This window comes from Trinickia sp. LjRoot230 (assembly GCF_964253315.1).
In the GTDB taxonomy this organism is placed as follows: domain Bacteria; phylum Pseudomonadota; class Gammaproteobacteria; order Burkholderiales; family Burkholderiaceae; genus Trinickia.
Genome location: NZ_CAXUQX020000001.1, coordinates 1,536,099 through 1,651,441, shown reverse-complemented (window position 1 = coordinate 1,651,441; position 115,343 = coordinate 1,536,099). Strand labels below are relative to the sequence as shown.

Here is a 115,343-nt window from a genome sequence, read left to right as displayed (position 1 = left end):
GCACGCTCCTGCCGCGGGCACGCTGACACGCGTACCCAACTGGCACTTCGACATCGCATCGGGCAAGCAGCGGCTGTGTGATCAACTCAACGTGGCCAGCCTCGACGGCTTCAGCGCCGAAGCACTATCCAGCGCGTGCGGCGCAGCCGGCGCGCTGCTGCTCTACGCATCGGCGACGCAAGGGCAGCAGTTGCGTCATGTCCGCAGCCTTAAGGTCGAGTACGAATCCGAATATATCGGGCTCGACCCCGCCACGCGACGCAATCTCGAACTCACGGAGACCTTGCGCGGTGGAGAATCGCCCACCCTCTGCTCGCTGCTCGACACCTGCTGCACGACGATGGGTAGCCGCCTCCTGCGCCACTGGCTGCATCACCCGCCGCGCGATGCCACGTGCGCCCGCATGCGCCACCAGGCCATCGGTGCGCTCATCGATGCGCCGGTTCATGCGAGCCTCGACGCACTGAGAACGGCATTGCGACGCATTGCCGACGTGGAGCGCATCACCGGACGTCTCGCGCTCCTATCAGCACGGCCGCGCGACCTCTCGAGCCTGCGCGATACGTTCGCGACGCTGCCCGCCCTGCGCGCACACGTCGAGAGCGCAGCAGCCGGCGCGGCGACGCTCGAATGCATCGCCGCCGCGCTCGAACCGCCTGCCGAATGCGTCGATCTGCTCACGCGCGCCATCGCCGAGGAACCGGCGGCCATGGTACGCGACGGCGGTGTGATCGCGCGCGGCTATGACGCCGAACTCGACGACCTGCGCGATATCTCGGAGAACTGCGGCCAGTTCCTGATCGATCTTGAAGCGCGCGAGCGCAGCCGCACCGGTATCGCGAACCTGCGCGTCGAGTACAACAAGGTGCACGGTTTCTATATTGAGGTGACGCGCGGCCAAACGGATAAAGTGCCCGACGATTATCGCCGCAGGCAAACACTCAAGAATGCCGAACGCTACATCACGCCCGAGCTCAAAACGTTTGAAGACAAGGCGTTGTCGGCGCAGGAACGCGCACTCGCGCGCGAACGCGCGCTCTATGACACGGTGTTGCAAGCGTTGCTGCCATTCATCAGCGAATGCCAGCGGGTCGCGGCCGCGCTGGCCGAACTCGATCTGCTCGCCGCACTGGCGGAGCGCGCCAAAGCGCTCGACTGGGTGGCGCCATCGTTCGTATCCGAAGCCGGCGTCGATATCGAACAAGGGCGACACCCCGTCGTCGAAGCGCAAGTGGAACAGTTCGTCGCCAACGACTGCATCTTGAGCACCGAGCGAAAGCTGCTCCTGATCACCGGCCCGAACATGGGCGGCAAATCGACCTTCATGCGGCAAACCGCGCTGATTGCGCTACTGGCGTATGTCGGAAGCTACGTGCCCGCACGCCGTGCCTCATTCGGTCCGATCGACAGAATCTTCACGCGCATCGGCGCAGCCGACGATCTCGCAGGCGGCCGTTCGACGTTCATGGTGGAAATGACGGAAGCCGCGGCGATTCTCAACGACGCCACACCGCACAGTCTTGTGCTCATGGACGAAATTGGCCGCGGCACATCCACGTTCGACGGCCTCGCGCTCGCCTGGGCAATTGCTCGCCATCTGCTCGCGCACAACAACTGCCAAACGCTCTTTGCGACGCACTACTTCGAGTTGACGCAGCTACCGTCGGAATTTGCGCAGGCCGCGAACGTCCATTTGTCCGCAGTCGAACACGGGCACGGCATAGTCTTTCTTCACGCGGTCAACGAGGGTCCAGCCAGTCAGAGCTATGGGCTGCAAGTGGCGCAACTCGCAGGCGTACCCTCGCCTGTCATCCGCGCAGCGCGCAAGCATCTCGCTCACCTCGAGCAGCAATCGGTCGGACATGCCACGCCACAGCTCGACCTCTTTGCCGCGCCATTCGTCGAAGATGCCCCCGACGATATCGCCGATGCGGAAACAGCGTCCCATTCGGTACTCGAGCGTTTGCGCGGCATCGATCCGAACGAGCTCAAACCGCGCGAAGCGCTCGATCTGATCTACGAGCTATACGAACTTGCGAACGCATCTGGCAGCGAGCGGTCCTGAGATGCATTCGTTGCGTCGGGCGGCCTCCATAGCGGCTCTGGCCATGGCGGCGCTCGCACTCGCATGTGCCAACTCAGCCTACGCGGCGAAGGGCCATACGGCCTTTGCAGTCGTCACCAGCACGATGCGCAGCGCTGCCGACGAAGCAGCCACGCAACGGCTTTTGCAAGCGATTGGCGCTGAGCGTTTGGTCGCGTTCACGGTGTATGACGGCAACATCAAAGGCGCTGCCGAACCGTGCGCCGACAACCTGTATGCGCAACGACAGCAAGTCCTCGCAAGCTCGCCGATACCACTCGTTTTCATTGCGGGCGAATACGATTGGGCCGACTGCGGCAGCGCCCAAGGCGGGCGCTACGATGTTGCCGAGCGGCTCGACTTCCTGCGCCAGACGATCTATGCGGACAACGCGTCGCTCGGACAGTCACCGCTCGCGTTCAAACGTGAAAGCGACGTCGCCCGTTTTCATTCGTATCGCGAAAACGTCCGATGGCAAGCAGGCGATATTGTGTTTGCGGGGCTCAACGTCGTCGGCGGCAATAACCATTACCTGAGCGCGGGTGGGCGCAATGGGGAATACGACGATCGCGCAATCGCCACCGCATTCTGGCTCGAGCACACCGCTGAATACGCGCGTCGGCGCAACGCCGCTGCGCTCGTTGTGTTCTTGCAAGCGGACCCGGAGTTCGAGCGCTATGAGCGCGCGGAGCGTTTCGCCTGGCTCCGGCTAGGCAGCCGAGGGCGACGCGATGGCTATCAGGAATTCAAACGCAGCTTGGTGAAAGCCGCGCAAACATTTCGCGGCCCGTTGATCGTCGTTCATCAAGCCGCAGCCACATTGTCACGCGGCTTTTCGATCGACCAGCCGCTGTTCGACGATAAAGGACAGCGGCTTAGCAATGTGACGCGCATCACGATCGGGCTGCGCGATCGCACGACCCAATGGGTCAGGGTCGACGCGGAATTTGATAAACAGGTGCCGTTTCAGGTCTCCGTGCGCCGCATACCGGCGATACCTGCCGCAGCAGCAAGCCTGCCTGCGCCCGCAAATCAGCCCATGGTGCCGTCACCAAACACTGCACCAGCGATCGCGCCCAGCGCGTCGGGACTAATGCCGGCACCGCCGGCGCTACCGCGCACGTGGCCTGCCGCACCGGCTTCCGAACCACCGCTACTGCCTGAGTTCGGCAAACCGGCCAGCAGCCTCGACGACGGCCGCGCAAGCAGTGCGCCGCAACCCGAACCGGCGGCACCCCCAGTTCGGCAAAAGGAGCCCGTAGACAGACCGCAGCCAGGCCTAATGCAAGGTGGGAGTTGAGCCGCCTTCGTCCTCGTCGTCATCTTCATCGACGACTTCGATGCCCTCGAGACCGTGCACGTGGGCGTGTTCGATTTCATCGGCAGTGGCTTCACGCACTTCCTTGACCGTCAGCGCGAAGCGCAATGCCATACCGGCAAGCGGATGGTTGCCGTCGAGCACGACCTTGTCTTCGGCAAGATCGGTAACGGTATAGATCAGTGCATCAATGTCTTCGTCACCGTCTTCCGGCGTGCCCTCGAATTGCATGCCGACTTCGAGCGGCTCAGGAAAACGGTTACGCGGTTCGATCTTCACGAGGTCAGGATCATATTCGCCGAACGCGTCCTCAGGCTCGAGCTGAATCTGCGTCTGGTAGCCGGGCTCTTGCCCGGCGAGCCCTTCCTCGATCTTCGGGAACGTGCCATCATAGCCGCCGTGCAGATAAACCATCGGCTCGTCGCTCTCCTCGATCAAATTGCCCTGCGCATCCGACAGCTTGTAGGCGACCGAGACGACTGTGTTCTTCGCGATTTTCATTCGAAATCTCCAAAATACGGTCCCATTATACGATGCCCAAGCGGCCCCTTGACCACCCGCCTTCCGCCCACGCTTCGATCGCCTCAGCCATTCTTCCGCCATCGCCCGACTTGCCAACGCCGCTGCTTGGTGATCTGACGCCGACGCAATTCATGCGCAGATATTGGCAAAAAAAGCCGCTGCTGATTCGCCAGGCGATACCCAATGTCGCCGCCCCGCTCTCGCGCGACGCACTCTTCGCGCTTGCACAAAACGACGATGTCGAAGCGCGGCTCGTCACGCATTTTCGCGATGCGTGGCGGCTCGCGCATGGCCCGTTCGAAGCGGGTGATTTGCCGAGCGTCAAACGCCGCGATTGGACGTTGCTCGTGCAAGGCGTCGATCTGCATAACGATCGTGCCCGCGCGCTGCTCGATCGGTTTCGCTTTCTTCCCGATGCCCGACTCGACGACCTGATGATCTCCTATGCGACCGACGGGGGTGGCGTGGGTCCGCATTTCGATTCGTACGACGTGTTTTTACTGCAAGTGCACGGCAAGCGACGCTGGAGAATTTCTGCGCAGAAGGACCTGGCGTTAAAAAACGGCCTGCCGTTGAAAGTTTTACAGCGCTTCGAGGCGGCGCAAGAGTGGGTACTCGAGCCGGGCGATATGCTCTATTTGCCGCCGCATATCGCACACGATGGCGTGGCATTGGGCGAATGTATGACCTGCTCGATCGGCTTTCGCTCGCCGTCATCGCACGAGATGATCGGCCAGTTTCTCTATCATTTGGCGGAGCGAGGCACCGCGGCGCACCATGTCGGTGTCGACCAACGCTACCGCGATCCGCATCAAAACGCCGTCATGCATCCGGCCGCATTACCCGCGGCCCTCGTCGAGCAAATCGGCGCGATCCTTGCTCGCGTGCGGTGGAACGAGCGCGATGTCGTGTCGTTTCTCGGCAGCTACCTGAGCGAACCGAAGGCCCACGTGGTGTTCGATCCGCCCGAACGGCCCGCCAGCAAGGCGGCATTCGTCCGCGAGGCGAGCGGAGCCGGCATCCGGCTGGACCGGAAAACCGTGCTGCTTTACGGTAGCCGCACGTATTTCATCAACGGAGAGGAGTGCCCTTTGCCGCAGCGCAAGAAATGGCTCCGGGAATTGGCCGATGCGCGGCGATTAGAGGGGAAACGGTTTGTAACACTATCTGCCGATTCGTCGATGACAGCCTTACTGCACGAGTGGTATCGTGCCGGCTGGGTACGGACCGGCGCATTCGCCTGACGTAGTCGCCCCTATTGTAGGGAATCGTGAAATTTTGTATGAGAAAGGCAACGTATTGGCCCCGGTTTGTCGACGGTCGGTACGAAAGTGCATATAATTTCCGCCCAAGCCGTGGGGAAGATTCACGCTCTGATGTGCGTCCCACCAGCGGCCCAGGTTGGTGTTGGAGCACATTACCGGTATTATTTCGCGCTGTTGCTTACCTTTAACCATAAAAGGACGTGATCATGAAGAAATCCCTCCTCGTAGCATCCCTGTTGGCGGCTGTGGCTTTGGCTGCATGCAACAAGAGCAGCGACCAAGCAGCTGCCCCGGCTAGCGACGCCGCTGCTGCTTCGGCTCCCGCTGCTGCCGCTTCGGACGCTACTGCTGCTGCGTCGAGCGCCAACGCTGCTGCGAGCGACGCCGGTGCTGCTGCTTCGAGTGCTGCTGCCGCTTCGGACGCTGCTGCTTCGGCCGCAGCCCCGGCATCGGGCGCAAGCCAGTAAGCTGCAAGCTGCAAGGCAAGAAAAAACCGGCCCTCGAGCCGGTTTTTTCTTGCCTGCCTCATTCCTTACCGCCTTACCGCCGCTATGGCGCTCCCAACGCAAGCCATGCAAACCCGTCGGCTTGCGACGCCACCAGCACGTCCTGCGTTGCGCAACCCAACACCTCGGCTAATGCCGCACGTGCAAGCTCAGGCAGATTGTTTTGCTGACTCAGATGCGCCGCGACAATATGCTCTAGATGCGCGCGTCGCAACGACGCAAGGATGTCCGCTGCAGCATGATTGCTAAGGTGGCCGTGATTGCCCCCGATGCGGGCTTTGAGCGATTGCGGATAACGGCTGGTCGCCAGCATATCGACATCGTGATTGCATTCGAGCACGAGACCGTGGCAGTCGTTGAGCATCGCCTCGATATGCGGTGTCGATGTGCCCACATCGGTTAGTACTCCCAACCGATGCGCACCGTCGAAAAAAACGAATTGAAGGGGTTCGCGCGCATCGTGCGGCACAGTGTAAGGGCACACCTGAACATCACCGATCGCAGCTGTTTCGTCGCCCCATAGCACGTGTAAATCGATGCCGGCTGCTTCATCCGCACCGACGGCGCGAGCCGTGCCCCAGCTCATGTAAAGCGGCACGCTCCATTTACGCGCAACAGCGAGCGCGCTGCCGATATGATCGCTATGCTCGTGCGTGACGAGAATTGCATCGAGTTGATCGATGCCACACTCGAGCCGAGCAAGGCGCCGCTCGAGTTCCTTCGCTGAAAAGCCGCAATCGAGCAGCACACGGGTCGTCGTTGTGCCGCTACTGGCTTCAACGACGAGCGCGTTGCCCTCGCTTCCGCTGCCCAAGCTGGCAAAGCGCATAGCAGAGGTCAGTTCAGTTGCGCGTGCAGCAACGAGAGAATTTTCTTCGCCTCGGCTGAGGTATCGATCTGCCCGTTCGCATCGGAGATGGCGACCTGCGTCAGCGCATCGCTCTTCGAGCGCACATTGACGAGGAACACCTGCCCTGTCTTCTGAGCCGCCGGCTTGCGATAGAACAGCTTGCCCAAGACCCCTTCACGCTTGAGTTCGTCCATCGAATCGGCATAGCGTACGTAGTAGATGCCCTTCGTACGATCGCGATTGTCGACCGTGAAATTGGTGCGGTCGAGCGCAAGCCCAACACGCAGCCACGCTCGATCGAACGACTCCTGCAGTTCGAGCGTCGTCTCGCCGCCGGCCATATCGATCTTGACAGGCGCGGTGCCCGGACGCGCATTCGCGAGCAGTTCCTTCGACTGCGCTTCCGTCAAGCCGAACTTCTGCATCAACTTGGAAAGGAACACCGCCTCAAGCACCGGGTTGCGCGGCCGCTCGATCCAGCGCGATGAATCCTTGTCCTGCCCCGTCAGCATTTCTTCGAGCGCGCTGTGCGTAATCGAGATGTCGGTCGCGCCGCTCGGGCCGTGCTCGACCAGCGTGCGGAACCGGTCGCGGGTGCCCGACGAATAGGCGAAGTCAACCACGCGGCCAATCGTGCGACGGAACCAGTCGTCGGGAATGTTCGCCCGATTCTCAGCCCAATCGGTCATCATGATGCCGGTCGCCGGTGCATCGGTTTTCAACGCAAAGCCGTTTTCTTGCCAGAACGCCTGCAGTTGCGGCCACAGTTGATCAGGCGAACGGCCATCGACCACAAGCCAGCGGCGGTCGCCGTCGCGCTCGATATGCATGCCGTATGGGTCTTGCGCGTTCGGCACACCCTCGGTTGCGTTGCCCGCAACGGTTTTGTTGCGCTCAGGTGCACCGCCAAGCGCAGCGTTCGCCGGTGGCGCCGTGTACCGCGTCGGCGCATTGCTGGTCGTCAGGTCGCCCGGTACGCTGAGCGGCGGCGCGGACTTCGTCGCCTTGTAATCGACCTTGTCGGTCGAGAACCAGTCGTTGAGCGTATCGCAACCGGCCAGCGCGCCAAGCGCAAAGACGAGCGCGGCGGTGCGGACGGCGTGAGAGAAAAAAGCAGAACGTTTCATGGAGCCCTTCGTGATGCGAACGCATGCCTGCAGCGATGCTGGAGCGTGGGTCGAGGATCGATGTCGAATAAATAAAGTACCGTCGCGGCCGCCCCGAGTGCGGCCGCCCGGCGCTGGCGGCGCGCCTATTGAAGCACCCCTGGGAGTACGCCAGCCTCGCGCAATGCCTCGCGCACGGCTTCGTGATAGCGAGCGTCCAGTGGCGTCAGCGGCAAGCGAATGCCGCCTTGCATCAGGCCCATTTCTTCGAGCGCCCATTTCACCGGAATCGGATTCGACTCGATGAAAAGTGTCTTGTGCAGCGACAGCAGGCGCATATGAATGTCACGCGCCGTCTTCGCATCGCCCGCGATAGCCGCCTTGCAAAGCCCGCTCATCGCGCGCGGTGCCACATTCGCCGTGACGGAGATGTTGCCGTGACCGCCAAGCAGCATCAGCGCGATGGCGGTCGGGTCGTCCCCGCTGAAGATGGCGAAATCTGCCGGCGCCGCTTTGATCAAATGCGCCGCGCGATCGATGTTGCCCGTCGCATCCTTCACACCGATGATGCCGGGCACCTGCGCGAGGCGCAGGATCGTCTCGTTCGACATATCAGCAACCGTGCGGCCCGGCACGTTGTAAAGAATGACGGGCAAATCGACTGCTTCGGCGATCGCTGAAAAATGGAGGTAGATGCCTTCCTGCGTCGGCTTGTTGTAATAAGGCACGACCTGCAATGTTGCGTCGGCACCGACGGTCTTGGCCTCGCGCGTGAGTTCGATGGCCTCGGCCGTCGAATTGCCTCCGGCACCGGCGATGATGGGAATGCGACCCGCCGCATGCTCGACGGCCGTCTTGATCATCAGAACGTGTTCGTCGACCGATAACGTCGCCGATTCGCCGCTCGTACCGACAACGACGAGCGCGTCGGTACCCTCCTCGATATGCCAGTCGATCAGCTTGCGGAACGCCGCCAGATCGAGTTCGCCGCCTTCGAGCATCGGCGTGACAATCGCGGGAATACTGCCGCGAATCCGGACGCCGCCGAGGGTGCTGCTGGATGTGCCGTTAGCCATGAAACGCCATGAATTCGATTCCGAAAGCGCGATTGTAGCGGATTAGCCAGCCAAATCGTAACGCGGCGGACCCGATGTCCCGCCCGCGGCGTTCAGCGCCGCCCGCGCCTCACGTACGGCGCAAATGCGTTGAACCATCGCGGGCCTCGGCGTGGCCTCGAAACCGTCTTCAAACGCAACGACACGCAGCCGGCCGCGGACGACGTCAAGCAACTCGCCGGGGGCCAGCAGAAAGGCCGGATTGGACGGCTTGCCAAGCGTTTCATTGCCTTGCGCGAAGGTCTCGTAAAGCAGCACGCCTCCCGGTGCCAATACGTCCAGCAAGTGCGGCAGCAGCGGGCGATGAAGGTAGTTCGTCACAATGACCGCGGCGAAGCGTCGCTCAGCGGGCAGCGGCCACGGGCTACCATCTTCGAGATCGGCCGCGACTGCCTCTACGCCGTCGAGTTGCGCGAGCGAAGCCAGTGCAGCCGGATCCCGCTCAAGTGCAACCACACGCGCACCATGCGCCGCCATCAGGCGCGCGTGGCGCCCGCTGCCAGCGGCCACGTCAAGTACCTCGCCGCCCGCCGCAATCAGGTGCGCCCATCGGGCCACCCATGCCGATGGAGCGCCTGCGAGCGTCGCGTCGTTCGCACGCACGTTCACGTTCACGTTGATGCCCGAAGGTACGTCAGGAGTACGAAAGACCCATGGCCTCGCGGACGTCGCGCATCGTTTCGGTTGCAGACTTGCGCGCCTTGTCGCAGCCGTCGGCGACAATCGCGCGCAGCAGCGATGGATCGTCCATGTACTTCTGGGCGCGTTCGAGCATCGGCTGCTGCTCGCGCAAAATGCCTTCGATCACGGGCTGTTTGCATTCGAGGCAGCCAATTCCGGCCGAACGGCAGCCTTGCTGCACCCACTGGTGCGTAGTCTCGTCGGTGTAGACCTGATGCAGTTGCCAGACGGGGCACTTGTCAGGGTCGCCCGGGTCCGTGCGGCGCACGCGTGCCGGATCGGTCGGCATCGTACGCACCTTCTTCGCGATGGTGTCGGCATCTTCGCGAAGGCCAATGGTATTGCCATACGATTTCGACATCTTTTGACCATCGAGCCCCGGCATGCGCGACGCCTTCGTCAACAGCACCTGCGGCTCGACGAGAATGATCTTGCGCGTCCCTTCGAGATAGCCGAAGAGCCGCTCGCGATCGTTCATCGACAAGCTTTGCGACTCCTGCAGCATTGCCCGAGCCTGCTCGAGCGCTTCGTCGTCGCCTTCCTGCTGGTAAGCGTTGCGCAACTCGTGATAGAGCTTCGCCCGTTTGCCACCCAGTTTTTTCGCCGCATCGAGCGCCTTCTCTTCGAAATCGGCCTCGCGACCGTAGAGATGGTTAAAGCGCCGCGCGATCTCGCGCGTCATCTCGACGTGCGGCACCTGGTCTTCGCCAACAGGAACGAGCGAAGCGCGATGCAGCAGGATGTCGGCCGCCATCAGCACCGGATAGCCAAGGAAGCCATAAGTCGTCAGGTCTTTGTCCTTGAGCTTTTCGATTTGCTCCTTATACGTCGGCACGCGTTCGAGCCAGCCGAGCGGCGCGCTCATGCCGAGCAGCAGCGAGAGCTCCGCATGCTCGGGTACGCGGCTTTGGATGAAGAGCGTTGCCTGCGCCGGGTCGATACCCGCGGCAAGCCAGTCGATCAGCACTTCCCAGACGTTTTTTTCGATGATCTCAGGTGTCTCGTAGTGCGTCGTGAGCGCATGCCAATCGACCACGCAGAACAGGCACGGATATTCGGACTGCAGGCGCACCCAGTTCTTCAGCACACCGTGATAGTGGCCGAGATGGAGCGAACCCGTGGGCCGCATGCCGGAGAAAATGCGATCAGGAAACATGGTGTCAGTTGAAGAGCGAGACGAAAGGGGTCAGGATGGCTGTCAGTGCATCATAGCCGAGTGAGACGAGCGGACTTAGCCAGATCTTCGTCAGGATACCTGTCATGACGAGCGCCATCACGATGAAAAATCCGAACGGCTCGAGTCGCGCAAGACCAATCGCCTGACGCGGCGGCAACAATGCAACAAGCACGCGCCCGCCATCGAGCGGCGGCAGCGGAAACAAATTGAGCACGCCGAGCACGAGATTCACACCCACACCCGCCGCAGCCATGCGCGAGAAAAACGGCTCGTCGACGCCGATCAGCCCGAGGGCTACCCCTGCCACACCCCAAAGCAGCGCCTGTAGGAAATTGCAAGCCGGCCCCGCAAGCGAGACCCAAAGACCGCCCCAGCGCGGACTGCGCAAATTGCCGAAGGCCACCGGCACCGGCTTGGCGTAACCGAACATGAACGAGCCGCCCGTCGCGAAATAAAGCAGCAGCGGAATGGCAATGGTGCCGAGCGGATCGATATGACGCATCGGGTTAAAGGAGACCCGCCCCATCATATAGGCGGTGTTGTCGCCGAGCAGCTTGGCCGCGTAGCCATGCGCCGCTTCGTGCAGCGTAATGGCGAAGATCACCGGCAGCGCGTAGACCGCGATTGTTTGTATCAGAGAGGCATTCATAGCGGGCTATTGTAACAAGGGGGACGGAGCGAAAGCCTCGCTGAATAGATAAATCGGCGGCTCGTCGGGGCGTACCGTCGTGCTGCGTTTCATGCGCCACGTCACGCCGCTTCCAAGCCAAACGGCTCGAGCGAGCCGCGCCCGGCGCGCACGAGAACCGGCTCGTCGCCCGTCAGGTCGATCACCGTGGACGGTTCGCGCGGACATGCGCCACCGTCGATCACGAGATCGACCTGCTTTTCGAGCCGGGCGCGAATGGCCTCTGGGTCGTTGAGCGGGTCGGCATCGGGCGGGAGAATCAGCGTCGTTGCAATAAGCGGCTCGCCCAATGCCTCGAGCAACGCAAGCGTGATCGCATGATCGGGCACACGCAGCCCGATCGTCTTGCGTGACGGATGCGAAAGTCGTCGCGGCACTTCTTTCGTCGCCTGCAGAATGAAGACGTAAGGCCCCGGCGTCACCGATTTGACTCGGCGGAACTGCCGGTTATCGACCATCGCGAACGCAGCCAACTCCGAAAGATCGCGCACGAGCAGCGAAAGATGCTGCCGCTCGTCGAGACCGCGAATCCGTCGCACACGCGTCACGGCGTCTTTGTCGTCGAGCCGACACGCGAGTGCATAGCTCGAATCGGTCGGCAGTGCGATGACGCCGCCGTCCTTGACGATTTCGACGGCGTGCGAAATCAGGCGGGGCTGCGGGTTGTCGGGGTGAATCCGAAAGTATTGGGACATGAAAAGGGTAATCGGTAGACAACGGACGCTGCGCACCGGGTAGCGTCGGCGGCCAAGCGCTGGGAAGACACACCTGCCAAGGCGAGCAGCCAAGCAGCAAGCAAAGACACCGAACGCCCGCGCTAGACGAAACGCTCCCACACCGGCGTGAGATCCGCAGGCAACGGCGGCAGCGAACCGAGTTCGATACGGCCCTCGCCCGGTGCATGGAAATCTGAACCGCGCGACGCCTCGAATCCGAAGCGGCGCGCCACGTCCGCGTATTCACGGTATTGATCGGGCGTGTGCGAGCCCGTCACCACTTCGATTGCCTCGCCGCCCAGGTCGATGAACGCACCAAACAGCGCGTCGAACTCGAGCGGCGTATAGCGATAGCGCCCCGGGTGAGCAATCACCGCTACGCCACCGGCCGCCTTGATCCAAGCCACGGCATCTTCCAGCGCGGCCCAGCGGTGCGGGACGTACCCCGGTTTGCCATCACCGAGAAATCGATCGAACACGTCGGCTGTCGATTGCGCAAACCCTTCATCCACCAGAAAGCGGGCGAAGTGCGTGCGCGAAATCAGATCGGGATTCGAAACGAAGCGCAACGCGCCTTCGTACGCGCCGGGAATGCCGACCGCCTCGAGCGCTGCGGCAATCGCCCGTGCCCGGCCGCTGCGCCCGTGGCGCGTCGCATAAAGCCCGGCGATCAGCGTCGGACAGGCGGGGTCGATGCCGAGCCCGACCACATGCACCGTCTTGCCCGCCCATGTGACCGAAATTTCGACGCCGGGCAGATAACGCATACCGAGCGCCTGCGCCGTAGCACTCGCCTCGGCCTGCCCGCCGATCTCATCGTGATCGGTCAACGCCCAGACCGTCACGCCGCCGGCTTGCGCGCGGCGCGCGACGTCGGCAGGCGCGAGCAGCCCGTCGGATACGTTGGAATGGCAATGCAGATCGGCGTTCATGCTGGCGCGGGGAGGAAACATCTACACATTTTACTGCAATGCGGTGCTTGGCTCCCGTGCACACTCAAATGCTCAAACGCCCTCAAGCACAAAAAGCCTCGATCAGCGCCGCGACCTGCTCTGGTTGATCGTGATGAACCATATGGCCCGCGTCTTCGATCAGTTTTTCTCGCCAGTCGCGAAACGCGCCGAAGCGGGCCTTGAACTCGGCCTCGGGAATGGCGCCGCGCAGCATGCCGAGCGTCGGCGATGCCACTGCCTCGATATGCAGCACCTTCGCGCTGACTCGCGACCAGATCGCCATCACTTCGTCGAGTCGATACAGCAGCGGCCCGTGCAGCTTGTGTGCCGGGTCTGCCAGCAACCGGTAGCGGCCATCGTCGTCGCGCTTGGCCCAATGTTGCGCCAGGAAATGTGCGCGGTCAGCGGCGAGCCGCGGATTGGTTTTCATCAGGCGCGCCGCCACATCCTCGAACGTCGCATACGTTTTCAGCGAAGGCGGCTCGCGCAAATCGTCGAGCCAGCTGGCGAGCCGGCGCGGCGCGTCGGCCGCTTTCGCCGGCGCAAGCCCGAAACCCTCCAAATCGACCACCGTGCGCACGCGGTCGGGTCGCGCGCCCGCATAAAGGCAAACCACGTTGGCACCCATGCTGTGTCCGATGAGGTTGACCTGGCCCGCCGGCGCGTAATGATCGAGCAATGCCTCGAGATCGGCGAGGTACTCATGGAACCAATAATGTCCGCCGCCGCGCTCCGCCACCGGCCATCCGGACAAGCCAAAGCCCCGTGCGTCCGGCGCGATGACCTGCCAGCCGCCGCCAAGCGCGTCGACGACGAATTGGAACGACGCCGAGACGTCCATCCACCCGTGCAACATGAACAGCATCGGCGCGTCGGCATGACCCCAGCGCCGTACGTGCAGCGGTACGCCGCGTACTGTGACGAAGTCGGATTGCGGAGTGTTCATGGCAGGGTTCCGATAAAAACGAATGATCGTTCGATTATATCGGGAGAATCGACGGTTTGTGCAGTGCCGTAACCTGTGCCCGCTCCGACGTCAATCGGCCCGCGGGGGGCAATTCGCGTGACGTTCTTGCGCAATCAATTGATCGAGTTCTGCATCGTCGAAGCCCGCGGCGCGGCGCGCGTCAAAGTTGAACGGGCCACGCAAGCGCGGCGCACGGTACTCGCGCGCCAGCCGAACGTAGGTCTCGTGGGGATCGAGCGCACTGGCGTCGCACAGATGGCGAAACCACCGGTTGCCGATTCGGACATGACCGATTTCGTCGCGCAAGATGACATCGAGAATCGCCGCCGATTCGACGTCGCCTGCCTGCGCGAGCCGCGCGCGAATGGGCGGCGCGGCGTCGAGGCCCCGTGCCTCCAGCGTGCGCGGCACAAGCGCCATGCGAGCGAGCACGTCGTCCCGCGTGCGCTCGCACATCTCCCACAGGCCGTCATGTGCCGGGAAGTCGCCATACGCATGTCCGAATTGTGCAAGCCGGCCGCTCAGTAACGTAAAGTGGTGCGCCTCCTCGGCGGCCACTTGCAGCCAGTCGCCGTAGAACGCTTCGGGCATCTGCGAGAAGCGCCAGAGCGCGTCCAGAGCAAGATTGATCGCATTGAATTCGATATGCGCAAGCGCATGCAGCAGCACGGCGCGTCCCTCAGGCGAGTGCATGCCGCGATGCCCCAGCAGACGCGGCTCGACCAGAGCGGGCTTGGCGGGCCGTCCGGGCAAGCCGTCAGGCTCGACGATTTGTCGATGTGGATCGCAGCGGGCTTGGATCGCGAGCCAATGCGCATGAAGGACGCGGACTGAAGCGGCCTTCGTTGCCGGATCGCACTCGCGCAAAAGCCGTAGTGCGGTGCTGCGAATCTCCTCACCGCGTGGCGAGTCGATATCATCGGAAAACGTCATTGAAGCCAGCGAAGAATAAGTGCATGCGCAAAGTGCACATAGGGCAAAGACGGCGGCGCAATGCCGGAGCGTTTAGAATACGCGATTCGAGGTTGTGCGTTGCCCGGCGCGCGATGCCGGGCGGCCATTGTACTTCGGCGCACGGCGTCGGCAATCGACTCCGGGCCGCTGAATTGGAGACATTTGTGGCGATGTACAAGTTGGGCGAGCACGCCCCGACAATTCACGAAACGGTCTTCGTGGCCGATACCGCGTCCATCATCGGACAAGTCACGCTGAAGGAAAACGCCAGCGTCTGGTTCGGTGCGTCGCTGCGCGCCGACAACGAGCCAATTCGCATCGGCGCAGGCACCAATATCCAGGAAGGCGCCGTTCTCCATACCGATCCGGGCTATCCGCTCGAAATCGACGCCAATGTCACCGTTGGCCATCAGGCAATGCTGCACGGCTGCACCGTTCGGGAAGGTGCGCTGATCGGCATTCAAGCCGTTGTCTTGAATGGAGCAGTAATCGGCCGCAACTGCCTGGTCGGCGCGGGCGCCGTCGTCACGGAAGGAAAATCGTTTCCCGAACGCACGCTCATTCTTGGAGCGCCCGCTAAAGCTGTGCGGGAGCTGACCGACGAGGAAGTCGCCCGTTTGGCGCAAAGCGCGGCAAGCTATATCGCACGCCGCGAGCTGTACAAGGCACAGCTCGTACGCATCGGTTGATGCGGCTGCCGGCGCCGCTGGCATGAAATTGAAGGAACCGAAGGAAGAAGTTGTGGACGACCATTTACAAAAATTCATGTTCAGCACCGCACCGGTGCGCGGTGAGATCGTTTCACTGCGCAACACCTGGCAAGAAGTGCTGACGCGCCGCCAATATCCGGAGTCCGTGCGCGAGGTCCTCGGTGAAATGATGGCCGCGTGCGCGCTACTGTCGGCGAACCTCAAATTCGACGGCACACTCATCATGCAAATCTTCGGCGATGGCCCCGTCAAAATGCTCGTGGTCCAATGCAGCTCGGAACTCACGATGCGCGCCACCGCGAAGTTTTCGGCGGACCTGGAGGCTGATGCTGCTGCGGGCAGGCGCATGCCGTTCGCCGAATTGCTGAATGCCAACGGCCAGGGCCGGTGCGTCATTACGCTCGATCCGCAAAATCGTCACCCGGGGCAGCAACCCTATCAAGGCATCGTGCCACTGGCCGGCGAGAACGGGCCGCTGCAATCCATCGCCGAGGTGCTCGAGCACTACATGCACCACTCGGAACAACTCGACACGCGGCTGTGGCTGGCAGCCAATACGGACCGAGCCGTCGGCATGCTGCTGCAAAAGCTGCCCGGCGACGGCGGGATCGTTCCGCATCCCGGCGAACACGATGCCGATACATGGGCACGCGTATGCGTCCTCGGCGCGACACTCTCGCACGACGAGCTTCTGAAGGAAGATCCGCAGACGCTTTTCAAGCGCCTGTTCTGGCAGGAAAACGTGCAGCATTTCGCACCGGCACTCGCTCGTTTCGAGTGCAGTTGCTCGCGAGAAAAAGTAGGCTCCATGCTGAAGATGCTCGGACGCGAGGAAGTTGATAGCGTCATCGACGAACACGGACACGTCGAGATTCACTGCGAGTATTGCAATCAGCGCTACGAATTCGATCCCGTCGATGTCATGCAGCTCTTTGCCGCCAGCGGGCTCGCGGCCGGCGTGACGCCCGCGGCTTCGCAACGCCACTGACTGCCGGAGGTTGATATGAACGCAATCGTCAAGCGCTCGCGGGCGAACGGCATCACGCGATGTGTCACCGCGAAGCTCGTCTGCTCGCTTGCCGCTGCGGCCGCGCTATCGGCTTGCGTGGTTGCGCCGCCGCCCGGCCCCATTCTGAGCCGGCTGCCACCCGATGCACCAGGCGCCGCCGAATCCGCGCGTCCCCTCACGCAAGCGGAAAAGAAGCGCTACGACGAAATCGACAAACAAGTGCTAAGGGAACAGGAGGCGGCGATAGCCGAGGAAAGCTGGGCACGCTATTACAGCTACACGCCGTATTACGCCCCCGTGGTCCCCGCCTATGGTTATGGTGGCTACTACAACGGTGGGGGCATCGGCTATTACAGCCCGGGTTTTTATCCCGGTTGGTGGTGGTAGCAGCGGAGCTAATTGCTACCAACTATCGACTATCGTCCACTGTCTATTGCCGACTTTTGTCGGCACCGTGCTTCTTGCCGGCGCGGTCGTCCTTGCCGCGCGACTTCGCGCGCGAGACGGGGTTCGGAACAACACTGACTGGCGCTGAAGACACCTCACCCCGCGTCGAGGTACCGCTGGCCGGCACCGGCGCCAGCGCGCTCGCGGGCGTGTTGGGCGAAATGAACTGCACGAAAACTTCGCCGTCTTTCACCATGCCCATTTCGTAACGGGCTCGCTCCTCGACAGCGGCCGTGCCGCCTTGAAGATCCTGCACTTCCCCTTCGATTCGTTGATTGCGCACCTTGGCATCGGCATTTTTTTGCGCCTGCGCGGCAAGCGCCTGCCGCAATTCGTGCACACGCAGCCATCCGCCATGTCCCCACCAGAGCGGATACTGAATCAGCACGAGCAGGACGACGAGAACGACAGTAACGAGCCGCATGCGAGAAAACGCCGTAAATTCAAAGCCGCCCCGTGCGACTGCACGAGGCGGCAAGCGAAACCATCAATGAGAAAAAAACAGGGACGTCAACGCAGATTGTAAAAGGTCGACTTGCCCGGATAGCTCGCGATATCACCGAGATCCTCCTCGATGCGCAACAGTTGGTTGTACTTCGAGATACGGTCGCTACGCGAAAGCGAACCGGTCTTGATCTGCCCGGCGTTGAGACCAACGGCGATATCGGCGATCGTCGAATCCTCTGTTTCACCCGAGCGATGGGAAATCACTGCCGTGTAACCGGCACGCTTGGCCATTTCGATCGCAGCGAACGTTTCGGTCAGCGTACCGATCTGGTTGATCTTGATCAGGATCGAGTTGGCAATACCTTTGTCGATGCCTTCCTTCAAGATGCGCGTGTTGGTCACGAAGAGATCGTCGCCGACGAGCTGAATCTTCTTGCCGAGGCGGTCCGTCAACAACTTCCAGCCGCTCCAGTCGCTTTCGTGCATGCCGTCTTCGATCGAGACGATCGGGAATTTGTCGGCCAACGTGGCGAGGTAGTCGGTGAATTCGGCCGACGACAACTGCAGCCCTTCACCAGCAAGCTGATACTTGCCGTCGTGATAGAACTCGCTCGCCGCGCAATCGAGCGCCAGCAGCACGTCCTCACCGGCGCGGTAGCCCGCCTTTTCAATCGCTTGGAGAATCGTCGACAGGCATTCGTCGTTGCTGCCGAAGTTCGGAGCAAAACCGCCCTCGTCGCCCACCGCCGTGCTCATGCCCCGGTCGCTCAGAATCTTCTTCAACGCGTGGAACACTTCCGCCCCGCAGCGCAATGCCTCGCGGAATGTCGGCTGGCTCACCGGCACGATCATGAATTCCTGGATGTCGAGGCTGTTGTTCGCATGCGCGCCACCGTTGACGATGTTCATCATCGGGACTGGCAGTTGCATCGCGCCCGAGCCGCCGAAATAGCGATAAAGCGGCAACCCGGCTTCTTCAGCGGCCGCCTTGGCTACGGCCATCGAAACGGCCAGCATCGCGTTGGCGCCAAGGCGCGATTTGTTGTCGGTGCCGTCGAGTTCGAGCAGCGTCTTGTCGAGGAAAGCCTGTTCAGAAGCGTCGAGGCCCATGATCGCTTCGGAAATCTCGGTGTTGATATGCTCGACAGCCTTGAGCACACCTTTACCGCCGTACCGGCCGGTTTCGCCGTCGCGCAGTTCGATGGCCTCGCGCGAACCCGTCGATGCGCCCGAAGGCACCGCGGCGCGGCCCATCGTGCCCGACTCGAGCAACACATCGCATTCGACGGTCGGGTTGCCGCGCGAATCCAGAATTTCGCGGCCGATGATATCTACGATTGCACTCATGATTTCCTCTAGAAATGAAGTTGAATTTCGCTTCTTCTATGTGGTTCGTGGTTCTGCTTGTTCTTCATGTGCCGCGGCGGATGCGTCGCCTCGCCCTGCACGATGCATGCATCCGCGGCCAACATGTATCGGTCAGTTGAAATCGCCTTCCAGCAACGGCACACGCTTGACGACGGTGTCGAGCGCGACCAGCGTTTCGAGCAACTCGGCCATGCGCTTGAGCGGCACCGCATTCGGGCCATCCGACATCGCGCAGGCCGGGTCGGGATGCGTCTCCATGAAGAGCCCAGCTACGCCCACCGCTACGGCCGCGCGCGAGAGCACCGGGACGAATTCGCGCTGGCCGCCCGAACTCGTGCCCTGCCCGCCTGGCAGTTGCACCGAGTGCGTCGCATCGAATACAACCGGCGCATTCGTTTCGCGCATGATCGCAAGCGAGCGCATGTCGGAGACGAGATTGTTGTAGCCGAACGAAACACCGCGCTCGCAAGCGAGGAAGCGGTCGTCCGACAAGCCGGCCTCGCGCGCCGCTTCGCGTGCCTTGTCGATGACGTTTTTCATGTCATGCGGCGCCAGGAACTGCCCTTTCTTGATGTTGACGGGCTTGCCCGAGCGCGCGCAGGCGTGAATGAAATCGGTCTGACGGCACAAAAACGCCGGTGTTTGCAACACGTCGACGACAGCCGCAACCGCGTCGATCTCCTCGATCGAATGAACGTCGGTCAGCACCGGAACGTTCAACTGACGCTTCACTTCGCCGAGGATGCGCAAACCTTCGTCCATGCCCAAGCCGCGAAACGATTTGCCCGAACTGCGATTGGCCTTGTCATACGACGATTTGTAGATAAACGGCACACCGAGGTTCGCGCAGATTTCCTTCAGACTGCCGGCCGTATCGATCGTCATCTGCTCCGATTCGACGACACAGGTTCCCGCAATCAGGAAAAAACGCTTGTCGAGGCCGACTTCGAAATCGCACAGCTTCATGCCTTCTCCTCGACACGCGCCTGCTGACACGCCAGCGCCGCTTCGACGAATGATTTGAAAAGCGGATGCCCGTCGCGCGGCGTCGACGTGAACTCGGGGTGGAACTGCACGCCGACGAACCACGGATGCATGTCGCGTGGCAATTCCATCATTTCGGGCAGGTCCTCGCTCGGCGTGCGCGCGCTGATGACGAGACCGCCCGCCTCAAGTTGCGGCACATAGCGGTTGTTGACCTCGTAACGATGCCGATGGCGTTCGCTCACATCCTTGCCGTAGATGGCTTGCGCCATGGTGCCCGGCTTGATTGGGCAGCGTTGCGAACCCAGACGCATCGTGCCGCCGAGGTCGGATTCTTCCGTGCGCTTTTCGACACGGCCTTCGCGGTCGTACCACTCGGTGATGAGCGCCACGACACGGTGCGGCGTGTGCGGATCGAATTCGGTGCTGTTCGCATCTTTGAGGCCGACGACGTCGCGCGCGAATTCGATGACGGCGAGTTGCATGCCGAGACAGATGCCGAGATACGGCACCTTGGCTTCGCGGGCATAGCGGATCGCCGCAATCTTGCCTTCCGTGCCGCGTCGCCCGAAGCCGCCCGGCACGAGCACCGCGTCCAGATGCGCGAGGCTCGCGACGCCTTCTTGTTCGATTTGCTCGGAATCGATGTATTCGATGTTGACCTTCGTCGACGTATGCACCGACGCATGACGCAGCGCTTCGATCAACGATTTGTACGACTCCGTCAGATCGACATACTTGCCGACCATGCCGATCGTCACTTCGTGCAACGGATGTTCGAGCTTATCGACGATGTCGGCCCATACCGACAGGTTCGCAGGCTTCGGCGAAAGCTTCAGCTCGTCGCAAATGATGTTATCGAGCCCTTGGTCGTGCAGCATCTGCGGAATTTTATAGATGCTGTCGACGTCCCACACCGAGATGACGGCGTCTTCGGGAACGTTCGAAAAGAGTGAGATCTTCTTGCTCTCGTCATCGGGAATCGGGCGATCGGCGCGGCACAGCAGCACATGCGGCGAAATACCGATTTCGCGCAGCTTTTGCACGCTGTGCTGGGTCGGCTTCGTCTTGAGTTCGCCGGCCGTCGCGATGTACGGCACGAGCGTCAGGTGCACGAAGCAAGCGCTATTGCGCCCGAGACGCAAGCTCATTTGCCGCGCTGCTTCGATAAACGGCAGCGATTCGATATCGCCGACCGTTCCGCCAATTTCGACGATGGCCACATCCGGTTCGCCGCAGGTGGCCGAGGCCGCGCCACGCTCGATGAAGGCTTGAATCTCGTTCGTGATGTGCGGAATGACCTGCACCGTCTTGCCGAGATAATCGCCGCGGCGCTCCTTGCGAATCACTGACTCGTAAATCTGGCCCGTCGTGAAATTGTTGGCACGGCGCATCTTGGTGCTGATGAAGCGCTCATAGTGCCCGAGGTCCAAATCCGTTTCCGCACCATCTTCGGTCACGAACACTTCGCCGTGCTGAAACGGGCTCATCGTGCCGGGGTCGACGTTGATGTAGGGATCGAGCTTTAGGAGGGTGACTTTGAGGCCGCGCGATTCGAGGATCGCGGCGAGGGAGGCGGCGGCAATGCCCTTGCCAAGGGACGACACTACGCCGCCGGTGACGAAAACATATTTAGTCATCGCTGAATGCTCGCGGGAAAAACGGATTATACCGTAAAGGCCCACGCGATCCGCATTCGAAACGAGCGCCGCCGTCCTCCCGCCTTAGCCTTCCGGGTGCAGTGCCCGCAGCATGCGCTGCACGGCGCGCGCTGTCTCGATCGGCTTTTCCATCGGGAAAAGATGAGTGCCCTCGAGCCACTCGATCCGCCCACCGGTTGCACGCCGCGTCGCTTCGAGACCCACTTGCCGTACCTCCTTCGAATGGGTTCCCGCAATGAAGCCGACCGGCACGTGCACACCGTGCGCGAGCCGGGCACCTAGCGTGCGCGGCAGCGTCCGATAAATGAAGTATTCGATCTGCCGATCGAATGCGAGCATGCGCGTGCCGTCGACCGTTGTTTGGGGAATACCGAAATCGATGTAATCGGACAGCATCCGCTCGTCCCAACGGGCGAAAGCGGGCTTCACGTGAAAGTGCCGCCAGGCCTCGTCGCGGCTCGCCCATTGCGTGCGACGCGTGCGCGTGGCCGCCGCGGGCGAAAGGCGTTCGTCGAGACCCGTCCATTGCGACACGCGCAGCACACTCGCGCGCCATCCGGCCACGACAGGGGAATCGAGCATCACGACACCGCGCACCCACTGCGGCCGCTTGAGCGCGGCCATCAGCGACAAATAGCCGCCCAGCGAATGGCCGACCAGCCATACCGGCTTTTCGTAACGCTGGCCGATGTCGTCGAGCAGCGCTTCGACGAGATGCGGCCAATCGCTCGTGACCGGGTAGCGCGGATCGTGGCCGATACGCTCGATGTAACGGACGTCGTAACCGTCGGACAGCTCGGCGAAGATGGTCCGGTAGGTTGATGCCGGAAAACCGTTTGCATGCGAAAAGTGGATGATTTCTTTCAACTTTGGCTGCCTCCTCGTTTTCGTCATTCGCGCGGCCAGCGGTCCATCCAGTAGCGACGATGGGTATCGCGGTAACGCTCGAGGATCGGCACACCCGCCTCGAGCTCGACTCGCACAGCGCCATCGCGGTCTGTTCGCGCGAGTTCGATGCCGCGCGCGGCAAACCGCGCCCATACGCCGGCATGGGGATGCCCGAAGCGATTGCGATAGCCTACCTGAAATACCGCCGCGCGCGGATTTACCGAATCGAGGAAGGGCTCGGTCGACGAAGTCTTGCTGCCGTGATGCGCGACGACGAGCACGTCGGCTTGCAGTGCATCGGGCACGCGCAGGCGCAGGGTGTGTTCGATCGACGCGTCGATGTCGCCCGTCAATAGCGCACTCAAGCCGCTTGCCGTCACTTTCAACACGCACGATTGCGCATTCGTCGATTGGGCCGGCAGCGGCCCGGGGTCGGGCCAGAGCACCGCGAATTCGACGCCATCCCAGCGCCAGCGTTGACCGGCCGCACAGCGCAGCGTCTCAGCCTCGCGCGCTTGCGCATTCGCCCATAGCGGGTTCGACGCCGGCAGACTGCCCAGCAGTTGCCGCACGCGCGCCGCATCGAGCACCGCCGGCGCCCCACCCGCGTGGTCAGCATCGGCATGGCTCACGACGAGCGTGTCGAGCACGGGCACCCCGTTGGCATGCAAGTAAGGCCCGACGATGCGCTCGCCCGCGTGCGTCGATTCGGGCCCCGGGCCGGTATCGAATAACAGGGCGTGCCGCGCCGTTTCGACGAGTATCGCTGAGCCTTGGCCGACGTCTAGCGCCGTCAGCCGAAACGTACCAGCCGGCGGCCCGACGGGCGGCGGCAACGCAAGCGGCAGCCAGGCGAGCGGCGCGGCAAACCGCAGCGGCCAGCCCCGCGGCATCAGGCACCAGAACACTCCGAGACCCGCCGACACCATTGCCCATGCCGACGGACGTGCCAGACGCCACTCGGCCCATGGCTGGTCCGAGAGCCTCTGCAACCAGCGCATCAGCGGAGCCAATAACGCATGCGCAAGTTCGAACGCAACCGCATCGAGCGGTGCCGGCAGCGCGATGCCGACGAGCACAACCGGCGTGACCGCGAAGCTGACCCATGGCACGGCAAGCGCGTTCGCGAGCGGGCCCGCCAGCGATATCTGCGAAAACCAGAAAGCCGTCAGCGGCGCGAGTCCGAGCGCCACCGCGTATTGCGCGCGTGAAGCTGCCATCACCGTCTCCCGCGCGCTATCGAGGCGTGTGCCGATTGCCTGACGCCACGTGCGCCGACGCGTTGCCTTCGCGCTTGCTGCGGCGTTTGGCGGGTCGGCGTCGGGGCCCCAGGGGTCGTCCGCTTCTTGACCCGCTTCTTCGTCCGCTTCTTGGTCCGGTTTTTTGCGTTTTCGCAGACGCGCATGCATGGCGAATGAAATGACGGTCACGGCACCGAACGACAGCCAGAAACCGGCCGAGACGACGGCCCAGGGATCGACGACCAGCACCAGCGCCGCAGCCCACGCGAGCACGATCAAGGGCGCCAGACTGCGCCCGAGCGCAAACGCGACGCTGACCACGATCAGCATCCACAGCGCGCGCTGCGCCGGCACGTTGAAACCGGCGAGCGCCGCATAGCCCGCCGCGCAAAGTGTGCCGGCCAGCACGGCGACAAATGGCGTCGGCGCAATGAGAGGCCACTCGCGCATGCCCCGACGCGCGAGCACCGCCCCTATCAGACACGAGCGACGCCAGAGCCAGCCGGCCAGCGCCGCACCAATGCCGGCGACAAAGCCGATATGCAGCCCCGAGATGGCCACGAGGTGGCTCGTGCCGGTACGCTGCAACGCGAGCCGGTCCGACGCGCTGACGGCTTCTTGTGCGCCGATTGCCAGCGCCAAGACAATGCCGCGATGCGCCGCACCGCCGAGCGCCTGATCGATGCGTTTGGCGAGCGCGAGGCGCCCGCGATCGATCATCGATCCAATGCCGTTCTCGGTGCCAGGCAGACGGCGCGCGCGCGCCGGCGAAGCGACGTAGCCCGCCGCTCGGGCGCCGCGTGCGATCAGCGAAGCTTCCGTATCGCGCGCGCCGAAGTTCGCGTTGCCGTGCGGCCGCTTAAGACGTACGGCAAGCCGCCAACGCTGGCCCGGAACGAGCTCGGGCACACCGCCGCCGCGGCGGTCGACCCAGTTCAGCTGCACGACGCTAGGAAAGCCGGCAATGCCGGTCTCGCGCAGCACATGGTCAGCATCGACCGCGAACAAGAAGCGGGCACTGCTGCGCTCGCGCACCGGCAGACCGCGAATGGCACCCTCGAGTTCGACCTCGCGCCCCTCCCATGCCAATGGCAGCGCCTCGCGCAGCCGCAACTCGCCACGCCAGGCAGCATAGCCATATCCAACGAGAAACGCAGCGAGCGCCAACCCGCCTAAACGCACAATGCGCAACGTGCGCGAGGCGTACGAAGTGGACTGCAACGCGGCAGCTCGCCCATGGCGCGCCGAGCGAAAGCTCGTTACGACTACCAGCGCAATTGCCGCGCACCAGACAAGCGCACCGATCCACCATGCGAGCACACCAGGCAACGCGGCCCGCTGCTGCAGCATGATTACGCCGAGCACGAAAGCGCCGAGCACGACCCGCATTCACCCTCCTCCAACGCGCGCACTCGCATCGCAAGCGCGCAATCGATCGGACGATTATGAAGACGAAAGTGCGAGGCGCGGCAGCGCCGCGTAAGCGTTAGCCGTTGTGTCTACGGCCAATTGGTCGAGCCCGATGCCGCGCAATTCGGCAATCACCGCGCCGATACGGGCTGTTTGATCGGGAGTGTTGCGTGCTTTATAGCGCCACGCCGGCGCAATATCGGGTGCATCGGTTTCGACAACGATTGCGTGTAGCGGCAACTGCGTTGCCAGCCGACGAATCTGACGGGCGCGCTCGAACGTCACATTGCCGCCGAATCCCAAACGCATGCCGTGATCGATGAAAGCGTGCGCCTGCTGAAAGCTGCCGTTGAACGCATGCGCAATGCCCTGCGTGACGCCGCTGCGGCGTAACCCCTTCAATACAGCGTCCTGCGACTTGCGAACGTGGCAAATCACCGGCAGCGCGAATTCGCGCGCGAGCCGCAATTGCCCTTCGTAGAAGAAACGCTGCCGTACATCGTCGAGCCCGGGTACGAAATAATCGAGGCCGATTTCACCAATGCCGACGAAGCGCGGGTCGTCAAGACTCGCCTCGATCTCGCGGCGTAACGCATCGAGATCGTCGTCGCTCGCTTCTCGCGTGAATAGCGGATGAATGCCGAGCGCATAGGTGCCGCCGTCGAAGCGATGCGCGAGCGCACGCACGATCGCGAAGTTTGCGCGCGCCACCGCCGGAATCACGATGCGCGAGACGCCCGCTTGCTCCGCCGCTTGCGCAACGGCGTCGCGGTCGGCATCGAATTCGGCTGCATCGAGATGGCAGTGTGTATCGATCCACATAGCTCGCTCGCTGGCATGCGCCCGTGCGCCGCGCTACACGGGCACCGACGGGTCTTCGCGCAAAATCCCGTCGCGCAGCCGCAGCGTGCGGTCACAACGTGCCGCGAGATCGGGGTCATGCGTCACGATGACGAAGCTGGTCTGCAGCCGCTCCGACAACTCGAGCATCAGGTTGAAAACCGTATCGGCCGTGCCGCCATCGAGATTGCCAGTGGGCTCGTCGGCCAGCACGCAGGCGGGCTTCGTCACCAACGCACGCGCGATTGCAACGCGCTGCCGCTCGCCGCCCGAGAGTTCCCCGGGCCGATGCTTGGCACGATGCGCAAGACCGACGCGCTCCAACATCGTCATTGCTTCGCGGCGGGCTGCCTCGCTCGCCAAGCGCCTTATACGCAGTGGCATCGCCACGTTATCGAGCGCGCTGAACTCGGGCAACAGGTGATGGAACTGATAGACGAAACCCAGCGCACGATTGCGCAAATCATTGCGCTCGCGTTCGGCCAGTTCGGTAAACGGCTTGCCGAGTAACGACACCCTGCCGGCACTTGGCTCGTCGAGCCCGCCGAGCACATGCAGCAGCGTGCTCTTGCCGGAGCCCGATGCGCCGACGATCGCCAGCTTTTCGCCACGCCGCACGGTCAGTTCCGCACCGTTCAGCACCTGGACATTCAGGCCGCCTTGCACAAAGGTCTTCGAAACCGCGACCGCTTCGAGCACGCATTCGCCACTATGGGGCCGCTGTGGGGAGGCCTCGCCGGCCGTCGTCGATGAGTCGGTCATGAGTTCACTCATAGCGCAGCGCCTCCGCCGGCCGAACCTTCGCGCCGCGCCAGCTCGGATAAAGCGTGGCGAGCGCCGACAACACGAACGCGATCAGGCCGATCCGGATGACGTCTGCGGGCACGAGTTCGGATGGCAACTCGCTGATGAAGTACACCGACGGGGGCAAAAACTGTACGCCGAGCAGGTGTTCGATCATCGGCACGAGCCACGGAATGCTCCAGGCAATCAGCGTGCCGAGTGCGACGCCCGTCGCCGTGCCGACGAACCCGATCGTCACACCTTGCACGACGAAGATTTTCATGATCGACCCAGGCTGCGCACCGAGCGTGCGCAAGATGGCGATATCGGCCTGTTTGTTCGTGACAGTCATCACCAGCGAGGACACGAGATTGAACGCCGCCACCGCGATGATCAGCGTCAAGATGATGAACATCATCCGCTTTTCGATCTTCACCGCCGAGAACCAGGTCTTGTTCTGCTGTGTCCAGTCGCGAATGTAGAGGTCGCCCGACAACGTGCGTGCGAGTTCGTGCGCCACGCGCGGGGCCTGCTGCATGTCCTTGAGCCGCAGCCGGACGCCCGTCGGCGCATTGAGCCGAAAGAGCGCCTGCGCGTCGCGAATATTCACGAGTGCAAGCGAGCTGTCGTATTCGTAATGTCCCGACTGAAACACACCCGCTACCGTGAACTGCTTGAGCCGAGGCAGCATGCCCGCCGGCGTCATTGAACCCTCGGGGGCAACGAGCGTGATCTTGTCGCCGATGGTCACGCCGAGCGCTTCGGCCAAGTCCGCACCGAGCACGATGTTGAATTGGCCTGGCACGAGATCGGTGAGCCGCCCCGCTTTCATTTCCTTACCGATATCAGACACCTGCGGCTCGAGCGCGGGGTCGACACCGCGTAATGCGACACCGCTCACCGCTTCCTGCCGCGTGAGCAAAGCTTGCGCGTCGACATAGGGGGCCGCGCCGATCACCTCGGGATTGCGGCGCGCCTCTTGGGCTGTCAGTTGCCAATCGGGCATCGTGCCGTTCGGCGAAAAGACCTGCACGTGGGCCAGCACCGACAGCATGCGGTCGCGCACCTCTTTCTGAAAGCCGTTCATGACCGACAGCACGACGATCAGCGCAGCCACGCCCAGCGCAATGCCCGACATCGAGACGAGCGCAATGAACGAAATGAAGCCGTTGCCCGTTGTCCGTTTGCTGGCGCGCGTATAGCGCCAGCCGATTTGCCATTCGTAGGGGAATTTCAAGCGAGTCCTTAAATCCGTTTCTCATCGACATTTCCTTCGGCGCAATGCACATGGACATGGCGTACCGCGGAAGGTGCCGATCAAGCGCGCAGTTTGCCATACAATGCGCACCATCATGCACGCCAAACGCCTTCATTTGCTGCTGCCATTCGCCTTGCCGGCGGTTGCTGACGCCGCGAGCGCATTACACGCGCTGCAAAGCCCCGCGCTCGACAAGCTGCTCGCTCGCGCCACGCTCGTCGAGCGGGTGGCCGGCGAAGACTTTCAGCGCACCTTGCCGCACGAGCGTTGGATCGCGCGCCAATTCGGTGCAGTGGCATCGAGCGCTGCCGATGAAGCGCCGCTCGCGCCCTATATGCTGCTCGCCGATGGCGGCACGCCGGGCGACGCCGTCTGGGCTTGCGTCGAGCCGGTTCATATTCGCGTTGCGCACGACCACCTTGTTTTGCTCGACCCCGCCTCGCTCTCGCTGGCGGACGAAGACGCGCTGGCGCTCTTCGCCGTCGCCCAACCGCTCGTGCAAGAACTCGGCGTGCGTATAGAGGCGCCGACACCTAAACGCTGGTACTTGTCGGGCGAGACGCTGAGCCGGCTCGCAAGCGCGTCGCCGCAGCGCGCAAGCGGGCGCAGCATCGAAATCTGGCTGCCGCACGATGCTCATACGGGCCAGCGCTCGCGCGCCTGGATGAAGCTGCAAAACGAAGTGCAAATGGCCTGGTTCGAGCACCCCGTCAACGAGGCGCGGGAGGCGCGCGGCCTCGCACCCGTCAATTCGCTCTGGCTGCATGGGCACGGTGCCGCTCAGCCGGTGAAGAGCCCCTTCGGACGGGTGTTTTCGAACGCCGCCGCGACGCGTGGGCTCGCGCTCGCGGCCGGCGTGGAAGCTTCGATGGCCCCTTCGGCATTGCGCGCCCTGCCTGCCACGAACAACGCAACAGCAACGAATAGCACGACGCTCGTCGAACTCGATGCGTTCGCCACCCCGTTCGTTCAGCAGGATTGGCAGAACTGGAGCACCGCGCTGGCCGGGCTCGAACGCGAGTGGTTCGCACCGGTGCTGGCGGCACTGCGGGCCGGCGAACTCGATGCGCTTGTCGTGACGCTGGCCGGCGATACCAGCTCCGTGACGCTCAGCGCCACACGGTCGGACCTGCGCCGGTTCTGGCGTCACCGCGTGCTGGCCTCCCTTTTCGAATGACCGGCGGCTGCGGTTGCCATACGACTGACCTTCAGAACTTGCCATGACTCGAATCGTGACCCGCGCGGCCTCGCCGGCCGATGAAGCCGCGCTGATGCGCCACGGCCTGCACCCGGTGCTGGCCCGTCTTTACGCAGCCCGCGGCGTGCGCCTGCCCGAAGAGATCGACACAGCATTCACTCGGCTCACTCCACCGATCGAACTCAAAGGGGCTGGTCAAGCCGCCAGCCTGCTTGCCGACGCGATAGCCGAAAAACGGCGCCTGCTCGTCATTGCCGACTACGATTGCGACGGCGCAACGGCCTGCGCAGTCGCCGTGCGCGGGCTGCGTCTGTTCGGCGCGCAAGTCGACTATCTCGTGCCGAATCGGTTCGAATACGGCTACGGGCTCACGCCGGAAATCGTCGAGCTGGCGGCCGGCCGCTCGCCGGATTTGATTATTACGGTCGACAACGGCATTGCCAGTGTCGACGGCGTCGCCGCTGCCCGCGCGCGCGGCATCGACGTCCTCGTCACCGATCACCACCTGCCCGGCGATGTCCTGCCGGACGCCCGCGCCATCGTCAATCCGAATCAGCCGGGCTGCACGTTTCCGAGCAAATGCATTGCCGGCGTGGGTGTGATGTTTTATGTGCTGCTCGCCCTGCGCTCGCTGCTGCGCGAGCGTGGCGTGTTCGAGGCCCCCGGCGTGGCTGAACCACGGCTCGACGGGCTGCTCGATCTCGTGGCGCTGGGCACCGTCGCTGACGTGGTTCGGCTTGACGGCAACAATCGCGTCCTCGTCGCGCAAGGCCTCGCGCGAATTCGCCGCGGCCGTATGCAACCGGGGGTCGCTGCGCTTTTCCGGGCGGCGGGGCGCGACGCGCGCAATGCGTCGGGCTTCGATCTCGGCTTTGCGCTTGGACCACGCCTGAATGCCGCGGGCCGACTGTCCGACATGTCGCTTGGCATCGAGTGCCTGATTACGGACGATGTCGGCCGAGCGTGGGAGCTTGCTCAGCAACTCGACGCGATGAATCGGCAGCGCCGCGAAATCGAGGCCGGCATGCAGGAGCAAGCGTTGGCCGACTTGGCGGATGTCGATCCGTCCGGCACGACGACGATCACCCTGTTCAACCCCGCTTGGCACCAGGGCGTCATTGGCATCGTGGCGAGCCGGCTCAAGGAAAAATTCCACCGGCCCGCGTTCACCTTCGCGCCTGCGGACGAGCATGGCCGCGTCGTCAAGGGCTCGGGCCGCTCGATCGCCGGCTTTCATCTGCGCGACGCGCTCGATCTGATGACCAAGCGCGAGCCGGGTCTGCTCAGCAAGTTCGGCGGCCACGCGATGGCAGCAGGTGTGACGATCGCCGCCGGCGACGTGCCGCGCTTTGCGGCGGCGTTCGAAGCGGTGGGGCGCGAATGGCTCGGCGAGGACGCGCTGGCCCGCCTCGTTGTCACCGACGGCAATCTCGAGGATGCCTACTTCACGCCGCAGGTGGTCGAGATGCTCGACGCGGCGGTCTGGGGCCAGGGCTTTGCCGCGCCGATGTTCTCGGGCGATTTCGAGGTCGCCTCGCAGGCGCTGGTGAAGGACAAGCATTTGCGGCTGCAGCTCGTGCGCTCACGCCAGCGGTTTCAGGCGATCTGGTTCAATCATACGGAGCCGCTTGCCGCACGCTCGCATATCGCGTTTCGGCTCGCTTGTGATAATTGGAACGGCGTCGCGCGCGTGCAGCTTATTGTCGAGCATGCGGTTGCGGTGGAGGTCGGATAGCCGTGTACCGACCTGTCGCGGGTCGACCGAAACCATCGCCTTACAGGTCGGTCGGGAAGTCCAACGTTATCAGTAATGGCTCCGAACGGAAGTATGGCTGGTCCAGGCGATAAAAGAGTGTCGCGGAGCCATTAATGAATGCCGAGTGTTTCCTGAAACAGCGTACGGCATCTGCAAAGGAGCCGGGCATAGCCGTGATTTCAGTCCTGATGCCCTTCTTTGCGACGACGGGCGTTGTGTAGTTGGGAACGACCATAAATCCAAAGTAGATTGGACTGGCTCCGACAAATAAACGGCACTCCAGCTCTTCCTCCTTCCCATAAAGCGCGTCCGGAATAACGGGGATACTGATTTTTACGCCGACGCTGTCACTTTGCGCGTTGATGTAATTATTCTTAAGGGCCGGAAGGGTCGGGTTACTGAGTTCCGAATTAAGGGGAGCGCGCTGTTGTTTTTCCAACATCCCGCTAATGTCACTCATGATAATTCTCCTGGGTTTGTATTACACATCGCCACTGGCGTACAACGTTTGCCGTCCGTAGTAGAGCGATCCCATCAGCCCCGCGCCATCAATTCAATCAAGTCGACAATCCGCTTCACCACTTGTCACCCGCTGCTCCAAATTTCGTTGAGATCGATTAATCTACTCTCCTTGTTTTTTGTTATTTTTCGCCAGCTATTCGCTGCTCAACGGAAAATCCAGTTCCACCGGCCACATCATCGAAAAGCAGTTAGGTAACGGAAGATAATAATAGAGGTAGGCAGGACCCATCACAAAACCCCCGAGCCTAAAATCGATTACAGCGCGCCAGAAATCATCTGCCAACAGCGTGATTTCGGTGGGCTGGGAGCTCTTAGTTATGATGGGGTGATGACCTGGAGGAGGAAGGGTGAGTCGATGACCTGCCCCGTTAAATCCTTGTGGCTTAACGAACAGGGAGCACTCTAGCTGCGCTCGCCCATCAAAAAATGAATCGTTGATAATCGGGATCCTGATTTTTACGCCGACCTTATCGGTTTCCGGAGTAATCTGAGTCAACGGACGTGGTGGCATAAGGTCCGAATTGACGGGGATTTGATCTTCTTCGCACATCTCTTTAGCGTCGCTCATGACTTCCTCCGACGTACGCATTGTCAACAGACCATTATTACGATAGTTTGGCCGCACCCGCCTTACCCCATCAATTATGTTAGGGATAGTCTCAAAACAAGGCCTCCTTTGGGTACGGCCCTTTTAAACCGCAGTCTGGCCCATTCGACGATCTCTCAAGGATGACGCCGTCTCGATAGGCGTGACATTCTCGATACCCGGCTCGGTGGGCCTGTACTCTCGGTGTATTCCATCGTCGGGAATTCGAGTCCGTCGAAGCGCTGACGACGCCGGTCCCCCACCATCCGCCCACGGCGCCCCGCCCCCCTACCCCAATCAGCTATAATTTCCCCTTTTTACGAAGCCGAGCTGAATCGACATGGAAGCGGAACGCCTGAACGCCATCGAGAGCTCTCTAGCCGACCTGCGCCGACGCGCGGGCGAGCTACGGGGGTATCTTTGACTACGACAACAAAGCGGTACGCCTGATCGAAGTCAACAGGGAACTCGAAGACCCGAACGTCTGGAACGATTCGAAGCACGCCCAGGCCCTCGGCCGGGAAAAGAAGATGCTCGAAGGAGTCGTGCTGAGCCTATCCTCGCTCGATGACGATCTTCGCGACGCACAAGAGTTCTTCGAAATGGCGCGCGATGAAAACGACGACGATACGCTCGTCGCCGTCGAAAGCGACGCTGCAAAAATCGAACAGCGTGTCGCCGACATGGAATTCCGCCGGATGTTCGCGAATCCGGCCGATCCGAACAACGCATTTATCGACATCCAAGCAGGCGCCGGTGGCACCGAAGCATGCGATTGGGCGGCGATGCTGCTGCGCCAATATCTGCGCTACTGCGAGCGCAAGGGCTTCAAAGCGGAAGTACTCGAAGAATCGGAAGGCGACGTCGCCGGCATCAAGAGCGCGACCATCAAGGTCGAGGGCGAATACGCGTACGGCTTTTTGCGTACCGAAACCGGCGTGCACCGCCTCGTGCGCAAGTCGCCGTTCGATTCGTCGGGCGGCCGTCATACGTCGTTCTCGTCGGTATTCGTCTACCCGGAAATCGACGATTCGATCGAAGTCGACATCAACCCGGCGGACCTGCGTATCGACACCTACCGCGCATCGGGCGCGGGCGGTCAGCACATCAACAAGACCGACTCCGCCGTGCGTATCACGCACTTGCCGTCGGGCATCGTCGTGCAGTGTCAGAACGATCGATCGCAGCACCGCAATCGCGCCGAAGCCATGGCGATGCTGAAATCGCGCATGTACGAAGCGGAAATGCGCAAGCGTCAGGCTGAGCAGGACAAACTGGAATCGAGCAAGACGGATGTGGGCTGGGGCCACCAGATCCGTTCCTATGTGCTCGACAACAGCCGCATCAAAGACCTGCGCACCAATGTCGAAATCAGCAATACAAAGAGCGTGCTCGACGGCGATCTCGATGCGTTCATCAGCGCGAGCCTCAAGCAAGGCGTGTAAGCGCCGAATCGTTTTTCTGCCGGCCGCGCGGAGCAAGCCGCCCCACTCTCACAGCAAAGATCATGACCGAACCCACCCCTCCGAGCCAGGACACGACCGTCGACGAGAACAAGATCATCGCCGAGCGTCGCGAGAAACTGCACGCGCAGCGCGCGTCCGGCGTGGCTTATCCGAATGACTTCCGCCCGACCCACAACGCAGCGGATCTCCAGAGCGGCTATGTCGATGCCGACAAAGACACGCTCGAAGCCACTGCACTGCAAGTCGCCGTCGCCGGCCGCATGATGCTCAAACGTGTGATGGGCAAGGCAAGCTTCGCAACGGTACAAGACGGCTCGGGCCAGATTCAGTTTTTCGTGACCCCGTCCGATGTCGGTGCCGACGCATACGAAGCATTCAAGAAATGGGATTTGGGCGACATCGTCGCGGCGCGCGGTGTCCTCTTCCGCACGAACAAAGGCGAACTCTCGGTGCGCTGCACCGAACTGCGCCTCTTGTCGAAGGCGCTGCGTCCGTTGCCCGACAAGTTCCACGGCTTGGCCGATCAGGAAACGCGCTACCGTCAACGCTATGTCGACCTGATCGTCACGCCCGAAGCACGCAAAACGTTCGTGGCTCGCACCAAAGCTGTCGCATCGATCCGTAACTTCATGTCGGATGCGAATTTCATGGAAGTCGAAACGCCAATGCTGCATTCGATTCCGGGCGGTGCGACGGCCAAGCCTTTCGTCACGCACCACAATGCGCTCGATATGCAGATGTTCCTGCGTATCGCGCCCGAGCTTTATCTCAAGCGTCTGATCGTCGGCGGCTTCGAGCGCGTGTTCGAGATCAATCGGAATTTCCGCAACGAAGGCGTCTCGCCGCGACACAATCCCGAATTCACGATGATGGAGTTTTACGCGGCCTACACCGATTACGTGTGGCTGATGGACTTCACCGAACGGCTGATCCGCCAGACGGCCATCGATGCGCTCGGCACGGCAACGATCACCTATCAGGGCCGCGAACTCGATTTATCGAAGCCGTTTCATCGCCTGACGATCACGCAGGCCATTCGCAAGTACGCGCCCGATTACACTGACGCGCAATTGAACGATCCGACGTTCCTGCGCACCGAGTTGAAGCGCCTCGGCGTCGATACGGCTCAGCCGGCCTTCATTAACGCCGCGCGCGGCGCGCTGCAGTTGGCGTTGTTCGAAGAAACCGCCGAAGCGCAGTTGTGGGAACCGACGTTCATCATCGATTACCCGATCGAAGTGTCGCCACTCGCGCGGGCGTCCGATACGGTGGAAGGCATCACCGAACGTTTCGAGCTGTTCATCACGGGTCGCGAAATCGCAAATGGTTTTTCGGAACTCAATGATCCCGAAGATCAGGCAGCGCGTTTCAAGAAGCAAGTCGAACAAAAGGACGCCGGCGATGAAGAAGCAATGTTCTACGATGCCGATTACATTCGCGCGCTCGAATATGGCATGCCCCCGACAGGCGGCTGCGGCATCGGCATCGATCGTCTCGTCATGCTGCTCACCGACAGCCCGAGCATTCGCGACGTCATCCTCTTTCCGCATCTGCGCCGCGAAGATTGATACGCGGCCAATGCCTGCCCGGCGGTTGCAGTTTTGTAACCGCCGGTAAAAGCTGCGCGGTGTGCTAAGGCATGCTAGCGGATGTGGGCGGGATTCGTCCCCACTTGATGGCAAATGGTTACAAATTGAAACGCCTGCGCGCGGACTTTGGCGGACACTATTTCGTAGCGCAAAGCTAACGCCAAGAACAAAAGCATCATCGTTACGAAGAGGTCCGTCATGAATCAGCCCGGCACGTCGCCGCGCCGCCTTCATCCGTTGATTGCCACGGCGGCCGCGACACTCATCATCGCGAGTCTCGCTGCAACAGCAGCTATCACCGGCCTGTTCCCCAAGGCGTCGAGCACCGCATCGCAAACCGATCAGACGCAATCGTCGCAGGTGGCGAATCAGCCGGTAGTCGATTCGGCCGCTCCCGCCGCCGGTAACCAGCAAGCCCCGTCGCAACCTCAGCAAGGCGCGTATGCAGCGCCCTCACAGGCGCAGGCAGAGGTGCAGCCACAGCCGCAACAACTTCAACAGCAACAACAATACGCTCAGCAGCAACCGGCGAACGCTCAGCAGCCGCAACCGTCGTATGCGCAGACGCAACCCTATGGGACACCGCCGCCGCAGCAGCAGGCCACTCCGTGCGCCACCTGCGGGACAGTTGAATCCATTGCCACGGTCCGGCGCGAGGGTCACGGAACGGGCATTGGGGCCGTGGGCGGCGCGGTGGCCGGCGGTTTGGTCGGCAACCAATTTGGCGCGGGCACCGGACGTACCGCCATGACGGTGCTCGGTGCCGTTGGCGGCGGCTTTGCCGGCAACGCGGTGGAAAAACATCTGCGCAGCGAGACCAACTATCAGGTTCGCGTGCGGATGGAGAACGGCCGCACGCGGTATTTCACCTACCGTCAAGCGCCGCCGTTCCAACAAGGGCAGCCGGTACGCGTCGAACGGGGAACGCTCGTCGCGCGGTAAAGGCCTGCGGTATCACGCATGCCGCTCAGAGCACATACGAACAAAAAGGCGATCCGAACTGAAACCGGATCGCCTTTTTTATTGCTGCCAGCTGCTTGCGATGCATCAACGCAGCGTCACTCTGCTGCGTCCTCGATCCAAGCCAATTGGATCGCTTCAAGAATCTTTTCGTTCGAGCGTTCCGGATCGTCATCGAAGTCTTCCAGCTCGGTGACCCAGCGATGCAGATCCGTGAACCGCACATACTGCGGATCAACGTCACCATGCTTGTCCGTGAGGGCCATTGCGATTTCTTGCACGTGGGTCCACTTCATGGCAGCTCCCTCCTGGTCAGTGGTTTTCCTTCGCGTGGTTGATCGAATAGCGCGGGATCTCCACCACGAGATCCGCGCTGGCCGGCACCATCGCCTGGCACGATAGTCGCGAAGTCGGCTCGAGCCCCCACGCCTTGTCGAGCAAGTCGTCCTCGTCCTCGTCCGAAGGCGTGAGTGCGTCGAAGCCTTCGCGAACGATCACATGACATGTGGTGCAGGCGCAAGACATTTCGCAAGCGTGCTCGATCTCGATGCCGTTTTCGAGCAGCGTCGCACAAACGCTCTTACCCGCTTCGGCCTCGATGACCGCCCCTTCCGGGCAGAGTTCGACATGGGGCAGCACAACGATTTGCGGCATACGGATTCCGTTCGATCAGTGAAGTGCGCAGCAGCGCAGTGTAATGCGCTCGCTGCGCTATTTTACGGCGGCGGGCCCGGCGCGATTGCACGCTGGGGCCACCGCCCCAAGTGCACCGGCCGGCCGCCGTTCAGATTTCGTCGAGTTTGCGGCCCTGCAAAGCCGCTCGAATGCTCTTGTTCATGCGACGGGCGGCGAACTCGTCGGTCTCGGCGGCGAGCGCCTTCGTCGCCACCTCGACAGCATCGGCGTTGCTGCCCCCGGCCGCCGCCTGCAACTGTTCGAGCGCCGCATCGACTCGCGCGCGCTCCTCGGCATCAAGCAATTCGCTATCGGCGGCGAGCGCGGCCTGCGTGGCCTCTACGAGCCGTTGCGCCTCCACCTGCGCCTCGCGCAGCGCCCGCGCGTGCATGTCGAGTTCGGCCGACTTGAAGCTGTCTTCAAGCATGCGGGCGATGTCGTCATCGTCGAGTCCGTACGACGGCTTGACGACAACCGACGCCTCCCCTCCCGAATGCTGCTCGCGCGCAAACACCGAAAGCAGTCCGTCCGCGTCGACCTGGAACGTCACACGAATACGCGCCGCACCCGCTGCCATCGGCGGAATGCCTCTCAATTCGAAACGCGCGAGCGAGCGGCAATCCGACACGAGTTCGCGCTCGCCTTGCACGACGTGAATGGCAATTGCAGTCTGGCCATCTTTGAACGTCGTAAATTCTTGCGCGCGTGCGACAGGAATCGTCGAATTGCGCGGGATGACTTTTTCGACGAGACCGCCCATCGTCTCGATGCCGAGCGACAACGGAATGACATCGAGTAAAAGCCAATCGTCGCCGCCGCGATTGCCCGCCAGCAAATCAGCCTGAATGGCCGCGCCCAGCGCCACAACCTGATCGGGGTCGAGATTCGTCAGCGGCGGTTGGCCGAAAAACGCCGCAACCGCACGCCGGATCACCGGCATGCGTGTAGCGCCGCCTACCAGTACAACGCCTTTGATGTCGGCCGGCAACACCTTCGCGTCCCGCAACGCTTTTTTTGTCGGGGCCAACGTCCGCTGCACGAGCGGCTCGACGAGCGAGGCGAACTCGGCTTCGGTAACGGAAACGGCAACCGCGGTGCCGTCGGACAATACCGCTTCGAACGACGCCTCGGCCGCTGTGGACAGCACCTCTTTCGTGGCGCGCACGCGGTCGAGCAGCAGCCGCACATCTTCGGGCGACAGGCTCTGCGGTGCAAGACCGATCTGAGTCAGTACGTGACGGTAAAGCACATGGTCGAAATCGTCGCCGCCCAGTGCCGAGTCCCCCCCTGCCGCCAGTACTTCGAAGACTCCTTTCGTCAGCTTCAGAATCGACAGATCGAACGTGCCGCCGCCGAGATCGTATACCGCGTAGAGGCCCTCGGCGCTGTTGTCGAGTCCATAGGCGATGGCCGCCGCGGTCGGCTCGTTCAGAAGCCGCAATACATTCAGGCCGGCAAGACGCGCTGCGTCCTTGGTGGCTTGGCGCTGCGCTTCGTCGAAATAAGCGGGGACCGTGATGACCGCGCCGACCAGTTCGTCACCGAGTGTGTCCTCGGCGCGTTGGCGCAGCGTCGCAAGAATTTCGGCCGACACTTCGACAGGGCTCTTCACGCCCGCCACGGTGCGAATCTGCACCATGCCCGGCGCTTCGACGAAGTCGTACGGTGCGTTCTCGGCGCCTTCGACCTCAGCCTTCCCGCGTCCCATGAAACGCTTGACGGACACAATCGTATTGCGCGGATCGAGCACGGCTTCCTGCTTCGCCGTGACGCCAATGCGACGACCGCCCTTTTCCAGATATCGGACGACTGACGGCAACAATACGCGACCGTCTGCGTCCGGCAACGCGTCGGGCACGCCGCTGCGCACGGCGGCAACCAGCGAATTGGTCGTACCGAGATCGATACCGACAGCAACGCGTCGCTGATGCGGCGCCGGAGCCATGCCGGGTTCGGAGATTTGCAGTAAAGCCATCTGTAGTTATCTTCGGGGGTTCTTAGCCCCTCCGTTATCGGCGGCGCGCCGCGACAGATGCAACGGCCGCGCATTCAGCGCTCGCGTCAAGGTCAAGTGTTTGGCGCTCAGTGTTCCAGCCGCTCGATCTGCGTGCTGATCTCGGCGCACACGCGCTCGATGAACATCAGTTGCCGCACCGCTTCCGCTGCAGGCTGATTGGCACCGCCATCCAGCAACGCCGCCAGTTTGTCGAAACGCGTGCGTGCCTCTGTCCTCAGTTCGTCAAGCAACGCCTCGAGTGCCGGAATGCTCCTTGCGCCCGCCGCGTCTTCGACCTGCTCACGCCACTCCATCTGCTGCATCAGGAACATCGGCTCCATTGCCGTATTGCTCTCGGCACCGACATCGACCCCTCGCAGCGACAACAGGTACGTCGCGCGTTTCAACGGATCGCGCAGCGTGCCGTACGCCTCATTGGCGCGCGCCGCCCATTGCATCGCCACGCGTTTTTGCGCGTCGCCCGCCGCAGCGAACCGATCGGGATGCACCTGCGTTTGCACCGTTCGATAAGCCGCTTCGAGCGCTTGCGGATCGAGCGTGAATTGCTCGGGCAGATGAAACAGGTCGAAGTGGCTTTGCTGGATCGAGGCCATGAAGTGTCGGTGTTCGCAGTGGTCTCACTGATCGATTTAAAAGCACGCGAGACGAGAAGCCGGCGTACCAACAAAAAGGCGGCCTGCGCCGCCCTTGATCGGCTTGCCGTGACTCAAACGCGGAACGACTCGCCGCAACCGCACTCGTCCTTCACGTTCGGGTTATGGAACTTGAAGCCTTCGTTCAGACCTTCGCGTTCGAAATCGAGTTGCGTGCCATCGATGTAAGCCAGACTCTTCGGATCGACGATCACTTTCACGCCGTTGCTTTCGAATACCTGGTCCTCGGGCGCGAGTTCATCGACATATTCGAGCTTGTACGCGAGCCCAGAGCAGCCCGTCGTACGAACGCCGAGCCGCAGGCCCAAGCCTTTGCCGCGCCGCGTCAGGTACTTCTGCACCTGTTGCGCGGCCTTGTCAGTCAGTGTGATTGCCATGGTTCAAATCAAGCGACTTGCTGTTTCACTTCCTCGGCGACCGGCGTTCCGGGGACCTTCGCATCGCCGACATGGCGCTGCTTGTAGTCAGCCACGGCCGCCTTGATCGCATCTTCGGCGAGGATCGAGCAGTGGATCTTCACCGGCGGCAACGCGAGTTCTTCGGCGATGTGCGTGTTCTTGATCGCGAGCGCCTCATCGAGCGTCTTGCCCTTCACCCATTCGGTGACGAGCGAGCTCGAAGCGATTGCCGAGCCGCAGCCGTAGGTTTTGAATTTCGCATCCTCGATGACGCCGTCCGTGCCCACGCGAATCTGCAGCTTCATCACGTCGCCGCAGGCCGGCGCGCCGACCATGCCCGTGCCCACTGCGTCGTCGTCCTTCGAAAACGAGCCGACGTTACGGGGATTTTCGTAGTGATCCAACACCTTGTTGCTGTAAGACATGATCAAAACTCCTTAATACGAATCAGTGGGCGGCCCATTTGATGGTCGAAAGATCGATGCCGTCCTGATGCATCTCCCAAAGCGGTGACAAGTCGCGCAGCTTCGCGATCTTGCTCTTGAGCAGATCGATGACGTAATCGACATCGGCCTCGATCGTGAAGCGGCCGACCGTAAAGCGGATCGAGCTATGCGCGAGTTCGTCGTTACGTCCGAGTGCACGCAGCACGTACGACGGTTCGAGCGACGCCGATGTACAAGCGGAACCCGACGATACCGCCACATCCTTGATCGCCATAATCAGCGATTCGCCCTCGACGAAGTTGAAGCTGATGTTCAGGTTATGCGGAATGCGGCGTTCCATGTCGCCGTTGATATAGACCTCGTCGATTTCCGAAAGCCCGCGCAGCAACCGGTCGCGCAACATGCGTACGCGCTCGTTTTCGGTTGCCATTTCCTCGCGGGCGATACGGAAGGCCTCGCCCATGCCGACGATCTGATGCGTCGGTAACGTGCCCGAGCGCATGCCGCGTTCGTGACCGCCGCCGTGCATCTGCGCTTCGATCCGAACGCGCGGCTTGCGACGCACGTAGAGCGCACCGATACCCTTCGGGCCGTACGTCTTGTGCGCCGAAAACGACATCAGATCGACCTTCAAGCGAGCGAGGTCGATCTCGACCTTACCGGTGGCTTGCGCCGCGTCGACGTGAAAAATAATGTTCCGTTCGCGGCAGATCTCGCCGATCGCTTCGATGTCCTGAATCACGCCGATTTCGTTATTCACGAACATCACGGAAACGAGGATCGTATCGGGCCGAAGCGCCGCCTTCAACACGTCGAGATCGAGCAACCCATCGTCTTTCACATCGAGATAGGTGACATCGAAACCTTCACGCTCGAGTTCGCGACCCGTATCGAGCACAGCCTTGTGCTCGGTCTTCACCGTAATCACGTGCTTGCCGCGACTCTTGTAGAAATGCGCCGCGCCCTTGATTGCGAGGTTATCCGATTCGGTCGCGCCGGAAGTCCAGATGATCTCGCGCGGATCGGCGTTCACCAGCGCCGCGACCTGCTCGCGCGCCTCTTCGACCGCCCGCTCCGCATCCCACCCGTACGAGTGACTGCGCGACGCCGGATTCCCAAACTGTTCCCGCAGATAGGGGATCATTTTGTCCACCACGCGCGGATCGACCGGCGTCGTCGCGCTGTAGTCCATATAGATGGGCAGGTGGGGCACTGGGTTACTCATCAATCGCTCCGGGGAAATCGTTGTTTTGGGTTCCGCGCTCGTGCACTCGACGCCACGCGCGCTGTAAGCTCGTCAGGAACTCGCGATATTGAAGACCGAGTTCGGTCCTTTCGGCGTCAGCCGCGGCGGCTCCACCGCCGCCGCCTCGGGGCGCCGATCGTGCAGCACCGCAGCCGAGCCGTCGCGCGAACGCTGCTGGTCCACGAGATCCTGCAGCGACACGGAATCGAGGTACTCGACCATCTTCTGGTTCAGCGTGGACCAGAGTTCGTGCGTCATGCAATGACCGTCGTTTTGCTTCGTTCCCTCGCACGAGCCTTTGCCGCCGCACTGCGTGGCATCGAGCGGCTCGTCGACCGCAATGATGATGTCGGCAACCGTCACTTCCTGAGCCCGCCGCGCAAGGTTGTACCCGCCGCCCGGCCCGCGCACCGACTCCACGATCTCGTGACGGCGCAGCTTACCGAACAACTGTTCGAGGTAGGACAGCGAAATCCGCTGGCGCTGACTGATGCCGGCAAGCGTGACCGGACCCTGATCCTGGCGCAGCGCCAGATCGATCATCGCGGTAACGGCGAAGCGGCCTTTGGTGGTAAGTCTCATAATTGCGGGGGACCGGTATTCTCGACGAATTTGGTCAAGTATAAATACATGACGATTTTAGTCAAGTATCCCTATTGCCATTTAGGTTATCGGTGCTCGAACACTTTATGCACTTCATGCGGCCGCGAGCCCGAGCGCGACGCGCAAATGTTCGAGGACGCCGCGACAAGCGTTTTCGCATTGGTCGAGCACCAGTTCGAACCCTTCTGCGCCGCCAAAATAGGGATCGGCGACTTCACGCACATCCCAATGCTCGGCGAACTCCATCAGAAGGCGAACCTTCGATTCGCTTCCCGGCGGGCAAAGCGCACGCACATTGCCCAGGTTCACTTCATCCATGGCGAGCAGCAGATCGAACCGGTCGAAGTCCTCGGCGGCGATTTGCCGGGCACGCAGCGGCGCTAGATCGTAGCCCCGCCGCTGCGCCGCGGCTTGCGCGCGTTTGTCGGGCGGCTCGCCCACGTGCCAATCGCCGGTGCCGGCCGAATCGATAACGATATGATCAGCCAAGCTCGCGCGCTCGACCTGCTCGCGCATGATCGCCTCCGCCGTGGGCGAACGGCAGATATTTCCCAGACAGACAAAACAAACGGCAACAGATTTCATTGGCACCACGAAGCGATCGGCGGACAAGCCGGCCGCATCGGCAACCGACCCGTCATTATAGAAGGGGCCGGCTCAGGACGCTTGTGGCACCGGTGCGTGAAGCGTGCCGGATATGCCCGGTATGCCGGACGTCCCGCCCGCCGCCGATGACGCGCGCACCGCGCGGCCGCCCACCAGACCATACGAGACCGCGCGTGCGAGTTCGGCACTCACCTCGGCAGCCGCAAGCGGCGGATGCTTTGCATCATCGCTATAAGTTTGCAACGCGGCTAGGCCGGCCAACGTCAACACGACGGCCAGCGGCCAATAGACGGCTATTTTCGTTTTCATCTCGCGCCTCATTTTCGCAACGGGCATGCGTCATTCGCGCACCCGCAATCTCATGAAGCAAATTCTATAGGTGATGCCTATCGAGACAAAGACGTAAATAGCGAATTCAGCGTTGCGCCGGCGCAAACAATCGGAGGGTCGGCGCGCCAAAGCACGAGAACCTACCCGATGTGCTTGCGCTGCGCGGCGTACAGTTCGCGAAATGTGCGCCCGACCGGGGCCGGCATGTCGCGTGTCGCGCTCCAGCCCTGCCCGAGCGGCAGCCGCGTGATCGCATGGCGGCTGCCGCCCATGCGCTCGAGCACTCTGACCGCCAGCTTGGTGACTAGCGCATATAGTGCCGGCCGGGCCGCGACGAAACCCCAAAGCGCCAACCCGACGCGCTCCCCGCGCGGCCGCAAGTGCCGCTCCACCTGCTTTTCGCGCAGTTTGCGCAGCAAATCGGAAATCGGAATGCCAACCGGGCAGACGCTATTGCATTCGCCGCACAAGGTTGCCGCCTGTGGCAGATCGAGCGCCTTGTCGAGCCCAACGTAGCTCGGCGTCAATACGGAACCCATCGGTCCGGGATAGACCCAGCCGTACGTATGACCACCGACCTTCTGATAGACGGGGCAATGGTTCATGCACGCGCCGCAGCGAATGCAGCGCAACATTTCCTGAAACACGCCACCGATCAGACCCGAGCGGCCGCCGTCGACGAGCACGACGTACATATGCTCGGGACCGTCGCCATCACCCTCGTTACGCGTGCCGGTCAGCAGCGAAAAATAATTCGAGGTCGTCTGGCCCGTCGCCGAGCGCGGCAACAGGCGCATCGCAACCGCGAGGTCCTCCAGCGTCGGCAACACTTTTTCGATGCCCGTGACGGCAACATGCACGCGCGGCATTACCGTGCACATGCCCTCGTTGCCTTCATTGGTCACGATCGCGACCGAGCCCGTCTCCGCAATCAGGAAGTTGCCGCCTGTCACGCCCATATCCGCGGCGAGAAACTGCGGCCGCAACACCTCGCGCGCCTCGCGGGTCATGGCCGAAATCTCGGTCAGCCGCTCGCGCCCATGGGTCTTTGCGAAAAGATCGGCGACCTCTTCTTTGTCCTTGTGCAGGGCCGGCGCAATAATGTGGCTCGGCGGCTCGTTGTTGTTGATTTGCAGGATGTATTCGCCGAGATCGGTCTCCAGCGACTGCACGCCGATTTCGGCGAGCACCGCGTTGAGCCGCATCTCCTCCGAGACCATCGATTTTGTCTTGATGACCTTCTTGACCTCGTGCTTGCGCGCAATTTCAGCAACGAGTTGCGCGGCATCGCGCGTCGTTTCGGCGAAAAGCACCGTGACACCGCGGCGCGTGGCCTCGCGCTCGAACGTTTCGAGCCAGACGTCGAGGTTCTCGAGTGCGCGATTGCGGCGCGCCTTCAGTTCGTCGCGCGTCGCCGGAAAGTCGATTTCCTGCATCGCCAACGCCCGCGCACTCACGAATTTCGTCGAGAGCTTCGTCAGGTTTTGCTGAAGACGCGGGTTGGCGAGATTTTCCTTCGCACGCGCCTTGAAATACATCGAATGGACTTGCATCAGAGGAAGGTCCGGGATGAACGGTTAAACGAGACGAGACGGGACGTGCCGCGTCAGAGCCCTTCGGTCAACACCTGGGCGATATGCATCACACGCGTCGTGGTATCGCCTGTGCGCCGCAAACGCCCTTCGATGTTCAATATGCAGCCGAGATCGCCCAGCACGACCGTGTCCGCGCCGCTCGCGCGGATGTTCTCGCATTTTTCATCGACGATGGCCGTCGAGATATTGCCGTACTTGATCGCGAACGTGCCGCCAAAACCGCAGCAATGCTCGCAACCCTTCATCTCGGTCACGGCGATGCCCTTTTGCGCCAGCAATGCCCGCGGCGCTTCCTTCACACCGAGCTCGCGCAGCCCCGAGCATGAGTCGTGATACGTGACCGGACCGGCGAATTCGCCGCGCGGCAGTTCGATCTTCGCGACGTTGAGAAGGAAGTCGGTCAACTCGTGCACTTTCGCCTGCACGCGACCGTAGCGGTTCATCAGATCCGGGTCGTCTCGGAAAAGATCCGCATAGTGCACGCCGATCATCCCGCCGCACGACCCCGAAGGAACCACCACGTAATCGAATTGCTCGAATTCGCGCAGCGTCTTTTCGGCGAGATCGCGCGCAAGGGCGCGCTCCCCCGAGTTATAGGCAGGCTGACCACAACAGGTTTGCGCAGGCGGGACAACGACTTCGAACCCCGCGCGCTCTATCAGCTTGATGACAGAAAACCCGATCTCCGGGCGCATGAGGTCGACGAGGCAAGTAACGAATAATCCGACTCGCATGGCGGCTCCGTTTGGAAAAACGCTTGCCATTATGCGTCGTTTGTCGCGCTTCGCCACCGGAATTCGCTAAATAACGAAGCCGAAGCCGCATTCGAACAGCGTTCGCTTTTTTCACAATACGAGATACAATGATTTTTTTGCTTTGCGTCAATTGATTCGCGATGAGCGATACGAACCAGGACTCAAAAACATCGATCCAGGTTATCGAACGCATGATGCGGCTGCTCGATGCCCTCGCTTCGCATAGCGATCCGGTCAGTTTGAAGGAGCTCGCGTTGCGCACGGAGCTCCATCCGTCGACGGCTCACCGCATCCTCAACGACATGGTGACCTGCCGCCTCGTCGATCGCTCCGATCCCGGCACATACCGGCTCGGCATGCGGCTCTTGGAGCTTGGCAATCTCGTCAAGGCGAGGCTCTCGGTGCGCGATGCGGCGTTGATGCCGATGCGCGAACTGCACCGGCTTACCGGGCAGACGGTCAACCTCTCGGTGCGGCAGGGCGACGAGATCGTTTATATCGAGCGCGCCTACTCGGAGCGCTCGGGCATGCAAGTGGTGCGGGCCATCGGCGGGCGGGCGCCGCTGCATCTGACTTCAGTGGGCAAGCTTTTCCTCGCTGCGGACGAGGCTTCGCGCGTGCGCGCTTACGCCACGCGCACGGGCCTTTCGGGGCACACGCAAAACAGCATCACAGACCTCACACGGTTAGAACGAGAGTTGATGCAGGTGCGCCAGCAGGCCTGTGCGCGCGACAACGAAGAACTCGAGCTGGGTGTGCGCTGCATTGCAGCCGGCATCCATGACGACACGGGCAAACTCGTGGCGGGCTTGTCCTTGTCAGCGCCGGCCGACCGTCTGCAGGACGCTTGGCTCGGCCACCTGAGCCGCACTGCGTTCGTGATCTCGGAGGCACTCGGCTACCGCCCGGAGGCAGCGCAAGCGCTGAACAGCTCGGCAAAGGCCAAGTCCGCCTGACGCGCGTAAGCGTTCAGTGCTCGATGCGCTCGGCCGCGCTCATCTCGCGAACCCGGAGTCTGCGCTCGCGCGCTGCCAGCGCCGGGTCCTTTTCCGAATACAGGGTGTCGAGCGACGTGCCCGGCGCGATGGCGTCCAGATACCGCAGCACCTCGCCGATGGCAAAGCCCGGGTCCCCACGTTCTCGCGCTTTAATTACAAGGCGTCCCAAACTTTTGATGTTCGTAAAATCGAGCATAGGCGCGCTAATCCTCGATTTTACGAACATCACGTGCGAGGAAATTGACTGGGACGATGGGCCGCCGGATCGCTTGGACAAGCGCGGCAAGATCTATCTGCATCAACCCGCCCACCCGTAGGTGGCGCGGGTCACAACTATTTGCGGGGCGCTTCTTTTTTCTTTCTCTCTAGCGCCTGCAGTCACACTGCTCAGGTGCCGCGCCCACCAGCGTCGGCGCTGGTGAGCCGCTGATCGCCGCCGTTATCGAGCCACGTCCGCAAGCGCGTCGCATCGGCGAAGCGCGAATATTTGCCCGACGAATCGAGCAGCACCATGATGATCGGCCGACCCTGAATAGTCGCCTGCATCACCAGACACTCGCCCGCCTCGTTGATGAAGCCGGTTTTTTGCAGACCGATTTCCCAGCTCGAGTTACGCACGAGCGCGTTGGTATTGTTGTAAGCCAATTCACGCTTGCCCGTATCGACGGCATAACCGCGATCGGTCGAGAATTTGCGGATGAGCGGATATTGATAGGCTGCGTTAACCATCTTGACCAAATCGCGCGCGGTCGAAACATTGCGGCTCGTCAACCCGGTCGGGTTTTCGAAATGCGTATCGGCCATGCCGAGCGCCTTCGCCTTCTCGTTCATCGCGGCGATGAAGGCCGGCCGCCCGCCCGGGTAATAACGCGACAACGCGGCAGCAGCCCGGTTCTCGGATGCCATCAATGCGATATGGAGCATGTCCTCGCGCGCCAGCACCGAGCCCACGGCAAGGCGCGAGCCCGTGTGCTTTTCGAAGTCGCGATCGGCATCGGTTACTTCCAGCAAGTCTATGAGCGGCAAGTTTGCGTCGAGCACGACCATCGCCGTCATCAACTTGGTGATCGAAGCGATAGGTACGACGGAGCGCGAGTTTTTGTCGATGATCGTGTCGGACGTGTTCTGATCAACGACGTAGGCAACGTTCGAGCGCAGCGCGAGCCCTTCTGGACCTTCTTGCATGCCAAACGGCTGCCCAGCCACAGGCGAGCGCGGAGCGAACGCAACCTTACGCATCGCGCCATGGCGGCCATGGCCGCGCAGCGAATAAGTCACGCGTTTTTTTCGAACGCGATCATCAACTGCCGCGGCAGCTTTGGGCTCAGCGGCGGCTTCTTTAGCCACGTGCTTCGATCTGTGCGTTTTTTGGGCGACGGTGGGCTTGGACGAGGTGGCGTCGGTCTGGCTTGACGCGGCCAATGCATCGACAGGGGCCGCGAAAATCACGGCAGCGAGCATGGAGGCGGTAACCGAGACGACTCTCGCAAGCGCCACACCGTGCCTCACTCTGAGCGACGAAAACAATGCGGTTTTCATTGGTGTTCTTGAAACGGAGGTGGCGAGAGACAGCGTTTTGAGGGCAAGTGTAGTAAAGGTCCTAAAAATTAGCAATCAGAAGCACTTATCGAACGTACTTGAACCAATTTTTCAGGTATCGGCGCGAAACCCGCGCCTTTACTCGCATCTTGCGACGAACTGAAGCACCGTAGTGGGGCCATGCCCACATATCGGCGCGCCTTTTGTAAACTTAAGCCAACGAGCGACTTTAGGCCTCTATCCGAGCGATGCAGCATGCGCAGCACCGAATCTGGGCGCGACAGCCGAACCGCGCGGAGTCCGACTCAACGCGCGTGCGGTGGGTTCCGTTGACACCCCGTTTTCATCAAAACAAGATATAGGAGACGACACGCCGCGCGGGCGCAGCAAAAACCATTCCCAAGTCGACTGCCAAGCGCACCGCAAGGTATTGTTTTTGCATGAAATCCTTTTCATTGTGCATCGCACCAAATGATGCTTGACATTTGTGCACATCGATCTAAAATATGAACCGTTGTTGCGACGCACAAAACGCATCGCGCATAGCCCCAAATTCCGACGCCGTGCCATTAACCTATGCGACCCGCACAAGACGGGTCATTTTCCAGGAGCGTAAACATGACTCTGCTGACACCTGAGCAATTCGCCGCAGCACAGAAGGCCAACTTCGACGCACTTTTCGGTTTGACCAACAAGGCGTTCGAAGGCATCGAAAAGTTGGTCGAGCTGAACCTGCAAGTCGTGAAATCGACGCTCGCGGAAAGCCAGGAAAACGCGCAACGTGCGCTGTCGGTGAAGGACGCGCAAGAGCTGCTCGCGCTGCAAGCTGGGCTCGCGCAGCCGGTTGCAGAAAAAGTGCTGTCGTATGGCCGCCATCTGTATGAAATCGCCTCCGCGACGCAAGCCGAGTTCGCTCGCGTAGCCGAAGCGCAGTACGAAGAACAAAACCGCAAGGTGCAAGCGCTCGTCGACAACGTCGCGAAGAATGCCCCGGCGGGTTCGGAAACGGCTGTCGCCGTGATGAAGTCGGCCATCACGGCCGCCAACACCACGTACGAAACGGTTCACAAGGCAACGAAGCAAGCGGTTGAAATCGCCGAGAGCAACTTCAACGCCGCCGCCACGGCTGCAACGAAGGCCGCCCAGCAAGCCGCTTCGCAAGCCTCGCGCGCTGCACCGAAGAAGTCGGCCGCCTAAGCTTTAAGCGACCGCCTGCATTCGCACAGTTCGAAGGCTCGGCTGGCCGCACTGATAGCACGCGCCTCTCGGCAGTACCCTAGTTAAGCCAGAGAACAAAAACGGCGCGCTCCTTTTCGGGAGCGCGCCGTTTTTTTCGGCCAGACGCGTAAGCCGCTTACCTCTTCCTTTGCGGCGGAAGATCGGTACAGACACCTTCGTAAAGCTCGGCAGCCATGCCGATCGATTCGCCCAAGGTCGGATGCGGATGAATCGTGCGGCCGATATCGGCGGCATCCGCGCCCATCTCGATCGCCAAGCAGACTTCGCTGATGAGGTCACCCGCATTCAATCCGACAATGCCGCCGCCAATCACGCGGTGCGTCTCTTCGTCGAAGATCAGCTTCGTGAAGCCCTCGTCGCGCCCGTTGGCAATCGCACGGCCCGAAGCCGCCCAGGGGAAGACGGCCTTGCCGTATTTGATCCCCTCGGCCTTGCACTGGTCCTCGGTCTTGCCCGCCCACGCCACTTCCGGGTCGGTATAGGCCACCGATGGAATCTGCAATGCGTCGAAGTAGGCTTTCTCGCCATGTGCCGCTTCGGCCGCGACGTGGCCTTCATGCACCGCTTTGTGCGCCAACATCGGCTGGCCCACGATATCGCCGATCGCAAAGATATGCGGGACGTTCGTGCGCATCTGCTTGTCGACTTCGATAAAGCCGCGTTCCGTCACTGCCACGCCCGCTTTGTCAGCACCAATCTTCTTGCCGTTCGGGCTGCGGCCAACCGCCACCAGCACGAGATCGTAGCGCTGCGGCTCCGGGGGCGCCTTCTCGCCTTCGAATTTCACGTAGATGCCGTCCGGCTTGGCCTCGGCCGACGCCGTCCGGGTTTTCAGCATGACGTTGGTGAAATGCTTGCCGCCGTACTTCTCCCAGACCTTCACGAGATCACGATCGGCGCCCATCATCAGCCCATCAAGCATTTCGACGACATCGATCTTCGCGCCGAGCGTCGCATAAACCGTCGCCATCTCGAGCCCGATGATGCCGCCGCCGATCACGAGCATGCGCTGCGGAATCTGACGCAGCTCGAGCGCCCCCGTCGAATCCACCACACGCGGGTCCTCCGGCATAAACGGCAGTTTTGCGGCCTGCGAGCCGGCAGCGATGATCGCTTGCTTGAACTTCACCACTTTTTTGCCGGCGTCGCCTTGCACTTCGAGATGATGCGCATCGGCAAACGAGCCAACGCCGGTCACGACTTCGACCTTGCGCGCCTTCGCCATGCCGGCGAGGCCTGTCGTCAGCTTCTTCACCACACCCGCCTTGAATCCGCGCAGCTTGTCCAGATCGATCTGGGGCGGGCCGAACGTAATACCGTGCGCTGCGAGCGCGGCGGCTTCGTCGGTCACCAGCGCCGTATGCAGCAGCGCCTTCGATGGAATGCAGCCGACGTTCAGGCACACCCCGCCGAGCGTCGAATACCGCTCGACGAGCACCGTCTTCATGCCGAGATCGGCAGCACGGAAAGCGGCAGAGTAACCGCCGGGGCCCGCGCCCAGCACAAGCATGTCGCACTCGATATCCGCCCCGCCCGCGTAGCTCGCGGCTTGGCGGGCGCTGGCCGTCGGCTTGGCCGCTTCGCGCGGCGCAGCCGGCTCGGCTGCCGCTGCGGGGGCGGGCGAGTCGGCCGCGCCCTCGCCTTGCTGCGTCTCGAGAACGGCAACGATGGTGCCTTGCGATACTTTGTCGCCGGCCTTGATGCGGACTTCCTTCACCGTGCCGGCCATATCGCTCGGCACCTCCATCGACGCCTTGTCAGACTCCAGCGTCAGCAGCGATTGCTCCTTCTCGATGACATCGCCCGGCTTGATGTTGACCTCGATTACATCGACGTCCTTGAAGTCGCCAATATCCGGCACTTTCACTTCGACGAGACTCATTCACGTCCCCTTCTTGTTAGCGTCGACAATCACAGGATCACGCGCCGGAAATCGGCGAGCAGCGCGGCGAGATACGCATTGAAACGGGCTGCTTCGGCGCCGTCGATCACGCGGTGGTCATACGAGAGCGAGAGCGGCAGCGTGAGGCGCGGCACGAACTGTTTGCCGTCCCACACGGGCTTCATCGCGCCTCTCGACAAGCCGAGGATCGCGACCTCGGGGGCGTTGATGATCGGCGTGAAATGCGTGCCGCCAATGCCGCCCAGCGACGAGATCGAAAAGCAGCCGCCTTGCATTTGATCCGGCTTGAGCTTGCCTTCGCGCGCCAGTTTCGAGAGCTCGGCCATCTCCTTGGCCACCTCGATCAAGCCCTTCTTGTCGGCATCGCGAATGACGGGCACGACGAGGCCGTTCGGCGTGTCGGCCGCAAAACCGATATGGAAGTATTGTTTGAAGACGAGGTTATCGCCGTCGAGACTCGCGTTGAAGGTCGGGAACTTCTTGAGCGCGGAAACGGCGGCCTTGATCACGAACGCGAGCATCGTGATTTTCACACCGGCTTTCTCGTTTTCCTTGTTCAGTTGCACGCGCAACGCTTCGAGTTCGGTGATATCGGCTTCGTCGTTGTTCGTGACGTGCGGAATCATCACCCAATTGCGATGCAGATTCGCGCCCGAGATTTTCTTGATGCGCGAAAGCGGCTTCGGATCGATCGGACCAAACTTCGTGAAATCGATCTTCGGCCACGGCAGCAAATTGAGCTCGCCACCACCAGCCGGCGCGGCGGCCGACGCGCCCGGCTGCGCACGCTGCCCGGTCATCACGCCTTTAACGAATGCCGTGACGTCTTCTTGCGTAATGCGACCCTTCGGACCGGTGCCCGACACCTGCACCACATCGACGCCCAGTTCGCGCGCAAACTTACGCACTGACGGCGATGCATGGCTCGGGCGGCGCACACCCCCTTCGCCAGCCGGAATCAGCGGCGCCTGCGCCAACGCCGACGGATGCGCCGGCATGCGTTGCGGCGTGTCGGCCCGCGGCAGATCAGAGGGCGGCTCCACCGTCTTCGCCTGCGGCGCGGCGGCTTGGCTCGCCGGCTGCGCCGACGCGGCGCCCGCCGTGCCTGCCGCTTCGAGCAGCAGGATCACCGCGCCTTCCGAGACGTTATCGCCCACCTTCAGCTTGATTTCCTTCACGACACCGGCGGCCGGACTCGGCACGTCCATCGTCGCCTTGTCGGATTCGAGCGTCACGAGCGATTGCTCTTTCTCCACATGATCGCCAACCTTCACGGCAATCTCGATGACCGGCACATCCTTGTAGTCGCCGATATCGGGAACCTTGACTTCTTGCAGCGCACCGCCCGACGCAGCCGGTGCAGGTGCCGCGGCCGGTGCAGCCGCTCCATTCGCCTGCGCGGGCTTCGCAGCGGGCGCGGCAGCGGCTTGCGCGCCGTCGAGCACGATGATCAGCGTGCCCTCGGACACAGGATCGCCTTGCTTGACCTTGACTTCCTTGACCGTGCCCGCGGCGGGACTCGGCACGTCCATCGTCGCCTTGTCCGATTCGAGCGTGATAAGGGATTGCTCTTTCTCGACGGTATCGCCGGGTTTGACCAGCACGTCGATGACGGGAATGTCCTTGTAGTCGCCGATGTCCGGCACCTTGACTTCGATCGCTTGACTCATTTGTTGGTGTCTCCAGGGCTCGATCGCACGCGCCCGCCGGTTACTCATCGCTCGTCTACTCGCTGAGTGCCGACAGGCGCGCGCGGCATGGCCGCACGCGAAGGCGATGCCTTAAACGGTCATCGGGTTGGGTTTGTTCGGATCGAGCTGGTACTTCGCGAGCGCGTCCGCAACAACCTTGCGCTCGATCGTACCTTCGTCGGCCAGCGCATTGAGCGCCGCAACGGCGACCCAGTAGCGATCGACTTCGAAGAAATGACGCAGATTGGCGCGCGTATCGGAACGACCGAAGCCGTCGGTGCCAAGCACGACATAACGCTGCGGCACATAGGCGCGAATCTGCTCGGCGAGTGCGCGCACGTAATCGGTCGACGCGATGACGGGGCCGCGCGCATCCTTGAGCAGCGTCTCGACGTGCGACAGCTTGCGCGGCTCGTTCGGATGAAGCAGGTTCCAACGCGCAATGCTCTGACCTTCGCGAGCGAGTTCAGCGAAGCTCGGCACGCTCCAGAGATCGGCCACCACGCCCCAATCGTTCTTGAGCAGATCGGCGGCGGCAATCACCTCGTTGAGGATCGTGCCCGCACCCATCAGCTGCACGCGTGGCGCCTTCGCCGCAGCATCGCTCTGCTTGAGCGCATACAAGCCCTTGATGATGTGCTGCGCCACGTGCTCGCCCTGCGGCATGGCCGGGTGCTCGTAGTTCTCATTCATCACGGTGACGTAGTAAAACACGTCCTCCTGCTCCTGCACCATGCGGCGCAGGCCGTCTTGCATGATGACCGCAAGCTCATAGCCGAACGTCGGATCGTAGCTCACGCAGTTCGGCACCGACGACGCCCACAGCAGCGAATGGCCGTCTTCGTGCTGCAAGCCTTCGCCATTGAGCGTGGTACGGCCCGCCGTACCGCCGAGCAAGAAGCCCCGCGAGCGCATATCGCCAGCTGCCCAGACGAGGTCGCCGATACGCTGCATCCCGAACATCGAGTAGAAGATATAGAACGGCACCATGATCTCGCCGTGCGTCGAATACGACGTCGCGGCCGCGATCCAGTCGCACATACCGCCGGCTTCATTGATGCCTTCCTGCAGAATCTGGCCGGTTTCCGATTCCTTGTAGAACATCAACTGATCGGAATCTTCCGGCACATACTTCTGGCCGTCCTGGTTCCAGATGCCGATCTGGCGGAACAGGCCCTCCATGCCGAATGTGCGTGATTCGTCCGGCACGATCGGCACGACGCGTTTGCCGAGCGCCTTATCCTTCAGAAGGATATTCAGAATGCGCACGAACGCCATCGTCGTGGAAATTTCGCGGCCTTCACCGGTGCCCTTGAGCAGCGGCTCGAATGCCGACAGCGCCGGCACGGGCAACGACTCGGCTTTTTGCCGGCGCGTCGGCAGATAGCCGCCCAATTCTTCGCGCCGTGCACGCATGTACTCGAGCTCCTTCGAGCCCTCTTCGAACGTCAGATACGGCACGTTGACGATCTCTTCGTCCGAGATCGGCAGGCGGAACTGATCGCGGAATATCTTGAGCTGATCCACCTGCATCTTCTTTTGCTGGTGGGTGATGTTCATGGCCTGGCCCGCTTCGCCCATGCCATAGCCCTTGATCGTCTTCGCGAGAATGACGGTCGGCTGCCCCTTCGTTTGCGTGGCCGCGTGAAAAGCCGCGTAGATCTTGTGCGGATCGTGGCCGCCGCGGTTCAGGTTCCAGATGTCCTCGTCGGACCAGTCGGCCACGAGCGCCTTGAGTTCCGGCGTGTTGAAGAAGTGCTCGCGGACAAACGCGCCCGATTCCGATTTATACGTCTGATATTCGCCGTCGACCACCTCCATCATTCGGCGCATCAGCGCACCGGTCTTGTCGCGTGCAAAAAGCGCATCCCAGCGGCTGCCCCAGACGACCTTGATGACGTTCCAGCCCGCGCCGCGGAACTCCGATTCGAGTTCCTGGATGATCTTGCCGTTGCCGCGCACCGGGCCGTCGAGCCGCTGCAAGTTGCAGTTGATCACGAACACGAGGTTCTCGAGCCGCTCGCGGCCCGCCATGCCGATGGCGCCGAGCGATTCCGGCTCGTCCGTCTCACCGTCGCCGAGGAACGCCCATACTTTGCGGCCTTCGGTTTTGGCGATACCGCGCGCCTGCAGGTACTTCATGAAACGCGCCTGATAAATCGCCATGATCGGGCCGAGACCCATCGACACCGTCGGGAATTGCCAGAAGTCCGGCATCAGCCACGGGTGCGGATATGACGAAATGCCCTCGCCGCCCACTTCCTGACGGAAGTTGTCGAGCTGCTTGGCAGTCAAACGGCCCAGCAAGAAGGCGCGCGAATAGATACCGGGCGACGAGTGGCCCTGCACGAACACGAGATCACCGCCGTGCTGCGCCGAAGGGGCATGCCAGAAGTGATTGAAGCCGACGTCGTAGAGCGTCGCTGCAGAGGCGAACGAGGCGATATGGCCGCCCACGTTGGTATCCTTGCCGGCACGCAACACCATCGCGATCGCGTTCCAGCGCGTATACGAGCGAATGCGATGCTCGATGTCCTGGTCGCCAGGAATCTTGGCCTGGTCGGCAACCGGAATCGTATTGATATAGGGGGTGTTGGCCGAAAACGGCAGATGTTCGCCATGCACGCGGGCGAATTCGATCTGCTTTTCGATCAGATAGTGCGCGCGGTCCGGCCCGACCGCGGAAATGACGCCATCCAGCGCCTCGAGCCATTCGCCGGTTTCTTGCGGGTCGTCGTCGTTCTCGGCGGCGACATATTTCATCACTTCGTCGGGCACAGCGGACATTCTCGTCTCCTGAATAGACAGTGCTCTTTGAACAGACGACGCGGGCCAGCGCAGGGCCGCGACAGTTGAGCGCGATTGTAAAGAGCCCGGCCGCGCATGCGCAACCAATATTTCGAATTACGAGATGATTTCTCATCATGCGAAATATTGCTGCGACGCACATCGACAAAGAAGCGGGGGCAGGCGCGCGCTCCGCGTTTGGGCCGGGATGTGTGCGGGTTTTCCCCCCTTTTGCGCCAATTGGCGGCGTTGCGCTGCGCTACAATTCGAGCCATGTTGACCGATCGGCTTTTCGCACGTTCGGCGCGGGCGTCCGGTCCACGGGCGGATTCCGCGCCCCGCTGGCACCACGGACCGTGGTGGTCCAATTCCTATTTGCTGACTCCGCTGCTGTCGATCCTGGTGTTCCTGGTCGTGATGAGCCTCATCCTGTGGAGCCTGAACCGGCGCGAGCAGCAGCAGCAGGAAGACACGCTCTATCGCAACGTGGCGTGGGCACAGCAGCAAATCCGATTGTCGATGACGGGCGCGCAGGAGCAACTGCAGGCGCTCGCGCGCGACCTCGCGGCAGGCCATACCGACCAGCGCGCATTCCAGGTGTCGACGACCGACATCATGCAGGCTCACCCCGAGATTCTCTACCTGAACTGGTACACAAGCCAGAAGCAGCCGCGTTGGCCCAACACGGCATTGCCGCTCGCCGGGCAGCGGTTCGCCCGGCTCACCGATGCGCAGATGGACGTGGCCGTCACCGCCGCGTTCGCCGAGGCGCGCAGCACGCGGCGCCAAGTCTATTCGGCGCTGATTTACGGCGATTTCGGCAATGGGTATCTGACGCTGCAAACGCCGATCTATCGGGACCGCGAATTCCTGGGCTCGATCGCCGCCGTCTTTTCGATCGAAGGGATGCTCAAGCACGATATCCCGCCCGAACTGTCCGCAAAGTACAAAATTTCACTGATCGACGCCAACAATCGCGAGCTCGCGACGACGTCGACCCGCCCACGCCTGCCGCGCGATCTTTTCTACGATTTGCCGCTCGATCCGCCGGGCCAGGGCCTGACCGTACGCGTCTATGCCTTTCCGCAGCTGACGAATTTTACGAACAACACGCTCGTATGGCTCGTCGCGGGCCTCTCGTGCTTCGTTCTGTGGAGTCTTTGGAGCCTGTGGAAACACACGCGGCAACGTTTTGAAGCGCAGCAGGCGCTCTATGCCGAAGCGTTTTTCCGACGTGCAATGGAAAACTCGGTGCTGATCGGCATGCGCGTGCTCGACATGCATGGCCGCATCACACACGTGAACCCCGCGTTTTGCCGGATGACGGGCTGGGACGAGACCGACCTCGTCGGCAAAACAGCGCCGTTTCCGTACTGGCCGCGCGACGCCTATCCGGAAATGCAACGCCAGCTCGACATGACGCTGCGCGGCAAAGCCCCCTCCTCCGGTTTCGAGTTGCGCGTGCGCCGCAAGGACGGCTCGATCTTTCATGCGCGCCTGTATGTGTCGCCGCTGATCGACAGCTCGGGCCGGCAAACGGGATGGATGTCGTCGATGACGGACATCACCGAACCCAAACGCGCGCGAGAAGAACTTGCGGCCGCGCACGAACGGTTCACCACGGTGCTCGAAAGCCTCGACGCCGCCGTTTCCGTGCTGGCCGCCGACGAAGCCGAGCTGCTGTTCGCGAACCGCTACTATCGCCATCTGTTCGGCATTCGCCCCGACGGCCATCTGGAGTTGGCGGGCGGCGGGTTCGACAGCACGCAGGCGTCGTCCGATTCGATCGACATGGTCGACACCTACGCCGGGCTGCCCGCGGCGGCGCTCACCGAAAGCGCGGCCGATGCGCAGGAAATCTACGTGCAGAGCATCCAGAAGTGGTTCGAGGTGCGGCGTCAATATATTCAGTGGGTCGACGGGCATCTCGCACAGATGCAGATCGCAACCGATATCACGACGCGCAAGCAGGCACAGGAACTGGCCCGCCAGCAGGAAGAGAAGCTGCACTTCACGAGCCGCCTGATGACGATGGGCGAAATGGCGTCGTCGCTTGCGCACGAGTTGAACCAACCGCTGGCCGCGATCAACAATTATTGCTCGGGCACCGTCGCGCTCGTCAAAGCCGGCCGCACGACATCCGACACGCTTTTGCCGGTGCTCGAAAAGACGGCGCAGCAGGCAGTGCGCGCCGGCATGATCATCAAGCGCATTCGCGAGTTCGTGAAGCGCAGCGAGCCGAAGCGGCAGGCGGCGCGCGTATCGGACATCGTCGCCGACGCGGTCGGCCTCGCGGAACTCGAAGCCCGCAAGCGCCGCATCCGCATCGTCACCGAAATACGCTCGCGCCTGCCCGTCATCTACGTGGACCCGGTCCTGATCGAGCAAGTGCTCGTCAATCTGCTCAAGAACGCAGCGGAAGCGATGCATGACGCGCGTCCGCACGCGATCGACGCCGTGATCCGCGTCATCGTGCGGCTCGATGCCGGTTTCGTCTGCATCAGTGTCGTCGACCAAGGGCCGGGAGTCGACGAAGCAGCTATCGAGCGCTTGTTCGAGCCGTTTTACAGCACGAAGTCGGACGGCATGGGAATGGGACTCAATATTTGCCGTTCGATTATCGAGTCGCATCGGGGGCGCCTGTGGGTCGTCAACAACATCGACGCCAATGGAAAGGTCACAGGCGCGACTTTTCACTGTAGTCTGCCGATCGGCGAGCCCGCCGATCCGAGTTATGGCGGGTCCGAGGCGCAGCGACCACAAACCGTTACGGGAGAGTTATGAGTAGCCCAGTCACCAGTCAGGAAACCGTCTTTGTCGTCGACGACGACGAAGCCGTACGCGATTCGCTGCGTTGGCTGCTCGAGGCGAATGGCTATCGGGTGCAGTGCTTCTCGAGCGCCGAACAGTTCATCGAGGCCTATCAACCTGCTCATCACGCCGGCCAAATCGCCTGCCTGATCCTGGATGTGCGGATGTCAGGCATGAGCGGCCTGGAACTGCAAGAGCGGCTCATTACCGAGAACGCCTCGCTGCCGATCATCTTCGTCACAGGCCACGGCGACGTGCCAATGGCCGTTTCGACGATGAAAAAAGGCGCGATGGACTTCATCGAGAAGCCATTCGACGAAGCCGAGCTGCGCAAGCTCGTCGAGAGAATGCTCGATAAAGCCCGCAGCGAAAGCAGCACGGTTCAGCAGCAGCGTGCGGCCGCCGAACGGCTGTCGAAGCTGACCGCGCGAGAGCATCAGGTGCTCGAACGGATCATCGCGGGCCGGCTCAACAAGCAGATCGCCGACGACCTCGGCATCAGTATCAAGACGGTGGAGGCTCACCGCGCCAACATCATGGAAAAGCTCAACGTCAACACGGTCGCCGACCTGCTGCGACTCGCGTTGTCGAACAAGCCCCAGCACTAACGCTTAGGCCTTGTAACGGTCGCACTGGCTGCGCTCGGGCATCGGGCGCAGCCGGGCCGACCATTGCGTCGAGCCGGTTCGCGCCGCAACGGGGCGCGCCGCCTTGTTCGCCCTTTGTCCGTTCCTTGCTCGCCTCCCCTTCGACGCGCGGCCCCCGGCGGTATAATTTTGATTTTGCACGCTGGGGCGCGCGCCGTCGCACGTTTCGCGTTGCCAGCCTACGCCGAGCGCAACTTTTTCCTCCTTTGAGTTTCGCGTCGCCGCAGCCAGGCACGCACAGCATCACCCATTCTTTTCAATCCCGACCACACCATGACAGCCACATTGATCGACGGCCTCGCCCTTTCGAAGACCCTGCGCATCGACGTCGCTGCGCGCGCCGCCGCACTGACGGCGCGCGGGCACCGACCGGGCCTTGCTGTCGTACTCGTTGGTGACAACCCCGCGAGCGAAGTCTATGTCCGCAACAAGGTCAAAGCCTGTGAGGACAACGGCATTCACTCGTCGTACGACCGCTACCCGGCCACACTCTCGGAAGCCGCGCTGCTGGAACGCATCGATGCATTGAACCGCGACCCGAATATTCACGGCATCCTCGTTCAGTTGCCGCTCCCGCCGCACATCGACAGCCACAAGGTGATCGAGGCGATTGCACCGGAGAAGGACGTCGACGGATTTCACGTCGCGAACGCCGGGGCACTGATGACGGGCAAACCGCTCTTTCGGCCGTGCACGCCCTATGGCGTGATGAAAATGTTCGAGGCTTACGGCGTCGATCTAAAGGGCGCCAACGCCGTGGTCATCGGCCGCTCGAACATCGTCGGCAAACCCATGGCCCTGCTGCTGCTTGAAGCAGGCGCAACCGTCACCATCTGTCATAGCAAGACGCGCGATATCGCCGCGCATACGCGTGCCGCCGATGTGATCGTCGCCGCAACGGGCCGGCGCAATCTCGTCACCGCCGATATGGTCAAACCGGGCGCAAGCGTCATCGATGTCGGCATGAATCGCGACGATGCAGGCAAGCTCTGCGGTGACGTCGATTTTGCCGGCGTGAGCCAAGTGGCCAGTTTCATCACCCCGGTACCTGGCGGCGTCGGTCCGATGACGATCACGATGCTGCTCGTGAACACCATTGAAGCGGCCGAGCGATGCGCTGGTAACGCCGCTTAAAGCAGGGACGCGGGCGACGCGCCGCGTCCCCCGATCAACGACAGACAGGAAGCGCCATGGCTCAGCACACACCCGACACATCCGCGAACCCGCTGCTCGATTTCTCCGGCTTGCCTCGCTTCGGCGACATCCGGCCGGAACACGTCACGCCCGCACTCGATACGCTGCTCGCCAATGCGCAGGCGGCGGTCGACCGCGCACTCGATCCGCAAACCCCGGCGACTTGGGCCGATGTGGTCGACGCAACCGAGCGCGCCACCGAGCCGCTTTCGCGAGCCTGGAGCATCGTCGGTCACTTGAACGCAGTGGCGGACACGCCCGAATTGCGCGCAACCTATGGCGAGAACCTGCCGCGCGTCACCGAATTCTGGTCGAGTGTCGGGCAGAACCTCGCCCTGTTCGAAAAGTACAAGGCCATCGCCGCGAGCCCGGCCTTCGGCGCGCTCAGCAGCGAGCGCAAGAAGATCCTGGATAACGCGTTGCGCGACTTCCGCTTGTCGGGAGCCGAGCTACCTGACGATAAAAAGCCGCGCTTCATGGCATTGCAAGAGCGCCAGGCAGCATTGGCAAAGGCATTTTCCGACCACGTGCTCGATGCAACGAATGCCTACGCATACATTGTGAAGACCGAGGCGGAACTCGCGGGGTTGCCTGCCGATGTCGTCGAGGCCGCCCATCAGGCGGCGCAACGCGCGGGCATCGAAGGTTGGAAATTCACACTGCATTTCCCGTCGTACTTCCCTGTCATGCAATACGCCACGCACCGTCCGATGCGCGAGGCGATGTACCGCGCCTATGTCACACGCGCTTCCGAACTCGGCACCCGCTACGGTGACGGTAAAGCCGAGTGGGACAACACTGCGCTCGTTGCCGAGCTTTTGAAGCTGCGGCGCGAGGAAGCGCAGATGCTCGGCTATGAGAACTTCGCCGAAGTGTCGCTCGTGCCCAAGATGGCCGACTCGCCCGCTCAGGTCATTGCTTTTCTCGAAGATCTCGCTCATCGCGCGCGTCCCTACGCGGAACAAGACTGGCAGGAGTTGCGCGAATTCGCTGCGAACGAGCTCGGCTTGGCGAAACTCGAACCGTGGGACGTGGCCTTCGCTGGCGAGCGCTTGCGCGAAAAGCGCTATGCGTTTTCCGAAAACGAGGTCAAGCAGTATTTCCCCGAGCCGGCCGTCCTCGGCGGGTTGTTCAAAGTCGCCGAAGCGCTCTTTCGCGTGCGCATTCGCCGCGATGAAGCACCCGTCTGGCATCCCGACGTGCGCTTTTTCCGCGTCGAAGATCAGGACGGCTCGCTCGTCGCGCAGTTCTATCTCGACCTCTATGCGCGCGAGGGCAAGCGCGGCGGAGCATGGATGGACGACGCACGCGGACGCCATCGCCGTGCCGAAGGCGAGATGCAAACGCCGGTTGCGTACCTGACTTGCAATTTCTCGGCGCCCGTCGGCGGCAAGCCGGCTTGCTTCACGCACGACGAAGTCATCACGCTCTTTCACGAATTCGGTCACGGGCTGCATCACATGCTGACGCGCGTCGATGAGCTTGGTGTATCGGGCATCAACGGCGTCGAATGGGACGCTGTCGAGTTGCCGTCGCAGTTCATGGAAAACTTCTGCTGGGAATGGGACGTACTGAGCGATATGTCATCCCATGTCGATACGCACGCGAAGCTGCCGCGCGCACTATTCGACAAGATGATCGCCGCCAAGAACTTCCAAAGCGGGCTTGGCACGATGCGGCAAATCGTCTTCTCGATGTTCGATATGCGGCTGCATATCGACTTCGATACCGAAGGTGCGCAAAGCGCGAATGACCTCGCGCGCGAGATCAACGAGCGGTATCACGTGATCGAGCAAGCGTCATTCTCGCGTTGGCCCAACACGTTCAGCCACATCTTCGCAGGCGGCTATGCCGCGGGCTATTACAGCTACAAATGGGCCGAGGTGTTGTCGGCCGATGCGTATGCCGCATTCGAGGATGCGGCGCAGACAACGCAGGGCAGCGTGCTCGACGCGCGAACGGGCGAGCGGTATCGCCGCGAGATTCTCGAAGTGGGCGGCAGCCGGCCGGCGATGGAATCGTTCAAAGCGTTTCGCGGACGCGCACCGACGATCGACGCGCTACTGCGGCACAACGGTATGGCGGGCACGCCCGCGCAATCACCACGGCAGCAGCAGTAGCGGTAGCAATCGCCCGATACGGGTGGCGCGGCGGGGCATCGTCAGCGGTGCAATTTGAAATCCACCTCCGCCGGCCGCCCGTCGATCGTAAGCGAAGCTCGCGCGGCCGGCGAGCGTGCGATCACCCTGCCGCGGCGAATCACCACCAGCCGCGCCGCACGTAGTCGAATTGCCTCCACCGGGTCGCGCGCATCGAGCACGACGCAATCCGCATTGCAGCCGGGCTCGATGCCATAGTCCCGCAAACCAACTATGCGAGCGGCATTGACGGTCACAGCGTCGAACGCTGCCCGCATCGCAGCCTGGCTCGTCATCTGCGCCACGTGCAGGCCCATATGCGCGACTTCGAGCATGTCTGCCGAGCCGAGTCCGTACCACGGGTCCATCACGCAGTCGTGGCCGAATGCCACGTCGATGCCGGCCGCCAGCATCTCGGGCACGCGCGTCATGCCACGGCGTTTCGGATAGGTGTCGGCGCGGCCTTGCAATGTAATGTTGATCAGCGGATTGGCGATGGCGGCGACGCCGGACTCGCGCATCAGCGGCAACAGCTTGCTGACATAGTAGTTATCCATCGAATGCATCGACGTCAAATGTGAACCTGCGACGCGCCCGCCCAGGCCGAGCCTGTGTGTCTCTGCACAGAGCGTTTCGATGTGACGCGAAAGCGGATCGTCCGATTCGTCGCAATGCATGTCGACGGGCAAGCCCTGGTCGGCCGCAAATTCGCAGAGCATGCGTACCGAGCGCGCACCGTCGACCATCGTGCGCTCGAAATGCGGAATGCCGCCTACGACATCAACGCCCATCGCGATAGCACGTTTGAGGTTGTCGAACGCGCCGGGCGCGCGCAACAGGCCGTCTTGCGGAAAGGCGACCAGTTGCAAGTCGAGATACGGCGCGACACGGCGCCTCACCTCGAGCAGCGCTTCGACTGCAAGCAAGCGCTCGTCGCAAACATCGACATGCGAGCGAATGGCGAGCAAGCCCCGCGCGACAGCCCAGTCGCAGTACTGCATCGCCCGCTCGACGAGTGCTTCCTGCGTCAGATGAGGCTTGAGCTCGCCCCACAGCGCGATGCCTTCGAGCAGCGTGCCCGACTGATTCACGCGCGGCAGCCCATAGGAAAGCGTGGCGTCGAGATGAAAGTGGGCATCGACGAAAGGCGGCGTGACGAGGGCGCCGGCCGCGTCGATTTCCTCGTGTGCCGATGCGGCGAGATGCGGTTCGACTGCTTCGATACGGCCGCCGGTGATGCCGATGTCGACCGGCGAGTCTCGACCTGCGGCATGTGACGGCAAGGTGGCGCGGCGAATGATGAGGTCCATCGGCAGATCTTCGAGCGAGCGGATGAAGGGATGAATGGATGAACGGTCTGCTGCCGATTCTAACCCGTCCCACCGCTGTGATCGCCGCTTGAACGGTCGATGTGATCAAGCTCGTCATCGAAGAGCGGAAATTGACTGCGGTCGCGATCGTCATCTTCCTCAAGTCGTACGCCGACGCCCAGCAAGCGCACCGGACGATCGCGCCGCGCGAGACCCTTTTCCAACAGCGCGAGCATCGTTGGCAGATGGGTTGCGTCGGCCACGCATTCCACCGTCGTGCGCTGAAAATCGGCGAAACGAATTTTGACGAAGAGCTTGCGCACGGCCGCTGCCGCGCCCGCCCGCTCGATGCGGCTGTCCAACTGCTCGGCAAGGCGGCGCACTTCGTCGGCACATTCGTCGACGGTACGCAAATCCGTCACGTAGGTCGTCTCGACACTGATCGATTTGCGCTCCTGATCCGCGTGCACCGCGCGGTGATCGATGCCGCGTGCAAGCTCGTAAAGCCGCGTGCCGAAAACGCCGAAGCGGCGGTGCAGCTCGACGAGGGGCCAGCCGCGCAAATCATCGCAGGTCGCAATCCCGAGTTTTTCGAGCTTTGCCGCCGTGACTTTGCCGACACCGAAAATCTTGCGCACCGGCAATGCGGCGACGAAGGCATCGACCTCGTGCGGCCGGACGACGAACAGACCGTCCGGTTTCTTCCAATCGGACGCAATCTTCGCGACGAACTTGTTGGGCGCCACGCCAGCCGATACCGTGACGCCCACCGTTGCCCGCACGCGCTCGCGGATTTGCGCCGCCATCAGCGTCGCGCTGCCTTGGCACAACGTCGAGTGGGTGACATCGAGATAGGCTTCATCCAGCGAAAGCGGCTCTACCTGGCTCGTGTACTCGCGGTAAATCGCCATGATCAGGCGCGAGGCCGCGCGGTACTTGTCCATCGCCGGGGGCAGGATCAGCAAATCGGGGCATTTGCGCACGGCAAGCGCCGAGGACATCGCCGAATGAATGCCGAAGCGTCGCGCCTCGTAATTGCAGGTGGCCACGACGCCGCGTTGCTCTGGCCGACCGCCTACGGCCAGCGGACGTCCGCGCAGGCTCGGATCGTCGCGCATCTCGACCGACGCGTAAAAGCAGTCGCAATCGCAGTGGATGATCTTGCGAGCGGACGTGCCAGTGGCGGACGGTGCCAGCGGAGGGGGAGGTTCGTGCGTGCTCAAAGTGAGCAACACTGTACAAAAGCACAGTGTTTATTTCAAGCAGCACGTCAACTCACGCGTCAAATCGCCTTTGTGCCAGCGAGATTAAAGAATGCAACCGCCGCACTCAGTTGTCGGCCTTGCTCGTCGAGCGACTGCGACGCTGCAGCGGCTTCTTCCACGAGCGCGGCATTTTGCTGCGTGACCTCATCCATCTGCGCAATTGCCACGCCGATCTGTTCGATCCCGCGGCTTTGCTCGCCCGATGCCGCTGCGATCTCGCCCATGATGTCGGTCACGCGGGCGATCGCATTGGTGACCTCGGCCATCGTATTGCCTGCGTCGCCGGCGAGCGCCGAGCCGTCTCGCACCGTCTGCACCGAAGCCGCAATGAGTTCCTTGATCTCTTTGGCCGCGCTCGACGAACGTTGCGCGAGGCTTCGCACTTCGCTTGCCACCACCGCGAAGCCGCGGCCCTGCTCGCCAGCACGCGCCGCTTCGACGGCTGCATTAAGAGCAAGGATGTTGGTCTGGAACGAGATGCCTTCGATGATGCCCGTAATGTCCGCGATTTTGGTGGAGCGATCGCTGATCTGCGTCATCGTCTCGACCACGCGCCCAACCACTGAGCTACCCTTTTGCGCGACGTCCGATGCATTCGAGGCCAACGCACTTGCCTGCTGCGCGTTTTCGGCGTTCAGGCGCACGGTCGAAGTCAGCTCCTCCATGCTCGACGCGGTTTGTTGCAACGACGACGCCTGCTGCTCGGTGCGCGAGGACAGATCGAGGTTGCCCGAAGCGATTTGCGACGTCGCCGTCGCAATCGTTTCACTGCCCGAACGGACTTGGCTTACCACTTGCTTGAGACTCTCGCTCATCTGCCCGAGCGTGCTCAGCAGTTGGCCCGTTTCGTCGGACGTCGTAGCAACGATACGATGCGTCAGATCACCGCTCGCGACGTTGTGCGCGAAGGCCATCGCTTCATTCAGCGGTTGCGTGATCGAACGTGCTACGAAAGCCGCCAGCACGAGCACCCCGCACAGCACGACCACCGCGCTCACCGCCTCCAGCGATTCGGCCTCGCTGATGATACGCGCCGCATTGGCAGCGCCTTGTTTGCCGAGTTCGGCATTGTATGAACGGTGTGCATCGATAGCGGCACTCGCGCGCTGCACGGCATCGGCCAGCCGCGTGCCGATGAGGTCGTCGGCTTCCTGCTTCTTTCCTTCGCCTGCCAACGCGATGACTTGCGCGCGCACTTGCTCTGCTTCGGCGACAGCCGCCCGATCGGCCGCGAGCAACGCGCGGTCTTTCTCATCGGAAAGCAGTTGCTCGTATTTCGCAAACTCCGCAGCGGCCTTTGCATGCTGTTGGTCGATTGCATCCGCGACGGTCTTCGCCGCTTGTGCATCGGCTGCTGAAACATATTTGCCCATCAATATGCGCGCGGCGCCGAGCGCATCGGCTGCGCGATCGAGCGTGAGCACACTCGGCACCGTATTTTCGGTGGAATAGCTAGCCGCCTGGTAGACATGGCGCGTCTGATAGATGCCGAAGCCCGTGATCGCGAATAACGCCAGCGCGGCGACAAGATTCAACATCATCAGTCGACGAGCGATTTTCAGGTTGCGAAACCAATTCATGGTGCGTCCTCTAGTAATACGCATGCGGCGCCTGTGAAACCGCCCATCGAGACGGAACACGCACACCTCTGTTAAGGCGATTGAACTTCTTCGGTCGCATGAGAGGACTTGCAATAGAACATCGCAGCAGTCGTTAGTTAGTACTACGAAGCAAAAACAGTCCCGTCGGGTTAGCCGAAGAATTAACGGGGCGGGTGCGCGCGGATGGATCGTCGTCAAGCGAGGAGCCTCGAAAAAGGCACTGCTCGTCGGCGCCGCGGCGACTGCCTGGATGACCGTATATCGGCCGCGTCGCGCTCGGCTTTAGGCTTCTTTATGGGGGGCATAGCAAAGGCTGCGGCCCCGTCACGCGCATGGCGTGACGGGGCCGCGTACGATCGTTTCGCCGCTTAGTGCGACCGGCGAGTGCGGGTATGCGTGCGGGTGCGGATCAGCTTCAGCCAAGGGCTTGCGTGGAAGGCGCTCATCAGCAGATACATCGTGACCATCCCATTTAGCGGCGATGCGTGCGCGGTCGAGCAGATCGTTTCCATCGGCCCGCCGCCCATCACGCCGGTCAGAAGCGCCATGATGGCGAAGGTTGGCGATGCGGCGAAGGCCAATATGTCTGTCATCTTCAGCGCCGTGCTCCGCGCGATCGCGCCGCTGTCGTGTCGACCTGAGCAGGCCTCGCTCATCGCTAGCTGCTCGCGTGCTGCTTGCGGAACGCCGCCTCTCCCGCGTCCGACACTTCGACCCACTTCTTGTCGGGCGGTGCGTCGGCGACATAGCTGTCGTGCCAATTCCACCACTTGTAGGTCGGCGTCTGCGGATAGCCTTCCGGAGAATCTTCCCAAAGCTCCTGCCGCCCGAGCGGGGTGATGTCGAGGTAGTTCCAGGTGCCGCCCATCTGCTCGTCGCCGCGATTGTTGATGAAGTATGTACGAAACACTTGATCGCCATCGCGATAGAACACGTTCGTGCCGTGCCACTCCGCCACGTCGAAGTCAGCGTCGAAGTCGTCGGTGATCGTGAACCACGGCATCGTCCAACCCATATGCGCCTTGAGCCGCGCGATGTCTGCCTGGGGGGCGCGCGAGACGAAGACAAGTGTGGTGTCGCGGGCGTTCAGATGGGCGACGTGGGCGACTTGGTCGGCCACCATCGAGCAGCCCCGGCACGCGTGCTCCGGCCATCCGAACACCCCTGGTTCATAGAACGCGCGATACACGATTAGCTGACGCCGGCCCGCGAACAAGTCGCGCAGGCTGACCTTGCCTTGCGGTCCGTCGAACGTGTAGTCCTTGGGCACAGCCAGCCACGGCATGCGCCGGCGCTCAGCGGCCAGTGCATCGCGGGCGCGCATCAGCGCTTTTTCCTTCACGAGTAAATTCGCGTGCGCCGCCTGCCATTCTTGCGACGATACGATCGGTGGTGTGTGCATCGCAGGCTGTCCATCGTTTTCGACTGATGTAGTCATGGCTTTTGAAATCTCCGAATATCGGCGAATGCTCACTCGTGCATCTTGAGTCTGAACCGTGAGCGAGCATTCGCAATGGGTCGCTCGTTGTCGTTCGTCGATAGTATTGACGCTGAACGCCGAAGGGAGGGAGTGACAAATGTGGCGCGAATTCGGAGAATCGAGCTCGACTTCGCGAGCGGCCGATATCGCTTTAGCGTCGCACTTATGCATCCGCGCTCTCGGTTTGAGCGCGAATCCAACCGAGCGGGAACTCTAAGTCCAGTAAAACGAGACAGGCAGCTTTAATGCAGGCCGAGGCTCCGCGCCCTGCGGCGCGAAAGACTGCATCCAGACGCCCGCTCAATTGCACCCAAGGCGAGATCCGGTTTGCTATCCTTTCGTTCCTAATATTAATAAATCCGAGGGCACCCGAACATGTCGGCACAATGCACGTTCTCCCTGAACGGCCAACCAATAAGCGCACTAGTTTGCAATGGCCAGCGTTTCCCCGCTTTTTCGGGAGATGTCGGTCACGAAAATAAGCCAGAAGACACAGCACTTGCCAAGGCAGGCCCAATTCCGAAAGGACGCTACTACATCATCGCGCGCCAGAGCGGTGGTCGACTTGGGTGGCTTCGCGATCCCATCCTGGATGAATTCAGCAATTCGCATAGGCATGAATGGTTTTCGCTCCACCCAGTCACGCGCCCGTTAGATGATTGGGTGATCGTCAACGGCGTGCGCAGGGATGGCTTCCGCCTCCATCCTGCAGGGCGCCAACGTTTGAGCGAAGGATGTATTACCCTCACCGAACGGTGGCGGTTCAACGCACTTCGATCCTTGCTGCTTTCACTACCGCCGAGCGTCATTCCAAACACGAAGATCCGATACTACGGCGTAGTGGAGGTCCAATGAAATACGCATTGCGCACCGCCTTCGTGGTCGGGCTTACGTACGTGTACCTGCGACTCATCTACCTATCCGACTCGATAGACGAGATGCGGAAGAGCCCGGCCGGCCAAAAGGCGTATTTTCTTCTTGCCGGGCTGGTTAACGCACACAATGCCGACGAAGGCGAAACGTTGTTATTGCTGGTTTATTTCGTCATCGCTCTTGCGGCAGCCTGCGTTACAGTGTGGGCCGTATATCGATTTGTCGTACGGCCGGTCCGTGGTCGCAAGTAGGTTACATGGGTTTCGTCACCGCTTTGCGAGAAGCGCCCCGCCCCCTACGTACCGTTCCGACGGTCGCGCCGTCTCGCAAACAGTTCGCGCATCAGTGGCGACAGGTATCGACAGATGCCCCATACGACGATTACGGCCAACAAAAACGACATCGCCAGAAAAACACACATCACGAGCGTATCGCCCTGCTCCGGGCCGTTGACACCGAATAGATTCGCTAGCACAACGTAGACGCGGCTACCTTGCGGACTGTTGAATAAGCGCTCGATCCATGTCCAGGAGTAGCCGAGCTTTGCGATGTAAAACGCCAACGCGATAACGGCTAATGCTCTCAACCCGAATTTCATTTGACCTCGCGATTGTTCGCACCAACGCAAAACCCCGGCCTCCTTTCGGAAGGCCGGGGTTTTGCGAGAATCGTTGGTTGCGGGGGTAGGATTTGAACCTACGACCTTCGGGTTATGAGCCCGACGAGCTGCCAGACTGCTCCACCCCGCGTCAGAGAACGAAACTATACCGCGTTTCGCAGCGTAGGTCAAATTGCGTTCGCGATCCTATTTCCCAAACGTGAACGCATAGACCTTGCCATCGCCGGCTACATAAAGACGCTCGTTCGCGGCGACGATAGTCACGAAGTGCCTGAGCCCGGGCATGCTGTCCTCTTGGCGATCGCCTGCGAACACCGAGTCTCCCGTATCAGCTTTAAAGCCATGAAGCCGGTTATCGCCCTCCGCGCCAACCACCCAGACAATGCGGTCATCATGGCCATCGCTGGTGGTCGTGATCGGGCTGCCGACGCCGTCGAGCGGGCGACACCAAGCCGGCTTCACGGCACGCTTCCCAGCGCCGTCGATCCGCAGCACGGTAAGCCCACCGTTGCTCCCATTACCGCCGCACGAAGACAACGGCCGCATATCGCTGAATGCGACGAACGCGGTTTCCCCCGCTGTCCATGCGGCCATCGCCCCCACGATCGGCGCACGCGATACGTCGCTGACATCGAGTGCACCGCCGACTCCGCCCAGATTGTCGCGATCGAGTAGATAAGCCTTGCCGTCTTTGCCGAGCGCGATCATCAGGCGCCGCGAGCGAACGTCGAGCGGCAATGCACCCATGCCACCAAGATCCAGGTCATTGGTGTCCAAGTGCCGCCAGTTCGCGGGCGCGAAAAAGTCTTGTGGATCGTCAGAACGTGCAGGCGCGAGCTTGTCGCGCCGAAGGCGAACGACGGCCTCGCCGTCGGCCCACGACGTTGCTCCGCGCGTGTTACCTGTCGTGACGAACAGTTGACTGTCAGCGGCGCTCATACCTGCCGGCGCCCAAATACCGCCGTTGACGCCGCGCGTATGCCACGCCCCGGCAACCGTTGGCTTATCGAGTTCGACACCGACCACCCAGCCGCGATAACCGCCGCAATCGCCAGTGTGGCCGCCATACGGCACGTAAAGTCGGCCGCCTGCGAGCATCAACGCGGCGCGCTGATTCTGCACCCGTGCATCGAACGCCATACCGCGCGCTTTCAGACCCGCGGCAATATCAACGGGCCAACCTTGCAGCACCGCGCCATCGCGCAGCGACAGCCCGTAGACGAAGTGTTTCAAGTGCTGCCCGTCGCGCACCATCGCGTCGACATAAAGCGCACCTTTCGTGGGATCGATGACCGGTGTGCCCGTCATCCCGAGCGGATCGATGTTGCCGCATGGCAAGTCCGCACGCCGCGCCGGTTCAGCCAGCGCCTTTTTCCAGACGACGACGCCCGTCGTTGCGTTCAACGCATAGACGACGTTCGACTCAGTTACGACGATCAACAGGCCGACCTTCGCACCGGGCGGATGCCAGTAAAGCGGCTGCGCATAAACATGGCCTTCGATCGTTCCATCGAACGCACCGTCCCGATGCAACCCGGCGGCGCTTTCCCATGTCAGGCCTTGCATCACATATTGCCCGCTACGGTTGGCAGCGCCGTGATAGCTGAGCACCGACCCGCTGCCAAGACCCCACGCCGAGGCCACGCGCACAAAGATTAGGACTGCGAACGAAATGAGGACGGCGAGCGGCAAGACGACCCTCGCGATGACGGCCGGCATCCTGCCCTCGTTGACTGGCTCGCCGGGCAGCCTCGACGGTGGTCTCTCCACAGCATGCTCCTTGCCTCGTCGCAAGCTGAATATCATGCCGCAAAACGCGCGAACGGGTCCGCCAATTGAACATCCCCCGACGCCCGTGCCGTCAATACGCTCAGTGCGAATGGCGCGGGTCGCCGCGTGTTTCGATGACTTTCAAATAGAGCGTCGCCGGCTCCAAGCATCCGCCCGTCGATAATTGCCCGACCATCTGGCGATAAATCTCCTGCCAAGGTGTTTGTGATTCGGGCACCTGCGTGGCGGCAGTCTCCTCGCGACGCCGCGCAAGCTCCGCCTCGTCGATCAGCACCTCGACGCGGCGTGCATTCAGATCCACGCGGATGCGATCGCCGCTGCGCAACAACGCCAGGCCGCCGCCCACCGCCGCTTCGGGCGACATGTTCAGAATCGACGGGCTCGCCGACGTACCGCTTTGTCGGCCGTCGCCCATGCAAGGCAAGGACTCGATACCTTGTTTGACGAGCGCCGCCGGCGGCGCCATATTGACCACCTCCGCACTACCCGGATAACCGACTGTGCCGACACCCCGTATGACAAGAATGCAGTGTTCGTCGATTTCAAGCGATGGGTCGTCGATGCGGGTGTGATAATCCTCCGGGCCGTCAAAAACGATGGCGCGCGCTTCGAAGCTGTTTTCGGCACCCGGCTCGCTCAAATAGGTTTTGCGAAAACCATCCCCGACCACCGACATCTTCATGATCGCGCTATCGAAGAAGTTGCCCGACAGCACGATGAAGCCTGCGCGCTGCTTGAGCGGCGCCGCACATGGGTGAATGACATCGCCATCGGCGGCGGCGGCGCTTCGCGCGATTTCGCCGATCGCACGCCCCGAGACAGTCGCGCATTGCGTGTGCAGCAAACCCGCTTCGCCGAGTTGCCGCAGCACGGCCGGCACACCGCCAGCACGATGAAAGCTCTCGCCAAGATACTCACCGGCCGGCATGCAGTTGACGACGAGTGGCACGTCTTCGCCAAGCCGCTGCCAATCGACAAGGCTCAATTCGATGCCCATGTGCCGCGCGATGGCGATCAGATGCGGCGGGCAGTTGCTCGATGCCCCGAGTGCGGACGCGACGACGATCGCATTTTCGAACGCCTCGCGCGTCATGATATGCGACGGACGCACATCGTCGTGCACGAGCTCGACCATGCGCTTGCCCGTCGCATAGGCCATCTGACCGCGCTCGCGATACGCGGCAGGAATCGAGGCGCAACCGGGCAACGACATGCCGAGCGCTTCGGCCAAGCAGTTCATCGAGAGCGCCGTGCCCATCGTGTTGCAGTGCCCAACCGACGGCGACGCCGCGACCGTCAGCGCCATAAACCCTTCGTAGTCGATCTCGCCCGCAGCGAGCAAGTTGCGCGCGTGCCAGATCACGGTGCCCGAGCCTACGCGCTTGCCTTGAAACCAACCGTCGAGCATCGGGCCGCCCGAGAGTACGATCGCCGGCATGTCGACGGTCGCCACCGCCATCAGACACGCCGGCGTTGTCTTGTCGCAACCGGTTGTCAGGACGACCCCATCGAGCGGAAAGCCGTGCAGGATCTCGACGAGCCCGAGGTAAGCAAGATTGCGATCGAGCGCGGCAGTCGGGCGACGCGACTGTTCGGCAAGCGGATGAACGGGAAACTCCATCGGAATACCGCCCGCATCGCGAATACCGGCTTTCGTGCGTTGCGCAAGTTCGAGATGATGCCGGTTGCACGGCGCGAGATCGCTGCCGGTTTGCGCGATGCCAATGATCGGGCGCCCCGACTGCAATTCCTCACGCGTGAGCCCATAGTTCATGAAGCGCTCGACATAGAGTGCGGTCATGTCAGCATGCGCTGGGTCGTCGAACCATTTCTGGCTGCGCAGCCTTCTTGCTGGCGCTGTGGGTGAAGGCGTGTCGGGCGTTGTCGTCATGATAAAAAATTCAAGCGAAAGTCGGTACGTTGAACGTCGCGGCGGATAGACCCGCGCTCGGTGAGCGAAACGCGAACAATCCACCCGCGAGCGGTTGTCGAGCCCGCGCATCGGGCGTCAATCCTTTGCAGGCGGTCGTTGCATAAACGGTGCGCAAGTCGTCGCCGCCGAATGCGAGCTTCGTCACGTTATCGCACGGAAACGCGATCGTTGCCACCAGACGTCCATCGGCGCCCAACCGTTCGATCCGCCCGCCGCCGAACAACGCAACCCATACGCAGCCCTCTTCGTCGACCGCCATTCCGTCGGGATACCCGCCGCGCGAAATGACGGCGAATACGCGCTTGCCCGTGAGCGTGCCATCGTCGTGCAAGTCGAATGCATAGATCGTGCGAGCGAAGGTGTCGGTGTGATAGAGCGTGCGCCCGTCGGGGCTCGTGGCGGGCCCGTTCGTCACAACATAGCCATCGTCCGCGGCAGCGAGCGCACCGCTCGCATCGAGGCGATATAGCCGCCCGCTCCGCGCGCGCTCCGCGTCGTCCATCGAACCGAACCACAGCCGCCCTTTCGCATCTACAAACCCGTCGTTCAGGCGATTGCCGGGCCGCTCGCGCTCGACTTCAAGCAGCTTGGTGAAGGTACCATCGCGCGGGTCGAACCGGTGCAAGCCGCCTTTCAGTCCGCAGACAAACGCACGGTCCGAGGCCGCCACGATAAAGCCGGGCTGAGCCGGTGCGTCCCACGTCTGCTGCTCACCCGTTGCAAGCGCAAGCCGATGCACATGGCGGCACTTGATATCGACAAAATAAACGGCCCCCTCATCGGCGACCCATAACGGCCCCTCGCCCAGCTCCGCCTGTACCGGCCACACGCATAATGGCTCGATCGGCTTCATGCGCCGTACCAGCCCGCATCGACGAAATACTCGCGCCCCGAGCAGCGCTCGCCGTCGTCGGATGCAAGAAAAAGCGCCATGCGCGCGACATGTTCGGGTTCGATCCGTTGCGGCAAACATTGATCTCCGATCAGCTTCGTCTCGGTATCGGGCGACTGCCACAGTTGCATTTGACGCGGCGTGCGCACAGCGCCGGGGACGATGGCATTGACGCGGATACCGCTGCGGCCAAGGTCGCGCGCCAAGCCGCGCGTCATGCCTTCCACGCCGGCCTTCGCGGTGAGATAGATCGAGAGATTCGGCAACGCCAGATGCCAGGAGATCGAGCCGAGATTCAGAATGACGCCTTTGCCTGCGCGTTTCATGCCGGCCGCCGCGCGCTGCGCGCAAAAAAACTGATGGCGCAGATTCACGGCGATGCGATCGTCCCAGTAGGCAGGTGCGACCTCTTCGAACGTGTGTCGATCGTCGTTGGCCGCGTTGTTCACGAGTACTTCGATCGGCCCGGCCAGTGTATCGATCTCGTTGAACACGCAATCGATTGCGTCGATGTCGCGCAAGTCGCAGCGATAAAAACGCGGCGCATAGGCACAACCCTCCAACCTCGTTTGAAGTTCGCGCGATTCGCTTTCGGCAACATCGATAAACGACACGCGCGCACCTTGTCGCGCAAATGCTTCGACGATGGCAGCACCAATGCCGCTGCCGCCTCCGGTTACCACGACCGACTTGCCGGTGAGACTCGGATAAATTGCGTACGACATACTCGATCCAGTTTGTGGCGAATTCATTAGTACTGCTAATCAAAATGCAAAGACGTGAAAATGCGGGAGACCCGCTCGCGCATCACACGCCGCCGCTAGCGCCGATTCGATCCCGACACGACGTCGATCCACACCGCCAGCACGAGGATGCTGCCCTTGACGATCATCTGCCAGTAGGCGTCCACGTCGAGCATGGACATGCCGTTATCGAGGCTTGCCATCACGAGCGCGCCAATCAGCGCGCCATAGACCGTGCCCGAACCGCCGCGCATCGACGTGCCGCCGATAAAGCATGCCGCGATGGCGTCGAGCTCGCCCATCGTGCCGGCCGAAGGCGAACCTGCAGCCAGCCGTGCCGTATTGACTATGCCGGCGAACGCGCACATGAGCCCCATCAGCGCGAAGACGACGAGCTTCACCCGGTTGGTATCAACGCCGGACAGCCGAGTGGCCTCCAGGTTGGAGCCCACCGAATAGATGCGTCGCCCGAACACCGTTTGCGTGGCAATCCACGTGAAGATACCGAGCAATGCCAACACCAGCAGAACAGGCACCGGAATGCCGCCATAACTGTCGAGCACGGCGACGAACACCGCCAACATCGCCCCTGCGGCGACAACCTTGGCGACGTCCTGCCAAAGCGGCAGCACCGGCAGTTCGTAGCGGCGCCGATTGCTGCGATGACGCACCGTCAACATCGTTAGGAGTCCGAACAAAATGACCGCGAGCGCATCGCCGCCCCAGCGCGGCAAATAGCCTTGACCGATAAAGACGAACGGATCGGAGACCGGTGCGATCGTCGAGCCGCCTGTCACACCGAGCAGCACGCCGCGATAGGCCAGCATGCCGCCTAGCCCGACGATGAACGACGGCACGCACCGATAAGTGGCCAGCCATCCGTTGAAAAGCCCCGCCACGATGCCGAGTATCAGCACAACCGGCACGGTCAGGCCGATCGGCCAATGCCGGTTTGCATCGAGAATGGCAGCAACGCCGCCCAACAAGCCCAGCAACGAGCCAACCGACAGATCGATTTCGCCGGCGATGATGATGAACACCATGCCGCACGCGAGCGTGCCGCTGATTGCCATTTGACGCAGCAGGTTCGACAGATTGCGCGGCGTGGCGAACGCGCCCTGCGTGAGTACCGAGAAGAAAATCCAGATCACGGCGACCGCCAACAGCAGCGCGAGAATCTTGTAGCGCGCAAACAATTGCTTGATGCGCTCAGCGCTGCCCAGAGCGCGCTCGGCGGATGCGCCCGTCGAGCGCGAAGTAATCGTATCGGGAGTCATGCTGCATTCACCTCGTTCGACGTCGCCGCGTGCCTCGCAGGCTGAATCGCGGCGGTCATGATTTGTTCTTGCGTGAGCCCATCGTTGACAAAGTCGCCACGCAATTCACCCTCGCCGATGACGAGCACGCGGTCACTGAGGCCAAGCACCTCGGGCAATTCCGACGACACGACGATGATGGCCATACCGCGTTTGGCGAGCTGAAAGATCAGCTTGTAGATTTCGTACTTCGCGCCGACGTCGACACCGCGCGTCGGCTCATCGAGAATCAGCACCTTCGGGTGCGTGAGCAGCATGCGCGTCAATACGGCTTTTTGCTGATTGCCGCCCGACAAGCTGGCAATCGACAGCATCGGGTGCGCCGCGCGCACCGACAGCCGCTTCATCTCGCTGTGGATCGTATCGAGTTCGGCTGCGGCGTCGAGCGCGCCGCGCTTCGAGAAACGCTGCAATACGGCCAGCGTGATGTTGTGACCCACTGAAAGCTGCGGCACTATTCCGTGCCGTTTGCGGTCCTCGGGCACCATCGCGATGCCGGCGCGAATGGCGTCAGCGGGCGAACGAATCGTCAACGCTCGGCCCTCGAGCAGGACCTGTGCCGTGCTCGTGCCCGGATAAGCGCCGAAGATGGCCGACATCAACTCGGTGCGGCCTGATCCGACGAGCCCTGCTACGCCGAGAATCTCGCCGCGGCGCACACTAAACGAAACATCGTCCACGCGTTTGCGGCGCGGGTTCGTCACATCGAGACAGCTCACGTTACGCGCTTCGAAAACCACCTCGCCGATGTCATGCGGCTCGCGCTCGAAAAGGTTGCTGATTTCGCGGCCCACCATCAACGCGATGATCCGCTCGGTCGACAGCGAGCGCATCGGCTCGGTGGCAATATGCCGGCCGTCGCGAATCACGGTGATCGTGTCGCAGATCGCCTCGACTTCATCGAGCTTATGCGAGATATAAACGCATGCCACCCCACGCCGCTTCAAGTCGCGCACGATGTCGAGCAGGATGCGTGTCTCGGGCGCGGTCAAAGAGGAAGACGGCTCATCGAGAATCAATAGGCGCGCCTTCTTGTTCAGCGCCTTCGCAATTTCGATCAACTGTTGATGACCGCCACCGTAGTTCATGACGGGCTGCGCGACGTTGATGCCATGAATGCCAAGCCCGCGCAGCAGTTCGTCCGCGCGTTGATACATCGCCGCGTAGTTCATCCGCCCGCCGGGCAGCGTGATTTCGTTGCCCAGAAAGATGTTTTCGGCAACCGAAAGCTCCGGCACCAGCATTAATTCCTGGTGAATGATGACGATGCCCGCGCGTTCGGTGTCGCGCACGCTGCTCGCGACGAGTTCCGCGCCATCCCACACGATGCTGCCGTCCCACGTGCCGTGCGGATAGACACCCGACAGCACCTTCATCAGCGTTGACTTGCCCGCACCATTTTCGCCGCAAAGGCCAACGCATTCGCCGGGCGCTACCCTGAGGTCGATGCCATCGAGCGCTTTCACGCCCGAAAATGCCTTGACGATGCCTTTCATGGCCAAAAGAGGTTGCGCCATTCGAAGTTCCCGCTCGAAAAGCGCACAACGTTGCCCGCATTCGTCGACGTGAGTGAACGTGTTCTCGACGGGCGGGCAACGTTGCGCGCGTGCTTCGTCGTTATTGACCGGACAGCTGCGCTTGCGTGTAGAAGCCGTCCTTCACCACGACGTCGGTATTGCTCTTCGTCAGCAGCACCGGTTGCAGCAGGATGGTATCGACCTTTTTCTTGCCGTTGTCATATTGCGCGTTATAGGCCGGTTTCTCGCCGTTGGCCAGTTGCACGGCGAGCTTCGCCGCCTCGCCGGCGATCTGCTTGATCGGCTTGTAGACCGTCATCGTCTGCGTGCCAGCCATCACGCGCTTGACCGCCGCGAGATCCGCATCCTGGCCCGAAACGGGCACCTTGCCCGCGAGATGCTGGGCTGCAAGCGCCTGGATCGCACCGCCGGCCGTGCCGTCATTCGACGCCACAATCGCGCTGATTTTGTTGTTATTGGCCGTCAGCGCGTCTTCGACGATACGCAACGCGTTCGATGCGCTCCATTCGGGCACCCATTGCTGACCGACGACCTTGATATCGCCCCGATCGATGGCCGGCTTGAGCACCTTCAACTGCCCTTCGCGCAGCATCTTGGCGTTGTTGTCAGTCGGAGCACCGCCGAGCAGGAAGTAATTGCCCTTCGGCTGGGCGTTGAAAACGCCCTGTGCTTGCAGTTCGCCGACCTTCTCGTTATCGAACGAAATGTAGGCATCGACATCGGCATCGAGAATCAGCCGATCGTAAGAAATGACCTTGATGCCCGCTTTTTTCGCTTCGGCCACGACATTGCCGAGCGTCTTCGAGTTGAACGGCACAATGACGATGACATCGACACCGCGCGAAATCAGGTTTTCAATCTGCGAGATTTGACGCGCTTCGCTGGCATCGGCCGATTGAACCGATACGGTTGCGCCCAATTGCTTCGCTGCCGCGACGAAATAGTCGCGATCGCGCGACCACCGCTCGACGCGCAGATCGTCGATGCAAAAACCGATTTCCGGATGGGCTTTGCTCGCGTAGGCAGCCGGCGTAGCCAGCGAAAGACCGGCGACTATCGCCGTGCATAACAGCGAGGCCACCAACGAACGACGCGTTGCTGATTTCATGTCTCACTCCTGTTTTATATTCGGGTAATCACCGACGTCGGGCGATTCGTGCGGCTTCGGCAGCGCGGACAATGCTTGATGCAATCAGCGCCACGCCCGGCTTGGAAGTGACGCCATACTGCCGCGCCGTCCGTTGCCCGACAATTACGAAATTGCGCACGGGCCATAACGTTTCTCGCCGGTGCGCAACGGCGTGTTACGCGAATCGGCTATTCGCGCCTAAAATCGCGGAGATCGACGCGATCGAGAGAAGGTCAAATAGATGGCGGCTGGCGGATATCCGTCCCCGCCCCGCCCAAGAGGAGACGATGACAAAACCGCACACGCCGCCGAAAGCGCATCGGATCGCCCTGCTTTTCAATGCGAATAAGGTGTACGACCGCGAAATCATCACGGGCGTGGGCAATTATCTGCTGTCGACGCGCATCGGCTGGGATGTCTTTCTCGAGGAAGATTTTCGCTGCCGCCTGACGGGCATCGAGCGCTTCGATGGCGATGGGATCATCGCCGACTTCGATGATCCGGCCGTCTGCGAAGCGCTGCAAGGCTGCCCGCTGCCGATCGTGGCCGTCGGCTCGTCTTACGAAGACCCATCGCAGTACCCGTTCGATCTTCCTTACATTGCGACCGATAACGCGAAACTCATTTCGCTCGCCTATACGCACTTGATCGGTGCCGGCCTGCAGCATTTCGCTTGCTATAGCCTGCCGCTTTCGCCGAATAATCGGTGGTCGCATCAACGCGAACTCGCCTTTGCACGCCTGCGTGCGAGTGATGGACGAAGCCCCGAACAGATCGAAGCGGAGATTTATCGCGGATTGTCCACGAGCGCACCCACGTGGAATCAGGCCATCGAGCAACTGACAAACTGGCTGCAAGCACTGCCGAAGCCGGTGGGCATCATCGCCGTCACCGACGCGCGTGCGCGGCATTTGCTGCAAGCGTGCTTGATCGCCGGTATTCCGGTGCCCGAGGATGTGGCGATCATCGGCATCGACAACGATCCGCTCGCGCGCACGCTCACGCGTATTCCGTTGTCGTCGGTAATTCAGGGCACCGAGGAAATGGGCCGCACCGCCGCGCATCTGTTGCACCAGATGCTGCGCGGCGCGCGTTTCGGCGGACGTCGCATTCTCGTGCCGCCCGTCGGCATCAACGTACTCGAATCAACGAAGCATCGCCCGATCGCGAGCCCGTACGTGGCGCGCGCTCGCCACTTCATTCGGCAATACGCGTGTCAAGGCATTCGCACCGAGCAGGTCGTGGATTATGTCGGCGTGTCGCGCTCGTCGCTCGAGGAGCATTTTCGCCGCGAGCTGGCGTGCACCATTCATCAGGAAATCCTGCGGCAAAAACTCGATGCCGCGAAGACGCTGCTCGTTCGACGCGACGTATCGAGCGCGGAGGTCGCCATCCGGTGCGGCTTCACATCGCTGCAGTACATGCATGCTGTTTTTCGCCGCGAGCTTGGCTGCACACCGCGCGAATTTCAGGAACGCGCAAGTGCCGGTGTGGTTCAACCGAGCTGACGTGGGCAAGCGTTCGTACGCATACGCATTCTTTTTTTATCATCACATCACTCTTCTTCACGACGTCATGAACTGCATAGCAAAACTGAGTTCCGAACCCTGGGGCACGCTGCCGGGCGGCGAGCCGATCCGGCTCTTCACGTTGCGTAATGCGCAGGGGATGAAAGTGGCCGTCAGCGATCTCGGCGCAACGCTTGTTTCGTGGCATGCGCCCGATCGCGCGGGCCGGCTCGGCGATGTGTTACTCGGCCACGATCATCCTTCGGACTACTTAGCATCGAGCGCGTATATGGGTGCTATCGTCGGGCGCTGGGCCAACCGCATCGCCCGCGCGCGCTTCACGCTCGACGGCATCGAATACCTGCTCGATCGCAACGAAGGCGCGAATCTGCTGCACGGCGGTGCCGCCGGGTTTCATCGCGCACGATGGGATGTCGAAGAGGAAGATGGCGGCCTCGTGATGCGGCTCGAGTCGGAGGAAGGCGAAGGAGGCTTTCCCGCCCATGTCAGCGTGACAGTGCGCTATGCACTCGGCGATGAGGGCACGCTGACGATCGACTATGAAGCAAACACCGATGCACCCACGCCGATCAATCTGACCAATCACGCTTACTTCAATCTGACGGCCGAGGCCGGCGCCGATATTCGCGGACATGTGATGTCGATCGATGCGGACCGGTTCTGGGAAGTGGACGCCGCGCTCATTCCCTGTCGCGAATCACTCGTGGCCGGCAACGCCTTCGACTTCCGGCAAAGCGCTCCGATCGGTGCGCGCCTCGATTGGCCGCATGCGCAGCTCTCGCTTGCCGGCGGCTTCGATCATTGCTATGTCCTGCCCGGCGAGCAAACGCAAGCGCGCCCGGTGCGGCAGGTTGCGCGCGTTTATGATCCGGGCAGCGGCCGCGAATTGAGCGTCGCCACCGACCAACGCGGGTTGCAGTTCTATACCGGAAATTATCTGACCGGCGTGGCCGGACGCAACGGGTGCCGCTACGAGCGCCACGCGGGGTTCTGCCTCGAGGCCGGCGCGTTTCCGAATGAGATCAATATGGACGAGCGCGACCATTTGATCGTGACGCCCGAAAAACCTTATCGGCAACTCACGACGTATCGTCTCGGGCTCGCGCAGTAAAACGTAGAACCCCGTTCAGTTCGCACGATGTGCCCGGGCTTCGCTGAGCGAGCGTCGTATCTGCGGAATCCCTGCTATCTATACACCCCTCGATTAATGGGTAATAGGAGCAGCGCGGCATGGTACGCAATGTAGGTGGAGCAGGCAGTGCAGGCGGGGAGCCCATCTTTGGGAACAGCGACGAGGAGGGTATTCCAAGCTCCCCATTGCCATCTGCACGACGTCCCGATGACCGATTCCAAGCAAGTACAGCCGCTCGCACCGGTGCGTCGTTCAGAGCGGGCGCCGACCCTGATGGGCTGCGCAAACCATCACCTGGCAAAACGGCCGACGTGACCGATGCGGGCATTGAAGAAAGTTACTTCGCAGACCTGGAGGCAGCGATTGCTGCCGTATATCCTGCCGATGGCGCTTATCCGGACGAGGTCTACCAACACCCTCCTGTGTTGCGGCTACGCGAGACGTTCGAGGACCGCCCTGCTTCGCCATACAATCCGCTCGGCTTGCGATTTCCGCGCCGGCTTCAAGCTTTTCCCTATCTTTACAACGTTCGCAAAATAAGCGCCGATGGGTCAAAACAGGGCAATGAACGGATCTCTGAACAAACGGCTGTCGCTACCCATTTAGACCTGGCGAAGCAATACAACCTTGCCTACGTGGCGCTGCTGCGCGCAGCGAATGGATCGCCAGAGGCGCTCGAGCAGGTCAAGAGCACCTTCAATGAAGAAAAAATATTCGGCGACGCCCGCATAGACACGGCGCGGCTTAACCATGGCAATGAGCAACGATTATCACTGGCAATGCTCGGCCATCTGAGCCTCGATGTGTTGCGTTCGCCGGACCGCGAAGTCACCACGGCGGCCCGTATCCAGGTACTGGAGATATTAAGGAATCATTTCGACGTTGACCTTATAGCAAAAGCGGTTACCGATAAAGCTGAAAACGGACTTTCGCTCCAACGTAAGGATGACGTCTACGATCTCGTTCCACAGAGCCTTCTCACTGACCCGGCGCAACGCGACGTTTCACATACCCACTTATTTTTTAAAAATGAGCAAATCAAACAGCTTTTTGTAGAGAACCTCCATAACGATAGATGGACCGTCGATATCCATGGCTGCGCGGTTGACCTTTCGCGCAAGTACGCCCAGGAAACCGTGCAGATACTCATCGGTCTTCTAAGGCTCGCGCATGACAGGATCCCCCGGCCATCGGTGTTTCGAGCGGTCGTCGGCTTGACCATGCTCGACGAGCGGCGAAAGCAGGCTGTATTCGGGGCAGGCGCGAGTTACCGCAATGGCGGAGTATCCTCGGATACGAACGCTGACGATGCTTCGTAGTGCTAATCAATATCCATAGAACGCTTCACTATGGATCGCAGGGTCGGCAACGCCGATATCGGTCAGCGTTTGGCGCATCGCATCGACCATGCCGGGCGGGCCGGCGAGATAGTAGATCGGCTCGCTCATTGTGCCGGCCACCTGACGCAGCAACGCCTCGTCGATGGGGCCACGCCTGCCGTTCCAATGGATGTTCGATTGGGCCGGCTTGGTCATTGTCGCCATCAGGCGGAAGTTCGAATTGAGCCGTTCGAGCGGGGTGAGCTCCGAAAGAAACGGCGCATCTTCGGGCCGCCGGTTGCAATACACGAGCAATAAATATTGCGCCGCTTGGTCGTGAGCTGCCTGCCGGATCATGCTGATGAAAGGCGTCACGCCGATACCGCCGGCGATCAGCACGGCGGGCCGTCTCGTGTCTTGGTGCAATACCAGCGAGCCGGACGGCCCTTCAATGCGCACGGGCGCACCCACCGCCAGTAGTTTGAGCGCCCGCTTGAACGGGCTGTCGCGCATACGTGTCGCAATCGTCACGTTGTCTTCGAACGGCGCATTGACGATCGAAAACGTGTGACGAAGTTGCGGCGCACCGGCCTCGGGCAACACCAGGTCGATCGCCTGCCCGGGCTTGAAGTCGAAGCCGTCAGGGCGTTCAAATTCAAACTTGATGGTGTCCATCGCAACAACGTCGCGCGCGGCCAGCTTGGTATCGTAGGTGCTCATGCTCATGATGGCCCCTGTTTATGACCTTCCCGCATCATCCTGCAATGCCTGCGATTCGTCTAGTGCCAGTGCTTACTCGATCAGCCTTCCAAGTCGTCCCATCGCGCGTCGCGCACCTGGACCCTACCCGCGTCGATCCTTACCGGAAACACCGGAACGTCTTCATAGGCGGGCGGGCTCAGTACCCTACCGTTGCGCACGCAAAACCGTGCGCCGTGACGCGGGCATTCGATCACATCGCCGGTGAATGCGCCGCCCGTCAATGTGCCGCCGTCATGCGTGCAGAGGTCTTCTATCGCATAGCACGAACCATCGACATTGAAGACAGCCACGTTCGTGCCGTCAAGCTCCACACGGCGCATCGAGCCCGGTGGGAAATCGGCAAGCAAGGTGACATCGGTCCAGTCCGACATGTCAAAGCAGCCCCAGTTGCAGCCGTGCCGCCTCGGAAATCCGCTCTTTCGACCAGGGCGGATCCCATACCAACTCAACGACTGCATCGTTCACGCCCGCGACCGAGCGCACCGCGTCTTCAACGGTGGTCGGGAACGTCTGCGCGACAGGACAACCCGGCGCAGTCAGTGTCATGCGGATGGCGACCCGTCCCGCCGCCTGGTCGACTTGCAGCGAGTAGACGAGCCCGAGATCGTAGATGTTCACCGGTATCTCCGGGTCGTAGACCGTACGCAGCGCCTCTATGACGCGCGGCTCGAGCACGCCGTGCTCCGATTGGTCCGCATCGGCGCGTTGTTTGAGCCATTTGATCGCATCCATCGTCGCTTACCTCGCTGGTGTCATTCAGTCGATATCGTTTTCGTTTCCGTTACGGTCCCGCTCGCCTCATGCAACGCGGCACGCAGCGTGTGCCACGCAAGCGTTGCGCATTTGATGCGCGCGGGAAACTCGCGCACACCCGATAGCGCCGCAAGCTTGCCCAGCGCATCGGACAGCTCTCGGGGCGCGCCGGGAGGCGCGGTGATCATGTCATGGAATTGCCCGAACAGCGCCTCGGCCTGCGCTTCGCTCTTGCCTTTGAGCGCTTCGGTCATCAGCGACGCGGAAGCGGTCGCAATGGCACACCCCTGTCCTTCGAAACGCACGTCCTTGACGATACCGTCCTCGACGACGAGGTAAAGCGTGAGCTCGTCGCCGCACAGCGGGTTATGGCCTCGCGCGGTGTGGTTCGCGCCAGGCAATACGCCCCGGTTACGCGGGCGCCGATAGTGATCGAAGATGACTTCCTGATAGAGGTCTCGCAAATCGCTCATGCGTCGAATATCTCCTGCACTTTCGCCATTGCACGTATCAGCGCATCGACATCATCACGCGTGTTGTAAAGGGCAAACGAAGCGCGTACCGTCGCAGGCACACCGAAGCGCTGCATGACCGGCATCGCGCAATGATGCCCTGCACGAACCGCCACGCCCTCGTGATCGAGAATCGAGCCGATGTCGTGCGCATGAATGCTCTCGTGTACAAACGAGACGATCGCGGCTTTCTCGCGCGCGGTGCCGATCAGCCGTACCTGCGGCAAGCGCCGCACAGCCTCGGTCGCATAAGCAAGCAGATCGGCTTCGTGCGTGCTGATCACATCGATGCCGATTGCGTCGATGTAATCGAGCGCCGCCGCCAACCCGATCGCACCCGCGATATTCGGCGTGCCGGCTTCGAACTTCCATGGAATCGCGTTGTACTCTGTTTTTTCGAACGTCACAGACCGGATCATGTCGCCTCCGCCCTGCCAGGGCGGCATGGCCTCGAGCCTGCTCGCCTTCGCATAGAGCACGCCGATGCCGGTCGGGCCGTAAGCCTTGTGCCCTGAAAATGCATAGAAATCGCAGTCAAGCGCTTGAACGTCCACCCGGGCATGCGCCACGGCCTGAGCGCCATCGAGCAACACCGGTACCCCGCGCGCGCGAGCAAGTTCAACGATGCGTGCGACCGGGTTGATCGTGCCCAGCGCATTCGATATATGCGAAATCGCAACGATACGTGTGCGCTCGCCCAGCATGCGTTCATAGGCGGCAAGATCGAGCGTGCCGGTGTCGTCGATCGGCACGACTTTCAGTTGCGCACCCGTTTGCGCACAAACGAACTGCCAAGGAACGATGTTCGAGTGATGCTCCATCGCGCTGATCAGAATCTCGTCGCCAGCACCGACCCGGCTTCGCACATCGCTTTGCGCGACGAGGTTAATCGCTTCGGTGGTCCCCCGCACGAAGACGATTTCCTCTGGATGCTTCGCATTGATGAAGCGGGCAATGCGCGCACGCGCTGCCTCGTAGTGCTCAGTTGCGCGCTGCGAAAGCTGATGCACACCGCGGTGCACGTTGGCGTTCGTCCGCATGTAATAGGCCCGCTCCGCCTCGATGACCGACGCGGGCTTTTGAGTCGTCGCGCCGTTGTCGAGATAAACGAGCGGTTTGCCGTGTACTTGCTGCGCGAGGATCGGGAAATCGCCGCGCCATTGCGTCACGGCGGTTTCGTCAGGAATCCTAAATGATTCGATCATTTTCATATTTCATATCCATTCCCGAACGCGCTCGGCCTGCGGCATCCGCGCAAGCAGCAACTGAGTGAGTCGCTCGCGCACGTTCGCTACGCTCACGCGTTCGATGATGTCGCGCGCGAATGCGCACATGAGCGCCGCGCGCGCTACCGGCTCGTCGATGCCGCGGGCGCGCAGATAAAAGAGCTGATTTTCGTCGAGCTGGCCCACCGTCGCTCCGTGCGTGCATTTGACGTCATCCGCGTAGATTTCGAGCTGCGGTTTTGTATCGATTTCGGCATCGCGAGACAACAGCAAGTTATGGTTGCCCTGATGCGAGTCGGTTTGCTGCGCACCTTGATGCACGACAACGCGTCCATTGAACACACCGTGCGCCGCACCGTCGAGCACGCCGCGGTAATACTCGCGGCTCGTGCACCGGGGGTACTCGTGGTCGATGCATGTGTGATGATCGACATGCTGCCGTCCACCCACGAAATAGAGGCCGTTGAGTTCCGTGCGCGCATCGGTGCCGCGCAACTGCACATCGACATCGACGCGCGAAAGCGCCGCACCGAAGGCGAATGAATGAGCGGCAACGTGGCTCGAGCGGCTTTGCAGCAGTTGCACTCGCCCGATATGGTAGGCGCGCCGCGCCTCGTGTTGGATCCGGCAGTGCTCGATATCGGCTGCCTCGTCGGCCACGATACGCGTCACCGCATTCATCAGATAGCTGTCGTCGGCAATGCCGACGAACTGCTCGATGACGGTGCAACGCGCACCCTGCTCGGCCAGCACCGCGTTGAACGAATGCATCGCCAAGCCCGCTTCATCTGTGACGAAAAGCATTTGCAGCGGCTCGGCCAGCACGCAACCGCGCGGCAGGACGACGATATATCCGTCGCTCAGGAATGCCGTGTTCAATGCTTCGAAACCGTCGCGCGGCGCATGGCGCGAAAACAACGCCCCGAGCCGATCCGGAATCTCTCGCAGCGCTCGCGTCAGGCTCCCGATGAATACGCCGTCGGGCAGATTGCGTGTGCGCGACAGCTTCGGCGAGTGGCGGCCGTTCACGAATACAACGCGCGTTGCCGACGCGTCGAGCACGAGATCGTCGACGATCGACGACACATCGACATCATCGCCACGCGGCGATGTGAAATGCCACGGATGGTCCGCGATGCGCGAGACATCCGTGTATTTCCAGTCCTCCAGCCGGGTAGTCGGAAAGCCCATCGCGTCGAAGTATTCGAACTGATGACGCCGCGCGGCGCGCAGCCACGGCAACTCGGCACCCGGCAGGGCTTTGGCAAGCGTGCGAAAAGCGTGACGATAATGGTCGCGCGTCGATTCGCTCATTGCTGTGCCTCCCAATTTCGATTCCAATTCCGATCTCGATCCGATTTCGAGTCCGCTTTCTAGTCCGCTTTCTAGTCCGCTAGGCAGCCGTACCCTCGGCCAACCAACCGTAGCCCTTGCGCTCCAGCTCGTGCGCCAACTCACGCGTGCCCGATTTCACGATGCGACCTTCAGACAGCACGTGGACATAATCGGGGACGACGTAGTCGAGCAGCCGTTGATAGTGCGTGACGAGCACGATCGCGCGATCGGGGTGGCGCAGGCGATTGATGCCGTTCGCCACCACTTGCAGCGCATCGATGTCGAGCCCCGAATCAGCCTCGTCGAGAATTGCAAGCCGCGGTTCGAGCACAGCCATCTGCAAAATCTCGTTACGCTTTTTTTCGCCGCCGGAAAAGCCCTCGTTGACGGCGCGATAAAGCAGGCTCTCGTCCATTTGCATCAGCGCCACCTTGCTCTTGACGAGCTGCAGGAATTCCACGGCGTCGAGTTCGGGCTCGCCGCGCTGTCGACGCTGCACGTTCAATGCCGCCTTGAGCAAATAGACATTGCTGACACCCGGAATCTCGACCGGGTATTGAAACGCCAGAAACACCCCGGCGCGCGCACGTTCCTCGGGCGACAGCGCGAGCAAGTCTTGCTCGCCGTAGCGGACCGAACCATCGGTCACGACGTAATGATCGCGACCAGCCAGCACATGGGCGAGCGTGCTCTTGCCCGATCCATTCGGCCCCATGATCGCGTGGACCTCGCCGGCTTTCACATGCAGGTCGACGCCGCGCAAAATCGGTTTGCCGTCCACTGTCACATTCAGATTGCTGATTTCGAGCATGGTTGTCATTCCTGTCAGCCTACGCTGCCTTCGAGGCTCACGCCGAGCAGCTTTTGCGCCTCGACCGCGAACTCCATCGGCAACTCTTTGAACACTTCCTTGCAAAACCCGTTGACGATCATCGAGACGGCGTCTTCCTCCGACAAGCCACGCTGTCTGCAATAGAAGAGCTGGTCTTCGCCGATACGCGAAGTCGACGCTTCATGCTCGACATGCGCACTCGGGTTCTTCACCTCGATGTACGGAAACGTATGTGCACTGCAGCGGTTGCCGAGCAACAGCGAATCGCATTGCGTATAGTTGCGCGCACCCTCCGCATTGCGCCCGATCTTCACGAGCCCACGATAAGCATTCTTGCCAAAACCCGCCGAAATGCCCTTGGAGAGGATCGTGCTACGCGTGTTGCGCCCGAGGTGGATCATCTTCGTGCCGGTATCGGCCTGCTGATAGTGGTTCGTCAATGCAACGGAATAAAACTCGCCTATCGCGTTGTCACCACGCAGGATCACGCTCGGATATTTCCAGGTGATCGCGGAGCCCGTTTCGACTTGCGTCCACGAAATCTTCGAGTTTGCCTCGCGACAATCGCCGCGCTTCGTCACGAAGTTGTAGATTCCCCCGCGGCCTTGCGCATCCCCCGGATACCAGTTTTGTACGGTCGAATAGCGGATCTGCGCGCCCTCCAGCGCAACCAACTCGACCACGGCCGCATGCAGTTGGTTCTCGTCTCGCATCGGCGCGGTGCATCCTTCGAGGTAGCTGACGTAGGCCCCTTTGTCGGCAATGATCAGCGTGCGCTCGAACTGCCCGGTGTTGCTTGCGTTGATCCGGAAGTACGTCGAGAGTTCCATCGGGCAACGCACGCCGGGCGGGATATAGCAAAACGATCCATCGCTGAACACCGCCGAGTTCAGCGCCGCGAAGAAGTTGTCGGTGTGCGGCACAACGGAGCCAAGGTATTGCTGCACAAGCTCAGGATGTTCGCGAACTGCTTCGGAGAACGAACAAAATATGATGCCGAGCGCGCCGAGCCGCTCGCGAAAAGTCGTTGCAACCGATACGCTGTCAAATACCGCGTCCACGGCAACGCCCGCCAACAACTCGCGCTCCTTGAGCGGCACGCCGAGCTTCTCGTAGGTGCGCAACAGTTCGGGGTCGACTTCATCGAGGCTTTTCGGGCGATCTTTTTGCGAGTGCGGCGCCGAGTAGTAAGCGATGTTCTGATAGTCGATAGGCAAATGCCGGACCGTTGCCCAACTCGGCTCTTTCATCGTCAACCAATGCCGGTATGCGGCGAGGCGCCATTCGAGCATGAACGGCGGCTCGTCTTTTTTCGCCGAGATCTGCCGAATTATTTCTTCCGACAAACCGCGCGGCAAGGTCTCGGAGCGCACATCGCTGACGAACCCATGCTGGTATTCGCGGTTCATCAACTGATCGATTCTGGATGCAGTGGTGCTCATGCATGACCTCCGTTTTTCGATGTCGGCGCTCGGCGGCTGACCGTTTGCGCCGCGGTACCGCGTGCACGAATTGCGGTGATGTCGATTTCGCTCAACACCGGGCCGGCCAGGTCGGCAAGCGACACTTGCCGCAGCGCCTCGAACACTACGCGGTTGACCTTCTGCCAATTGGCACGCGCGCCGCACGTGAGTTCCTGCTGACACAGACCCGGCACGGCACTGCACTCGGTGATGCCGAGCGGACCATCTATGGCCGAAACGATGTCGGCAAGCGTGACCTGCTGCGCCGGACGCCGCAGCAAATAGCCGCCGCTCGCGCCGCGCAGCGATACGGTCAGGCCACCGCGCACGAGCATCTTCATGACCTTCGAAACGGTCGGCACCGGAATGCCGGTCGCGTCGCCGAGCGCGCCTGCGCTTTGCACGACATCGGCCGCCCGCGCCATCGCCACCAGCATGACCGTGCCGTAATCGGCGAGCTTGCTCATTCGAAGCATTAGATAGTTCTCCTAATCAGTACCGGATCAGTCCTGATTATTGGCCATCGACAGCACCAATTTGATTGTAGACCGCTCGCTAAAACCCTGTCAGATGCATGGGTTGATGCTTCGTCTAACGAACTGACGTTTCGGACGCGCGCCGATGGGCATCGCGCATACGCGCTACTGTGGGCTCGCTGCTCGGCGGAGGACGCGCGTCGCCGCTGCGGCCCGCTTTGCCCCCACGTTGAACACCAGGCTCGCACGGTATCCGCGATGTTTTTATCCCCGACCGATCCATTTGGATTTCGCTCTACAAGCCAGCCGTCTTCCGATTCCGAGCCCGGTGTGAAAATAGGGCCCGGCATCGAGCCGACGGCAGCGCCTACGCGTTCCGCCCAGTTACGCGGGCTGGCTGCGCAAGCGCGCATTGGCCGCACGGACGCCATGCGCATCGGTGCGCAGCCATCGACGACGCTGACCTATCAGCATGCACTGCGCGCCTTCCAGGCCGGGTTCGGCACGCCCGTCGTCACGGCGGAACAACGCCATATCGCGTTGCGTTTGCCCGTCATCAAAGACGCGTCTGCCGTGCGCATGCCGGGAGCGGATGCCAAACGCGTCGGCGTAGTGGGGCCAAGCGAGATGACCTCGGAGCCATTGATAGGCCGGCGCGGCCCGCTTCGAGGCGAAGGCATCGTATTCTGGAATGGCGGGCTCGTCGAACGCGGGAGTTGGCAACCAGTACGCACGGACGGCACCGCCGTCATCCTCTTTTCGAATGCCAGCGATGCGCAATGCGAGGCGATGCAAAGCAAGCTCGTCGAACTTTCGCATGCGCATCGCACAATGACCGTGGAGACTGTCGACCAGATATTGAAGTTCGCCGACAATCTCGGCATCCATGATCGATACAAAAGCACCGTTGATCAGATTGCCGACACGGCGAAATTCAGCGTCGCAGCGCAATGGGACTTCCCGAATGGTGCTTCGTTGTTTCGCGCGATCAAGAAGCCAGTGCAAACGCGAGCGCTGCTGGTGCCCGAAGGTGTTCCGCTCGCCTGGAACATAAACGACGCATCGACGACGAACATCATCGGGCACGGCGCGCTCGTCATTGTCTCGAATGAGCTTCCGCTCGAACTGCGGCATATCGACCTCGCAGACGCGCAGACGCATTACCGTCTGCAAAAAACGGACGAGCCTGTTCGCATTCACCCGCTCGCCAACGCCAACGTCGCAGACCTTGCATCAGCCACATCAGCCGTGGCCGGCAGCGCGTCGGCGTTGGTTCGTCAAGTTGGCGTCGAGCACGGCGTGGCGATCGCGGCGCATGTCGGCCATTCGCGCCGAACGGTGACGGTCGAAGCCGAACTCGACGGACAGCTGCGTGATGTGCAAGTCGGCATTCCGGCGCAATACAAATCGGCGTCGCAGGATTTTTATGCGATCGAACCACTCGCGTTGCCGTGCCCGCCGCGATGGTTCGACTATCTCTTTGGCGTGATGCGCGAGCGGGTTAGAGGCTTGCCCGGCGGCGCGATGGTCACGCTGGCCGCTGTGCAAGGCGAAGACCTGACACTCGCCCACGCCGGCGATACGGAAGCTCTGGCGTTCGTGCAGGATGCCGATACGGGCCGCGTCACGGTGCGCTCGCTCGTGCCCGATCAATCCATCGACAATTTGGCCACGCTGTTGAAGGCCTTCGATCACGGCGTTCAGATAGCAACGCGCGAAGGTCCGGCCATGCATATCGACTTGCCCAGCGGAGCATTCTTCGCCGTGCGCGAGCGCACATTGCGTCATGTCAACGACGGCATGTCGACGCCCTACTCCGTTGGCGGATATGCGAGCAACGAAACACGACGCAAAGGGCAAATCGCCTATCCCTCGATCTCGCAGTTCAACATCGCGCGCTTGCGTCGTCATCCGGAAGATCGGGTGTTTCTATGGTTGAGTTCCGATGGTCTGTTCGATGTTCATCCGCGCCGCGATGGCCAGCCGTCCAAGAACTTCATTTCCCAGAGCGGCTATGCTCGTCAACTCGAACAACTGATTGCACAGGGGCGGGAATCCGAGTTCGCCGCGCACGCAATGGAACACGCGCTGGCGCAGTACAGTACCGACGACAAAATCTGCCTGGTCAACGAGCTTCCGTCCGGGCACGAGCAGAATCTCATTCTCGGTGTGATCGACGGACATAGCGACGCGGCCTCCGCCCGAGCTATCGCGAAAGCGATCCGCGCTGAAGCGCATAACGCACGCAATGAACGATCGATGCAGCCGGCCTGGGCGCACAGCTTCGATGCTCCGAAGCCACGCGCTCACCGCGTGTCGCCTTATGCTGCGAGGCGGACATCGAACACCTGATGCATCGGACTTTGGCCTGCCTGAAGCTTAGGTCACCAGGGGACCTTCCGTTGTTAGCCGAGGCCTTCGCGGAGCGCACGTGGGGCGTCGGCAGCGAAGAGAACTTTATCAAGGCCGAGTCAAACTTCACCGTGCAATCAAGCAGTGAACGTTGAGCTTGCCCTGCCGCTGTTCGCAATCTCGACCTCGCGCGCCCACAATTGCTGGCGCGCGGTACCGCGCTTCTGACTCTCGCGGATGCCGGTCACGAAGATGATTTCAGGCGGCGGCTCACCGCTAGGCGCGCGCAGCGCGGACAACTGAAAGCGGGTAACGCTATGGGCAAAGCCACGTCGAGAGATGCTGGAAAGTTCTTTTCGTATAGCGTTGCCCACCGATTGCCTCGATTTCGTTTGCGTAAAAGCTACCTGGAGCCGACTCTATCTCAAACATAGAAATATTTTCTCCGGCACAAATTCCCGGCTTATTCATAATGAATTTTGAGATAGTCTTAGAATTGGCGCATCGTTGCAATTGCGCCATTTTTTAATTTATGATGCCGCTCTTTTAATTCGCCGATGCGATTGAAAGAGGGGTAATTGATATGGGTAGGCTCGCTCATACGCTCGCAATCGCCGCGGGCATCGAGCAGCTAAACAGAATGCTGATACTGGAGTCTCCTTTGGGAGCGCAGGCGCGCTTATCGCAGCGAGTTGTCGGCGAGTCTCGTATCGGTCGCACATGATTCACTACGTTATCGTCGAGCCCCTCAACGGCAAGCTCGAGCTTTCCAATGTGCCGCCGGTCTATGAGGTCGGTGAGCTCGTTCCCGAAGCGCGGCCCGAATTGGCAGGGGCGGTGCCGGTGCTCTATTGCGCCGAGCATCCCGGCGAGCAATTGCCGGCATTGCGCGGGCAGCCGAGCAACGCCATGCGTCAGGTGCGCCGCCGGTCATCTGCGCCATTCTCGAATGTGACAAAGCAGGCCATCGGCTGCAGCGGCATCTTGCTGAGCGCCTGGTATTGCCGAAGCCAACGGAAGGGACTGCAATCTTCCGTTTTTATGACCCACGCGTGTTTGCCCACCTGCAATGGATACTGAAACCCGAACAACTGGGGGCGCTACTGGGCCCCGTCGCACGGTGGACTTATCTCGACCGTCAAGCGGGATGGGTGACTGTGGACGGCGCGAAAGTCCCCAACGACGATTTCTTGCTGACAAACGGGCAATACAAGCAAGTCGAGCGCATCGAGATCATCGAGCGCGCGCTCGATGCACTGCGCGGTAACGGAATCGCAATCACGGCCGACATGCCGTCGCTGCTCGACGCCCAGTTGATGAAGGGCGAGACCTATGGCCTTTCAGGCTCGGACCTCCTTGCTTTTGTGCTTCACGGCACCGTTGTCTCTCCCTGTTTTGACCGTCACCCGCGCGTGCGGACCGTGTTGCAGGCGCCAGAGACGCACCCTTATGCCGAGACGGTCGCTCGTTGGACCCAACGTGACTGGGATGCCATTGCGCGCGAGAGCATCCAATACCAATGATTTGAACGAGACAAGAATATGGCATACGACTTCGACTTCTCGAATATCAGGCAACTGACGATAGCGGCAATGCAGGCGTCCACACGCGAGCCCGGCAGTTGCTCCATGTGCCAGAAGAAAGGCCTGCCCATCTTGCCTGTCCGATACTCCGCCTTCGCCGATACCAATGCGCACGGTTCGACCGGCGCAATGAGACTGATGGGCGGTAAGTTCGGCGAAGGCGTAACGGATATCGCACTGAGAAAGGCGAAATACACGTTGCGCACGCTGCGCTACGGTTACGTGTACGTGTTCTATCCGAAGACCGGGCGATGGCAGGCCTATGCGGTGACCGCCGAGGGATACCTGTACGAGTTTCCGGTTGACCTGAACATTGACCGTGGCTTCGAGCGGCCGTTTAGTTGTCATCAGCCCGAACACGCACAATTGGCGCAGTGCATCACCATCGAGGATGCGCAAAGGGCAGGCGTGGTCTACTTGGCGTTCAGCGAGGAACGCTGGACCAAAAAGGTACGCGACCTATATGCGACCAATTTCATGGGCTGTCGCGACAAGCGAATGCAAACATTCGACGCGACGGGGTGGTTCAACGGCAGCAAGCAGCAGCCCCACACGGAGACCGTGACACACGTCGCGGACCTACTCAGCGAATACAAAGACAGCCCGCCCGAGGCATTGTCAAGCGCTTGCTTCACCTACCACCATCGCACCGGACAAGGGCCCGCGTTGAAGCAGGCGATGGATTCCATTACACCTGACAAGGGACTCATCTTCGCGCTGTGGGACCCTATCGGCATTACGCAAGAGTTGAACTTCGAGCAGCGACTCGCGTTCGGCGCCACGCTTGAACCGTACGAACACGGTATCTGGGCCACGAGCGCCATCGATGCGCTGCACGACGCTGTCATTGCGTCGGCGAAGGAGGACGTGGAAAGTGGTGTCCGGTTGATGGAGGGCAACACGTACCAGGGGCTGGCAGCCAGTGCGATATTCGACGGCGGCAAGCTGCTCGACAAGCAGCTCAAAAGCATCGAGGCGATGAAGCAAGCGGACCTCGTCAGCGCGGGCCCCGAAGCGTGGAAGCCGTACACGATGCATTATCGGCAGCAGGCCATCGTCGACTTCAAAGAGCACATGGCCGAGGTGCTCAAGCACGAGCAGGCGAGCACGCTCGTGCCTCTATCGCAGGACCATCAGGCCTGGTTGACGAGTCCTGCGTTGCTGAATGTCTTTCAATTCGACTACGAACAGGGCAACTGCCGCAGCGGCGTCAACTACACGAACGCGTTCACCGGTTGCATCGAAGGCGCGGCGGACCGCAAGGAAACGGTCGACGTGCTCGTCAAATGGGCTCGGGGCGATGTGACGGATATGCGTAATCCGCTGCTGCGCGCGCTCGTGCTGAACCATCCCGTTCTGGCCGAGAAGGTCAAGCAAGCATCGAGCTATCCGTACATCGAGATGCGCGAGTCGGTGGCAAAACTCATCGAGTCGTATAGCCAGATAGAGGAAGTTGCGAAACAGGCGGACCCTCGCTTGTCAGGCGCCCTCGCCGGCTCGGTCGCCCGTCTTCTGCAACAGGCGGGCGGACCGATTGTCGAAGCGGTGAGCGCCGGCGTGGACGCAACAGTCGCCAAAATAATCTACGCCGCGATGTGCATGCGGACTAAAAAGCTATTCGAGTTCAAAGCGCTATGGGGTTCGCCGAATCAGTGGGTGAACTACATCGCGCGGCAGATGCAAGAGATGATGCCGGGGCGGCAACAAATCGATGTGCGGGATTTGCAAACGAAGCTGCGCGAGAAGGCCGTGCCTGCCGGCGACAAGGATTGGGAAGTGAAGGTCAAGCAGTTCATACCCGTTCAAAGCGCTGAACAGGAAGCGGCGGCGCTGTCCAGCGTCAAGGGCACGCCTAGCGTGTCCAAGCAAATGGCCGCGTCGATGCTGACGCCGGATGTCGTTGAAAATATCTACATGCCGAAGTTTCGGCTGATGGCCAAAGGTGAACCGGCATTTGCGGGCATCGGGGCGATCTTTAACGCGATCAATCTGCGGTTGGCGCGGGAAGAGCTGAGGAAGTCGAACCGGTTCAACGCGACGGAGAATGCCATCAAGTTCGACAATGCGGTGGCTGGGCTTACCGCAAGCGTCGCGCAGTATGGCGGAGCCACGATCAAGGGGCTGGAGAATGGAGGCGTGAAGCTATCCGGTGGTTGGCTGCGCTGGGCTCATCGCTTGGAGGTGGCTGGGAAGTATGGCGGAGCGGTGGTTGGGCTCGTGTCGGCGGCTATCGACTTTTATCATGCGTACGATGAAGATGCGCATGGCAATACGATATTGACTGTGCTCTATGTTGCCTCCGGTGTGGCGAGCGTTGCTTTGATAATTTCTGCATTCCTCTCACCAATTCTCACGCTGCCACTGCTTTTACTTGCCGCTCTTATAGGTGTTTTAATGAATTATCTCAAGGGGCGCGAATTGCATGAATGGTTGAAACGGTCTTATTTCGGCATAAAGGTGAGTAGCGAAAGATTTGAACGCCTGGAAGAAGACCAGAAGGCATTCTCTGCAATTTTCTCTTGACTGGAGCCAGCATGGTTTTTGATGGACTGTCTTGGTACAAGCTCAATCGACCGCTGACGGATGTGGAGGCGTCGGCACAACTGCATGTGGACAAGGCATGCGCGGATGGAGCCAAGAGCGTGGGCACCGTATTTGCGGCGACTGATACTTGCCTTGAGGTATGCGACGGCCTCTATCGAGAAAAAGGCTGGGGGTTGCTAGCGTTCTTGACCGCTGGCCTCATGGCGCTCGGCGCGGCAGGTATGTGCTTATGGATGATGATATACGTCCCGCCAGCTGTGCAAGCGAAGCGGGAAGCCTGGATTCTTTATTGGGGACTAACACCTCTCGTTTTAATATTGATTGGTCTTTTTTCTATAACGGTGCACGGATTTCTGGTCGATTGCTTCAACTATACCCGCAAGCCAATACGGTTCAACAGGGCTGACCGCACGATATACGCATTCCGCCACAACGGCCCTGGAGGCGTTCTCTCAGTTTCGTGGCGCAACGCCTTCTTTTACGTTGAGCGAAAACCCAAAGCTGGCCTCGGCGGGACTGCACCTCGTATCGTCCGCTGCCTGGTCCTGAACGACAAGGGACTGGTGATAGATACGTTCTCTATCGGAAAGCGCGTGGTACTCGCATTTGACGAGAACAGCTCAGCAGGCCAGCAGGTGATGGAAGAGCTATATCAAGACTTCGAATACTACCGACGTTTCATGGAAGAAGGTCCATCGTCCGTGCCTCCGGTAGCAGAGTTGCTGACAACTGACGTTTCCTTCCGAAACTCCCTGAGAATGCAGTTTGAGGACGTGCCCGACATCCTGAATTCCGGGCATCCGCTGTTGTGGTTACTGCTTGCCATCACAGCGCTCCCGAGCCTTATCCAAGCAACGGTGCATTACCTTGCGCAACTGACCTGTCGCGAACCCGTGTGGCCAGATGCGGTCGAGCAGGCGTGCAACGCTCGCCTGCCTCCTGCCGAAGGACTCGCATCATGAACCGAAGATTCATTCGCAAGACTGACCGCAACGGGGCCGTGGTTGACGGTATCGCGGGGACGTCGTTTCAAGGCCAACCTTTCGCTTATCTGGGAGGCTTCGTGCAGTGTCCCGCCTGTAACGCGAAGGGCGTCATCGTAAGCGATGGCTCACCGCGCACGATGACGGTGATGAGCAAGCAAGTCGCTCTGGAGAATGACCTCTGCCAACGCAAATGCGACCCGCTGCTGAAACTGATGGCGTCACAAGCGCTCTGCTCCATCAAAACTTAGCGGGCTCGCGTGACGGTCTAATTCCCTCGGGCGGGTCGATAGGAGGACAATCCGGAATCGACGAGGGAAAACGTTAGACGACAAAGAAGCGCCGGCAATTCGATGCCAGCTTCAAACTGGAAGTCGTGAAGATGATACGAGACCAAGCGCTATCGATCGGCGAGGTTTGCCGGTAGCAGTGGTCCGGGTTGCCGGACGAAGGGCTGGAAGACGCGCTGTACGACAGCATTGCCGCTGCAAACACGCCTGGCGTTAAAAAAAACGCCGTCGCTCGCGAAATCTTTGCATTACCCGATGGTTACATTCCCCCGGGGGGAAGCCCAGCGCCGCGTTCCTGATTCGATTGCTACACTGTGACATCACATTGCCTGCACGTTCGCCGCAAGACTCGCGCATTGCCCATGCTGTGGGCAAGCCGACTCAAAACTCACCTTATGACACAGTAAGAGTACGGATGCATCGAAAAAATGAAAATCGCCACCTGGAATGTCAATTCACTGAAAGTCCGTCAGCAGCATGTGATCGACTGGCTCGAGCTCAGCCATGTCGACGTGCTCTGCCTGCAGGAACTGAAACTGCCCGACGAGAAATTCCCGCATGCGGAATTCTCCGTGAAAGGTTATCGCAGCTGGTGCGCGGGACAAAAGACCTACAACGGCGTGGCTATTCTGGTGCGCGACGGCCTTGAAGTCGATGAAGTCGATATCGTCCGCAACATCCCCGGCTTCGAGGATCTGCAACAGCGCCTGATTGCGGCAACGGTCAATGGCACCCGGATTGCCTCGGCTTATTTTCCGAACGGACAGGCCCCTGGCACCGAGAAATTCGCTTACAAGCTGCGTTGGCTCGATGCCATCACGCAGTGGGCGGCCGACGAGCTGGTCCGTTATCCGTCGTTCGCGCTCGCCGGCGATTACAACATCGCGCCAGAGGATCGCGACGTGCACGATCCGCAAGCGTGGCTCGGGCAAAATCTCGTGTCTCCCGAAGAGCGCGCGGCGTTCGCGAGACTCGTCAGCCTCGGGCTCGTCGATTCGTTTCGAAGCTTCGAGCAACCCGAAAAAACGTTCACGTGGTGGGACTATCGGATGCTTGCCTTCCGGCGCAATGCCGGGCTGCGTATCGATCACATTCTGCTGTCGTCGGCACTCGCGGCAACCTGCACGCATTGCGAAGTGGACAAGACGCCGCGCAAATGGGATCAACCCTCCGATCACGCACCGGTTATCGTGTATCTGGGCTGATTCGCTGAACCAACCAACAAGAAGGCCATGGGCAAAATGCACCCATGGCCTTTTTCGTTGTAAGCGATATTCAGGAGTCCTTACGATTCGAGATGCAACTCCTGAATCTTGCGCGTAATGGTGTTGCGGCCGATGCCAAGCCGCTCGGCGGCCTCGACCTTACGCCCACGTGTGAAATCGAGCGCTTCGCGTATCACGGCGGCTTCGAAGCGGCGCGCCAATTCGTCCATGACATCGGCCGTGTTCTCGCGCAACATGCGCGCCACTTCAGCGCGCAAACCGCTTTCCCATATGCTCACCGGCAAGCTCGGGGCCATGCTGCCGAACGTGCCCTGCCCACCCACCGCCATTGGCACGCCGTTGCGCTCGCTGTCATAAGCGGCACTCCCCGCTGCTTGCGCGCCGGTGGACATGCCCGCAACGATTTCGTCCGCGTGTGCCTCCACTTGCTGCTGATGCGGCATCAAGTCGGGCGGCAGGTCCTTGATTTCGATCGTTTGCGCAGGTGCCATCACCGTCAGCCAATTCGCAAGGTTCTCGAGCTGACGCACGTTCCCGGGAAACGACAGCGATGCGAGGTAAGCGAGCGTCGCCTCGGAGACACGCTTGGGCTCCACACCGAGATCGCGCGCGCTCTTTTGCAAGAAGTGCCGCGCGAGCAACGGAATGTCCTCTTTGCGCTCGCGCAACGCGGGCAAGCGCAGACGAATCACGTTGAGCCGGTGATAAAGATCCTCGCGAAAGAGCCCCTGCCGCACGCGGGACTCCAGATTCTGGTGCGTCGCTGCAATGACGCGCACATTCGCGCGCAACGGACTATGGCCGCCCACTCGATAGAACTGGCCATCTGAAAGCACGCGCAACAAACGGGTTTGCAGATCGAACGGCATGTCGCCGATTTCGTCGAGAAAGAGCGTACCGTTCTCGGCCTGCTCGAAGCGGCCCTGACGCATCGCCTGCGCGCCTGTGAACGCGCCGCGCTCATGGCCAAATAGTTCGGACTCCAAAAGATCTTTTGGAATCGCAGCCGTGTTCAACGCAATGAAAGGCCCGTCTGCGCGCGGGCTGTGCCGGTGCAGCGCGCGCGCGACGAGCTCCTTGCCCGTGCCGGACTCGCCGGTAATCAGCACCGTTGCGGACGAATGCGATAGACGCCCGATGGCGCGGAACATGTCCTGCATGGCCGGCGCTTGACCGAGCATCTCGGGTGCGTCAGCAAGCGATACATCCGCCGCATGCGTGCCGCGCAGGCTCTCATCGACGGCGCGATGAATGAGCTCGACGGCGCGATCGATGTCGAACGGCTTCGCGAGATATTCGAATGCACCGCCCTGAAACGCCGCCACCGCGCTATCGAGATCGGAATAGGCGGTCATGATAATGACGGGCAACTCGGGGAGCCGTTCGCGCACAGACTGCAGCAGATCGAGGCCCGATGCACCCGGCATCCGGATGTCCGATACCAGCACCTGCGGTGTGCCGTGCTCGAGCGCAGCCAGTGCTTCGCGCACATTGGCGAAGCTGCGCGTGGCGAGATTCTCGCGCGCGAGCGCCTTTTCGAGTACCCAGCGGATCGATTGGTCGTCGTCTACTATCCAGATCGGCTTCATAGAAGGGTCGTTGGTCAATTGTCGAGTGGCAACAAAATCTGAAACTCCGTATGTCCTGGTCGGCTTTCCACCTCGATAAGGCCGTCGTGCTGCTGCACGAAAGTCTGCGCGAGCGTCAGCCCCAGCCCGCTGCCGTCCTCACGTCCGGACACAAGCGGATAAAAAATGCGTTCGCGAATTTCTTGCGGAATCCCCGGGCCGTTGTCGATGACACGCAAGTCCAATGCCAGTTTGAACAGACGTTTTGCGATCGTCACCTTGCGCGCCACGCGCGTGCGCAGTGCAATGCGTGCATCGCCTTCGCTGATGCGCTCGCGCAGTGCCTGGGCTGCATTGCGCACGATGTTCAGCAGCGCTTGGATCAACTGCTCCTTGTCACCGCGCAAGTCGGGCACGCTCACGTCGTAGTCGCGCTCGATCGTGAGCCCACGCGGGAACTCGGCCATGATCACTGCGCGCACGCGTTCGCATACCTCGTGAATGTTGACGTCTCCGACGACATGCGGATGCCGGTGCGGCTCCAGCAAGCGGTCTACGAGCGTTTGCAGGCGGTCCGATTCCTTGACGATCACCTGCGTGTACTCGCGCAGTTCCTGGCGCTCACGCGCGTTCAATTCGAATTCGAGCAACTGCGCCGCCCCGCGAATACCACCGAGCGGATTTTTGATTTCGTGCGCCAGATTGCGGATCAACTGCTTGTTGGCCGCAGTCAGGTCGTGAATGCGCTCCTCGCGATCGGTGCGTAAATGACGCTCGTTTTCGAACAACTCGAGCAGCACATAGTCGGATGCGCTTTCGAGAAAACCCACGACGACGTGCACATGCAAAGGCTCGCGTCCCGGCCGCACCAACACCGCATCGAGGTGCGTCGAATGAAAGCGGTGTTCGGCGATCGCGCCGATCGTCTCGATGAGTGCGTCGCCGTTCGCGAAAATCTCGGGCCACGCCATCAGCATCAGTTGGCGCCGCGATAGATCGAGCATCGATTCCGCCGACGGGTTGGCATACGCCACGCGCAACGTATGCGTCTGGAGCACGAGCGCAACGGTCGGCAACGCCTCGAAGCCGGGCAGCAGGCCCGATGCAGCGAGCGCGGGGTCGTCCGTGAACGGTTCGCCAACGCCTTTTTTCGTCTTGATCAGGTTCTTTAACGCCATCGTCGAATCACAAGCAGCGAACAAAAAAGGGACGGCGCCGCCGTCCCTTCGAGACCGATTCGCCAGCATCGCGTGCGCTTCGCCGACCGAACGGGGCGAAGCGCATCGCAACGCTTAAAGCGAGTAGTACATTTCGAACTCGATCGGATGCGTCGTCATGCGGAAACGCTGCAGTTCGGCTTCCTTGAGCTCCAGGTAAGCGTCGATCATCGTGTCGGTGAACACGCCGCCGCGCGTCAGGAACTCGCGGTCCTTGTCGAGTGCTTCAAGCGCGTAGTCGAGACCGGCACAAACAGTCGGGATCTTCGCGTCTTCCTCGGGCGGCAGATCGTACAAGTTCTTGTCCGCGGCTTCGCCCGGATGGATCTTGTTCTGCACGCCGTCGAGACCGGCCATCATCAGCGCGGAGAACGCGAAGTACGGGTTCGCCATCGGGTCCGGGAAGCGCGTTTCGATACGGCGGCCCTTCGGATTCGATACGTGCGGAATACGGATCGAAGCCGAGCGGTTACGTGCCGAGTAGGCGAGCTTCACAGGTGCTTCGAAGTGCGGCACGAGGCGCTTGTACGAGTTCGTCGTCGGGTTCGTGATCGCGTTCAATGCACGGGCGTGCTTGATAATGCCGCCGATGTAAAACAGCGCGAATTCCGACAAGCCCGCATAGCCATTGCCCGCGAACAGGTTTTGACCGTCCTTCCAGATCGACTGGTGAACGTGCATGCCCGAGCCGTTGTCGCCCACGACCGGCTTCGGCATGAACGTGGCGGTCTTGCCATACGTGTGCGCCACGTTATGGACGATGTACTTGAGCTGCTGCGTCCAGTCGGCACGCTGCACGAGCGTCGAGAACTTGGTGCCGATCTCGTTTTGACCCTGGCCCGCCACTTCGTGATGGTGCACTTCGACCGGAATGCCGATTTGCTCGAGCAACAGGCACATCTCCGAGCGCATGTCCTGGAACGAATCGACCGGCGCGACGGGGAAGTAGCCGCCCTTCGTACCCGGACGGTGGCCCGAGTTGCCGCCTTCGAATTCCTTGCCCGACGACCACGGTGCCTCTTCCGAGCCGATCTTCACGAAGCAGCCCGACATGTCCGTATTCCACCGGACCGAGTCGAAAATGAAGAACTCGGGTTCGGGGCCGAAGTAGGCGGTGTCGCCGAGACCGGTGCTCTTCAAGTACGCTTCAGCGCGCTTGGCGAGCGAGCGCGGATCGCGTTCGTAGCCCTTGCCGTCGGCGGGCTCGACCACGTCGCAGGTCAGCACCAGCGTCGGCTCTTCGTAGAACGGGTCGATAAATGCCGTGTTGGGGTCCGGCACGAGCAACATGTCCGACGCTTCGATGCCCTTCCAGCCGGCAATCGAAGAACCGTCGAACGCATGGCCGCTTTCGAACTTATCTTCGCCAAACGCCGACAGCGGAACGGAGACGTGCTGCTCCTTGCCGCGCGTGTCGGTGAAGCGAAAGTCGACAAACTTGACGTCCTCGTCTTTGACGAGCTGCATGACGTCGGCCACGGTTTTACTCATATCCTCTTCTCCATGTAATAGGTTCGGCGGTTCTTCACTTTGTGCCCGCTTCGACGGTTGAACTGAATTACCCGTGCTGAAAGCCGGCCTGCAAGCGATCGCCGTCGGTTATAGCATCTTTCGTGCCAGGACAGATAGGTCCAGACACGACGCTTTCGACTCCTCGCGGCAACGGCGAGCCGCCGCGCCCCGCGTTGGAACGCGAGTTTGCACCGTAACGTACAACCTGCCGCGATACTTCGGAGTCAAGCACGACTATGGTGCAAATAGCAGAGCGTGCACGCGAACGCGCCCCGCTTCAGTGCGCAGGCCGTCATTGTGCACCTTTTCGGAGCACACGTTTGCCGGTGCGACCCACGCCGCCTCATCAACTGCCCACTTGGCGGACCCCGCGCTAGAATGCTTTTTTGCCACGAGGAGACCGGCTGTCATGAGTACGCTCGAACAGATCCTGGCGCAAGCGGAAAAACGCCGCGCCGAACATCAATTGCCCTACAAGGGGGCGCTCGCTCCGGCCGAAGCGTTCGAACTGTTGCAACTCAAACCCGAAGCCCGGCTCGTCGATGTGCGCACGCGCGCGGAACTGGACTGGGTCGGACGGCCCATCGTAGGGGATGGGCAATACGTCCATATCGAATGGACGCGCTATCCGGGCGGCGTGCCGAACACCGAATTTGTCGATCAGTTGCGCGAGGCCGCTTCGCCCGATGCGCCGGTCATCTTTTTGTGCCGCAGCGCCGCGCGCTCGAAACTGGCAGCCGTGGCCGCCGAGAAAGCCGGTTTTCATCAAGCGTTCGACCTACTCGAAGGCTTTGAAGGCAATAAGGACGGCAACGGGCATCGCAAAACCGTCGACGGGTGGTGCCGCCGCGGCTTGCCGTGGATCGGAGCGTAAAGCCGTCACGGATCGGCAACGGGTCAAGGCTCGACGACATCGCCACCGAGCAGATGCACGCCCTCGCGCAGTTTGACGAAAGCCGCCGCCACCGCCTCGGGCTCGCCCTTCACACCGAGATCGATATGCCGCCGCGCATAGACACCCCCGCGCTCGGCGTCGCCAACGCTCGGTAGGCTGAACACGCGCACGCCCGGAAAGTCGGTCTCGATTGTCTCCATCAGCGGCGTGAGCGTCGACTCCATCAGCTCGAAAACGAGGAGTGAGCGTTCGGCATGGGCGACCTGGTGATGCAAGTGCGCGTACTTCGTATCAAGCACCCATTCGATCATCGGCCAGGCCATGACAGGGAAACCCGGCACAAAATGGTGATCGCCAACTGAAAAGCCCGGAATCTTGTTGTAGCCGTTCGGGATGATCGACGCGCCGCGCGGAAAGACACCCATATTCAGGCGATGTCGATTTTCAGGCGAATCGAGGTCGAGAGGCGAGGCGCCGGCCGGCTGCATCGTGCGAATACGCTGACGAATCAGTTCGGCGGCCTCGGGATGCAGCTCCAGCGGAACACCGCGGGCATCGGCCGCGCACTGGCGCGTGTGGTCGTCAGGCGTCGCGCCGATGCCGCCCGTCGAAAACACGATGTCGCCCGAGGCGAACGAGCGCGTGAGTACCGCCGTAATCCGCGCCGGGTCGTCGCCGATGTATTCGGCCCACGCCAGCGCAAGGCCGCGTGCGTTCAGGAGTTCGATGACTTTCGGCAAATGCTTGTCGACGCGTCTGCCCGACAGGATTTCGTCGCCGATGATGATGACGCCAAATGCCATGACCGCCTCGCGAAAGATAAGAAGCGCTTATCGTCGTCCATGATCGTGACGGCTGCAAGTGTCGCGGGTTTGACCGGTCGGGTTGGCCGCCAGCGCTCGGTTAACGCACCTGCTGAACATGCGCATTGACATGCTCGGGCCGCCCCGCCGCATAACCGAACCACGCCGATACAACGCAGATGCCCACGCACAAAGCAGCCAAACTGTAGAGCGAGCCGGTTGCATGGAGCAGCGACCCGGCGATGAACGGCCCGCATGACGCTAATAGATAGCCGACACCCTGCGCCATGCTGGAAAGTTGGGCGGCCACATGCGAATCGTACGAACGTAAGCCGATGACGGTTAGCGCAAGCGTGAACGACGCCCCCTGCGCGGCCCCGAGAAGCAGCGCCCAGATCCACACGGTCGATAAAGGCCCGAAAAAGCAGCCCATCAAGCTCACACCGGCCAACAGCAATGCGCTCACATTCACCGCGCGCTGATCCCGCGCTCGCGCAAGCACAAACGGTAGCAGGAGCGACGCCACCGCCTGCGTGACCACGCTAAGCGACAGCATGAAACCGGCATCGACGGCGCCCATACCGCGCGAGCGAAGCACCGTCGGCAACCAGCCGAACACGATGTAGGCCAGCGACGATTGCGAACCCATGAACAGCGTGACCTTCCACGCGAGCGGATCGCGCCACAACCCGCGAACCACACGCACAACACGCCTTCCCGTCTCGGCCGACTCCGCCGGCGCACGCGCGCCCCAGACTAGCGCGGCCAACGCAACGGGCAACGCCCATAGCGCCAATGCCCAAGCCCACGCGTCGCCTTTCGCGCCGCCCAGCAGATACTCGACGGCATGTGCAGCCGGCACGGTTGCGGCGGCCGCCGCGGCAGCGCCCGCGCACATTGCCGCGCTGTAGATTCCTGTCATTAGCGCGACATGGTGAGGGAAGTCACGCTTCACCACGCCTGGCAGCAGCACGTTCATCAAGCCGATGGCAAAGCAGGCCACTATCTGACCGAGGTACAACACCTGCCATACAGGAACAACCCGCAACGCTGTACCGAGGGCGAGCAGCACCAGCAGCGCCAACAGTGTGCGTTCACTGCCGAGGCGCCGCGCGAGCAGCGGCGCAAGCGGCCCAAAGAGACCGAAGCATAGCGAGGGCAATGTCGTCAGCACGCTTGCGCCCGTGCGCGAAAGGTTGGTGGCCCGCACTGCTTCGAGCAGGATCGGACCCACGCTGGTGATCGGCGTGCGCAGTGAAAAGGCGATCAACGCGAGGCTCGCCGCGAGCGCTATGCGGTGTGCGCGTGAATCGCGCCGCGCGGTGTCGGCCGCCTCGCGTTGAGAATGACAAGACGTTTCGGGGGCGTTCATCGATGAATGGGCGTTACACGGATACGCCGAAGCGACAGACAGCTGTCAGAAGGTGCCCATTCTGCCGTATGCGTCCGAGATACGTACGACAGATCACCGGCCGAGCATCACGCCGCCGGCAGCACCCGCGTATCGTCATCACGCCGCGCGGCTTCCTCGCGCAAGCCCTCAAGCGCGTCCAGACAATAATGGCCGAACCAAAGCGCCGAAAAAACGAGAATGAACGCATACAGCCAGATCGTGATCGCCGCGATGATGGGAAAGAGCACGATCAGCAACAGCGACCAAGCCCATAGCAGCGTAGGCAGCATACTGATGAGGCCGCTGGCCACGCCGATCGCGAGTAGCGGCACCCGGTGCCGGCGCATCAGCGCGATGCGCTCGGCACGGCTCGCGTGCAAGGCCAGTGCGTCATAGGTCATTACGCGGTAAGTCAGCCATCCCCATAAAAGCGGCGGAATGACGGCGAAGAGCGGCGGAATCAACCAAAGCGGCATGGTGACCAGTGTCAGTGCCAGACACAAAAGCGTCGTCGCGAGCGCGTAGACGAGGCTGCCCCACCACGTGCCGCCGTGCCGCGCTTCGAGCAACGCGAAGCGGCGCGCCGATAAATGCCGGATGACCATCGGCATCGATAGCGTCGCGATCAGTAACAGCACCGTTACGACGATGAGCGGAATCGAGAGCGCGATCACCATGAACGGCGCAATTGCCGAGTGCAAGTTCGCCAAGCCGACCCAGTCGAACGCGCGGTACAGCGTGGTGCCTAACGACGAACCGAGCAGCCAGCTACGCGCGGCGCCGACGAGGTCCTGCCAGGTGAACCAGAAGAACACGCCCCACCCGGCGGCGGCCACGACGAACGGAACGAACGTCAGCCAAAGCATGCGCGGATGCAGCATGCTGGCCAGAGCCCGGGCGAAGGCGCGCAACACGTCGTTCATCGGCGCGCGTAATTAAAGCGCCGCAACGTCATCGGCTGTCGCAGCGGCGGGCCGCCTCGCGCCGAAACGGCGCTCGATGCGCCGTGCAATGCGCACGAAAGCCAGCCAATGTTGCGAGAAGAAGCCATTTCCATACGATTCGCCTTCGATCTCCTGGCGAACACCGGTCGGCTCGACCGTCCGGCTCCAGGATGCAGTCTTGAAGAGCATATCCCACCATGGAAACAGCACGCCGAAATTGCAGCCGTAGGCCGTGCCTTCGTGCCCATAGCCCACAGCATGATGGCGACGATGAAAAGCCGGGCTGACAAAGAGCCGTTCGAGCACGCGGCCGAACCCGAGCCGTGCATTCGTGTGCTGGACGCCTTGCAGGACATTCGTCACGGCCGATAGCACGACGAACTGCGCGGGCGCAACGCCGATGGCAAGTGCGATCGACGCCAGAAAGCACGCTTGCAGGACGTCGTCGAGCAGATGATTACGGTCATCCGACCACAGGGACAACTGGCGCTGGCTGTGATGGACAGCGTGCAGCTCCCACCAGATACCGAACCGATGCTGCCATCGGTGATACCAATAGCCCGCGAAATCGAGCACCACAACGTAGATCGCAAAAGCCACGAGCGGGCGGGAGGTCACGCCCGGCCAGAGGGTGTCGAGATTGATGTTGGCAATGCCGTGCAAGCGCAGCCAACCTTGCAGACCATCGAAAAGCGGCTGAAACCCGACAAAAACGAGCAGATTGAAAACGCCCAGCTTGACGAGCCAGGTGTAAAGCACGTCGACGCGCACCGCCTTGCGGTTTTCCCATCGCTCCACCGGGCGCAATGCTTCGAGCGGACGCAGGAACAGGTACATCGCACCGACTGTCAGCGCGCCCACGATGACGGGATAGAGCGCGTCATACGAATCCTCGTCGTACTCCATCCAGCCGAACTTGAAGAGCAGCGGTTCAAGCACGTGGATGAAGGCCCACGTCTGCAACGCAGAGATGAGGCCGTCGAGCGAAGCGAGGATCGAGTGGAGCATGGGCAGCAGGCGTCGCGGCGTGCATCAGGCGCCGTTGGGAGCCGTGATCGGGGCGCGGTCGTAGAAATAGATACCGTGCGGTGAGCGTCCGACCTTGATCGTTTGCACAAGCTTTTTCGTCGCCATATCGATCACGCCGACATGCTTGGCGAAACGGAAGGTGACCCACAAATAGCGCTTGTCCGCCGTCAGTTCCATATCGTCCGGGCCCGGGAGCAGACCTGCAATGTCGCCAACGTTGGTCAGCGACTCTTCGTCGATGATGCTAATGGTATTCGCCAGCCGGTTGCTGACGAGCACGTGCCGCCCGTCGTCGAGCGAGCGGAAATTATGGGCGCCCTCTCCCGTCTTGATACGCTTGACGACCGCGCGGCTGCGCCAATCGATCACTGCGACGTCGTCTTCGCCGGTCATCCCGACGAGCAAATACTTTTCTTTGGGGGTAAACCACAGCCCAGCCGGCGTTTTGCCGACCGGCATCTTCCAGAGCACCGTCTGCGTGGGCAGATCGACGGCGGCCACTTCCCCCGACACTTGCAGCGTCACAAACACAGTCCGGCCGTCTTTCGTGAAGGCCATATGGCTCGGCATCGTCGCAAGCGGCAGGCGCTTGGCGAGCGTCAAACCGTTCGTCGCGGCGTCGTAGTGATAGACGTCGAGCCGATCAAGACGCAGCCCCGTCGTCACGAACCATTTTTTGTCGGGAGAAAAGCCGAGCTGATACGGATCTTCGATCCCTTCGACACGGCTTTGCACCTTGCCCGTTTTCGGATCGACGAACATCAGATCGTTGGAAACGGAATTGGCGACGATCAGCGATTTATTGTCAGGCGTCGCCATCAGATGATGCGGCTCCTTGCCGGTCGGAATCGTGCCGACCACCTGATGCGTCGCCTGATCGATCAGCGACAGCGTTGCTTCGGCCGAATTCAGCACGATGACATCGTTGGCGCGGGCCGAGGGAGCTGCGACGCCCGCGCAAACCGCCAGTATCGCCGCGGCAACGGCGCCGTTCAGGCTCCGCGCGCGGGAAGAAAAAATTTTGTGCATGAGAACTCGATAGAAAGGCCGACACATTCCTTCATAAAACGCGCGGCCCGTGCCACGGTTGACGGCATCAACACAAATTCCCTTTAATAGCGCATCTAGCGCTGCATCGACTCCCATACCTTATGCAGCCGCTTCACCGAAATGGGCATCGGCGTGCGCAACTCTTGCGCGAATAGCGAAATGCGCAATTCCTCGAGCAACCAGCGAAATTCGGCCAGCCGCGCATCGGCCACGCCGCCGCGTGCCGATTGCGCGCGCTGATATTGCTGAACGAGCGGCTGCAATTCGGCGAATTGGCGCGCATCGCGGCCCGGGTCGGCCTTGAGTTTGTCGATGCGCAGCGCCATTCCCTTCAGATAACGCGGAAAATGCGCGAGCTGAGCATACGGCGTGTCGACGATGAACCGCTTGCCGATCAGTCCCTGCAATTGCTGTTGCATGTCAGCATAGGCTGCCGCATGCGGCTTTGCCTGCGCGAGCTTTTTCGCAAGCGCAGCATATTCGGCGAGGATTTGCCCGACGAGCCGGGCGATTTCCTGAGCCAGCAAGGACAAGCGACTCTTGCCTTCGTCGCGGCGCACGTGAAAACTCGCGTCATCGTCAGGCAACGGGTCTTGCAAACAGGCACGATCGAGCGCCACATCGATCAATTGCTCGCGCAGCGCTTCTTGCGTGCCGAGCGGCATGAAATGCAGCGCCATCTCGCGCAAGCCCGGCAGGTTCTTCTCGAGGTACTTGATCGGCTCGCGCAATTGCAGCGCGAAAAGCCGGCGCAGGCCCGCGCGATGGGCGCGCGCCGCTTCTTCGGGCGAATCGAACACCTCGACATTGCAATGCGTCGTGCGATCGACGAGCGCTGGATAGCCGAACAGCGTCTGCCCGCCCCGGCGAATCTCGAGCAACTCAGGCAGCTTGCCGAAATTCCAGGTCGTCAGATTGTCGTAGAGAGCGGCCGTCTCGGTGGACGCTGGCGCACTGGCGCCGGCGCTAGCGGGCCCTCGTGCGATGGCGGGCGCCGTCTGACGCGGGCGTTGCGCGCCCTCGGCGCCGCCTGCGAGCGAAACACCGGCCGCGAGTTTTTGAAACTGCCGCTGCGCATCGCCGCCCAATTCGGCACGCAACTGCGCGAGGTTTCGCCCCATACCGAGCTGCCGGCCGTGCTCGTCCACCACCTTGAAGTTCATGAAAAGATGCGCCGGCAGCGTTTCAAGCTTGAAATCGGTCAATTTCAGCGCGACTTGCGTCGTTTCGCGCACATCGGCGACGAGCGCATCGACGAGCCCGCTGACGCCGAACCGCGCCTCGCTGCGCTCGACAAACGCCGCGGCATACTCGGGCAGCGGCACGCAATGCCGCCGCAGCTTCTGTGGCAACGATTTAAGCAACAGTTGCACTTTTTCCTTCAGCATGCCCGGCACGAGCCATTCGGCGCGCCGCGCGTCAACCTGATTGAGCGCAAACAACGGCACCGCGAGCGTCACGCCGTCACGCGGCGAGCCAGGCTCGAAATGATAGGACAGCCCCATTTCCACGCCGGCCATCGCCATGCGCTTGGGAAAGAGGTCCGTCGTAATGCCGGCCGCCTCGTGACGCATCAGATCGTCGCGCGACAAAAAAAGCAGGCGCTGTTTGTCGTCCGACTGGCCACGGCGCCCGGCCTCGTCGCGATACCACCGCTCGAACGCCGCGCCCGTATGGATGCCCTTTGGAATGACCTGATCGTAAAAGGCAAATATCAACTCGTCGTCGACCAGCACGTCCTGGCGGCGCGACTTGTGTTCGAGTTGCTCGATGTCGGCAAGCAGTTTGCGGTTATGGGCGAAGAACGGCAGCTTGGTGTCGAATTCGCCCTCGACGAGCGCGCCGCGGATAAACAGCTCGCGGGCGCGTGAGGGGTCTTGCGCGCCGAACGCCACGCGCCGGCGATGGTAGACGGGCAACCCGAAGAGCGTCGCGCGCTCGAACGCCGCGACTTGCGCGCTACGCTTTTCCCAGTGCGGCTCGGACAGCGACTTTTTCAGCAGATGCCCGCCGACCTTCTCGATCCATTCCGGCTCCACTTTCGCGAGACAACGCGCATAGAGGCGGCTCGTTTCGACGAGCTCGGCCGCCACGACCCAACGGCCCGCCTTCTTGACGAGTGTCGAACCGGGCCAAAGGAAGAACTTGATGCCGCGTGCGCCCAGGTAATACGGTTCGTCGTCGGCCTTTAGACCGAGATTGCCGATCAGGCCCGTCATCAGTGCCAGATGAATCTGCTCGAAGGTCGCTTCGCTCTGATTGATGCGCCAGCCGTGCTCGCGCACCACCGTCAATAGTTGTGAATGCACGTCCCGCCACTCGCGCAGGCGCAGGTGCGATAAAAACTGCTCGCGGCAGGCATCGGCGAGTTGACGGTTCGACTTCTTGTGCGCAACAGCCTCGTCGAACCAGCGCCAGATTTTGAGCCACTGCAAAAACTCGGACCGCTCGTCGGCGAACCGCCGATGCGCCTGATCGGCCTGCTCCTGCGCTTCGATCGGCCGATCGCGCGGGTCCTGCACCGACAGCGCGCTGGCGATCACGAGCACTTCCGCGAGTGCGTCCACTTCACGTGCGGCGAGAATCATGCGGCCGATGCGAGGGTCAAGCGGCAGGCGCGCCAGTTCGCGACCGAGCGGAGTAAGCGCGTTGTCGTCGTCGACGGCGCCGAGTTCGTTCAATAACTGGTAGCCGTCGGCAATCGCGCGGCCCGGCGGCGGCTCGATGAAAGGAAACGTTTCGATCGCCGTCAGATGCAGCGATTTCATCCGCAGGATGACGGCGGCCAGCGACGAGCGCAGGATTTCCGGCTCGGTAAACGGGGCACGCGCCTGAAAATCGGCTTCCTCGTAAAGCCGGATACAAATGCCGTCAGCCACCCGTCCGCAGCGGCCCGCCCGTTGATTGGCTGCCGCTCGCGAAATCGACTCCACCTGCAACTGCTCGACCTTGTTGCGGTACGAATAGCGCTTGACGCGCGCGAGCCCCGTATCGACGACATAGCGGATGCCTGGCACCGTCAGCGAGGTCTCGGCCACGTTCGTCGCCAGCACGATACGTCGCGCATTCGACGATTTGAACACCCGCGCCTGGTCGGCCGCCGACAGCCGCGCGAACAGCGGGAGGATCTCGGTGTGCGGCGGATGGTGCTTGCGCAATGCCTCGGCCGCCTCGCGGATTTCGCGCTCGCCGGGCAGAAAGACCAATACGTCGCCGGGGCCTTCGCGACACAGCTCATCGACGGCGTCGACGATCGCCTCCATCAAATCGCGCTGCGCCTCGCGCGCGCCTTTCGCGCGCTCGCGCCCCGACGGCACGCCCTGCGCGGCTTTGAGCGCCGGACTCTGCTCCTCGACGGGCCGATAGCGGATTTCGACCGGATAGAGCCGCCCGCTGACTTCGATCACGGGTGCCGTCTGCTCGTCACTGCCGAAGTGGCGCGCAAAGCGCTCGGCATCAATCGTTGCCGAAGTCACGATCAGCTTCAAATCGGGACGCTTGCTCAGCACTTCCTTCAGGTAGCCGAGCAAAAAATCGATGTTCAGGCTGCGCTCGTGCGCTTCGTCGATGATGATCGTGTCGTAAGCGCGCAACAGCGGGTCGGTCTGCGTCTCCGCGAGCAAGATGCCGTCGGTCATCAGCTTGACCGATGCACCGGGCGCGAGATTATCGGTGAACCGGACTTTGTAACCGACCACTTCGCCAAACGGCGTGCCGAGTTCCTCGGCGATGCGCCGCCCCGTCGCCGCCGCGGCGATCCGGCGCGGCTGGGTGTGGCCGATGAGCCCGGTGCCGCCCGCGCCGAGCCCGCGCCCGAGCGCCAGACAGATTTTCGGCAGCTGAGTCGTTTTGCCGGAGCCCGTCTCGCCGGAGACGATGACGACCTGATGCTCGTGAATGGCGCGCGCGATTTCCTCGCGCCGGCCGGAGACCGGCAGCGCGGGGGGAAATTCGATTGGCGGAATCGGATTCGGCGGTTTCTGGGGGGCGCGCGGGCGTGCCGCGCGACCCTGGCGTGGCGTGCGCGACGGGCCACCTTCGCCGGCGGCGGAATCTGCGGCCGGTCTATTGGGTACGTTCGACATGGGGGCGCATTATAATCCCGGCATGAACGCTCAATCCGACCTCGTCTCCGCCCAGGAACCCCTCGCGAACCGGCCCGCCACGCTCGAGCCCGTTTCCCAACACGCGCAATTCGTCGACTGGATGCGTTCGGTCGCGCCGTACATTCACGCGTTTCGAAACAAGACCTTCGTCGTCGGCTTCGGCGGCGAAGTGGTTCATCAAGGACTCCTGAACGCGCTCGTGTCCGACGTCGCGTTGTTGCAGGCCATGGGTATCCAGATCGTGCTCGTGCATGGCTCGCGGCCGCAGGTCGAAGAGCAGATGAATCTGCACGGCGTGCAGTCCGAGTTCTCGCACGGCGTGCGCATCACCGATGCGCGGGCGCTCGAATCGGCCAAGGAGGCCGCGGGCGAAGTGCGGCTCGACATCGAAGCCGCGATCAGCCAGGGTCTGCCGAACACGCCGATGGCGCACGCACACATCAGCGTCGTGTCGGGCAACTTCGTTACGGCGCGGCCGGTCGGTATTCTCGATGGCGTCGACTTCGCGCACACAGGCGTCGTGCGCAAGATCGATGCCGAATCGATCCGCCACTCGCTCGCAAGCCGCAAGCTCGTGCTGCTCTCGCCGCTTGGATTCTCGCCGACGGGCGAAGCGTTCAACCTGTCGATGGAAGATGTCGCTTCGGCCGCTGCCATCGCACTGCGTGCCGACAAGATCATCTTCCTGACGGAAACGCCCGGCATCATGAGCGAGGGTGAACAACTCGTGCGCGAGCTGTCGCTCGACGACGCCTATCGGCTGCATGAAAGCGGCGAAGTGAAAGGCGACGCAGGCTTTTACCTCAAGCATGCCGTGCGCGCCTGCCGCGGCGGTGTGCCGCGCGCCCACATCATCCCGTACGCGCTCGACGGCAGCCTGTTGCTCGAACTCTTTTTGCACGACGGCGTAGGCACGATGATCTCGTACGAGAATCTCGAAAGCTTGCGCGAAGCCACGCCGGATGATGTTGGCGGCATTCTGACGCTGATCGAGCCGCTCGAATCGGACGGCACGCTCGTCAGACGCGACCGCCACCAGATCGAGCGCGACATCGATCATTTCTCGGTGATCGAGCACGATGGCGTGCTGTTTGGCTGTGCGGCGCTCTATCCGTATCCGCAAGAACGCATCGGCGAGATGGCTTGCCTGACGGTTGCGCCCGATGCCCAGGGTTCCGGCGACGGCGAACGGCTGTTGAAGCGGGTCGAGCAGCGCGCGCGGGCGCGCGGGCTGACGCGCATTTTTGTATTGACGACGCGCACCGAGCATTGGTTCTTGAAGCGCGGCTTCGTGAAGGCTACCGTCGACGATCTGCCTGAAGATCGTCGACGCCTCTATAACTGGCAGCGCAAATCACTCGTGCTGATGAAGCATCTTTGAGCCAGCGCCTTGCCCACCCCACATTGACTCTCTGGAGAAACTCACGATGACACGCACGGTTCAATGCGCGAAACTCGGCAAGGAAGCCGAAGGCCTCGATTTTCCGCCGCTGCCCGGCGAGCTTGGCAAGCGCATTTATGAAAACGTCTCGAAGGAAGCTTGGCAGGCCTGGCTCAAACATCAAACGATGCTGATCAACGAAAACCGGCTCAACATGGCGGACCCGCGGGCGCGTCAGTATTTGATGAAGCAGACCGAGAAATTCTTCTTCGGCGAAGGCGCGGATCAGGCAACCGGTTACGTGCCGCCCACGGAAGGCTGAACATCGGACGGCGCATCAACG

At 61.5% G+C, this 115,343-nt stretch carries 103 protein-coding genes, 1 tRNA gene and 1 pseudogene (1 of these 105 only partly in view); 33 read left to right on the top strand and 72 right to left on the bottom strand.

Features of this window, described 5'->3' with window-relative positions; translation table 11 throughout:
- A protein-coding gene (gene mutS / locus ACSQ20_RS07705) for a DNA mismatch repair protein MutS (protein WP_436018628.1) crosses the window boundary here: on the top strand, positions 1-2,065 show its 3' portion. The gene continues 596 nt to the left of window position 1, outside the view; 2,065 of the gene's 2,661 nt are visible here — the last part of the coding sequence; its start codon lies off the left edge, out of view; the stop codon is at positions 2,063-2,065.
- A gap of 1 nt (position 2,066) precedes the next feature.
- Positions 2,067-3,383 (top strand): hypothetical protein, encoded by a 1,317-nt coding sequence (locus ACSQ20_RS07700; protein WP_436018626.1) that lies wholly within the window; start codon positions 2,067-2,069, stop codon positions 3,381-3,383.
- On the opposite strand, the gene ACSQ20_RS07695 is transcribed toward ACSQ20_RS07700, so the two are convergent.
- A complete protein-coding gene (locus tag ACSQ20_RS07695) occupies positions 3,363-3,902 on the bottom strand; it encodes an FKBP-type peptidyl-prolyl cis-trans isomerase (protein WP_436018624.1) in 540 nt (179 codons plus the stop codon). The genes ACSQ20_RS07700 and ACSQ20_RS07695 overlap by 21 nt on opposite strands.
- A 32-nt stretch (positions 3,903-3,934) precedes the next feature.
- Here ACSQ20_RS07695 and ACSQ20_RS07690 point away from each other — a divergent pair, with 32 nt between their 5' ends.
- Positions 3,935-5,167, top strand: coding sequence for a JmjC domain-containing protein (locus ACSQ20_RS07690; RefSeq protein ID WP_436018622.1), 1,233 nt, complete (start codon positions 3,935-3,937; stop codon positions 5,165-5,167).
- 227 nt (positions 5,168-5,394) lie between these two features.
- Positions 5,395-5,655 (top strand): hypothetical protein, encoded by a 261-nt coding sequence (locus ACSQ20_RS07685; protein ID WP_436018620.1) that lies wholly within the window; start codon positions 5,395-5,397, stop codon positions 5,653-5,655.
- 82 nt (positions 5,656-5,737) lie between these two features.
- On the opposite strand, the gene ACSQ20_RS07680 is transcribed toward ACSQ20_RS07685, so the two are convergent.
- From ACSQ20_RS07680 to ACSQ20_RS07635, 10 genes are all read right to left on the bottom strand, one after another.
- On the bottom strand, positions 5,738-6,523 hold the full coding sequence (locus ACSQ20_RS07680; RefSeq protein ID WP_436018618.1) for an MBL fold metallo-hydrolase: 786 nt from the start codon (positions 6,521-6,523) through the stop codon (positions 5,738-5,740).
- A gap of 8 nt (positions 6,524-6,531) precedes the next feature.
- Positions 6,532-7,671 (bottom strand): outer membrane protein assembly factor BamC, encoded by a 1,140-nt coding sequence (bamC, locus tag ACSQ20_RS07675; protein ID WP_436018616.1) that lies wholly within the window; start codon positions 7,669-7,671, stop codon positions 6,532-6,534.
- A 125-nt stretch (positions 7,672-7,796) separates the two neighbouring features.
- Positions 7,797-8,726, bottom strand: a complete 930-nt coding sequence (gene dapA / locus ACSQ20_RS07670) for a 4-hydroxy-tetrahydrodipicolinate synthase (RefSeq protein WP_436018614.1) — start codon at positions 8,724-8,726, stop codon at positions 7,797-7,799.
- Positions 8,727-8,768: 42 nt separating this feature from the next.
- Positions 8,769-9,386, bottom strand: a complete 618-nt coding sequence (locus tag ACSQ20_RS07665; protein ID WP_436022975.1) for a class I SAM-dependent methyltransferase — start codon at positions 9,384-9,386, stop codon at positions 8,769-8,771.
- A gap of 13 nt (positions 9,387-9,399) precedes the next feature.
- Positions 9,400-10,602 carry a tryptophan--tRNA ligase gene (locus tag ACSQ20_RS07660; protein ID WP_436018612.1) on the bottom strand — a complete coding sequence of 401 codons (1,203 nt, stop codon included), beginning with the start codon at positions 10,600-10,602 and terminating at the stop codon, positions 9,400-9,402.
- A gap of 4 nt (positions 10,603-10,606) precedes the next feature.
- A complete protein-coding gene (locus ACSQ20_RS07655; RefSeq protein WP_436018610.1) occupies positions 10,607-11,272 on the bottom strand; it encodes a site-2 protease family protein in 666 nt (221 codons plus the stop codon).
- A gap of 101 nt (positions 11,273-11,373) precedes the next feature.
- Positions 11,374-12,006 (bottom strand): L-threonylcarbamoyladenylate synthase, encoded by a 633-nt coding sequence (locus ACSQ20_RS07650; protein WP_436018608.1) that lies wholly within the window; start codon positions 12,004-12,006, stop codon positions 11,374-11,376.
- Between the two features lie 122 nt (positions 12,007-12,128).
- A complete protein-coding gene (locus tag ACSQ20_RS07645; protein WP_436018606.1) occupies positions 12,129-12,959 on the bottom strand; it encodes a 3',5'-nucleoside bisphosphate phosphatase in 831 nt (276 codons plus the stop codon).
- An 82-nt stretch (positions 12,960-13,041) separates the two neighbouring features.
- Entirely contained in the window at positions 13,042-13,926 is an 885-nt protein-coding gene (locus ACSQ20_RS07640) for an alpha/beta fold hydrolase (RefSeq protein ID WP_436018604.1), read from the bottom strand.
- A gap of 90 nt (positions 13,927-14,016) precedes the next feature.
- Positions 14,017-14,880, bottom strand: a complete 864-nt coding sequence (locus tag ACSQ20_RS07635) for a ferritin-like domain-containing protein (protein ID WP_436018602.1) — start codon at positions 14,878-14,880, stop codon at positions 14,017-14,019.
- A 185-nt stretch (positions 14,881-15,065) separates the two neighbouring features.
- Here ACSQ20_RS07635 and ACSQ20_RS07630 point away from each other — a divergent pair, with 185 nt between their 5' ends.
- Genes ACSQ20_RS07630 through ACSQ20_RS07620 form a run of 3 tightly spaced genes read left to right on the top strand, consistent with a single transcriptional unit; the run spans position 15,066 to position 17,007 of the window.
- On the top strand, positions 15,066-15,590 hold the full coding sequence (locus ACSQ20_RS07630) for a gamma carbonic anhydrase family protein (RefSeq protein WP_436018600.1): 525 nt from the start codon (positions 15,066-15,068) through the stop codon (positions 15,588-15,590).
- 52 nt (positions 15,591-15,642) lie between these two features.
- On the top strand, positions 15,643-16,599 hold the full coding sequence (gene hslO / locus ACSQ20_RS07625) for an Hsp33 family molecular chaperone HslO (RefSeq protein ID WP_436022973.1): 957 nt from the start codon (positions 15,643-15,645) through the stop codon (positions 16,597-16,599).
- Between the two features lie 15 nt (positions 16,600-16,614).
- Entirely contained in the window at positions 16,615-17,007 is a 393-nt protein-coding gene (locus ACSQ20_RS07620; RefSeq protein ID WP_436018598.1) for a hypothetical protein, read from the top strand.
- Between the two features lie 43 nt (positions 17,008-17,050).
- Here ACSQ20_RS07620 and ftsB read toward each other — a convergent pair whose 3' ends face one another.
- The 9 genes from ftsB to ACSQ20_RS07575 form a co-directional block, all read right to left on the bottom strand.
- On the bottom strand, positions 17,051-17,491 hold the full coding sequence (ftsB, locus tag ACSQ20_RS07615) for a cell division protein FtsB (RefSeq protein WP_436018596.1): 441 nt from the start codon (positions 17,489-17,491) through the stop codon (positions 17,051-17,053).
- An 86-nt stretch (positions 17,492-17,577) separates the two neighbouring features.
- Positions 17,578-18,861, bottom strand: coding sequence for a phosphopyruvate hydratase (eno, locus tag ACSQ20_RS07610; protein WP_436018594.1), 1,284 nt, complete (start codon positions 18,859-18,861; stop codon positions 17,578-17,580).
- A 132-nt stretch (positions 18,862-18,993) separates the two neighbouring features.
- Positions 18,994-19,848: a 3-deoxy-8-phosphooctulonate synthase gene (gene kdsA / locus ACSQ20_RS07605; RefSeq protein ID WP_436018592.1), complete on the bottom strand. Its 855-nt coding sequence runs from the start codon at positions 19,846-19,848 to the stop codon at positions 18,994-18,996.
- Entirely contained in the window at positions 19,845-21,506 is a 1,662-nt protein-coding gene (locus ACSQ20_RS07600; protein WP_436018590.1) for a CTP synthase, read from the bottom strand. Before ACSQ20_RS07600 ends, kdsA begins: the two co-directional genes overlap by 4 nt.
- Positions 21,507-21,590: 84 nt before the next feature.
- On the bottom strand, positions 21,591-22,394 hold the full coding sequence (locus ACSQ20_RS07595; RefSeq protein ID WP_436018588.1) for an alpha/beta fold hydrolase: 804 nt from the start codon (positions 22,392-22,394) through the stop codon (positions 21,591-21,593).
- A 23-nt stretch (positions 22,395-22,417) separates the two neighbouring features.
- Positions 22,418-25,045, bottom strand: a complete 2,628-nt coding sequence (locus tag ACSQ20_RS07590; protein ID WP_436018586.1) for a DNA internalization-related competence protein ComEC/Rec2 — start codon at positions 25,043-25,045, stop codon at positions 22,418-22,420.
- Between the two features lie 54 nt (positions 25,046-25,099).
- A complete protein-coding gene (locus ACSQ20_RS07585; protein WP_436018584.1) occupies positions 25,100-25,888 on the bottom strand; it encodes a TatD family hydrolase in 789 nt (262 codons plus the stop codon).
- Positions 25,889-25,921: 33 nt separating this feature from the next.
- Complete coding sequence (gene lolD, locus ACSQ20_RS07580; protein ID WP_436018582.1) at positions 25,922-26,680, bottom strand: lipoprotein-releasing ABC transporter ATP-binding protein LolD; 759 nt, start codon at positions 26,678-26,680, stop codon at positions 25,922-25,924.
- Positions 26,673-27,926, bottom strand: a complete 1,254-nt coding sequence (locus ACSQ20_RS07575) for a lipoprotein-releasing ABC transporter permease subunit (protein ID WP_436018580.1) — start codon at positions 27,924-27,926, stop codon at positions 26,673-26,675. Before ACSQ20_RS07575 ends, lolD begins: the two co-directional genes overlap by 8 nt.
- 103 nt (positions 27,927-28,029) lie before the next feature.
- Here ACSQ20_RS07575 and ACSQ20_RS07570 point away from each other — a divergent pair, with 103 nt between their 5' ends.
- Together ACSQ20_RS07570 and recJ are read left to right on the top strand one after the other, a co-directional pair.
- Positions 28,030-29,124, top strand: a complete 1,095-nt coding sequence (locus ACSQ20_RS07570) for a regulator (protein WP_436018578.1) — start codon at positions 28,030-28,032, stop codon at positions 29,122-29,124.
- A gap of 43 nt (positions 29,125-29,167) precedes the next feature.
- Positions 29,168-30,880 carry a single-stranded-DNA-specific exonuclease RecJ gene (recJ, locus tag ACSQ20_RS07565; RefSeq protein ID WP_436018576.1) on the top strand — a complete coding sequence of 571 codons (1,713 nt, stop codon included), beginning with the start codon at positions 29,168-29,170 and terminating at the stop codon, positions 30,878-30,880.
- Between the two features lie 40 nt (positions 30,881-30,920).
- Here the strand turns inward: recJ and ACSQ20_RS07560 are convergent, their stop codons facing one another.
- Complete coding sequence (locus tag ACSQ20_RS07560) at positions 30,921-31,361, bottom strand: hypothetical protein (RefSeq protein ID WP_436018574.1); 441 nt, start codon at positions 31,359-31,361, stop codon at positions 30,921-30,923.
- 195 nt (positions 31,362-31,556) lie between these two features.
- A complete protein-coding gene (locus ACSQ20_RS07555) occupies positions 31,557-31,991 on the bottom strand; it encodes a hypothetical protein (RefSeq protein ID WP_436018572.1) in 435 nt (144 codons plus the stop codon).
- 358 nt (positions 31,992-32,349) lie between these two features.
- Here ACSQ20_RS07555 and prfB point away from each other — a divergent pair.
- The 3 genes from prfB (at position 32,350) to ACSQ20_RS07540 (ending at position 36,006) form a co-directional block, all read left to right on the top strand.
- Positions 32,350-33,454 (top strand): peptide chain release factor 2 gene (prfB, locus tag ACSQ20_RS07550; protein ID WP_436018570.1). Its coding sequence is split into 2 segments (ribosomal slippage): positions 32,350-32,430 and positions 32,432-33,454, totalling 1,104 coding nucleotides; the frame shifts between segments, so codons are not numbered across the junction.
- Between the two features lie 62 nt (positions 33,455-33,516).
- Complete coding sequence (gene lysS, locus ACSQ20_RS07545) at positions 33,517-35,043, top strand: lysine--tRNA ligase (RefSeq protein WP_436018568.1); 1,527 nt, start codon at positions 33,517-33,519, stop codon at positions 35,041-35,043.
- Positions 35,044-35,262: 219 nt separating this feature from the next.
- Positions 35,263-36,006 (top strand): glycine zipper 2TM domain-containing protein, encoded by a 744-nt coding sequence (locus tag ACSQ20_RS07540; RefSeq protein ID WP_436018566.1) that lies wholly within the window; start codon positions 35,263-35,265, stop codon positions 36,004-36,006.
- A 116-nt stretch (positions 36,007-36,122) separates the two neighbouring features.
- Here ACSQ20_RS07540 and iscX read toward each other — a convergent pair whose 3' ends face one another.
- From iscX to ACSQ20_RS07480, 12 genes are all read right to left on the bottom strand, one after another.
- The gene (gene iscX / locus ACSQ20_RS07535; protein ID WP_436018564.1) at positions 36,123-36,320 is read right to left on the bottom strand and encodes a Fe-S cluster assembly protein IscX; all 198 of its coding nucleotides are present in this window, start codon (positions 36,318-36,320) and stop codon (positions 36,123-36,125) included.
- Between the two features lie 16 nt (positions 36,321-36,336).
- Positions 36,337-36,678 (bottom strand): ISC system 2Fe-2S type ferredoxin, encoded by a 342-nt coding sequence (gene fdx, locus ACSQ20_RS07530; protein WP_436018562.1) that lies wholly within the window; start codon positions 36,676-36,678, stop codon positions 36,337-36,339.
- A gap of 130 nt (positions 36,679-36,808) precedes the next feature.
- Entirely contained in the window at positions 36,809-38,674 is a 1,866-nt protein-coding gene (gene hscA / locus ACSQ20_RS07525; RefSeq protein ID WP_436018560.1) for a Fe-S protein assembly chaperone HscA, read from the bottom strand.
- Positions 38,675-38,781: 107 nt separating this feature from the next.
- Positions 38,782-39,309, bottom strand: coding sequence for a Fe-S protein assembly co-chaperone HscB (gene hscB / locus ACSQ20_RS07520; protein WP_436018558.1), 528 nt, complete (start codon positions 39,307-39,309; stop codon positions 38,782-38,784).
- Positions 39,310-39,422: 113 nt separating this feature from the next.
- Positions 39,423-39,746 (bottom strand): iron-sulfur cluster assembly protein IscA, encoded by a 324-nt coding sequence (gene iscA, locus ACSQ20_RS07515; protein WP_436018556.1) that lies wholly within the window; start codon positions 39,744-39,746, stop codon positions 39,423-39,425.
- Between the two features lie 8 nt (positions 39,747-39,754).
- A complete protein-coding gene (iscU, locus tag ACSQ20_RS07510; RefSeq protein ID WP_436018554.1) occupies positions 39,755-40,192 on the bottom strand; it encodes a Fe-S cluster assembly scaffold IscU in 438 nt (145 codons plus the stop codon).
- Between the two features lie 22 nt (positions 40,193-40,214).
- Positions 40,215-41,438 carry an IscS subfamily cysteine desulfurase gene (locus ACSQ20_RS07505; RefSeq protein ID WP_436018552.1) on the bottom strand — a complete coding sequence of 408 codons (1,224 nt, stop codon included), beginning with the start codon at positions 41,436-41,438 and terminating at the stop codon, positions 40,215-40,217.
- Between the two features lie 72 nt (positions 41,439-41,510).
- The gene (gene iscR, locus ACSQ20_RS07500; RefSeq protein WP_436018550.1) at positions 41,511-42,041 is read right to left on the bottom strand and encodes a Fe-S cluster assembly transcriptional regulator IscR; all 531 of its coding nucleotides are present in this window, start codon (positions 42,039-42,041) and stop codon (positions 41,511-41,513) included.
- Positions 42,042-42,155: 114 nt separating this feature from the next.
- Entirely contained in the window at positions 42,156-42,647 is a 492-nt protein-coding gene (locus ACSQ20_RS07495; protein WP_436018548.1) for a low molecular weight protein-tyrosine-phosphatase, read from the bottom strand.
- 72 nt (positions 42,648-42,719) lie between these two features.
- The gene (locus ACSQ20_RS07490; RefSeq protein ID WP_436018546.1) at positions 42,720-42,977 is read right to left on the bottom strand and encodes a hypothetical protein; all 258 of its coding nucleotides are present in this window, start codon (positions 42,975-42,977) and stop codon (positions 42,720-42,722) included.
- Between the two features lie 161 nt (positions 42,978-43,138).
- Entirely contained in the window at positions 43,139-44,551 is a 1,413-nt protein-coding gene (locus ACSQ20_RS07485) for a LutB/LldF family L-lactate oxidation iron-sulfur protein (RefSeq protein ID WP_436018544.1), read from the bottom strand.
- A 53-nt stretch (positions 44,552-44,604) separates the two neighbouring features.
- Entirely contained in the window at positions 44,605-45,327 is a 723-nt protein-coding gene (locus tag ACSQ20_RS07480; protein ID WP_436018542.1) for a (Fe-S)-binding protein, read from the bottom strand.
- Between the two features lie 161 nt (positions 45,328-45,488).
- Between ACSQ20_RS07480 and ACSQ20_RS07475 the strand changes: the two genes are divergently transcribed.
- A complete protein-coding gene (locus ACSQ20_RS07475; protein WP_436018540.1) occupies positions 45,489-46,304 on the top strand; it encodes an IclR family transcriptional regulator in 816 nt (271 codons plus the stop codon).
- 13 nt (positions 46,305-46,317) lie between these two features.
- Here the strand turns inward: ACSQ20_RS07475 and ACSQ20_RS07470 are convergent, their stop codons facing one another.
- Positions 46,318-46,542 (bottom strand): hypothetical protein, encoded by a 225-nt coding sequence (locus ACSQ20_RS07470; RefSeq protein ID WP_436018538.1) that lies wholly within the window; start codon positions 46,540-46,542, stop codon positions 46,318-46,320.
- A 191-nt stretch (positions 46,543-46,733) separates the two neighbouring features.
- Positions 46,734-47,885 carry a D-alanyl-D-alanine endopeptidase gene (pbpG, locus tag ACSQ20_RS07465; protein ID WP_436018536.1) on the bottom strand — a complete coding sequence of 384 codons (1,152 nt, stop codon included), beginning with the start codon at positions 47,883-47,885 and terminating at the stop codon, positions 46,734-46,736.
- 618 nt (positions 47,886-48,503) lie between these two features.
- On the opposite strand from pbpG, the gene ACSQ20_RS07460 reads away from it, so the two are divergent.
- Positions 48,504-49,082 carry a phasin family protein gene (locus ACSQ20_RS07460; RefSeq protein WP_436018534.1) on the top strand — a complete coding sequence of 193 codons (579 nt, stop codon included), beginning with the start codon at positions 48,504-48,506 and terminating at the stop codon, positions 49,080-49,082.
- A gap of 157 nt (positions 49,083-49,239) precedes the next feature.
- On the opposite strand, the gene lpdA is transcribed toward ACSQ20_RS07460, so the two are convergent.
- From lpdA to aceE, 3 genes are all read right to left on the bottom strand, one after another.
- Positions 49,240-51,006: a dihydrolipoyl dehydrogenase gene (gene lpdA / locus ACSQ20_RS07455; protein WP_436018532.1), complete on the bottom strand. Its 1,767-nt coding sequence runs from the start codon at positions 51,004-51,006 to the stop codon at positions 49,240-49,242.
- Positions 51,007-51,035: 29 nt separating this feature from the next.
- Positions 51,036-52,697, bottom strand: coding sequence for a dihydrolipoyllysine-residue acetyltransferase (gene aceF / locus ACSQ20_RS07450; RefSeq protein WP_436018530.1), 1,662 nt, complete (start codon positions 52,695-52,697; stop codon positions 51,036-51,038).
- A 111-nt stretch (positions 52,698-52,808) separates the two neighbouring features.
- The gene (gene aceE / locus ACSQ20_RS07445) at positions 52,809-55,505 is read right to left on the bottom strand and encodes a pyruvate dehydrogenase (acetyl-transferring), homodimeric type (protein ID WP_436018528.1); all 2,697 of its coding nucleotides are present in this window, start codon (positions 55,503-55,505) and stop codon (positions 52,809-52,811) included.
- Positions 55,506-55,778: 273 nt separating this feature from the next.
- Between aceE and fixL the strand changes: the two genes are divergently transcribed.
- From fixL to ACSQ20_RS07425, 4 genes are all read left to right on the top strand, one after another.
- Positions 55,779-58,289 carry an oxygen sensor histidine kinase FixL gene (gene fixL / locus ACSQ20_RS07440; protein ID WP_436018526.1) on the top strand — a complete coding sequence of 837 codons (2,511 nt, stop codon included), beginning with the start codon at positions 55,779-55,781 and terminating at the stop codon, positions 58,287-58,289.
- The gene (fixJ, locus tag ACSQ20_RS07435) at positions 58,286-58,924 is read left to right on the top strand and encodes an oxygen response regulator transcription factor FixJ (RefSeq protein WP_436018524.1); all 639 of its coding nucleotides are present in this window, start codon (positions 58,286-58,288) and stop codon (positions 58,922-58,924) included. Before fixL ends, fixJ begins: the two co-directional genes overlap by 4 nt.
- Before the next feature lie 312 nt (positions 58,925-59,236).
- Entirely contained in the window at positions 59,237-60,097 is an 861-nt protein-coding gene (folD, locus tag ACSQ20_RS07430) for a bifunctional methylenetetrahydrofolate dehydrogenase/methenyltetrahydrofolate cyclohydrolase FolD (RefSeq protein WP_436018522.1), read from the top strand.
- Between the two features lie 56 nt (positions 60,098-60,153).
- Positions 60,154-62,277, top strand: a complete 2,124-nt coding sequence (locus tag ACSQ20_RS07425; RefSeq protein WP_436018520.1) for a M3 family metallopeptidase — start codon at positions 60,154-60,156, stop codon at positions 62,275-62,277.
- A gap of 41 nt (positions 62,278-62,318) precedes the next feature.
- On the opposite strand, the gene ACSQ20_RS07420 is transcribed toward ACSQ20_RS07425, so the two are convergent.
- The 5 genes from ACSQ20_RS07420 to ACSQ20_RS07400 form a co-directional block, all read right to left on the bottom strand.
- The gene (locus tag ACSQ20_RS07420; protein WP_436018518.1) at positions 62,319-63,605 is read right to left on the bottom strand and encodes an amidohydrolase family protein; all 1,287 of its coding nucleotides are present in this window, start codon (positions 63,603-63,605) and stop codon (positions 62,319-62,321) included.
- Between the two features lie 59 nt (positions 63,606-63,664).
- Entirely contained in the window at positions 63,665-64,837 is a 1,173-nt protein-coding gene (gene dinB, locus ACSQ20_RS07415) for a DNA polymerase IV (protein WP_436022971.1), read from the bottom strand.
- A gap of 50 nt (positions 64,838-64,887) precedes the next feature.
- On the bottom strand, positions 64,888-66,450 hold the full coding sequence (locus ACSQ20_RS07410; RefSeq protein ID WP_436018516.1) for a methyl-accepting chemotaxis protein: 1,563 nt from the start codon (positions 66,448-66,450) through the stop codon (positions 64,888-64,890).
- 389 nt (positions 66,451-66,839) lie between these two features.
- Positions 66,840-67,127 (bottom strand): hypothetical protein, encoded by a 288-nt coding sequence (locus ACSQ20_RS07405; RefSeq protein WP_436018514.1) that lies wholly within the window; start codon positions 67,125-67,127, stop codon positions 66,840-66,842.
- Between the two features lie 2 nt (positions 67,128-67,129).
- Positions 67,130-67,909 carry a DUF899 domain-containing protein gene (locus ACSQ20_RS07400; RefSeq protein ID WP_436018512.1) on the bottom strand — a complete coding sequence of 260 codons (780 nt, stop codon included), beginning with the start codon at positions 67,907-67,909 and terminating at the stop codon, positions 67,130-67,132.
- A 417-nt stretch (positions 67,910-68,326) separates the two neighbouring features.
- Here ACSQ20_RS07400 and ACSQ20_RS07395 point away from each other — a divergent pair, with 417 nt between their 5' ends.
- Both ACSQ20_RS07395 and ACSQ20_RS07390 read left to right on the top strand, forming a co-directional pair.
- Positions 68,327-68,806, top strand: coding sequence for a DUF2778 domain-containing protein (locus tag ACSQ20_RS07395; RefSeq protein WP_436018510.1), 480 nt, complete (start codon positions 68,327-68,329; stop codon positions 68,804-68,806).
- A complete protein-coding gene (locus tag ACSQ20_RS07390; protein WP_436018508.1) occupies positions 68,803-69,075 on the top strand; it encodes a hypothetical protein in 273 nt (90 codons plus the stop codon). Before ACSQ20_RS07395 ends, ACSQ20_RS07390 begins: the two co-directional genes overlap by 4 nt.
- A 44-nt stretch (positions 69,076-69,119) precedes the next feature.
- On the opposite strand, the gene ACSQ20_RS07385 is transcribed toward ACSQ20_RS07390, so the two are convergent.
- The 9 genes from ACSQ20_RS07385 to xylF all read right to left on the bottom strand — a co-directional run bounded on the left by ACSQ20_RS07385 (position 69,120) and on the right by xylF (position 78,764).
- Positions 69,120-69,422 (bottom strand): hypothetical protein, encoded by a 303-nt coding sequence (locus ACSQ20_RS07385; RefSeq protein ID WP_436018506.1) that lies wholly within the window; start codon positions 69,420-69,422, stop codon positions 69,120-69,122.
- 74 nt (positions 69,423-69,496) lie between these two features.
- Positions 69,497-69,573: transfer RNA gene (locus tag ACSQ20_RS07380), tRNA-Met, on the bottom strand.
- Positions 69,574-69,629: 56 nt separating this feature from the next.
- The gene (locus ACSQ20_RS07375; protein WP_436018504.1) at positions 69,630-71,213 is read right to left on the bottom strand and encodes an outer membrane protein assembly factor BamB family protein; all 1,584 of its coding nucleotides are present in this window, start codon (positions 71,211-71,213) and stop codon (positions 69,630-69,632) included.
- 100 nt (positions 71,214-71,313) lie between these two features.
- A complete protein-coding gene (locus ACSQ20_RS07370) occupies positions 71,314-73,125 on the bottom strand; it encodes an IlvD/Edd family dehydratase (RefSeq protein WP_436018502.1) in 1,812 nt (603 codons plus the stop codon).
- Positions 73,126-73,135: 10 nt separating this feature from the next.
- Entirely contained in the window at positions 73,136-74,020 is an 885-nt protein-coding gene (locus ACSQ20_RS07365) for an SMP-30/gluconolactonase/LRE family protein (RefSeq protein ID WP_436018500.1), read from the bottom strand.
- The gene (locus tag ACSQ20_RS07360; RefSeq protein ID WP_436018497.1) at positions 74,017-74,784 is read right to left on the bottom strand and encodes an SDR family NAD(P)-dependent oxidoreductase; all 768 of its coding nucleotides are present in this window, start codon (positions 74,782-74,784) and stop codon (positions 74,017-74,019) included. Before ACSQ20_RS07360 ends, ACSQ20_RS07365 begins: the two co-directional genes overlap by 4 nt.
- Positions 74,785-74,879: 95 nt before the next feature.
- Complete coding sequence (locus ACSQ20_RS07355) at positions 74,880-76,079, bottom strand: sugar ABC transporter permease (protein ID WP_436018495.1); 1,200 nt, start codon at positions 76,077-76,079, stop codon at positions 74,880-74,882.
- Entirely contained in the window at positions 76,076-77,635 is a 1,560-nt protein-coding gene (xylG, locus tag ACSQ20_RS07350; RefSeq protein WP_436018493.1) for a D-xylose ABC transporter ATP-binding protein, read from the bottom strand. Before xylG ends, ACSQ20_RS07355 begins: the two co-directional genes overlap by 4 nt.
- A 100-nt stretch (positions 77,636-77,735) precedes the next feature.
- Entirely contained in the window at positions 77,736-78,764 is a 1,029-nt protein-coding gene (gene xylF / locus ACSQ20_RS07345; protein ID WP_436018491.1) for a D-xylose ABC transporter substrate-binding protein, read from the bottom strand.
- A gap of 308 nt (positions 78,765-79,072) precedes the next feature.
- On the opposite strand from xylF, the gene ACSQ20_RS07340 reads away from it, so the two are divergent.
- From ACSQ20_RS07340 to ACSQ20_RS07330, 3 genes are all read left to right on the top strand, one after another.
- Positions 79,073-80,293: a XylR family transcriptional regulator gene (locus tag ACSQ20_RS07340; RefSeq protein WP_436018490.1), complete on the top strand. Its 1,221-nt coding sequence runs from the start codon at positions 79,073-79,075 to the stop codon at positions 80,291-80,293.
- Positions 80,294-80,360: 67 nt separating this feature from the next.
- Positions 80,361-81,425 carry an aldose epimerase family protein gene (locus ACSQ20_RS07335; RefSeq protein ID WP_436018489.1) on the top strand — a complete coding sequence of 355 codons (1,065 nt, stop codon included), beginning with the start codon at positions 80,361-80,363 and terminating at the stop codon, positions 81,423-81,425.
- 119 nt (positions 81,426-81,544) lie between these two features.
- Positions 81,545-82,765, top strand: a complete 1,221-nt coding sequence (locus ACSQ20_RS07330) for a hypothetical protein (protein WP_436018488.1) — start codon at positions 81,545-81,547, stop codon at positions 82,763-82,765.
- A 6-nt stretch (positions 82,766-82,771) separates the two neighbouring features.
- Here ACSQ20_RS07330 and ACSQ20_RS07325 read toward each other — a convergent pair whose 3' ends face one another.
- The 9 genes from ACSQ20_RS07325 to ACSQ20_RS07285 all read right to left on the bottom strand — a co-directional run bounded on the left by ACSQ20_RS07325 (position 82,772) and on the right by ACSQ20_RS07285 (position 90,124).
- A complete protein-coding gene (locus ACSQ20_RS07325; RefSeq protein WP_436018487.1) occupies positions 82,772-83,491 on the bottom strand; it encodes a ferredoxin--NADP reductase in 720 nt (239 codons plus the stop codon).
- Between the two features lie 74 nt (positions 83,492-83,565).
- Positions 83,566-83,898, bottom strand: a complete 333-nt coding sequence (locus ACSQ20_RS07320; protein ID WP_436018486.1) for a non-heme iron oxygenase ferredoxin subunit — start codon at positions 83,896-83,898, stop codon at positions 83,566-83,568.
- A 1-nt stretch (position 83,899) separates the two neighbouring features.
- The gene (locus tag ACSQ20_RS07315) at positions 83,900-84,259 is read right to left on the bottom strand and encodes an SUF system Fe-S cluster assembly protein (protein ID WP_436018485.1); all 360 of its coding nucleotides are present in this window, start codon (positions 84,257-84,259) and stop codon (positions 83,900-83,902) included.
- Between the two features lie 20 nt (positions 84,260-84,279).
- Positions 84,280-84,753 (bottom strand): Fe-S cluster assembly sulfur transfer protein SufU, encoded by a 474-nt coding sequence (sufU, locus tag ACSQ20_RS07310; RefSeq protein ID WP_436018484.1) that lies wholly within the window; start codon positions 84,751-84,753, stop codon positions 84,280-84,282.
- Positions 84,750-86,003 carry a SufS family cysteine desulfurase gene (locus ACSQ20_RS07305; RefSeq protein WP_436018483.1) on the bottom strand — a complete coding sequence of 418 codons (1,254 nt, stop codon included), beginning with the start codon at positions 86,001-86,003 and terminating at the stop codon, positions 84,750-84,752. The genes sufU and ACSQ20_RS07305 overlap by 4 nt, the downstream gene beginning before the upstream one ends.
- 3 nt (positions 86,004-86,006) lie before the next feature.
- Positions 86,007-87,332 carry a Fe-S cluster assembly protein SufD gene (gene sufD, locus ACSQ20_RS07300; RefSeq protein WP_436018482.1) on the bottom strand — a complete coding sequence of 442 codons (1,326 nt, stop codon included), beginning with the start codon at positions 87,330-87,332 and terminating at the stop codon, positions 86,007-86,009.
- Positions 87,333-87,411: 79 nt separating this feature from the next.
- Positions 87,412-88,164 (bottom strand): Fe-S cluster assembly ATPase SufC, encoded by a 753-nt coding sequence (sufC, locus tag ACSQ20_RS07295; RefSeq protein WP_436022969.1) that lies wholly within the window; start codon positions 88,162-88,164, stop codon positions 87,412-87,414.
- 14 nt (positions 88,165-88,178) lie between these two features.
- A complete protein-coding gene (gene sufB / locus ACSQ20_RS07290; protein WP_436018481.1) occupies positions 88,179-89,627 on the bottom strand; it encodes a Fe-S cluster assembly protein SufB in 1,449 nt (482 codons plus the stop codon).
- Positions 89,624-90,124 (bottom strand): SUF system Fe-S cluster assembly regulator, encoded by a 501-nt coding sequence (locus ACSQ20_RS07285; RefSeq protein ID WP_436018480.1) that lies wholly within the window; start codon positions 90,122-90,124, stop codon positions 89,624-89,626. The genes sufB and ACSQ20_RS07285 overlap by 4 nt, the downstream gene beginning before the upstream one ends.
- Before the next feature lie 330 nt (positions 90,125-90,454).
- Between ACSQ20_RS07285 and ACSQ20_RS07280 the strand changes: the two genes are divergently transcribed.
- Positions 90,455-92,476, top strand: coding sequence for a hypothetical protein (locus ACSQ20_RS07280; RefSeq protein ID WP_436018479.1), 2,022 nt, complete (start codon positions 90,455-90,457; stop codon positions 92,474-92,476).
- Positions 92,477-92,613: 137 nt separating this feature from the next.
- Here the strand turns inward: ACSQ20_RS07280 and ACSQ20_RS07275 are convergent, their stop codons facing one another.
- On the bottom strand, positions 92,614-92,850 hold the full coding sequence (locus ACSQ20_RS07275; protein ID WP_436018478.1) for a hypothetical protein: 237 nt from the start codon (positions 92,848-92,850) through the stop codon (positions 92,614-92,616).
- 477 nt (positions 92,851-93,327) lie between these two features.
- Here ACSQ20_RS07275 and ACSQ20_RS07270 point away from each other — a divergent pair.
- The 6 genes and pseudogenes from ACSQ20_RS07270 to xth form a co-directional block, all read left to right on the top strand.
- A pseudogene (locus ACSQ20_RS07270) lies at positions 93,328-93,513 on the top strand (hypothetical protein); the annotation flags it as partial.
- A gap of 15 nt (positions 93,514-93,528) precedes the next feature.
- Positions 93,529-93,999 carry a hypothetical protein gene (locus ACSQ20_RS07265; RefSeq protein ID WP_436023250.1) on the top strand — a complete coding sequence of 157 codons (471 nt, stop codon included), beginning with the start codon at positions 93,529-93,531 and terminating at the stop codon, positions 93,997-93,999.
- Between the two features lie 18 nt (positions 94,000-94,017).
- Positions 94,018-96,582, top strand: coding sequence for a T6SS effector BTH_I2691 family protein (locus ACSQ20_RS07260; protein ID WP_436018477.1), 2,565 nt, complete (start codon positions 94,018-94,020; stop codon positions 96,580-96,582).
- Positions 96,583-96,593: 11 nt separating this feature from the next.
- On the top strand, positions 96,594-97,565 hold the full coding sequence (locus ACSQ20_RS07255) for a DUF6708 domain-containing protein (protein ID WP_436018476.1): 972 nt from the start codon (positions 96,594-96,596) through the stop codon (positions 97,563-97,565).
- The gene (locus ACSQ20_RS07250; RefSeq protein ID WP_436018475.1) at positions 97,562-97,837 is read left to right on the top strand and encodes a PAAR domain-containing protein; all 276 of its coding nucleotides are present in this window, start codon (positions 97,562-97,564) and stop codon (positions 97,835-97,837) included. The genes ACSQ20_RS07255 and ACSQ20_RS07250 overlap by 4 nt, the downstream gene beginning before the upstream one ends.
- Positions 97,838-98,304: 467 nt before the next feature.
- Positions 98,305-99,081: an exodeoxyribonuclease III gene (gene xth / locus ACSQ20_RS07245; protein ID WP_436018474.1), complete on the top strand. Its 777-nt coding sequence runs from the start codon at positions 98,305-98,307 to the stop codon at positions 99,079-99,081.
- An 80-nt stretch (positions 99,082-99,161) separates the two neighbouring features.
- Here xth and ntrC read toward each other — a convergent pair whose 3' ends face one another.
- The 3 genes from ntrC to glnA all read right to left on the bottom strand — a co-directional run bounded on the left by ntrC (position 99,162) and on the right by glnA (position 103,378).
- A complete protein-coding gene (gene ntrC, locus ACSQ20_RS07240) occupies positions 99,162-100,691 on the bottom strand; it encodes a nitrogen regulation protein NR(I) (protein ID WP_436018473.1) in 1,530 nt (509 codons plus the stop codon).
- Between the two features lie 14 nt (positions 100,692-100,705).
- The gene (gene glnL / locus ACSQ20_RS07235; RefSeq protein ID WP_436018472.1) at positions 100,706-101,848 is read right to left on the bottom strand and encodes a nitrogen regulation protein NR(II); all 1,143 of its coding nucleotides are present in this window, start codon (positions 101,846-101,848) and stop codon (positions 100,706-100,708) included.
- A gap of 114 nt (positions 101,849-101,962) precedes the next feature.
- Positions 101,963-103,378 carry a type I glutamate--ammonia ligase gene (glnA, locus tag ACSQ20_RS07230; RefSeq protein WP_436018471.1) on the bottom strand — a complete coding sequence of 472 codons (1,416 nt, stop codon included), beginning with the start codon at positions 103,376-103,378 and terminating at the stop codon, positions 101,963-101,965.
- 430 nt (positions 103,379-103,808) lie between these two features.
- Between glnA and ACSQ20_RS07225 the strand changes: the two genes are divergently transcribed.
- Entirely contained in the window at positions 103,809-104,273 is a 465-nt protein-coding gene (locus ACSQ20_RS07225) for a rhodanese-like domain-containing protein (protein WP_436018470.1), read from the top strand.
- Positions 104,274-104,296: 23 nt separating this feature from the next.
- Here ACSQ20_RS07225 and ACSQ20_RS07220 read toward each other — a convergent pair whose 3' ends face one another.
- From ACSQ20_RS07220 to hrpA, 6 genes are all read right to left on the bottom strand, one after another.
- Positions 104,297-105,097 carry a competence/damage-inducible protein A gene (locus ACSQ20_RS07220; RefSeq protein ID WP_436018469.1) on the bottom strand — a complete coding sequence of 267 codons (801 nt, stop codon included), beginning with the start codon at positions 105,095-105,097 and terminating at the stop codon, positions 104,297-104,299.
- A 100-nt stretch (positions 105,098-105,197) separates the two neighbouring features.
- Positions 105,198-106,469 (bottom strand): MFS transporter, encoded by a 1,272-nt coding sequence (locus ACSQ20_RS07215; protein ID WP_436018468.1) that lies wholly within the window; start codon positions 106,467-106,469, stop codon positions 105,198-105,200.
- A 107-nt stretch (positions 106,470-106,576) separates the two neighbouring features.
- Positions 106,577-107,413: an EI24 domain-containing protein gene (locus ACSQ20_RS07210; RefSeq protein WP_436018467.1), complete on the bottom strand. Its 837-nt coding sequence runs from the start codon at positions 107,411-107,413 to the stop codon at positions 106,577-106,579.
- Positions 107,414-107,425: 12 nt separating this feature from the next.
- Positions 107,426-108,442 (bottom strand): sterol desaturase family protein, encoded by a 1,017-nt coding sequence (locus tag ACSQ20_RS07205; RefSeq protein ID WP_436018466.1) that lies wholly within the window; start codon positions 108,440-108,442, stop codon positions 107,426-107,428.
- A gap of 24 nt (positions 108,443-108,466) precedes the next feature.
- Positions 108,467-109,492 (bottom strand): beta-propeller fold lactonase family protein, encoded by a 1,026-nt coding sequence (locus ACSQ20_RS07200; RefSeq protein WP_436018465.1) that lies wholly within the window; start codon positions 109,490-109,492, stop codon positions 108,467-108,469.
- 95 nt (positions 109,493-109,587) lie between these two features.
- Positions 109,588-113,598 (bottom strand): ATP-dependent RNA helicase HrpA, encoded by a 4,011-nt coding sequence (gene hrpA, locus ACSQ20_RS07195; RefSeq protein WP_436018464.1) that lies wholly within the window; start codon positions 113,596-113,598, stop codon positions 109,588-109,590.
- Positions 113,599-113,620: 22 nt separating this feature from the next.
- Between hrpA and argA the strand changes: the two genes are divergently transcribed.
- Together argA and ACSQ20_RS07185 are read left to right on the top strand one after the other, a co-directional pair.
- Entirely contained in the window at positions 113,621-115,000 is a 1,380-nt protein-coding gene (gene argA / locus ACSQ20_RS07190; protein ID WP_436018463.1) for an amino-acid N-acetyltransferase, read from the top strand.
- Between the two features lie 46 nt (positions 115,001-115,046).
- Positions 115,047-115,322 (top strand): oxidative damage protection protein, encoded by a 276-nt coding sequence (locus ACSQ20_RS07185; RefSeq protein WP_436018462.1) that lies wholly within the window; start codon positions 115,047-115,049, stop codon positions 115,320-115,322.
- The last annotated feature ends 21 nt before the right edge of the window (positions 115,323-115,343 follow it).

Coding starts and splice junctions, on each gene's coding strand:
- iscR (WP_436018550.1), bottom strand. CDS start 42,041: ATGAGACTTACCACCAAAGGCCGCTTCGCCGTTACCGCGATGATCGAT.
- hscB (WP_436018558.1), bottom strand. CDS start 39,309: ATGGCCTCGATCCAGCAAAGCCACTTCGACCTGTTTCATCTGCCCGAG.
- ACSQ20_RS07210 (WP_436018467.1), bottom strand. CDS start 107,413: ATGAACGACGTGTTGCGCGCCTTCGCCCGGGCTCTGGCCAGCATGCTG.
- ACSQ20_RS07600 (WP_436018590.1), bottom strand. CDS start 21,506: ATGACTAAATATGTTTTCGTCACCGGCGGCGTAGTGTCGTCCCTTGGC.
- folD (WP_436018522.1), top strand. CDS start 59,237: ATGACAGCCACATTGATCGACGGCCTCGCCCTTTCGAAGACCCTGCGC.
- ACSQ20_RS07250 (WP_436018475.1), top strand. CDS start 97,562: ATGAACCGAAGATTCATTCGCAAGACTGACCGCAACGGGGCCGTGGTT.
- ACSQ20_RS07585 (WP_436018584.1), bottom strand. CDS start 25,888: ATGTGGATCGATACACACTGCCATCTCGATGCAGCCGAATTCGATGCC.
- ACSQ20_RS07315 (WP_436018485.1), bottom strand. CDS start 84,259: ATGGATGCGATCAAATGGCTCAAACAACGCGCCGATGCGGACCAATCG.
- ACSQ20_RS07185 (WP_436018462.1), top strand. CDS start 115,047: ATGACACGCACGGTTCAATGCGCGAAACTCGGCAAGGAAGCCGAAGGC.
- ACSQ20_RS07420 (WP_436018518.1), bottom strand. CDS start 63,605: ATGGACCTCATCATTCGCCGCGCCACCTTGCCGTCACATGCCGCAGGT.
- ACSQ20_RS07695 (WP_436018624.1), bottom strand. CDS start 3,902: ATGAAAATCGCGAAGAACACAGTCGTCTCGGTCGCCTACAAGCTGTCG.
- iscX (WP_436018564.1), bottom strand. CDS start 36,320: ATGAAGTGGACCCACGTGCAAGAAATCGCAATGGCCCTCACGGACAAG.
- ACSQ20_RS07590 (WP_436018586.1), bottom strand. CDS start 25,045: ATGCGGGTCGTGCTCGGCGCTTTCGTGCTCGGCGTAATCATGCTGCAG.
- hscA (WP_436018560.1), bottom strand. CDS start 38,674: ATGGCTTTACTGCAAATCTCCGAACCCGGCATGGCTCCGGCGCCGCAT.
- ACSQ20_RS07200 (WP_436018465.1), bottom strand. CDS start 109,492: ATGCACAAAATTTTTTCTTCCCGCGCGCGGAGCCTGAACGGCGCCGTT.
- ftsB (WP_436018596.1), bottom strand. CDS start 17,491: ATGCGGCTCGTTACTGTCGTTCTCGTCGTCCTGCTCGTGCTGATTCAG.
- xylG (WP_436018493.1), bottom strand. CDS start 77,635: ATGGCGCAACCTCTTTTGGCCATGAAAGGCATCGTCAAGGCATTTTCG.
- hrpA (WP_436018464.1), bottom strand. CDS start 113,598: ATGTCGAACGTACCCAATAGACCGGCCGCAGATTCCGCCGCCGGCGAA.
- ACSQ20_RS07340 (WP_436018490.1), top strand. CDS start 79,073: ATGACAAAACCGCACACGCCGCCGAAAGCGCATCGGATCGCCCTGCTT.
- ACSQ20_RS07370 (WP_436018502.1), bottom strand. CDS start 73,125: ATGACGACAACGCCCGACACGCCTTCACCCACAGCGCCAGCAAGAAGG.
- ACSQ20_RS07395 (WP_436018510.1), top strand. CDS start 68,327: ATGTCGGCACAATGCACGTTCTCCCTGAACGGCCAACCAATAAGCGCA.
- ACSQ20_RS07255 (WP_436018476.1), top strand. CDS start 96,594: ATGGTTTTTGATGGACTGTCTTGGTACAAGCTCAATCGACCGCTGACG.
- lysS (WP_436018568.1), top strand. CDS start 33,517: ATGACCGAACCCACCCCTCCGAGCCAGGACACGACCGTCGACGAGAAC.
- iscA (WP_436018556.1), bottom strand. CDS start 39,746: ATGGCAATCACACTGACTGACAAGGCCGCGCAACAGGTGCAGAAGTAC.
- ACSQ20_RS07680 (WP_436018618.1), bottom strand. CDS start 6,523: ATGCGCTTTGCCAGCTTGGGCAGCGGAAGCGAGGGCAACGCGCTCGTC.
- ACSQ20_RS07620 (WP_436018598.1), top strand. CDS start 16,615: ATGAACGCAATCGTCAAGCGCTCGCGGGCGAACGGCATCACGCGATGT.
- ACSQ20_RS07390 (WP_436018508.1), top strand. CDS start 68,803: ATGAAATACGCATTGCGCACCGCCTTCGTGGTCGGGCTTACGTACGTG.
- ACSQ20_RS07335 (WP_436018489.1), top strand. CDS start 80,361: ATGAACTGCATAGCAAAACTGAGTTCCGAACCCTGGGGCACGCTGCCG.
- ACSQ20_RS07205 (WP_436018466.1), bottom strand. CDS start 108,442: ATGCTCCACTCGATCCTCGCTTCGCTCGACGGCCTCATCTCTGCGTTG.
- ACSQ20_RS07570 (WP_436018578.1), top strand. CDS start 28,030: ATGCGCACCATCATGCACGCCAAACGCCTTCATTTGCTGCTGCCATTC.
- eno (WP_436018594.1), bottom strand. CDS start 18,861: ATGAGTGCAATCGTAGATATCATCGGCCGCGAAATTCTGGATTCGCGC.
- ACSQ20_RS07285 (WP_436018480.1), bottom strand. CDS start 90,124: ATGCTTCGAATGAGCAAGCTCGCCGATTACGGCACGGTCATGCTGGTG.
- kdsA (WP_436018592.1), bottom strand. CDS start 19,848: ATGAAGCTGTGCGATTTCGAAGTCGGCCTCGACAAGCGTTTTTTCCTG.
- ACSQ20_RS07660 (WP_436018612.1), bottom strand. CDS start 10,602: ATGTTTCCTGATCGCATTTTCTCCGGCATGCGGCCCACGGGTTCGCTC.
- ACSQ20_RS07220 (WP_436018469.1), bottom strand. CDS start 105,097: ATGGCATTTGGCGTCATCATCATCGGCGACGAAATCCTGTCGGGCAGA.
- ACSQ20_RS07330 (WP_436018488.1), top strand. CDS start 81,545: ATGGTACGCAATGTAGGTGGAGCAGGCAGTGCAGGCGGGGAGCCCATC.
- ACSQ20_RS07360 (WP_436018497.1), bottom strand. CDS start 74,784: ATGTCGTACGCAATTTATCCGAGTCTCACCGGCAAGTCGGTCGTGGTA.
- sufD (WP_436018482.1), bottom strand. CDS start 87,332: ATGAGCGAATCGACGCGCGACCATTATCGTCACGCTTTTCGCACGCTT.
- sufC (WP_436022969.1), bottom strand. CDS start 88,164: ATGCTCGAAATCAGCAATCTGAATGTGACAGTGGACGGCAAACCGATT.
- sufU (WP_436018484.1), bottom strand. CDS start 84,753: ATGAGCGATTTGCGAGACCTCTATCAGGAAGTCATCTTCGATCACTAT.
- xylF (WP_436018491.1), bottom strand. CDS start 78,764: ATGAAATCAGCAACGCGTCGTTCGTTGGTGGCCTCGCTGTTATGCACG.
- ACSQ20_RS07355 (WP_436018495.1), bottom strand. CDS start 76,079: ATGACTCCCGATACGATTACTTCGCGCTCGACGGGCGCATCCGCCGAG.
- ACSQ20_RS07555 (WP_436018572.1), bottom strand. CDS start 31,991: ATGAGCGACGCTAAAGAGATGTGCGAAGAAGATCAAATCCCCGTCAAT.
- ACSQ20_RS07475 (WP_436018540.1), top strand. CDS start 45,489: ATGAGCGATACGAACCAGGACTCAAAAACATCGATCCAGGTTATCGAA.
- ACSQ20_RS07485 (WP_436018544.1), bottom strand. CDS start 44,551: ATGCAAGTCCATTCGATGTATTTCAAGGCGCGTGCGAAGGAAAATCTC.
- ACSQ20_RS07480 (WP_436018542.1), bottom strand. CDS start 45,327: ATGCGAGTCGGATTATTCGTTACTTGCCTCGTCGACCTCATGCGCCCG.
- ACSQ20_RS07490 (WP_436018546.1), bottom strand. CDS start 42,977: ATGAAAACGAAAATAGCCGTCTATTGGCCGCTGGCCGTCGTGTTGACG.
- lpdA (WP_436018532.1), bottom strand. CDS start 51,006: ATGAGTCTCGTCGAAGTGAAAGTGCCGGATATTGGCGACTTCAAGGAC.
- fixJ (WP_436018524.1), top strand. CDS start 58,286: ATGAGTAGCCCAGTCACCAGTCAGGAAACCGTCTTTGTCGTCGACGAC.
- ACSQ20_RS07460 (WP_436018534.1), top strand. CDS start 48,504: ATGACTCTGCTGACACCTGAGCAATTCGCCGCAGCACAGAAGGCCAAC.
- bamC (WP_436018616.1), bottom strand. CDS start 7,671: ATGAAACGTTCTGCTTTTTTCTCTCACGCCGTCCGCACCGCCGCGCTC.
- ACSQ20_RS07645 (WP_436018606.1), bottom strand. CDS start 12,959: ATGAACGCCGATCTGCATTGCCATTCCAACGTATCCGACGGGCTGCTC.
- dapA (WP_436018614.1), bottom strand. CDS start 8,726: ATGGCTAACGGCACATCCAGCAGCACCCTCGGCGGCGTCCGGATTCGC.
- ACSQ20_RS07540 (WP_436018566.1), top strand. CDS start 35,263: ATGAATCAGCCCGGCACGTCGCCGCGCCGCCTTCATCCGTTGATTGCC.
- ACSQ20_RS07225 (WP_436018470.1), top strand. CDS start 103,809: ATGAGTACGCTCGAACAGATCCTGGCGCAAGCGGAAAAACGCCGCGCC.
- ACSQ20_RS07305 (WP_436018483.1), bottom strand. CDS start 86,003: ATGAAAATGATCGAATCATTTAGGATTCCTGACGAAACCGCCGTGACG.
- glnL (WP_436018472.1), bottom strand. CDS start 101,848: ATGGCGTTAAAGAACCTGATCAAGACGAAAAAAGGCGTTGGCGAACCG.
- argA (WP_436018463.1), top strand. CDS start 113,621: ATGAACGCTCAATCCGACCTCGTCTCCGCCCAGGAACCCCTCGCGAAC.
- ACSQ20_RS07685 (WP_436018620.1), top strand. CDS start 5,395: ATGAAGAAATCCCTCCTCGTAGCATCCCTGTTGGCGGCTGTGGCTTTG.
- ACSQ20_RS07640 (WP_436018604.1), bottom strand. CDS start 13,926: ATGAACACTCCGCAATCCGACTTCGTCACAGTACGCGGCGTACCGCTG.
- ACSQ20_RS07690 (WP_436018622.1), top strand. CDS start 3,935: ATGCCCAAGCGGCCCCTTGACCACCCGCCTTCCGCCCACGCTTCGATC.
- iscU (WP_436018554.1), bottom strand. CDS start 40,192: ATGTCTTACAGCAACAAGGTGTTGGATCACTACGAAAATCCCCGTAAC.
- ACSQ20_RS07505 (WP_436018552.1), bottom strand. CDS start 41,438: ATGAGTAACCCAGTGCCCCACCTGCCCATCTATATGGACTACAGCGCG.
- ACSQ20_RS07470 (WP_436018538.1), bottom strand. CDS start 46,542: ATGCTCGATTTTACGAACATCAAAAGTTTGGGACGCCTTGTAATTAAA.
- ACSQ20_RS07650 (WP_436018608.1), bottom strand. CDS start 12,006: ATGTCCCAATACTTTCGGATTCACCCCGACAACCCGCAGCCCCGCCTG.
- glnA (WP_436018471.1), bottom strand. CDS start 103,378: ATGAGTAAAACCGTGGCCGACGTCATGCAGCTCGTCAAAGACGAGGAC.
- ACSQ20_RS07320 (WP_436018486.1), bottom strand. CDS start 83,898: ATGTCGGACTGGACCGATGTCACCTTGCTTGCCGATTTCCCACCGGGC.
- ACSQ20_RS07400 (WP_436018512.1), bottom strand. CDS start 67,909: ATGACTACATCAGTCGAAAACGATGGACAGCCTGCGATGCACACACCA.
- ACSQ20_RS07385 (WP_436018506.1), bottom strand. CDS start 69,422: ATGAAATTCGGGTTGAGAGCATTAGCCGTTATCGCGTTGGCGTTTTAC.
- aceE (WP_436018528.1), bottom strand. CDS start 55,505: ATGTCCGCTGTGCCCGACGAAGTGATGAAATATGTCGCCGCCGAGAAC.
- fixL (WP_436018526.1), top strand. CDS start 55,779: ATGTTGACCGATCGGCTTTTCGCACGTTCGGCGCGGGCGTCCGGTCCA.
- ACSQ20_RS07655 (WP_436018610.1), bottom strand. CDS start 11,272: ATGAATGCCTCTCTGATACAAACAATCGCGGTCTACGCGCTGCCGGTG.
- ACSQ20_RS07325 (WP_436018487.1), bottom strand. CDS start 83,491: ATGAGCATGAGCACCTACGATACCAAGCTGGCCGCGCGCGACGTTGTT.
- ACSQ20_RS07495 (WP_436018548.1), bottom strand. CDS start 42,647: ATGAAATCTGTTGCCGTTTGTTTTGTCTGTCTGGGAAATATCTGCCGT.
- fdx (WP_436018562.1), bottom strand. CDS start 36,678: ATGCCGCAAATCGTTGTGCTGCCCCATGTCGAACTCTGCCCGGAAGGG.
- ACSQ20_RS07635 (WP_436018602.1), bottom strand. CDS start 14,880: ATGACGTTTTCCGATGATATCGACTCGCCACGCGGTGAGGAGATTCGC.
- sufB (WP_436018481.1), bottom strand. CDS start 89,627: ATGAGCACCACTGCATCCAGAATCGATCAGTTGATGAACCGCGAATAC.
- xth (WP_436018474.1), top strand. CDS start 98,305: ATGAAAATCGCCACCTGGAATGTCAATTCACTGAAAGTCCGTCAGCAG.
- lolD (WP_436018582.1), bottom strand. CDS start 26,680: ATGAGTGAACTCATGACCGACTCATCGACGACGGCCGGCGAGGCCTCC.
- ACSQ20_RS07260 (WP_436018477.1), top strand. CDS start 94,018: ATGGCATACGACTTCGACTTCTCGAATATCAGGCAACTGACGATAGCG.
- ACSQ20_RS07560 (WP_436018574.1), bottom strand. CDS start 31,361: ATGAGTGACATTAGCGGGATGTTGGAAAAACAACAGCGCGCTCCCCTT.
- ACSQ20_RS07410 (WP_436018516.1), bottom strand. CDS start 66,450: ATGAATTGGTTTCGCAACCTGAAAATCGCTCGTCGACTGATGATGTTG.
- pbpG (WP_436018536.1), bottom strand. CDS start 47,885: ATGAAAACCGCATTGTTTTCGTCGCTCAGAGTGAGGCACGGTGTGGCG.
- recJ (WP_436018576.1), top strand. CDS start 29,168: ATGACTCGAATCGTGACCCGCGCGGCCTCGCCGGCCGATGAAGCCGCG.
- ACSQ20_RS07215 (WP_436018468.1), bottom strand. CDS start 106,469: ATGAACGCCCCCGAAACGTCTTGTCATTCTCAACGCGAGGCGGCCGAC.
- ACSQ20_RS07405 (WP_436018514.1), bottom strand. CDS start 67,127: ATGAGCGAGGCCTGCTCAGGTCGACACGACAGCGGCGCGATCGCGCGG.
- ACSQ20_RS07365 (WP_436018500.1), bottom strand. CDS start 74,020: ATGAAGCCGATCGAGCCATTATGCGTGTGGCCGGTACAGGCGGAGCTG.
- ntrC (WP_436018473.1), bottom strand. CDS start 100,691: ATGAAGCCGATCTGGATAGTAGACGACGACCAATCGATCCGCTGGGTA.
- aceF (WP_436018530.1), bottom strand. CDS start 52,697: ATGAGTCAAGCGATCGAAGTCAAGGTGCCGGACATCGGCGACTACAAG.
- ACSQ20_RS07425 (WP_436018520.1), top strand. CDS start 60,154: ATGGCTCAGCACACACCCGACACATCCGCGAACCCGCTGCTCGATTTC.
- ACSQ20_RS07700 (WP_436018626.1), top strand. CDS start 2,067: ATGCATTCGTTGCGTCGGGCGGCCTCCATAGCGGCTCTGGCCATGGCG.